Source organism: Myxococcus sp. RHSTA-1-4 (assembly GCF_020037125.1).
Lineage (GTDB): Bacteria > Myxococcota > Myxococcia > Myxococcales > Myxococcaceae > Myxococcus.
The window spans coordinates 1-113,331 of sequence record NZ_JAIQDG010000010.1; the positions used below are offsets into that span (position 1 = coordinate 1).

General features: G+C 70.5%; 99 protein-coding genes and 2 pseudogenes (1 of these 101 only partly in view). 56 read left to right on the forward strand and 45 right to left on the reverse strand.

Going from position 1 to position 113,331, the window contains the following annotated elements:
- Window positions 1–406, reverse strand: a 406-nt coding sequence (locus tag K8638_RS15400; protein WP_255662722.1) for a contractile injection system protein, VgrG/Pvc8 family, incomplete at its 3' end; no start/stop codon positions are given.
- A 530-nt stretch (window positions 407–936) separates the two neighbouring features.
- On the opposite strand from K8638_RS15400, the gene K8638_RS15405 reads away from it, so the two are divergent.
- Both K8638_RS15405 and K8638_RS45205 read left to right on the forward strand, forming a co-directional pair.
- A complete protein-coding gene (locus tag K8638_RS15405) occupies window positions 937–1,659 on the forward strand; it encodes a double-CXXCG motif protein (RefSeq protein ID WP_223755281.1) in 723 nt (240 codons plus the stop codon).
- Window positions 1,660–1,824: 165 nt separating this feature from the next.
- Window positions 1,825–2,241, forward strand: a pseudogene (locus K8638_RS45205) (AHH domain-containing protein); the annotation flags it as partial.
- Window positions 2,242–2,252: 11 nt separating this feature from the next.
- Here the strand turns inward: K8638_RS45205 and K8638_RS45210 are convergent.
- Window positions 2,253–2,393, reverse strand: coding sequence for a hypothetical protein (locus K8638_RS45210; RefSeq protein ID WP_223755517.1), 141 nt, complete (start codon window positions 2,391–2,393; stop codon window positions 2,253–2,255).
- A gap of 176 nt (window positions 2,394–2,569) precedes the next feature.
- Here K8638_RS45210 and K8638_RS15420 point away from each other — a divergent pair, with 176 nt between their 5' ends.
- A complete protein-coding gene (locus tag K8638_RS15420; protein WP_223755282.1) occupies window positions 2,570–3,148 on the forward strand; it encodes an imm11 family protein in 579 nt (192 codons plus the stop codon).
- Window positions 3,149–3,707: 559 nt separating this feature from the next.
- Window positions 3,708–4,157 carry a hypothetical protein gene (locus K8638_RS15425; RefSeq protein ID WP_223755283.1) on the forward strand — a complete coding sequence of 150 codons (450 nt, stop codon included), beginning with the start codon at window positions 3,708–3,710 and terminating at the stop codon, window positions 4,155–4,157.
- Window positions 4,158–4,253: 96 nt separating this feature from the next.
- Here K8638_RS15425 and K8638_RS15430 read toward each other — a convergent pair whose 3' ends face one another.
- The 6 genes from K8638_RS15430 to K8638_RS15455 form a co-directional block, all read right to left on the reverse strand.
- Window positions 4,254–6,524, reverse strand: a complete 2,271-nt coding sequence (locus K8638_RS15430) for a DUF262 domain-containing protein (protein ID WP_223755284.1) — start codon at window positions 6,522–6,524, stop codon at window positions 4,254–4,256.
- The gene (locus K8638_RS15435; RefSeq protein ID WP_223755285.1) at window positions 6,521–8,260 is read right to left on the reverse strand and encodes a DUF262 domain-containing protein; all 1,740 of its coding nucleotides are present in this window, start codon (window positions 8,258–8,260) and stop codon (window positions 6,521–6,523) included. The genes K8638_RS15430 and K8638_RS15435 overlap by 4 nt, the downstream gene beginning before the upstream one ends.
- A gap of 510 nt (window positions 8,261–8,770) precedes the next feature.
- Window positions 8,771–10,120: a hypothetical protein gene (locus K8638_RS15440; RefSeq protein WP_223755286.1), complete on the reverse strand. Its 1,350-nt coding sequence runs from the start codon at window positions 10,118–10,120 to the stop codon at window positions 8,771–8,773.
- A gap of 253 nt (window positions 10,121–10,373) precedes the next feature.
- A complete protein-coding gene (locus K8638_RS15445; protein ID WP_223755287.1) occupies window positions 10,374–10,730 on the reverse strand; it encodes a YggL family protein in 357 nt (118 codons plus the stop codon).
- A gap of 23 nt (window positions 10,731–10,753) precedes the next feature.
- On the reverse strand, window positions 10,754–11,206 hold the full coding sequence (locus K8638_RS15450) for a hypothetical protein (RefSeq protein ID WP_223755288.1): 453 nt from the start codon (window positions 11,204–11,206) through the stop codon (window positions 10,754–10,756).
- Between the two features lie 93 nt (window positions 11,207–11,299).
- Entirely contained in the window at window positions 11,300–11,515 is a 216-nt protein-coding gene (locus K8638_RS15455; RefSeq protein WP_223755289.1) for a hypothetical protein, read from the reverse strand.
- A gap of 495 nt (window positions 11,516–12,010) precedes the next feature.
- On the opposite strand from K8638_RS15455, the gene K8638_RS15460 reads away from it, so the two are divergent.
- Both K8638_RS15460 and K8638_RS15465 read left to right on the forward strand, forming a co-directional pair.
- Entirely contained in the window at window positions 12,011–13,384 is a 1,374-nt protein-coding gene (locus K8638_RS15460; RefSeq protein ID WP_223755290.1) for a hypothetical protein, read from the forward strand.
- A gap of 105 nt (window positions 13,385–13,489) precedes the next feature.
- Window positions 13,490–14,752 carry a glycoside hydrolase family 19 protein gene (locus K8638_RS15465; RefSeq protein ID WP_223755291.1) on the forward strand — a complete coding sequence of 421 codons (1,263 nt, stop codon included), beginning with the start codon at window positions 13,490–13,492 and terminating at the stop codon, window positions 14,750–14,752.
- 111 nt (window positions 14,753–14,863) lie between these two features.
- Here K8638_RS15465 and K8638_RS15470 read toward each other — a convergent pair whose 3' ends face one another.
- From K8638_RS15470 to K8638_RS15500, 7 genes are all read right to left on the reverse strand, one after another.
- A complete protein-coding gene (locus K8638_RS15470; RefSeq protein ID WP_223755292.1) occupies window positions 14,864–17,983 on the reverse strand; it encodes an efflux RND transporter permease subunit in 3,120 nt (1,039 codons plus the stop codon).
- A gap of 19 nt (window positions 17,984–18,002) precedes the next feature.
- Window positions 18,003–19,193, reverse strand: a complete 1,191-nt coding sequence (locus K8638_RS15475) for an efflux RND transporter periplasmic adaptor subunit (protein WP_223755293.1) — start codon at window positions 19,191–19,193, stop codon at window positions 18,003–18,005.
- A gap of 149 nt (window positions 19,194–19,342) precedes the next feature.
- Window positions 19,343–19,966, reverse strand: a complete 624-nt coding sequence (locus K8638_RS15480) for a hypothetical protein (protein WP_223755294.1) — start codon at window positions 19,964–19,966, stop codon at window positions 19,343–19,345.
- Between the two features lie 72 nt (window positions 19,967–20,038).
- On the reverse strand, window positions 20,039–20,602 hold the full coding sequence (locus K8638_RS15485) for a response regulator transcription factor (protein ID WP_223755295.1): 564 nt from the start codon (window positions 20,600–20,602) through the stop codon (window positions 20,039–20,041).
- Complete coding sequence (locus tag K8638_RS15490) at window positions 20,599–21,909, reverse strand: ATP-binding protein (protein WP_223755296.1); 1,311 nt, start codon at window positions 21,907–21,909, stop codon at window positions 20,599–20,601. The genes K8638_RS15485 and K8638_RS15490 overlap by 4 nt, the downstream gene beginning before the upstream one ends.
- Window positions 21,906–22,646: a hypothetical protein gene (locus K8638_RS15495; RefSeq protein ID WP_223755297.1), complete on the reverse strand. Its 741-nt coding sequence runs from the start codon at window positions 22,644–22,646 to the stop codon at window positions 21,906–21,908. Before K8638_RS15495 ends, K8638_RS15490 begins: the two co-directional genes overlap by 4 nt.
- Before the next feature lie 15 nt (window positions 22,647–22,661).
- A complete protein-coding gene (locus tag K8638_RS15500) occupies window positions 22,662–23,561 on the reverse strand; it encodes a transporter (protein WP_223755298.1) in 900 nt (299 codons plus the stop codon).
- 142 nt (window positions 23,562–23,703) lie between these two features.
- Here K8638_RS15500 and K8638_RS15505 point away from each other — a divergent pair, with 142 nt between their 5' ends.
- Window positions 23,704–24,144, forward strand: coding sequence for a DoxX family protein (locus K8638_RS15505; RefSeq protein ID WP_223755299.1), 441 nt, complete (start codon window positions 23,704–23,706; stop codon window positions 24,142–24,144).
- Between the two features lie 7 nt (window positions 24,145–24,151).
- On the opposite strand, the gene K8638_RS15510 is transcribed toward K8638_RS15505, so the two are convergent.
- Window positions 24,152–25,057: a metallophosphoesterase gene (locus K8638_RS15510; RefSeq protein WP_223755300.1), complete on the reverse strand. Its 906-nt coding sequence runs from the start codon at window positions 25,055–25,057 to the stop codon at window positions 24,152–24,154.
- Window positions 25,058–25,303: 246 nt separating this feature from the next.
- Here K8638_RS15510 and K8638_RS15515 point away from each other — a divergent pair, with 246 nt between their 5' ends.
- Entirely contained in the window at window positions 25,304–26,566 is a 1,263-nt protein-coding gene (locus K8638_RS15515) for a PAS domain-containing sensor histidine kinase (protein ID WP_305071167.1), read from the forward strand.
- Between the two features lie 13 nt (window positions 26,567–26,579).
- Here the strand turns inward: K8638_RS15515 and K8638_RS15520 are convergent, their stop codons facing one another.
- From K8638_RS15520 to K8638_RS15530, 3 genes are all read right to left on the reverse strand, one after another.
- A complete protein-coding gene (locus K8638_RS15520; protein ID WP_223755302.1) occupies window positions 26,580–28,112 on the reverse strand; it encodes a hypothetical protein in 1,533 nt (510 codons plus the stop codon).
- Between the two features lie 121 nt (window positions 28,113–28,233).
- Window positions 28,234–28,710 carry a hypothetical protein gene (locus tag K8638_RS15525; RefSeq protein WP_223755303.1) on the reverse strand — a complete coding sequence of 159 codons (477 nt, stop codon included), beginning with the start codon at window positions 28,708–28,710 and terminating at the stop codon, window positions 28,234–28,236.
- Between the two features lie 248 nt (window positions 28,711–28,958).
- Complete coding sequence (locus K8638_RS15530; RefSeq protein ID WP_223755304.1) at window positions 28,959–29,408, reverse strand: Fur family transcriptional regulator; 450 nt, start codon at window positions 29,406–29,408, stop codon at window positions 28,959–28,961.
- A gap of 520 nt (window positions 29,409–29,928) precedes the next feature.
- On the opposite strand from K8638_RS15530, the gene K8638_RS15535 reads away from it, so the two are divergent.
- Entirely contained in the window at window positions 29,929–30,876 is a 948-nt protein-coding gene (locus tag K8638_RS15535) for a sensor histidine kinase KdpD (protein WP_223755305.1), read from the forward strand.
- On the opposite strand, the gene K8638_RS15540 is transcribed toward K8638_RS15535, so the two are convergent.
- Entirely contained in the window at window positions 30,793–31,293 is a 501-nt protein-coding gene (locus K8638_RS15540) for an Hsp20/alpha crystallin family protein (RefSeq protein ID WP_223755306.1), read from the reverse strand. The two genes, K8638_RS15535 and K8638_RS15540, sit on opposite strands and share 84 nt — an antisense overlap.
- 360 nt (window positions 31,294–31,653) lie before the next feature.
- Here K8638_RS15540 and K8638_RS15545 point away from each other — a divergent pair, with 360 nt between their 5' ends.
- The 3 genes from K8638_RS15545 to K8638_RS15555 all read left to right on the forward strand — a co-directional run bounded on the left by K8638_RS15545 (window position 31,654) and on the right by K8638_RS15555 (window position 34,299).
- Entirely contained in the window at window positions 31,654–32,619 is a 966-nt protein-coding gene (locus K8638_RS15545) for a fatty acid desaturase (RefSeq protein ID WP_370643992.1), read from the forward strand.
- 162 nt (window positions 32,620–32,781) lie between these two features.
- Window positions 32,782–33,915: a PilZ domain-containing protein gene (locus K8638_RS15550; RefSeq protein ID WP_223755308.1), complete on the forward strand. Its 1,134-nt coding sequence runs from the start codon at window positions 32,782–32,784 to the stop codon at window positions 33,913–33,915.
- Between the two features lie 15 nt (window positions 33,916–33,930).
- The gene (locus K8638_RS15555; RefSeq protein WP_223755309.1) at window positions 33,931–34,299 is read left to right on the forward strand and encodes a response regulator; all 369 of its coding nucleotides are present in this window, start codon (window positions 33,931–33,933) and stop codon (window positions 34,297–34,299) included.
- On the opposite strand, the gene K8638_RS15560 is transcribed toward K8638_RS15555, so the two are convergent.
- The 3 genes from K8638_RS15560 to K8638_RS15570 form a co-directional block, all read right to left on the reverse strand.
- The gene (locus K8638_RS15560) at window positions 34,296–35,804 is read right to left on the reverse strand and encodes an ATP-binding protein (protein WP_223755310.1); all 1,509 of its coding nucleotides are present in this window, start codon (window positions 35,802–35,804) and stop codon (window positions 34,296–34,298) included. The two genes, K8638_RS15555 and K8638_RS15560, sit on opposite strands and share 4 nt — an antisense overlap.
- Window positions 35,805–36,262: 458 nt before the next feature.
- Window positions 36,263–38,047 carry a monovalent cation:proton antiporter-2 (CPA2) family protein gene (locus K8638_RS15565; protein WP_223755311.1) on the reverse strand — a complete coding sequence of 595 codons (1,785 nt, stop codon included), beginning with the start codon at window positions 38,045–38,047 and terminating at the stop codon, window positions 36,263–36,265.
- 386 nt (window positions 38,048–38,433) lie between these two features.
- Entirely contained in the window at window positions 38,434–39,915 is a 1,482-nt protein-coding gene (locus tag K8638_RS15570) for a potassium/proton antiporter (RefSeq protein WP_223755312.1), read from the reverse strand.
- Between the two features lie 244 nt (window positions 39,916–40,159).
- Here K8638_RS15570 and K8638_RS15575 point away from each other — a divergent pair, with 244 nt between their 5' ends.
- Window positions 40,160–41,731 (forward strand): NAD(P)/FAD-dependent oxidoreductase, encoded by a 1,572-nt coding sequence (locus K8638_RS15575; protein ID WP_223755313.1) that lies wholly within the window; start codon window positions 40,160–40,162, stop codon window positions 41,729–41,731.
- 54 nt (window positions 41,732–41,785) lie between these two features.
- Here the strand turns inward: K8638_RS15575 and K8638_RS15580 are convergent, their stop codons facing one another.
- A complete protein-coding gene (locus K8638_RS15580; protein WP_223755314.1) occupies window positions 41,786–43,561 on the reverse strand; it encodes a methyl-accepting chemotaxis protein in 1,776 nt (591 codons plus the stop codon).
- Window positions 43,562–43,906: 345 nt separating this feature from the next.
- Here K8638_RS15580 and K8638_RS15585 point away from each other — a divergent pair, with 345 nt between their 5' ends.
- On the forward strand, window positions 43,907–45,304 hold the full coding sequence (locus K8638_RS15585; RefSeq protein WP_223755315.1) for a M57 family metalloprotease: 1,398 nt from the start codon (window positions 43,907–43,909) through the stop codon (window positions 45,302–45,304).
- Between the two features lie 108 nt (window positions 45,305–45,412).
- Complete coding sequence (locus K8638_RS15590; RefSeq protein ID WP_223755316.1) at window positions 45,413–45,616, forward strand: CsbD family protein; 204 nt, start codon at window positions 45,413–45,415, stop codon at window positions 45,614–45,616.
- Window positions 45,617–45,713: 97 nt separating this feature from the next.
- Here the strand turns inward: K8638_RS15590 and K8638_RS15595 are convergent, their stop codons facing one another.
- Complete coding sequence (locus K8638_RS15595) at window positions 45,714–45,878, reverse strand: hypothetical protein (RefSeq protein WP_223755518.1); 165 nt, start codon at window positions 45,876–45,878, stop codon at window positions 45,714–45,716.
- Between the two features lie 391 nt (window positions 45,879–46,269).
- On the opposite strand from K8638_RS15595, the gene K8638_RS15600 reads away from it, so the two are divergent.
- The 3 genes from K8638_RS15600 to K8638_RS15610 are packed head-to-tail and all read left to right on the forward strand — an operon-like array spanning window position 46,270 to window position 50,433.
- Window positions 46,270–47,604, forward strand: coding sequence for a sodium:proton antiporter (locus K8638_RS15600; protein ID WP_223755317.1), 1,335 nt, complete (start codon window positions 46,270–46,272; stop codon window positions 47,602–47,604).
- 1 nt (window position 47,605) lies between these two features.
- On the forward strand, window positions 47,606–48,541 hold the full coding sequence (locus K8638_RS15605) for a universal stress protein (RefSeq protein ID WP_223755318.1): 936 nt from the start codon (window positions 47,606–47,608) through the stop codon (window positions 48,539–48,541).
- A 35-nt stretch (window positions 48,542–48,576) separates the two neighbouring features.
- Complete coding sequence (locus K8638_RS15610) at window positions 48,577–50,433, forward strand: ABC transporter ATP-binding protein (RefSeq protein ID WP_223755319.1); 1,857 nt, start codon at window positions 48,577–48,579, stop codon at window positions 50,431–50,433.
- 4 nt (window positions 50,434–50,437) lie between these two features.
- On the opposite strand, the gene K8638_RS15615 is transcribed toward K8638_RS15610, so the two are convergent.
- Complete coding sequence (locus K8638_RS15615) at window positions 50,438–51,271, reverse strand: Uma2 family endonuclease (RefSeq protein ID WP_223755320.1); 834 nt, start codon at window positions 51,269–51,271, stop codon at window positions 50,438–50,440.
- Window positions 51,272–51,450: 179 nt separating this feature from the next.
- On the opposite strand from K8638_RS15615, the gene K8638_RS15620 reads away from it, so the two are divergent.
- Complete coding sequence (locus K8638_RS15620) at window positions 51,451–53,025, forward strand: ATP-binding protein (protein ID WP_223755321.1); 1,575 nt, start codon at window positions 51,451–51,453, stop codon at window positions 53,023–53,025.
- A 571-nt stretch (window positions 53,026–53,596) separates the two neighbouring features.
- Entirely contained in the window at window positions 53,597–53,956 is a 360-nt protein-coding gene (locus tag K8638_RS15625; RefSeq protein ID WP_223755322.1) for a DUF2379 family protein, read from the forward strand.
- Between the two features lie 23 nt (window positions 53,957–53,979).
- Here the strand turns inward: K8638_RS15625 and K8638_RS15630 are convergent, their stop codons facing one another.
- The 3 genes from K8638_RS15630 to K8638_RS15640 form a co-directional block, all read right to left on the reverse strand.
- Complete coding sequence (locus K8638_RS15630) at window positions 53,980–54,324, reverse strand: co-chaperone YbbN (protein ID WP_223755323.1); 345 nt, start codon at window positions 54,322–54,324, stop codon at window positions 53,980–53,982.
- A gap of 153 nt (window positions 54,325–54,477) precedes the next feature.
- Window positions 54,478–55,335, reverse strand: a complete 858-nt coding sequence (locus K8638_RS15635; protein WP_223755324.1) for an acyl-CoA desaturase — start codon at window positions 55,333–55,335, stop codon at window positions 54,478–54,480.
- Between the two features lie 144 nt (window positions 55,336–55,479).
- On the reverse strand, window positions 55,480–57,306 hold the full coding sequence (locus K8638_RS15640; RefSeq protein ID WP_223755325.1) for a CotH kinase family protein: 1,827 nt from the start codon (window positions 57,304–57,306) through the stop codon (window positions 55,480–55,482).
- A gap of 537 nt (window positions 57,307–57,843) precedes the next feature.
- Between K8638_RS15640 and K8638_RS15645 the strand changes: the two genes are divergently transcribed.
- Window positions 57,844–59,352, forward strand: a complete 1,509-nt coding sequence (locus K8638_RS15645; RefSeq protein WP_223755326.1) for an SMI1/KNR4 family protein — start codon at window positions 57,844–57,846, stop codon at window positions 59,350–59,352.
- Window positions 59,353–59,480: 128 nt separating this feature from the next.
- On the opposite strand, the gene K8638_RS15650 is transcribed toward K8638_RS15645, so the two are convergent.
- The 3 genes from K8638_RS15650 to K8638_RS15660 all read right to left on the reverse strand — a co-directional run bounded on the left by K8638_RS15650 (window position 59,481) and on the right by K8638_RS15660 (window position 61,014).
- Complete coding sequence (locus tag K8638_RS15650) at window positions 59,481–59,753, reverse strand: hypothetical protein (RefSeq protein WP_223755327.1); 273 nt, start codon at window positions 59,751–59,753, stop codon at window positions 59,481–59,483.
- Window positions 59,754–59,865: 112 nt separating this feature from the next.
- On the reverse strand, window positions 59,866–60,513 hold the full coding sequence (locus K8638_RS15655; RefSeq protein ID WP_223755328.1) for a vancomycin high temperature exclusion protein: 648 nt from the start codon (window positions 60,511–60,513) through the stop codon (window positions 59,866–59,868).
- Between the two features lie 78 nt (window positions 60,514–60,591).
- Window positions 60,592–61,014, reverse strand: a complete 423-nt coding sequence (locus K8638_RS15660) for a response regulator (protein WP_370643993.1) — start codon at window positions 61,012–61,014, stop codon at window positions 60,592–60,594.
- Window positions 61,015–61,258: 244 nt separating this feature from the next.
- Here K8638_RS15660 and atpG point away from each other — a divergent pair, with 244 nt between their 5' ends.
- From atpG to K8638_RS15685, 5 genes are all read left to right on the forward strand, one after another.
- Window positions 61,259–62,143, forward strand: a complete 885-nt coding sequence (gene atpG / locus K8638_RS15665; RefSeq protein ID WP_223755330.1) for an ATP synthase F1 subunit gamma — start codon at window positions 61,259–61,261, stop codon at window positions 62,141–62,143.
- Window positions 62,144–62,249: 106 nt separating this feature from the next.
- A complete protein-coding gene (locus K8638_RS15670) occupies window positions 62,250–63,047 on the forward strand; it encodes a prohibitin family protein (protein WP_223755331.1) in 798 nt (265 codons plus the stop codon).
- Between the two features lie 169 nt (window positions 63,048–63,216).
- On the forward strand, window positions 63,217–64,662 hold the full coding sequence (gene atpD / locus K8638_RS15675; protein WP_223755332.1) for a F0F1 ATP synthase subunit beta: 1,446 nt from the start codon (window positions 63,217–63,219) through the stop codon (window positions 64,660–64,662).
- Between the two features lie 31 nt (window positions 64,663–64,693).
- The gene (locus K8638_RS15680; RefSeq protein WP_223755333.1) at window positions 64,694–65,263 is read left to right on the forward strand and encodes a hypothetical protein; all 570 of its coding nucleotides are present in this window, start codon (window positions 64,694–64,696) and stop codon (window positions 65,261–65,263) included.
- 21 nt (window positions 65,264–65,284) lie between these two features.
- Window positions 65,285–65,695: a F0F1 ATP synthase subunit epsilon gene (locus tag K8638_RS15685; protein ID WP_223755334.1), complete on the forward strand. Its 411-nt coding sequence runs from the start codon at window positions 65,285–65,287 to the stop codon at window positions 65,693–65,695.
- Window positions 65,696–65,698: 3 nt separating this feature from the next.
- On the opposite strand, the gene K8638_RS15690 is transcribed toward K8638_RS15685, so the two are convergent.
- Complete coding sequence (locus K8638_RS15690; protein WP_223755335.1) at window positions 65,699–66,376, reverse strand: helix-turn-helix transcriptional regulator; 678 nt, start codon at window positions 66,374–66,376, stop codon at window positions 65,699–65,701.
- Window positions 66,377–66,460: 84 nt separating this feature from the next.
- Between K8638_RS15690 and K8638_RS15695 the strand changes: the two genes are divergently transcribed.
- From K8638_RS15695 to K8638_RS15715, 5 genes are all read left to right on the forward strand, one after another.
- The gene (locus K8638_RS15695; protein WP_223755336.1) at window positions 66,461–67,090 is read left to right on the forward strand and encodes a flavin reductase family protein; all 630 of its coding nucleotides are present in this window, start codon (window positions 66,461–66,463) and stop codon (window positions 67,088–67,090) included.
- A 130-nt stretch (window positions 67,091–67,220) separates the two neighbouring features.
- Complete coding sequence (locus tag K8638_RS15700; RefSeq protein WP_223755337.1) at window positions 67,221–67,601, forward strand: group 1 truncated hemoglobin; 381 nt, start codon at window positions 67,221–67,223, stop codon at window positions 67,599–67,601.
- 15 nt (window positions 67,602–67,616) lie between these two features.
- The gene (locus K8638_RS15705) at window positions 67,617–68,621 is read left to right on the forward strand and encodes a 2Fe-2S iron-sulfur cluster-binding protein (RefSeq protein WP_223755338.1); all 1,005 of its coding nucleotides are present in this window, start codon (window positions 67,617–67,619) and stop codon (window positions 68,619–68,621) included.
- A gap of 2 nt (window positions 68,622–68,623) precedes the next feature.
- Window positions 68,624–69,070 (forward strand): Rrf2 family transcriptional regulator, encoded by a 447-nt coding sequence (locus tag K8638_RS15710; protein ID WP_223755339.1) that lies wholly within the window; start codon window positions 68,624–68,626, stop codon window positions 69,068–69,070.
- On the forward strand, window positions 69,067–69,327 hold the full coding sequence (locus K8638_RS15715; protein ID WP_223755340.1) for a hypothetical protein: 261 nt from the start codon (window positions 69,067–69,069) through the stop codon (window positions 69,325–69,327). Before K8638_RS15710 ends, K8638_RS15715 begins: the two co-directional genes overlap by 4 nt.
- Before the next feature lie 219 nt (window positions 69,328–69,546).
- Here K8638_RS15715 and K8638_RS15720 read toward each other — a convergent pair whose 3' ends face one another.
- Both K8638_RS15720 and K8638_RS15725 read right to left on the reverse strand, forming a co-directional pair.
- The gene (locus K8638_RS15720) at window positions 69,547–70,269 is read right to left on the reverse strand and encodes a hypothetical protein (protein ID WP_223755341.1); all 723 of its coding nucleotides are present in this window, start codon (window positions 70,267–70,269) and stop codon (window positions 69,547–69,549) included.
- 726 nt (window positions 70,270–70,995) lie between these two features.
- A complete protein-coding gene (locus K8638_RS15725; protein WP_223755342.1) occupies window positions 70,996–73,101 on the reverse strand; it encodes a DEAD/DEAH box helicase in 2,106 nt (701 codons plus the stop codon).
- A 493-nt stretch (window positions 73,102–73,594) separates the two neighbouring features.
- On the opposite strand from K8638_RS15725, the gene K8638_RS15730 reads away from it, so the two are divergent.
- The 12 genes from K8638_RS15730 to K8638_RS15785 all read left to right on the forward strand — a co-directional run bounded on the left by K8638_RS15730 (window position 73,595) and on the right by K8638_RS15785 (window position 84,408).
- Window positions 73,595–74,119, forward strand: a complete 525-nt coding sequence (locus K8638_RS15730) for a DUF6484 domain-containing protein (RefSeq protein WP_223755343.1) — start codon at window positions 73,595–73,597, stop codon at window positions 74,117–74,119.
- Window positions 74,119–75,447 carry a TIGR02270 family protein gene (locus K8638_RS15735; RefSeq protein ID WP_223755344.1) on the forward strand — a complete coding sequence of 443 codons (1,329 nt, stop codon included), beginning with the start codon at window positions 74,119–74,121 and terminating at the stop codon, window positions 75,445–75,447. The genes K8638_RS15730 and K8638_RS15735 overlap by 1 nt, the downstream gene beginning before the upstream one ends.
- A gap of 32 nt (window positions 75,448–75,479) precedes the next feature.
- Window positions 75,480–75,950 carry a DUF4150 domain-containing protein gene (locus tag K8638_RS15740; protein ID WP_223755345.1) on the forward strand — a complete coding sequence of 157 codons (471 nt, stop codon included), beginning with the start codon at window positions 75,480–75,482 and terminating at the stop codon, window positions 75,948–75,950.
- 25 nt (window positions 75,951–75,975) lie between these two features.
- Complete coding sequence (locus K8638_RS15745) at window positions 75,976–76,863, forward strand: AHH domain-containing protein (protein WP_223755346.1); 888 nt, start codon at window positions 75,976–75,978, stop codon at window positions 76,861–76,863.
- A 10-nt stretch (window positions 76,864–76,873) separates the two neighbouring features.
- The gene (locus K8638_RS15750; RefSeq protein WP_223755347.1) at window positions 76,874–77,449 is read left to right on the forward strand and encodes an imm11 family protein; all 576 of its coding nucleotides are present in this window, start codon (window positions 76,874–76,876) and stop codon (window positions 77,447–77,449) included.
- Window positions 77,450–77,488: 39 nt separating this feature from the next.
- On the forward strand, window positions 77,489–78,289 hold the full coding sequence (locus tag K8638_RS15755; RefSeq protein ID WP_223755348.1) for an Imm49 family immunity protein: 801 nt from the start codon (window positions 77,489–77,491) through the stop codon (window positions 78,287–78,289).
- Window positions 78,286–79,383, forward strand: coding sequence for a hypothetical protein (locus tag K8638_RS15760; RefSeq protein WP_223755349.1), 1,098 nt, complete (start codon window positions 78,286–78,288; stop codon window positions 79,381–79,383). Before K8638_RS15755 ends, K8638_RS15760 begins: the two co-directional genes overlap by 4 nt.
- A gap of 513 nt (window positions 79,384–79,896) precedes the next feature.
- Complete coding sequence (locus K8638_RS15765; protein ID WP_223755350.1) at window positions 79,897–80,925, forward strand: ADP-ribosylglycohydrolase family protein; 1,029 nt, start codon at window positions 79,897–79,899, stop codon at window positions 80,923–80,925.
- 192 nt (window positions 80,926–81,117) lie between these two features.
- Window positions 81,118–81,522 carry a phage holin family protein gene (locus K8638_RS15770; protein WP_223755351.1) on the forward strand — a complete coding sequence of 135 codons (405 nt, stop codon included), beginning with the start codon at window positions 81,118–81,120 and terminating at the stop codon, window positions 81,520–81,522.
- Window positions 81,519–82,028 carry a hypothetical protein gene (locus tag K8638_RS15775; RefSeq protein ID WP_223755352.1) on the forward strand — a complete coding sequence of 170 codons (510 nt, stop codon included), beginning with the start codon at window positions 81,519–81,521 and terminating at the stop codon, window positions 82,026–82,028. The genes K8638_RS15770 and K8638_RS15775 overlap by 4 nt, the downstream gene beginning before the upstream one ends.
- Before the next feature lie 39 nt (window positions 82,029–82,067).
- Complete coding sequence (locus K8638_RS15780) at window positions 82,068–83,399, forward strand: cytochrome ubiquinol oxidase subunit I (protein ID WP_223755353.1); 1,332 nt, start codon at window positions 82,068–82,070, stop codon at window positions 83,397–83,399.
- Complete coding sequence (locus K8638_RS15785; RefSeq protein ID WP_223755354.1) at window positions 83,389–84,408, forward strand: cytochrome d ubiquinol oxidase subunit II; 1,020 nt, start codon at window positions 83,389–83,391, stop codon at window positions 84,406–84,408. The genes K8638_RS15780 and K8638_RS15785 overlap by 11 nt, the downstream gene beginning before the upstream one ends.
- Window positions 84,409–84,423: 15 nt before the next feature.
- Here K8638_RS15785 and K8638_RS15790 read toward each other — a convergent pair whose 3' ends face one another.
- Window positions 84,424–85,440 carry a calcium/sodium antiporter gene (locus K8638_RS15790; RefSeq protein ID WP_223755355.1) on the reverse strand — a complete coding sequence of 339 codons (1,017 nt, stop codon included), beginning with the start codon at window positions 85,438–85,440 and terminating at the stop codon, window positions 84,424–84,426.
- A 316-nt stretch (window positions 85,441–85,756) separates the two neighbouring features.
- Here K8638_RS15790 and K8638_RS15795 point away from each other — a divergent pair, with 316 nt between their 5' ends.
- The 3 genes from K8638_RS15795 (at window position 85,757) to K8638_RS15805 (ending at window position 89,670) form a co-directional block, all read left to right on the forward strand.
- Window positions 85,757–88,531 carry a YncE family protein gene (locus K8638_RS15795; RefSeq protein ID WP_223755356.1) on the forward strand — a complete coding sequence of 925 codons (2,775 nt, stop codon included), beginning with the start codon at window positions 85,757–85,759 and terminating at the stop codon, window positions 88,529–88,531.
- Between the two features lie 160 nt (window positions 88,532–88,691).
- The gene (locus tag K8638_RS15800; RefSeq protein WP_223755357.1) at window positions 88,692–89,156 is read left to right on the forward strand and encodes an Rrf2 family transcriptional regulator; all 465 of its coding nucleotides are present in this window, start codon (window positions 88,692–88,694) and stop codon (window positions 89,154–89,156) included.
- A 109-nt stretch (window positions 89,157–89,265) separates the two neighbouring features.
- Complete coding sequence (locus tag K8638_RS15805; RefSeq protein ID WP_223755358.1) at window positions 89,266–89,670, forward strand: DoxX family protein; 405 nt, start codon at window positions 89,266–89,268, stop codon at window positions 89,668–89,670.
- A gap of 14 nt (window positions 89,671–89,684) precedes the next feature.
- Here the strand turns inward: K8638_RS15805 and K8638_RS15810 are convergent, their stop codons facing one another.
- Complete coding sequence (locus tag K8638_RS15810; protein WP_223755359.1) at window positions 89,685–90,206, reverse strand: hypothetical protein; 522 nt, start codon at window positions 90,204–90,206, stop codon at window positions 89,685–89,687.
- A gap of 57 nt (window positions 90,207–90,263) precedes the next feature.
- The gene (locus K8638_RS15815; protein WP_223755360.1) at window positions 90,264–91,037 is read right to left on the reverse strand and encodes an SDR family NAD(P)-dependent oxidoreductase; all 774 of its coding nucleotides are present in this window, start codon (window positions 91,035–91,037) and stop codon (window positions 90,264–90,266) included.
- Between the two features lie 126 nt (window positions 91,038–91,163).
- Here K8638_RS15815 and K8638_RS15820 point away from each other — a divergent pair, with 126 nt between their 5' ends.
- The 7 genes from K8638_RS15820 (at window position 91,164) to K8638_RS15850 (ending at window position 101,445) form a co-directional block, all read left to right on the forward strand.
- The gene (locus K8638_RS15820) at window positions 91,164–92,426 is read left to right on the forward strand and encodes an MxcI (protein WP_223755361.1); all 1,263 of its coding nucleotides are present in this window, start codon (window positions 91,164–91,166) and stop codon (window positions 92,424–92,426) included.
- A gap of 177 nt (window positions 92,427–92,603) precedes the next feature.
- Window positions 92,604–94,169 (forward strand): pyridoxal-dependent decarboxylase, encoded by a 1,566-nt coding sequence (locus K8638_RS15825; RefSeq protein ID WP_223755362.1) that lies wholly within the window; start codon window positions 92,604–92,606, stop codon window positions 94,167–94,169.
- Entirely contained in the window at window positions 94,166–95,950 is a 1,785-nt protein-coding gene (locus K8638_RS15830) for an IucA/IucC family siderophore biosynthesis protein (protein ID WP_223755363.1), read from the forward strand. Before K8638_RS15825 ends, K8638_RS15830 begins: the two co-directional genes overlap by 4 nt.
- Window positions 95,947–96,534 carry a GNAT family N-acetyltransferase gene (locus tag K8638_RS15835; protein ID WP_223755364.1) on the forward strand — a complete coding sequence of 196 codons (588 nt, stop codon included), beginning with the start codon at window positions 95,947–95,949 and terminating at the stop codon, window positions 96,532–96,534. The genes K8638_RS15830 and K8638_RS15835 overlap by 4 nt, the downstream gene beginning before the upstream one ends.
- Window positions 96,531–97,961 (forward strand): SidA/IucD/PvdA family monooxygenase, encoded by a 1,431-nt coding sequence (locus tag K8638_RS15840; protein WP_223755365.1) that lies wholly within the window; start codon window positions 96,531–96,533, stop codon window positions 97,959–97,961. Before K8638_RS15835 ends, K8638_RS15840 begins: the two co-directional genes overlap by 4 nt.
- A gap of 107 nt (window positions 97,962–98,068) precedes the next feature.
- Window positions 98,069–99,556: an MFS transporter gene (locus K8638_RS15845; RefSeq protein ID WP_223755366.1), complete on the forward strand. Its 1,488-nt coding sequence runs from the start codon at window positions 98,069–98,071 to the stop codon at window positions 99,554–99,556.
- Window positions 99,553–101,445 (forward strand): IucA/IucC family siderophore biosynthesis protein, encoded by a 1,893-nt coding sequence (locus tag K8638_RS15850; RefSeq protein WP_223755367.1) that lies wholly within the window; start codon window positions 99,553–99,555, stop codon window positions 101,443–101,445. The genes K8638_RS15845 and K8638_RS15850 overlap by 4 nt, the downstream gene beginning before the upstream one ends.
- A gap of 56 nt (window positions 101,446–101,501) precedes the next feature.
- On the opposite strand, the gene K8638_RS15855 is transcribed toward K8638_RS15850, so the two are convergent.
- A complete protein-coding gene (locus tag K8638_RS15855; protein ID WP_223755368.1) occupies window positions 101,502–102,683 on the reverse strand; it encodes a PepSY domain-containing protein in 1,182 nt (393 codons plus the stop codon).
- A 2-nt stretch (window positions 102,684–102,685) separates the two neighbouring features.
- On the reverse strand, window positions 102,686–105,136 hold the full coding sequence (mxcH, locus tag K8638_RS15860; RefSeq protein ID WP_223755369.1) for a TonB-dependent siderophore myxochelin receptor MxcH: 2,451 nt from the start codon (window positions 105,134–105,136) through the stop codon (window positions 102,686–102,688).
- Window positions 105,137–105,240: 104 nt separating this feature from the next.
- On the opposite strand from mxcH, the gene K8638_RS15865 reads away from it, so the two are divergent.
- A complete protein-coding gene (locus K8638_RS15865) occupies window positions 105,241–105,381 on the forward strand; it encodes a hypothetical protein (RefSeq protein WP_223755370.1) in 141 nt (46 codons plus the stop codon).
- A gap of 77 nt (window positions 105,382–105,458) precedes the next feature.
- On the opposite strand, the gene K8638_RS15870 is transcribed toward K8638_RS15865, so the two are convergent.
- The 3 genes from K8638_RS15870 to K8638_RS15880 form a co-directional block, all read right to left on the reverse strand.
- Window positions 105,459–107,048, reverse strand: coding sequence for a glucose-6-phosphate isomerase (locus tag K8638_RS15870; protein WP_223755371.1), 1,590 nt, complete (start codon window positions 107,046–107,048; stop codon window positions 105,459–105,461).
- Window positions 107,049–107,180: 132 nt separating this feature from the next.
- On the reverse strand, window positions 107,181–108,074 hold the full coding sequence (locus K8638_RS15875; protein WP_223755372.1) for a sterol desaturase family protein: 894 nt from the start codon (window positions 108,072–108,074) through the stop codon (window positions 107,181–107,183).
- A gap of 10 nt (window positions 108,075–108,084) precedes the next feature.
- Window positions 108,085–108,750: a TetR/AcrR family transcriptional regulator gene (locus K8638_RS15880; protein WP_223755373.1), complete on the reverse strand. Its 666-nt coding sequence runs from the start codon at window positions 108,748–108,750 to the stop codon at window positions 108,085–108,087.
- 155 nt (window positions 108,751–108,905) lie between these two features.
- On the opposite strand from K8638_RS15880, the gene K8638_RS15885 reads away from it, so the two are divergent.
- Together K8638_RS15885 and K8638_RS15890 are read left to right on the forward strand one after the other, a co-directional pair.
- A complete protein-coding gene (locus K8638_RS15885) occupies window positions 108,906–110,036 on the forward strand; it encodes an alpha/beta fold hydrolase (protein ID WP_223755374.1) in 1,131 nt (376 codons plus the stop codon).
- Window positions 110,037–110,389: 353 nt separating this feature from the next.
- Window positions 110,390–110,839: pseudogene (locus K8638_RS15890) on the forward strand (M23 family metallopeptidase); the annotation flags it as partial.
- Between the two features lie 183 nt (window positions 110,840–111,022).
- On the opposite strand, the gene K8638_RS15895 reads toward K8638_RS15890, so the two are convergent.
- Together K8638_RS15895 and K8638_RS15900 are read right to left on the reverse strand one after the other, a co-directional pair.
- Entirely contained in the window at window positions 111,023–112,720 is a 1,698-nt protein-coding gene (locus tag K8638_RS15895) for a GTPase (protein WP_223755375.1), read from the reverse strand.
- Window positions 112,721–112,806: 86 nt separating this feature from the next.
- A protein-coding gene (locus tag K8638_RS15900; RefSeq protein ID WP_223755376.1) for an Imm49 family immunity protein crosses the window boundary here: on the reverse strand, window positions 112,807–113,331 show its 3' portion. 237 nt of this gene lie beyond the right edge of the window; 525 of the gene's 762 nt are visible here — the last part of the coding sequence; its start codon lies off the right edge, out of view; its stop codon occupies window positions 112,807–112,809.

Consider the following 113,331-nt stretch of genomic DNA (forward strand, 5'->3'; position numbering starts at 1 on the left):
CCAGCCGCACCTCCACCCCACCCTCGCCCAGCACCGCCTTGAGGATGTCCGGCACGCTCTTGCCCTGGAAGATGCGGTTCTTGTGCACCTGCGTCAGCCGCCACAGCCTGGGCACCACGTGCGCCCGGTAGCGCCGCCGGCCCGTCTTCAGACCCAGCGACTCCACCTTGCGCACGTGGCCGTGCACGTAGCGCGGGCTGCCATCGCGCACCGACAGCGTCACCAGCGCGTCCTTGCCCAGCAGGTCCGCTACCGACAGCGGCTCCCTGTCCCGGGTGAAGAAGTCCACCCGGAAGTCATACAGTCGGCTGATGCCCTCCGTGCCGGACACTCCCGACACGCTCAGGGCCTCGGGGCCGTGCGCGCCAAGCTGGACGGAGAACGCGGGCGAATTCGCTCGTGACATGACTTCCCTTTGCCCGCGGTGAGCCGCTACCGGAGTTGGGAACAGGAGCGGAACTCTACCACACGGGGACACCTCCGGCGCAGCCTCGGCCTCGAGTGTCGCAGAGCCTGTGACGGGCCGGGGGAATGGGTCGCAGTCGGGCCACCCAAGCTGTTCGTAGCGGGGTCGGCCATGTGGATCGCGGACCTGAAAAGCCGGGGCTGCAGTCAGTTCACCCGAGGGCTCGTTGGAAGAAACGCGGTCAGTAGGTGGGTTGAGCGCCTGGCCGGCCGATCATTCCGTGCATCTTCGCGCGCAGTCAGCGCCTCCACCTTCGCCATCAGCCTGGCGATGACCTCATCGCGCGCGGCCACTTGCGCTTCCAGTTCCGCAATACGCGCATCCTTGGGGCCCATCGCCGCCGCGCACGATGATGTCTCACGCGCTTGCGGCCACCGTCGAGCGCCCGCCTTGCCCTCCGTCCGACGCTCAGCAGACCCACCAGCCGAGCACCGGCGTTACTTCCCGCTCTGGGTGAGTACCCTGGAGACATGACCCGGTACTTCTGGCTGCGCGAGGATGAGACGGCAACGGCCCGCTTCAGCGGGAGCTTCGACGCCGCGCACGCGTGGGGGCTTCCCGGCGTGCAGTGTCCCGGATGCGGCGCGACGTGGAGCTCTTGGGGGCACCACTACCCCAACGTGGACCTGTCGCAACTGCCGGAGCGGAGAGAGTTCGAGAACCCCAGGCCCGAGCCTTTCCCTGTGTTCGCACGCCTTCGCGAGTGTGTGCGCCCCCTGGCGCCCCCGAATGTAGAGCTGCCACCCGGTACGGCCTTGGGTCCGCTGGAGGGGCGGGCCTCCGGAGAGTTCGGTCCGTTCACGTGGCAGGGGACCTCGTTGCTGCTCGTGCGTCGTGATGCGCTGGAGCGTCTGCAAGCGGCGGGTGTTCAGGGGCTGCTTGGCTGCCGGACGGAGCTGCGGTTCCGTCAGAAGAACCCGCCCGCGCTGCTGGACCTCCAGATTGAGCCGCGTGGCCGGCTGCACCCGGACTGCATTCCTCCGGACGTGCCTCCACCGTGCGCCATCTGTGGCCGGCATGCATTCTCGCGACCCGACGAACCCATCCTGGATGCGGCTTCCCTGCCCGGAGGCCTGGACCTGTTTCGGGTGGGCAACTTCGCCACGATGATCATCGGCACGGCGCGGTTGAGGGATGCCGTGCACAGCCTGGAGTTGCCCGGCATCGCCTTTCGCGAACTGCTCGCGCGCTGACGGTCCTGGACCCGGACCAAGATGCACGGATGGGTTGACCGTCACCAGTTCGCTGGAGTCCGAAGGGCGCTGGCCTCGCTGCCGGCGCCCTTGTTTTCTGCGCGACTCCGCGCTGCACTTCCGTCCATGGGCCGGTTTGCTAGCTTTGGCGCAATGTCCGGCTCTATGCCGGTCATTATCCGCGCGGGCGGGAAGATTCGTTTCGAGAAGTCGGGCCCTGGCGACGGGCCCAAGCCTCCGAAGAGGCCACCGTGCGAGTACTGCGGGAAGCCCGGGCACGACTTCGCGCCGGAGTGGGGCGCCCACCTCGGCAACTCGGACTGGCTCAGCGACGCCATCCTCCAGGGCCGCGAGCCGGAAGAGCACCCCTGGTACACGGGGCCGCGCTCCCTCGCCGCGCACCACCTCATCTGCTCCGAGGTGATGGCCGACGACGAGGACTGGGCGAGGTTCTGTCGCGAATTCGGGTACGACATCAACCGCCGTCCGAATGGTTGCATGCTCCCGTCGCGGATGGATGTCGCCTGCGAGCTCGAGGTCCCCCTCCACCGCGGAAACCACTCGGCCGGGTGGGCTCACGACGTCCAGATGGCCTACCCCAAGGCAGTCACCGCCATGGTCGAGAAGGTCGCGGAGTCCGCAGCGTGCGGTGCGTTCTGCGCGAACCCAGCCGCATTCGTGCGGAAGCTGGACAAGGTCAGCGCCACCATCCTGGAGAAGGTGGCGAGCTTCACGTGGACGCTCACCAGCGATGGTCGCGACTACCAGGAGGGCGGGGCCGGGTGCTCAGGCGTGCTCAACATTCCGGACAAGCCTCGGCGCGCGTGTCCACGAGGACGTCGCCACGGAGTGGTGCACGGCGTCACGCGAAAGCCCCTCGTGCGGCGCAAGCTGACGGTGGGGAATAGTCATGCAGCGCGATTACTTCGTAATCGAGAGGGCCGGGTCCAACACGTATCCCCTGCTGGGATGGGACCAGAGCGCACTCATGTTCCGTAAGGGCAAGCCGGTGAACTTGGCCGAGCCGATTCGCCTTCGTCTCGCGGAGCCGGTGCCGCCCATGCCAGTCATGGTGGACCACCACAGCCTGCCGGCGCCGGTGGTCTCGCGTCGTCTCATGGAGGTGTTGGCGCGGTTCGAACTCCCCGGCGTGCAGTTGGTCCCCGCGGACGTCCGCGTTGGCGAAGCGGTGCTGCGCTACTGGCTGGTCCACATGTGGAGGCGCATCCCGTGCGTGGACCGGGCGCGCTCGCAGCTCAACGTCGACGCGGATGACGGCGACGTGCTGGGCATCGACAAGCTCGCCTTGGACGAGGACGTGCTCAACGGCATGCCCTTGGAGGAGCGCCGAGCCTTCCGGCTTGCAGAGTCCGTCGTCCATGTCTTCCACCGCAGCGTGGTGGAAAGCGTGATGAGCCTCACGCCGCCGCCGGAGGGTCTCCGCTTCATCCCGGTGCCTGACTGGAACGACTCGGCGGGGTTCCGCTGAGATGTCATGTTGCCGCTCAGGCCGGCGGCACCGTGAAGCCCTGCACCTCGTGCTTGGGGGGCGCGTCCCGGTGGGCCATGTTCTGCCGGGCGCCTGCGAACCATGTGCTGCAGGTGGTGCAGTGGTAGACGCGGCAGCCGCCAGCGAGGACCTGGGCAGCCACCTCAGGGTGCAGGAGGAGCAGGTCCAGCGCACCGGAGCGGTGAGCGCGCGGGATTCGGGCGCAATCATGAGCGGCGAGTGTTCCCCACGTGCGTGGGGATGAACCGTCGGGAAAGAAGGGCGGCCGGTGATGACCTCCGTGCGCGGCGCCGCCTGCGAACGCTCTCGGTAAACGCATTTGGGGCAGATTCGTGCATTCGCACTGACCCACGCAGGCGTTCGCATCGCGAGTCCGAGAGCTTGGGTCGAGAGCGCTGGGACAGATTTGCCGATTCGCTCTGTCCCATCATGCGTCCGTCGCCTCGGGATCGGGTGCCTTCGGGACGCGCTTAGCAAACGCGAGCTGTCCCGGATCTCGCTGGACTGTAGCCGCGAACCGAGCCTGTGTGGTGGACGCATGGACCAAGCCCCGCCACCCAAGACCGCCGCCGAGATCGTGCACGAGGAACGACGCGCCAACGTGCAGCGTCGCATCGACGAGGCGGCCGACGTGCTCGCCGGGACCCTGCTCGGCATGTGGCGCGCGAAGCACCGCGCTGAGCGTCGTGGGCAGCCCTGGCCACCGTCGGAGGAGCCGAAGTCGGCGGCGCTCCGCAACTCGGTGCTGAGCGACAGGCCGAAGGGGCCGCCGCGCCGAGTCTTCCGTGAGCTCGAGGCGCGGGACGAGCCGGTCGCGAACATGCTGCTGGAGGACCAGTGCGCCGGGAGGCCGCTGCCCCGCTACACGGGCTGGCGCGCGATGCTGCCTTACAAGACGGCCGACGAGTTGCTGGCCGTCGTACGCGAGATCCAGCGCGCGTCGGAGGCGGCGTTGCTCAGGCCGGGCGCAAGCAGGTCGGCGAAGTAGTCCGTGCCTGCTCGGAAGCCGAGCGCGTCGCCTCGTCGAATCGGGACTGGGTCCCAGAGGGCCGTGAAGTACCAGCCGGGCTGCTCGCTCATTTCGCTACAGCCCGGCGCCGACCATATCACGGAGGAGCGCGGCCCCGAGCTGCACCCGGTCCTTGGTGTCGAGCTGGCGCCCGCCGGCGGTGACCTGCGGGATTTTCAAGCGAAGATCGGCACCGATCGCGTGCGCCTCACAGACGCGCAAGAACGCTTCCGCGTGCTGCGCCGCAGCCGGAGCGCGGAGCAGAATCCCGTCCGGTACCACCTGCATGTCCGTCCCGCTCTTCACGAGCCGCATCCAGCGTGGCTCCGTCTCGTAGCCCGTGAACCCTGGCTCGCCGGACCAGTGCTGCACCAACCCGTGGACGGCGGTCTGGGCGACGCCGCTTTGCTGCCGAATGGCAGCGAGATAGGGGTCGCGGTAGTAGCTGCCCATCGCCTTCTTATCGAGCATGCACACGCTGTATCCGAGCGTGCCGGTCGCGGAGGCATAGATGCCGGACCGTCCCGCGCGCATCTCGGGGTAGCGGACGAAGTACCAGCGCCAGTCCAGCCCATTGGTGTGGTCCGTGTTCTCCAGCCACGCCTGCGTGAACGTCACGAGCGCCGACCGTACGTCTCCCTCGCGCGCGGCGACGGTATCGAGAAAACGCCCGAGCGCATCACGAACGCCCGCGAGGTGAGCGCGGCTGGAGCCCGTGAGGACTTCATCGCGCCATTGCGCGCGATCCACGCTGGACCCGAGCTGTAGGAAGCGGTGGTTGATGCGCTGTGAGTAGTCGCCAGCAGCAAGCAACGCCCCGGTGAGGGGAAGCAGGTTCGCCTCGGCGAACAGCTCGTGAAAGGCGCGCGCGCGACGCTCGAAGGTCGCGACGTCGAGATCGAACGCGGCGAGGCAGCCACGCAGCAGCGGGTGGTCTTCGAGGTGGAACAGGGAGCGCTCAAGTGCGGGCGCTTTGCCGAGCATCTCGGCCTTCAATTTCTCGTCTGCAACCTGGGCCTGGTTGAAGGTCTCGATGCCGTTGAGCGCCCCCTCGACGATGAGTTGGCGCACGTCAGCAAGCAGCGCCGGCATCTTGTCAGCGCGAATCTCGTTGCCGGACGCCTCGAGCAGGTTCCGCAGTACCCGAAGGCGTCGCGGGAACTCCGCAGTGTCGTGCAGTCGGTGAAGCAGGACAGCGTAGAGCAGCAGCGTGCGCGGCGCGCTGCGCCGAACTTGGCCCGAACAGCACTCGGCGAACAGGTTGACCGTGCTTCCCGGAGGTCCGAACAGGACCACCTTGCTCGTATCGTCCGAGTCGAGCTTGGCAGGCGCAAGAGAGAAGGTCGCGGAGAACACCGCGTCGATGTCCGTTTCAACCCACGCGTCAAACGACCGGATGAGGAAGTCCACGTGCCGTGCGGCGTTCTCGCTCTCCGTGCCGTAGACGCGCTCGGCCAGGTCCTCGAAGTCACCCGCAGGAAGTCGCCCGTCGTGCCACTCGCACACGTCGGTGATGAACTGGAGGTAGCGCAGGAACTCGTCGTCGACGATGTCGTCGCTCCCTCGGAAAGGCCACAGCAGGTCAGCCCAAGCGCCATCGATCTTCTGCGCGAACTCCTCGACGCGATCCGGGCAGGAGTGCTCAAGCACCTGCTCGAACCTCGCCTTGAAGTTCTCGAAGGGCGTGAGCGGCTTCCCGCGCGAGTTCATCTTGATGTAGAGGTTCTCACTCAAGCCCATCTGCTCGATCGGCAGCAGGTGGAACGAGATCCCCGGCGCGTCGGCGTCCACGAGTCGTGCCCACGCGGCGACGCAGTCGGCGTCAGCAAATCGCTCGTGGATCGCCTCGAGCATCACGAGCATCGACTGGATCGTCGGATCGTGCTGCCAGGTGTGAAGGAACCAGGACTGGTCCTCAAACCACGGGCGCAGCTTGGCGTCGGCCGGTGGCTTGGACTCCACGAGGCACTCGCAGAAGCGTCGTGCGCTGGGACGCGTGGCGTACTCGAAGCGCTTCCAGCCGGACTCCTGCTCAAGGCTTCCCGCGCGCCAGGCGAGGTACCAGTGCAGGAGGAACAGGGTGGTCAGACGCTGCTGGCCGTCGAGCGGGCGCAGCGTCCCACCAACGACGTCGCCATAGACGAAGTCGAGGCTGATGGGCGTCGTCGTGGTCAGCGCGTCGTGCAGCGCGTCGAGGAAGTTGGCGCGGATGCGCGCGACGGTGCCGCTGTCCCGGCCTTGCGCGTAGTCCCGCTGGATGATCGGGATCTCGATGCGCTGCATCGCCGGCGCGTCTCCCGCAGGCCGATCGAACAGGCCGTTGTAGGACGTGACGTAGCTCTTCATGGTGCTGGAGCCTCGGGCTTGAGGTACGCGCCCACGCCGCCGTTCGTCGACAGGATCGCGCTCAAATAGGCGTCGCGGTCCTGCGTGCTCCAGAAGTGGACCTGCAGGGCGTCAGCGTCCGTGTAGTACTTGAGGAACACCTGCCGCGTGCAGATGGGGATGTAGGCTCCCTGTCGATCCAGCTCGAGGATTCGCCGCCGCTTGACCTCGAAAACCGCGTTGCCCAGAGCGCTGTTGTGACCGCTCGCGAGGAGCGCGAGGTTCGACACCGAGTGAACGGAGTGGGTGGCCGCCGAGCTTGATGCGTCCGTGATCGTGAAGGCTGCCGCGATGTCGCGCGCGAGCATCTGGAACACCTGGCGATCGAGCTTGTCACCGACGTCGTCGATCCTGCGGAGGAGGTCATCTCGCTGCGCTTCATCCACCGACGGGAGGTCCGCGAGCGCGTCACGGTGAAGCCTGAGCCATTCCTTCCACTGCTCGGCCTTAGTGAGGCCTTCGGCATGTTGTGCGTGAATATGCTCGAGGGACCACGCCTGGCGGCGATGCGTGCGGAACGAGTAGCGCTCGGTGGAATCCTTCATTCGCCGCACCGTCTCGACGTTCATCAAGAGCAGAACCCGCTCGCACTTCTGCCGGTCGGACTCGTAGCTCAGTGCGCTCACGTCCGAAGGTGAGAGGTTCAGCGTCTCGCGAATGCGAGCGTCGAGGACCGCTTCGAACTCGCTCTTCGTCTTGCCGGCCGCGAGCGTGACGAGGTCACCGAAGCGCTCGCCCTGCGCCACGAGGTAGCCGATCTTGTGGTAGTGGTCGCGGTTCTCGTACCAGCCGAGAACGCGCGCGTGGAGCTGCACCACCTCGTTCCAGATCGTCTCGGGCTTGCTCTTCTCCACCTTCTCTCGAAGGACGTCGAAGGTGTGAAATCGGGGACGTGCTCGACCGCGAGGACCGCCGGCGAGCGTGTCGAGCAGCAGCGTGATCCGCGTGGGAGTGTCGGATGCCGATGCATCGGCGACGAACGCCCAGACGTCGGGATGCTGGAGGTCGCGCTCGATGCCGTCCCACTGCGCGGCGATCTCGTGCGTTCGATCCGTCTTGCCTGCACCGCCGCGATTACGCGAGAGCAAGAGCGCCTTGAACAGCTCCGCGTCGGTGAGCGGAATGCGCCCCACGTTTAGGCGCGTGAAGAGCGTCGTCGAGTCGAGGCCCTTCGGTGCCTCGTACCAGATCACGCGAACGCGCTTGCAGAGGTAGCGAAAGACGTCGTCGGCGACCTCTTGCCGTTTGATGGGCGTCGGTCCCTTCTGCTCGAACCACGCTTGGATGCAGGTGTACGCGGCGTGCAGGTGGAAGAAGTCGATGTTGTCGTCGGCGAGCGAAGGGTCTGGAGCCTGAAGGTAGTCTCTGCTCTTCGGCCTCGTGTCGTACGTGAGCGAGTACTGCGGGCCGACATTCTTGAGCCCCGCACGCTGCATGTAGATGAAGATCAGGTACATCGTCGTCAGGCGCTGCTGGCCGTCGACGAGCTCCCACATGTCCTCGGCGTCTCGCTTCACGACGACCGGCTGGAGGCTGTAGTCCTTGTCGCCGTTCTCCCAGATGTCGTTGAGCAGGCGCTCGACCTCGAGCTTCCCCCAGCGATAGCCGCGCTGGTACCGCGGGACGCGGAACGAGCCCGCGATCTCGCCGACTAGCTTGAGCTCGAGGAGCGCGCCGCCCATCATCTCGTCAGCCACGCCAGACAGCCCCCTCGATGATTCGACCTCCGCCGAGGTCGATGTTGTCGCCATGCTGCTTCATCGATCGCGAACGATACCAGGGGAAGGAGCAGCGCCGAAGGCTGCGTGCGTTCGTCGCGGGTGCATCGCGCGGCAACGCCGCGTAGCTGATCGCGGAGGCGCAGCCGAGCGCGCGCGGTGAGCGGTTAACGTCACCGGTAAACCGCTCTCGGTCTCTCTCTCCCGAACGGACAGAGAACGCGCGCCGGTCTTGTCCGCAGACCCCGAGACCGGCGCCACCGCGCGCTCTCCGTCGGCGCCTGCGCGATCGCCGCGCCGGACGGCCCAAGCAGGGCGTCCGGTACTCCTCGACGCGATGCCGGACCTCTGATGTACGGGATCGCCGTGCGAACGCGCGAGCCGACCTTCACCGGGCCCTTTCCGATCTTCGCAATGCAGGAGCCCGGGTGCCGGCCGCGCTCATGGTGCTGGGCCTGAATCCCGGGGCCGGTGACCGGCCGACCCACGTCATCCCTGATTCGACCGGGCCTTGGTCATAGCTTGTTCGAGGTTCCTCCAGACCAGGTCAGAGAGCTGCGCAACCTCTTCGGTCGTCTCGGTGACGCGGCTGCTGTCAGCGATCCCCAGCGAAACCATGTGTCCTACGATCTCGCGGCACATCTTCTCGTGGTGGGTCTTGGTCCAGCCGGGGCGCCGGGTTTCGACGGGCCCCCACATCAGCACCGGAATCGGTCCCCGGGGTGATTCCTCGACGGTGATCTCGATGGTCGTGGGAAGTCCGCTCTCTGGATCTGTAGCTGGTTGGTTCCGGAAAATCTCCCGTGCCGCGTCAGTGATCCCGCCGTCGGCAGATGGAGCATCAGGAGGCGGATTCAGAAGCTCGATGCGGTCGGACATCGCCTTCTTCGTTCCGGTCCGCTTCTGGGCGATTACAGCCCTCCAGGCTTCGTCCTTGGTGGATCCACAGCCTATCGACACCGGAATGCCATGAAGCAGGGCGATGGTTGCGCCCGAGTCATCAGGGATAGCTAGCTCAAGTTCGTCGGCTGCCCTCTGCATCGACTCCAGGACCGAGCGGACCTTCTCCGGATCCTGGTGCTGGATGATGAACTCGTCACCGGACGAGTACGGGAAGCAGAGGACGAACTCGTTCAATGCTGAGCCAGTGCGGGCCAACTCGTCCTGAAGTGCCATGAAGCCGGTCTCGTTCAGGATACTGCCGACCTTCGACTGCGTGGCCGCCAACCTCTTGTACGCCTTCATCACCTGATCGCCAGCGCCCCGGCCCAATTTCTCGTTGATAGCATCGAAGTCGTCGATGTCCATCATGCCGATGAACGCCGTCCGGGCTGGTGCAGTTCGGTCCCCCATCGGCGAGCTTTCGCTCGAAGAGCTGGGGGTCCCTCCTTGCTTCCCCCCGAAGATGCTGGCGATTTTCTTCTCCATATCCTCGGCGAATCGCTCAGTTTGGCCGTTTGCGAACCTCTCGACATCGTCGCGAATCCGGTCGTGTTCGGTGATGCTGATTGTAAATCCGGGTTTCGCCGGATCAGCCCTGCAGAAGACGACGAAGTACGGGGTGTGCTCGATGACCACCGTCACGGAGGCCGAGTCTTCTTCACCACCGGTGCCGCCCCCTTTGTCGATGGCGTATGCGCGAGCCCATTCGAAGTAGAGGCTCGGCACGTCGAGATAGTCTCGTCTCGTCCGGACCATGGCCTTCAAGATTTTCTCCATGGCCTCAGCCCTGCGGCTTTTGCGAGAGGCAAACCGGTAGATCCAGATGCCGGCGAAAACCAGCCATGCCGGCGGGAAGAAGAACCCGACCACAAGCAAGATGAGGTAGAGCAGGAACATCGACTTAGGTTCTCCAGGTCAGGGCCCGCGCCGATAAGAAGTTCACACGGCCCACAGGGTACTCGAACCCGGCGGTGAATGGGTGGAGTGGACGAAGCTGCGCGAGCCGGAGCAGCACGGAAGGTGTGCCGGGCGAACGTGCCGCGGGCGCGGGACCGATGCTCGCGCAGACGTCCAGCTCCCGTTGCTCAGGGCGGGAACGAGCGCCGCACGCAGGTTCTGAATGAGTCGCTGCCGAACAACGGCAGCGTCGTCATGATTCACCGCGACCTCCTTCCACATCCACAGATGGCTGGTACCAAGCGTCGCGCAGCGCGCCGACCTCGTGACGAACGATGGCGTCGTCGCCCGCGAGGAACGCGGCCAGCACAGTGCGGTCGTCCTCCGTCGCGCTGCCACGCCCCATGCGAGTGACGAAGCCCTCGAACTTCTCGTCACGCCCACCGCCACCGCCGAAGGCGAGCTTGCGCGCCTCGACAACGACGATCAGCCGGTCGACGAACGCCTCGATGTCGTCGTCGGAGACGTCGGGCCGCAGGTCGCCGAACAGCTCGAAGCCGAGCTCCTTGAACTCGCCGCCGCGCTTCTTCTTGCGGAGCCGCTTGTTCATCGTGAATGGACCGTAGCAGCCGCCTACGCCGCCGCGCTCGTCGTGATGGTCGGGACCCAGATTGCGCCCTCCCACTCCTTCACGAGCCGCTCCTGCCATATCGGGTCGGGCGCGAGGGCCGGGCGGCATGCGCCTTCGACATGCAGGATGGCCGTGCAGAGCGCGACGAAGGCGTCGGCCACGTCGAAGTCGGGCGTCTTCGCGGTGCCCGAGTTGTAGCGGCACGCGAGGGCGATGAGCCTGAGGTCCACGTCGAGCTTGATGCCTGCGGCCGCACACGTGGCGATACCGAGGCGCACAGCTTCGTCGGGCCGCGACTTGTAGCTCGCGGGCCCCATCGTTCGCAGCGTCGCACCAGGGTAGACCTCGATGATCTCGCCAGCGCCGCGTCCGCCAGGGAACGGGAGCACGCGGTACTTGTGAGACTCCCACAGCCTTGAGAGCAGCGCGTTTCCGAGAAGCGCCATCTGGAACATCGCCTGGAACTTGTCCTTGAGCGGCAGCTGCCCACCGGCGGCGACGTCGGTCGCACGCTTCGTCCAGAGCCGCGCGCGTTCGGCTCGGTCCCGTCACGGGGCGAACGGTGCGAAGTCGAGCGGGTCGGTGAGCGGTAGGCGCTGCGCGATACACCAGTTGAACGAGCGCCAGCCGAGGAACGCGCCGTCCTTGTAGGCGACGTCCGAGGCGAACTTCGGGTCGCGCAGGAGCACGTGCGGAACGCAGAACGGGAAGTCGAACCCGACGACGCGCGCAGCTCGGGCCACCAGCTCGTCGACGAGTTCCATCGCGCTCCATCCCGGAGGGTCGTTCGCGAGGAGCCGTTCGTTCATGCCGGTCGCGTCGATGCGGTAGGAGTGCCAACCCGTCGAGTGCGCGGCGACGGCGATGATCTTCCTCCGCTGGTCGCGCGCCCGCTACGGCGCACCGAAGTCGACGCCGACGAACATGTCGACCTCGGGCGTGCGGCGAAGCAGGGGACCAACGTGACCATGATGCTCCAGTTCTCGCTGCTGGCGCCGACGTGGTCCAGGGCGATTCGCTCCGCGCCGCCCGTTGTTCCGCTGCCGCGACCGGGGACACAACCGGAGGGCGGGCCGCGCGCCCGCTGCGACAGCGCCCCGGCGATCAACAGGCCCGCCGACGCCCGCGACCGCGCCGCCGCCAGCGATGCGCGCGATCGGTTCGCCAGGCCGCGCCGCCGCACAGTGGTCCCAGGAGCAGCGGCAGGGGGCCGAGGGCTGTAGGCTGCGGCAAGACGCGCACCCCGGAGTCCCGCCTCCATGTCGCTGCTACCCACCACGCTCCTGTTGCTCGCCGCCGCGCCCGCCAGTGACTCCGCCCTCCGCCTCCACGAGGGACTGCCCCCGGGCTTCCAGGCCGATGCGAAGCTCGACGAGTGGACACAGCCTCCTTCACTCACCCTGGGCGCCGCTCAGCAGGTGGCGGGGGAACGCAAGGTGGCCTCGCCGGACGACCTGTCCGCCACCCTCTGGCTGGCCGTCGGCCCCGAGGGCCTCGCCATCGCCGGAGAGGTTCGCGACGATCAGCTCCAGCTCACCCGCGACGGCAGCGGTGACCATGCCGAGGTGTGGCTCACGCTGCCGCCACCGAAGATGCCGCCGCTGGCCTTCGTCAACCAGTTCCAGGAGCAACCGGTCCCCACGCTGAACGACTGCCCTCGCAAGCCCCCGAAGAAGGTGGCGGCCTGCGAGACCTGGTGGAAGCAGCAGACCGAGCGGCGCCAGCAGCTCCTGGACGCGCTGGTGGCGCACTACGCAGTGCACCCCGGGAGTACCGCGCACTTCGAGCCCTTCCCGGGCGGCTATCGCTTCGAGGCGCTCATCCCCGCCACGGCCTTCCCCCGCACGGCCGAGGCGCCCCTGGCCCACCTGAGCCTCCGCGTGGACGTGGTGGACGGCGACGCGGGAGCCGCGAGCCGGGGCACACGCCTGTCCTCATCCCCCACCTTCCAGACGGCGGCCCTGTCGAAGCCCCTGCGCTTCGGCCAGTGGCCCGAGCTGCTGGAGCGCGCCCTGAAGGCACACCCGGGCGCCTCGTACCAGCCGGGCGCGGATGCGGACTCGCTCGAGGTGTGGCTCAACCCGGCGCAGGCCTACCAGTACGCGCCCCGAGCCCCGAGCCCCGACGTGGTGCGCGTGGACCTGTCCCAGGTGAAGTCCCTGGCCGCGGTGGGAGACCTGGAGCTCGTCACCGTGCCGGCGGAGGTGAACACCCAGGGGCAGGTGGAGCGCTGGCTGGTGTCGCGCCGGGAACAGGCGCTCGTGGACTCGCGCAACATCGGCAACGACGAGATCCGCGTGGCGCCCCGCGCTCCGGGAGCCCACCTGGTCCAGGTCTACAACGGCCCCTCGAGTCTCATGGGCACCGGCACGTGTGGCGAGTGCCCGCTGGTGTCCTTCCAGCACTTCACGATGGATGCGCGGGGGCACTTCTCCGCGCCCCAGAGACTGGAAGGCGCGGGCGGCCTGACGGAGGCGCCGGTGCAGTGGACCGTCAGCCCGGACCTGTCGCGCATCGAGGCCTCCGACGAGCGGGGAAGCGTGCGCCACACGCTCGACCCGAAGACGGGCAGGTACCGGACGCGGAAGCTCCAGCGCTCCCAGGCACCACCGGCCGCCCGCGACCGTCCCTGAGCCCTGGGAGGAATCCGGCAGGGTGGTTTTTCGCGCACAGTGACGCAACTCCTGCCACTGCGTTGCGACAATCCTGGAAAACCCCCCATCGCGCGAGGTCGGCTCATGTCCGGTGTCAGTGGCAGTGGAAGCAGCGGAGGCGCGGACAGCGCCGGCAGGGCGGAAGCAGCCCGAGCCGAAGCCGCCCGAGCCGAAGCAGCGCGACAGGCGGAGGCTTCGAGGAAGGCCGCCGAGGAGGCCGCGAAGGCCCAGGCCGCGCAGCAGGCCCAGGTGGCCCAGAATCCCTTCGCGGCGGACACCTTCACGGCCGCTGCCGCGAAGGCGCCGGTGGACATCAATCCCTCTCCCGTGAGTGCCACGGCCCAGCAGCAGACGGTGGACGCCGCGCAGGAGGCCGAGGCCACGAAGACGGCCGAAGCGGAGGCCACGCAGGAGGCCGAGGCCGCGAGCGAGGCCGAAGCCGCCGCCGAGGCCACGGCGGAGACGGACGCCGCCGCCCAGGCCCAGGCCGCCCAGCAGGTCCAGGGGCCCGTGGTGACCGAGTCGGCCGTGACGGACGCGCTGAACGAGCTTCCCGCCGCCGGCCTGAGCCGCAACCTCGCGGGCACGCAGCCGACGGCGCAGCAGCAGGCCCTGAACACTCAGCTCCAGACCGCGCTCCAGGAGCTGGGCTACGTGGCTCCGTCCCACGTCACCGGCTTCTACGGCTCCATCACCGAGGGCGCCCTCAAGTCCTTCCAGTACGAGACCGGCATGCAGGTCACTGGCAACTACGACGCAATGACTCGCGAGGCCCTCGCCGGGGCGCTGGCCGAGAAGCGCGCCGCCGAGGCCCAGGGCATCTCCCCTCGCGCCGCGGACCTCCCGGACACGTACACGCCCGTCACCGACGCGCAGCTCGCCGACATCATGCCCCACGCCTCGCCCGCGCTGCGTGAGCGGTACCTGGACCCGCTCAACCGGGCGATGGAGGAGTTCAACATCAGCACGCCCGCGCGTCAGGCCGCCTTCCTGTCGCAGGTCGCGGCGGAGACGGGGGAGCTGCAGTTCATGTCCGAGATTCAGCCCAACCCCGCGCACGGGGCCTACTACGGCCGCGGCGCGCTGCAGCTCACCCACGCCAGCAACTACCAGGAGGCGGGCAGGGCGCTGGGCGTGGACATCGCCCGGAACCCCAACCAGGTGGCCACCGACCCGGACCTGGCGGCACGCACCGCCGGCTGGTACTTCAACGACCGGGGCCTCAACACGCAGGCGGACCAGGGCCGCATCGGCGCCGTCACCCTGGGCATCAACGGTGGCTACAACGGCATCGACCATCGCCTGGAGGCCTACGACACGGCCCGGCGGGTGCTCGGCGGCGAGTAGCCGGGCAGGGCGCGGTGCGCGGCGAGCCCGCCCCGCATCCAGGTGCCGTTCCCAGGCGGGCTCGGCGGCCCCAGGCTTTGAAGCCCTGGGGCCGCGTGGGCACCCACCGAATCAGTGCCCCTTCCGCGGAACGAGCGCGGGGGCCGCCTCTTCCCGTGCCTCGCTGCCGGCTCGCGCCGTGCGCGTCCGGGCGATGAGCAGGTAGATGGCCGGCACGAAGAAGAGCGTGAAGAACGTGCCAACGGCCATGCCCGTCACCAGCACGAGCCCGATGCTGTTGCGCGCCGCCGCGCCCGGCCCCTCCACGAGGACCAGCGGGAAGTGGCCGGCGACGGTCGCCACGGTCGTCATCAGAATCGGACGGAGCCGCGCGGACGCGGCCTCCTTCACCGCTTCCAGCTTCGTGCGGCCCTCCACCTGGAGCCGGTTGGCGAAGTCGACGATGAGAATCCCGTTCTTCGCAATCAGCCCCACCAGCGTCACCAGCCCCACCTGCGAGTAGATGTTGAGGGTGGTGGTGAAGGCGTCGGTGAAGTACGGCATGTTCGGGTTCGGCATCTTCAGGAAGGTGGTCAGCAGCGCGCCGAAGAGCGCCAGCGGCACCGACCCGGCCAGGATGATGAGCGGGTCCCTGAAGCTGTTGAACTGGGCCGCGAGCACCAGGAAGATGAGCACCACCGCGAGCATGAACGCCGGGAGGAACTTGTTGCCCTCCACGCGCAGCTGCCGCGACTCGCCCGTGTAGTCGATGTTGTAGCCCTTGGGCAGAATCCGCGCGGCCTCCGTTTCGAGGTACGCGAGCGCCTCGTCCAGCGGCCGGATGGCCACGCCGCTCAGCTTCACCGCGTTGAGCTGCTGGAAGCGGTTGAGCGACCGGGGCGCCACCGTGTCCTTGATGGACGCGATGGACGACAGCGTCACGAGCTGGCCGTTGGGGCCGGTGACGTAGACGTCCTTCAGTTGCTCGGGGTTGAGCCGGGAGACCCGGAGCAACTGCGGGATGACCTTGTAGCTGCGCCCGGAGATGTTGAACCGGTTGACGAAGTTGCCGCCCACCGCCGCGCTCAGGTCCTGTCCCACCGTGCCGAGGTTCAGCCCGAGCTGCGCCACCTTCTCACGGTCGATTTCCACCTCCGACTGGGGCTGGTCGATTTTCACGTCGATGAGCGGCGGGAAGGCGAACATCCCGCTCTGCGCCGCCTTCTCCTGGAGCTGCTGCGCGAACCCCAGCAGCTCGCTCGCCTCCGCCGTGGAGGCGATGACGAACTCCACCGGGAAGTTGCCGCCGCCCGGCAGCGCGGGAGGCAGGATGGGGAACGTCTGCACGCCAGGGATGACGCCGACCCGCATCTGCGTGTCCACCAGCACCTCCGCCGCGGAGCGCTCGCGCTGCTCCCACGGCTTCAGCCCCAGGCCCCAGAACCCGCCGCCCGGGTTCGTTATCTGGAAGCTGTACGCCGCCTCCGGCAGCTCCATCAGCGTCCGGTTGATTTCGCGGATGGACGGGGTGAGCTGCTCCAGCGTGGAGTTGGACGGCGTGTTGACGATGCCGAAGACGATGCCCTGGTCCTCCGTGGGCGCGAGCTCCCGCGGTGACTGCGAGAACATGAGGAGCGCGAGCAGGCTCAGCACCGCCCACGCGGCGTAGACCACCCCGCGTGCGCCCAGCGCGCGCTCCAGCGTGCGCGCATACGCGGCCCGCAGGCGCTCGAAGCCGCGGTTGATGGCCCCCGACAGGCCCTGGTCCTCGTGGCCCGCCCGCAACAGGGAGGCGGACATCATCGGCGAGAGCGTCAGCGCCACCACGCCGGAGAGCGTCACCGCCCCGGCGAGCGTGAGCGCGAACTCGCGGAACAGCGAGCCGGTGAGCCCGCCCTGGAAGGCGATGGGCGCGTAGACCGCGGCGAGCGTAATCGTCATCGCGATGATGGGCCCGACCAGCTCCCGCGCGCCCTTGAGGGCGGCCTCCACCGGGCTCAGGCCCTCGCGCAGGTGGCGCTCCACGTTCTCCACCACGACGATGGCGTCGTCCACCACCAGGCCCACCGAGAGCACCACCGCGAGCAGGGTGAGCAGGTTCACCGTGAAGCCGAACACCTGCATCAGGAACACCGCGCCGATGAGCGACACCGGGATGGCCACCACCGGGACGAGGATGGAGCGCACGGAGCCCAGGAAGAGGAAGATGACCACCACGACGATGAGGAGTGTCTCGCCCAGCGTCTTCACCACCTCGTCGATGGCGTTCTGGATGTACTCCGTGCCGTCGAAGGCGATGGTGGCGTTGATCTGCTCCGGGATGTCCCTGCGCAGCGAGTCCATCTCCGCGCGGACGCGCTGGATGACGTCCAGCGAGTTGGCGTTGGGCAGCGCCCAGATACCGATGAACACCGCCGTCTGTCCGGTGAAGTTGACCTCGCTGTCATAGTCCTCGGCGCCGAGCACCACGTCCGCGATGTCCGACAGCCGCACCACCGCTCCGCCGTCCCGCCGCACGATGAGCTGCCGGAACTCCTCCACCGAGCGCAGGTCCGTGTTCGCCGTCAGGTTCACCTGCACGAGCGAGCCCTTCGTCTGTCCCACGGCCGCGAGGTAGTTGTTGGCGGCGAGCGCCTGCCGCACCTGCGCCGGGCTGATGTTGAGCGCGGCCATCCGGTCCGGCTTCAGCCACACCCGCATCGCGAACGTCCGCGCTCCCAGCAGGTCCGCGCGCTGCACGCCCTCCACCGCGGACAACCGGGGCTGCACCACGCGCACCAGGTAGTCCGTAATCTCGTTCTGCTTCAGGAACTCGGAGGAGAAGCTGAGGTAGGCCGCGGCGAACTGGCTGTCCGCGGACTCGATGCCGAGCACGGGCACCTGGGCCTCGGGCGGCAGGTCTCCGCGCACCTGGTCGACCTTGGCGCTGATTTCGCTGAGCGCGCGGTTGGAGTCGTAGTTGAGCTTGAGCCGGGCGCGGATGGTGGAGACGCCTTGCAGGCTCTGGGACTCCAGGTAGTCGATGCCGTCCGCCGAGGCGATGGCCCGCTCCAGGGGCGTGGTGATGAAGCCGCGGACCAGCTCCGCGTTGGCGCCGACGTAGGCCGTCGTCACGGTGATGTCGGCGTTCTCACTGCGCGGGTACTGCCGCACGTTGAGGGACTGGATGGCCTGCAGGCCGGCGATGACGATGAGGAGGTTGACCACCAGCGCCACCACGGGGCGCCGGATGAAGAGGGCGGTGAAATTCATACGCGCGTCTCCCGGTGCTCTACCGGTCCACGGGCTGGGGCGCGGACTCGACCCGCGGCGCCAGCGAGTTGTTGACGATGACGGCCGCGCCGTTGCGCAGCTTGAAGGCGCCGTTGCTGACCACCGTCTCCCCCGGCTTCAGGCCCGAGGCCACCGCGATGAAGTCCCCCCGCCGCTCGCCCAGCCGCACGAAGCGCTGCTGCGCCACGAGGCCCGGCTTGCCGGCGGCGTCCCTGGCCTCCTGGATGACGTACACCGAGTCGCCGTACGGGGCGAAGAGCACGGCGGTGGCGGGGATGGCCACCACCTGGCTCGTGCCCTCGGCGAGCACGTCGATGTTGGCGAACATGCCCGGCACCAGGCGCCCGTCCGGGTTCGGCACGGTGGCGCGCATGCGCACGTTGCGCGTGGACAGCTCCACCTCGGGGTTGATGGTCGTGAGCTGACCCTCCCACGTGTCCTGGGGGAAGACGTCGACGCGGACGCGCACCTTCTGCCCCGCCTTCACCTCCGACAGCGACTGCTGCGGCAGGAGGAACTCCACGTGGACGGGGTCCATGGACTGGAGCGAGGCGATGGGGCCGCCCGGGGAGACGACCTGCCCCAGCTCCACCTGCCGGATGCCGATGCGGCCATCGAAGGGCGCGCGGATGACCTTCTTCGCGATGACGGCGCGCAGGTTGGCCACCGCGGCCTCGGCCTGGATGGCCCGCGCCTGGGCGGACTCGAGCTCCGACTGGGTGTTGGCGCCCTGCGCGTGGAGCGTCTGGGCGCGGGCCCGGGTGAGCCTGGCGAGCTCCGCGTCCGCGAGGGCTCCCGTCAGCTGGGCCTCCTCGCTGGAGGTGTCGAGCCGGACGAGCACCTGGCCCTTCTTCACCCGCGCGCCGTCCTCGAAGCCGATTTCACGGACGATGCCGGACAGCTCGGCGCCCAGCGTCACGCCCCGGACCGCGAGCACCGTGCCCACCGCGCTCCGGGTGGCCTGCCACTCGGCGGCCTCCGCCCTGGCCGAGGTGACGGCCTCGGGGGGCGGGACGAAGGCGGCGCCAGCGTCAATCATCGCGCCAATCTGCGCCGCCTTGACGCCGGCGAGCAGCACGATGACGCCGAGCAACAGCAGGATGCCGATGACCCACCGCTTGCGTCTGCCAGCGGGGCGCGTGGTGTGAGGTTGCGCTTCGCCAGGAGGAGCTGTGACGGTTGCAGGCATCGCGGGCACTCGTTAGGGGGTGGGTAAACGCGGACCCCTCTATACGAATCGCCGTGTGTCTTCGCTCGGGAAAGTGACTCCTGGTTGCAATTGGAGACTTCCAGGGGCCCACGCACGTTCGCGTGAGCCCCCACGGGAGCCCCGCGGTACTACCCGCCGGACTGGCGGCCTTCAATCGCGCACAGGAGCACCGCGGCGGCGATGCCCAGGCGCCGGTCCAGCTTCCGGCCCGCGTCCATGGAGAAGTCCAGGTCAATCTTCTGGATGAACGGGTTGAAGCGCTGGGTGAAGGTGAGGACGGGCGTGCCGCCGACGGCGCCGCTGAAGGTCTGCGGGATGAGGTTGGTGAGCAGGCGCCGCACCAGGGCCATCACCATGCTGTCCTCTTCAATCGTCCCCACCTCCTGGTCGTTCGCGTCCAGGATGAGCCACTGGTCGCGGAGGATGGAGCGCAGGGCCTTGCGGCGCAGCGCGCCCACGCGCTCGCCCGTGCCCGGGTCGGTGACGTCGTACGTGGCGCCGAAGTCCAGGATGCTGCGCGCCTTGATGGTGAGCAGCTCCTCCCGCATGTCCTCGCCGCTGTAGATGCGCAGGTCCTCCTTCAGCTTGAAGGCCTTCATCTTCGAATAGAAGGCGACGTTGCCCGCCTCGTCGTAGATGTGGAACGCGCCGCCGAACAGCTTGAAGAACTTGCGGCGAATCATGTAGCGGGTCTGGCCGAAGCGGCCGTGGGCCAGGTCACTGCGGGGACGGGTTTGAAGTGCGGTCGACATGGGCTCCCCCCTAACGCGAAGTGACGCGCTGGGACAAGGCGGCAGCTTCGGGCCGGTTCGAAAGTGGCCCCTTCAGCGGGACGGCGGGTACTTCTGCAACTTCCGCTGCAAGGAGCGCCGGTGGATGCCGAGCTTGCGCGCGGCCTCGGAGATGTTGCCTCCGGAGTCGGCCAGCACGCGGTGGATGTGCTCCCACTCCGCGCGCGCGAGCGACGGCGGCTCGAAGCTCTCCTGCACTCCGACGGACGGCTCACCCGACGCGCGCGCGAAGGCCGCGAGCAGGTCGTCCACGTCCGCGGGCTTGGGCAGGTAGTTCACCGCGCCCAGGCGGATGGCATCCACCGTGGTCGCGATGCTGCCGTAGCCGGTGAGCACGACGACGCGCGTGGAGGCGTCCACCGCCAGCAAATCCCTCACCAGCTCCAGGCCGCTGCGGCCCGGCATGCGCAGGTCCACCACCGCGTACTCCGGTGACTCGCGGCGCGCGGCGGCCAGGGCCTCGTCGTAGTTGCCGGCGGTGGTGACGTCCCAGCCTCGCTCGCGGAAGGCCCGCGCCAGCCGCTCTCGCAGCGTGGCGTCGTCGTCCACCAGCAAGAGGCTCGGGTGTTGTGTGTTGCCGACGCTCATCGTGCTCATGACGCCACCTCCGCCCGGGGCTCGCCCACCGGGAGCGCGAGGCTCGCGGTGGTGCCCTGCCCGGGTGTCGAGTGCAGCTCCAGCGAGCCGCCGAGCTGCTCCGCCAGCGTGCGCGCCAGGAAGAGGCCCAGGCCCATGCCTTCTCCCGGGGCCTTGGTGGTGAAGAAGGGCTCTCCCGCGCGCGCCAGCACCTCCGCCGGCATTCCCGCGCCGCCGTCGCGCACCTCCAGCCTCGCGCCCGCCGCTTCCGCCCGTACGCGCAGCTCCACGGACTTCGGCTCCGGCGTGGCCTGGAGCGCGTTCTTCACCAGCCCTCGCAGCACCCGCGCCAGCGCGCGCGGCGGGCCGTGCACCTGCCACGCGCGCAGCTCGGCGGGCACCTCCACCCGCACCCGCTCCGCGCCGGGCAGCTCCGCCAGCGTGTCCTCCACCAGCCTGCCCAGGGGCAGCGCGTGGAAGGGCTCTCCCGTGGTCTGCCCCGCGTCCGCGGACATCTGCACCAGCACGTCGCGGCAGCGGTCCACCTGCTGGCGGATGAGGCGCAGGTCCTCGCGCACCGGCTCGGAGGTGCCGGAGGCCGCCAGCGCGCGCTCCACCTCCTTCGCCACCACGGCGATGGTGGACAGCGGCGTGGACAGCTCGTGCGCCGCGCCCGCCGCCAGCGTGGCCAAGGACGCCACCTTCTCCCGCCGTGAATGCAGTGCTCGCGCCTGGGCCAGCTCCTGCTCCCGCGCGCCGAGCGCCCGCGTGACGCGCTGGACGAAGTAGACGATGAAGCCGGCGGCCACCGCGAACGCCACCCACATGCCGTTCAGGTGCAGCCGCATCAGCTCCGCGTGGTCCGGCCGGGACAGCCCCGCCGGCAGCTCCACGTCCTGGAGCACGAACAGCGAGCCGAAGGCGGCCAGCGTGAAGCCCAGCAGCCCCCACGTCCACCGCGGCGGCAGCAGCACCGTGCCCAGCGCCACATTCACCAGGTACAGCGTGGTGAAGGGGTTGTGCGTGCCTCCGCTGAGGGCCAGCAGGCCGGTGAGCACCAGCGTGTCCCACAGCATCAGCTTACCAATGGTGCCCTCCGTCACCCGCCGCGCCCGCGTCATCCACGTGCGCACGGACAGGTTGGTGAGAGCCTCCAGCCCCAGCAGCGCCATCAGCACCGGCACCGGCAGCGCCAGCTCCAGCCCGTACGCCGCCACGAGGATGACCACCGCCTGGCCGAGCAGCAGTCCCCAGCGCAGGCGCAGCAGCCACTCCAGGTTGATGCGGGCGCGCGAGGCGGACTCGGACGGTGGCGGGGCGAGCGTCATGGTGTGGCGTGGAGCGTGGCGGAGCGGGCCACGTTGCCTGTCAGGTCTACCTCATCGGGCGACTCCTGGGGCGCCATGCCGTCCAGCCACGTGTCCCAGGCGAGCGCGAAGACGAGCGCCGCCCTGGGCGCCTCCTCCGACAGTGTCAGCCCGTCCAGCACCACGTCCACGGACGCGCGGCTCCGGGACTCCACGCGGAACTCCCGGGGCTCCAGGTCCGGGGACAGCGTGCCGCGCAGGTGCAGGCTGCGGCCCACCATGTCCACGCCCTCCGCGCCCTCGGCGGCGGCGGTGAGTCCCCGCGCGTCCGAGTCGGCCGGCTCGAAGGTGAGCCGCGCGCGGCAGTACCGGCCCGGGGGTGGGCTCATCACGCCCAGCTCCATCACGGTGCCATCCGCCTGGGGCAGCGCCACGACGTGCGGCGTGCCCAGCCGCAGCGGGCTGGACGTCGAGTGCGCCCACGCGGTGCTCACCGGGGACAGCCCCCGCAGCAGGCGGAGCCAGCCGCTCTGCTCGCACGGCAGCAGCTCCACGCTGCCCAGCGTGACGAACGCGCCGGAGAGGGAGGCCCGGGCGCCCTCGTTGGTGACGAGCGTGCGCGCCGCCTCCGCGCCCACGGCGGAGCGGGCGCGGGTGGTGGTGAGGCCGAGCTCGAGCGTCATCCCCTCGGCGCGCTCACCGCCTCCACAGGCGGTGAGGCAGAGGAGGGCGGCGGCACGGAGGAGGGAGTGTTTCATGGCGGGGCTCAGGGTTCAGAGGTCGTATGCGACGGACATCATCGCGATGGGAGTGGGGTCCACGCGGCCGCGGAGCCGGTTGAAGAAGGGCACGCGCACGCCCGCCGAGAGGACGAGGTCCATGGCCGGGCTGAAGAGCACGTCGGGCGAGGCGTAGGCGAGGAAGCCGCCTCCATTCCGCTCCTCCTCGCCGTGGATGTCGGCCGCCGCCTCCAGCCTGCCGTCGAGTCCCATCCGGATGGCCCAGCGGGACGCGGGCTGGTACTGCGCGGCGAGCGTGGTGCGGACGGAGGCACCGGCGCGGAAGCCCTGGAGGCCGCGCGTGGGCAGGAAGCCGGTGGCGCTGGCGAGGAAGGACCAGTCGCCACGGAAGTGCTGGTACGCCACACCCGCCAGCGGGTCCACCGAGCCGCTGCCGAGCTGTGTGTCCAAGTCCAGCAGCGTCCCGTCCCCGGCGCGCAGCTTCCTCGCGGTGGGCAGCTTCACACCGGCCAGCACGCTGACGAGGTGGTCCGGGGAGAAGTCCTTGTCCTGGTAGACGAAGGCCTTGGCGCTGACCTCCAAATCCCCCAAGCCCCAGCCGCGCTCGCGGGCGAGGCTGGCGTTGCGCACCTCGCGGGCCTGGAGGGGCAGGGTGGCGGCGAGGAAGAGCCACGGCAGCGGCGCGTACGCGGCGGCCACGTCCATGCGCGCCTCGCGCAGGCGCACCGCGTCCACGTTGTCCGTCCCCACCGTGTGGCCCCAGGCGCGCAGCGTGGAGGACAGGCGCAGGCGTCCGGAGAACGGCTGCTCGGTGCCCATGGAGGTGAGCGTCGGGTCCCCGCAGGCGCAGGTGGCGCAGGCCCGGGCGCTGGAGCCGGGCACCAGCAGCAGCGCGATGGCGAGGACGAGGGGGGCGGCGAAGGGGGCTCTCACGGCGCGCGGAAGATACGTGGGGCGCGCCGGGCGGACCTGCGGCGAGTTGTCGCAGCGTCGAAGGGCGGACGGGGGAGCGGGCGCCCGCTGTCCCGCGGGAATCCATGGCCACCTTTTGACGGAAGGAAACAGGGAGGTAGTCATGGGCGTGCTCGCGCCGATTGGCCGGCTGCTCTTCTCGGCCATCTTCATCACCAGCGGCCTGAACCACTTCTTCCAGCTCCAGGCGCTGACGGGCTACGCGCAGGCCTCGGGCGTGCCGGAGCCACGCCTGGCGGTGCTGCTGTCCGGCACCGCGCTGGTGCTGGGAGGCTTGTGCGTGTTGCTGGGCGTGCTTGCCCGCCTGGGGGCGGCGGCCATCGCCGTCTTCCTCATCGCCGCGGCCTTCATGGTGCACAAGTTCTGGCTCGTCGCCGACCCGGTGAAGGCGCAGAACGAGCTCATCCACTTCATGAAGAACCTCTCCATGGCGGGAGGGGCCCTGCTCATCGTCTACTTCGGCTCAGGGCCCTTCAGCCTGCGAAGACGCAAGCGCGAGGAGGGGCTCGGCGGCGGGCGGCTCGGAATGCCGCTGCGGCATTGAGCGCGCTTCAGCTCGCGGTGGCGACCACCGTCTCGCGGCGCAGCGTGAAGAAGGCCACCTCGGGCTCGCTGCCGCGGCGCAGGTACGGGCCGCCGAAGCCGAAGCCCAGGCCCCGGTTCACGTAGAGCTGGTTGCCATTCACGTGGTAGTGGCCGCTGATGTACGGCTGGCCCACGCGGCGGAAGATGGCCTCGGTGAGGCCGCGCACCACGAACTGGCCGCCGTGCGTGTGGCCGGAGAACTGCACCAGCCCCGCGTGCGCCGGCAGCTTCTCCACCGTCGGCGGCGCGTGTGTCAGCACCAGCCGCGTGCCGGACTCCGGCGCGCCGCGGAACGTCGTCTCCACGTCGTCCCGGCCGGTGCGGCCGTCGTCGATGCCCAGCACCGTCACGGGCGCGCCCTTCACGTGCACCACGCGGTGCTCGTTCTGCAGCACCGTGTAGCCCAGCTGCTCGAAGCTCTCGCGCAGGTAGGGCCCGTCCACCCAGTGGTCATGGTTGCCCAGCACCACGAAGACGGGGCCCTTCAGGCCCGACAGCAGCTCGCGCACGCGCGGCAGCGGCTTGGGGCTGTGCGTCACGTAGTCGCCGGTGAGGAAGACCAGGTCCGGTGACTCGGAGTTCACCGCCTCCACCGCTCGGCGGATGCGGATGGAGGAGGTCGCCTGCCCCACGTGCACGTCGGAGAGCTGGGCAACGCGCAGGCCGTCATGCTCGGCGTGCATGTGCGGCAGGAAGAGGACGTTCTCGGAGAGGGAGAAGTGATCCCTCCAGCGCAGCCGGCGCTCCTGACGGAACGGGTCCGCTCCACTCCGGGCCACCAGCTCGTTGCGTCCACCGTGACGGGACTCCCACCGTGCATGGGGAGCCGGCGAAGCGTGGGGCGAGTTGCGGCGGGCGAGACGTCTCAGCATTCGGTTCGGTTCCTCCGGGCCGGGAGCTGCATGAACGGGCTCATTCTAGAGAGCCGGTGGGGGTGGGATGAAGCAGGTGCTCCACGCACGCCTGCCCTCCATGCGGCCGGCGTCAGGGGTGACGGAGAAACGCCCATGATTCCGGGAAGATTCCGGGCCCGGCTCGTGCATCCTTCCAACATTGGACACAAGCTCGGGGGGCTTGCGGTGACGGCGGCGGGGCGGGTTGGTACACACGGCGGAACGATGACCCCGCGGCTCGGGTCGGCCCAGGACACGGGACCGGACGTGACAACGCCAGCAGGTGGTGGAGGAGAGGGACGGCAGAGGCCCCGCGAAGAGGCGCGCCCGGTCGCGCTGGCGGAACTCATGTCCACCGTGCCGCTGGGCATGGCCATCATCGACCCCGAGCTGCGCTTCGTCGAGGTGAGCGAGGCGATGGCCGCCATGAACGGCGTGCCGCGGGAGGCCCACCTCGGACGCCCCATGGAGGAGGTGCTGGGCGCCGCCCCCTCCGGCCGCGACGTCATCCGCCGCGTCCGCCGCGTGCTGGAGACGGGCGAGCCCCTGGAGGGCGTGGAAATCATCCACCGCGAGCAGGGCGGCGGGGTGGAGCGCAGCCGCGTCTACCGCGCCAGCTACCACCCGGTGCGCCGCGACGGGCAGGTGGTCGCCGCGTGCATCTACGTGGAGGACATGACGGAGCGCCGCCGCGTGGAGGCGCAGCGTGACGCGGGCGCCGCGCGCGAGCGGGCCGTGCGCGAGCAGGCGCTGCGCGAGACGCAGGAGGCGGTGCGCGCCCGCGACGAGTTCCTCAGCGTGGCGGCCCACGAGCTGCGCACGCCCCTCACCAGCCTGCGGCTGCACCTCCAGTTGCTCCAGCGGCAGGTGAACACCTCGCAGCCCGCGCTGGCGGAGGAGCTGGTGCCCCGCGCGCAGGTGCTGGAGCGGCAGCTCTCCCGGCTGGGCAACCTGGTGAACACGCTGCTGGACGTGTCGCGGCTGGCGGCGGGCAAGCTGAGCCTGGAGCCGCGCGAGATGGACCTGGCCCTGCTGGTGCGGCAGATGGCGGAGGCGTTCTCCGAGGAGTTCCACCGCGCCGGCAGCGAGCTGTCGCTCCACGTGGACGGGCCGCTCATGGGCACGTGGGACCCGCTGCGGGTGGAGCAGGTGCTCGTCAACCTCCTGTCCAACGCGGCCAAGTACGGCGCGGGCCGGCCGGTGGAGGTCTCGCTGGTGGGCGACGGCCGCACGGCGGTGCTGGCCGTGAAGGACCACGGCATCGGCATCTCCGAGGACGGCATGGCCCGCCTCTTTGGCAAGTTCGAGCGCGCCGTCTCCGAGCGCCACTACGGCGGGCTGGGCCTGGGGCTCTACATCACCCGTCAAATCGTCGAGGCCATGGGCGGCAGCATCACCGTGCGCTCCGCGCAGGGGCAGGGCTCCACCTTCATCCTCCGGCTGCCCACCCAGCCGCAAACGGCGCGGCTGGCGCAGGCCTCGCGTTAGCCAGAGCAGGTCCTCAGTACCCGCGCAGCACGAACAGGCGCCCGTCGACGAGGACGTACAGGGCGGAGGGGCTCACCGTCGCGTCATACACGAGCTGCGTGACTTCCGAGCCGCTCACGCCCTGGACCCTCTCCAGCGCCTTGCCCGGCGTCATGCGCCACAGGCCGTTGTCCCCGGTGCCGATGAAGAGCGAGCCGTCGTCGGTGGCCGCCAGCGAGAGGATTTCCTTCGTGCCCAGCCCGTCGATGTACGCGTAGGACTCGTCGCGGTACTTCAGCGGGGTGTCCTGGACCTTCCTCAGCTTCATCCGCCAGAGCCCCTCGGTGAGGCTGCCCAGGTAGTAGAGCCCGTCCTTCGTCTGCTGGAAGGCGCGCCAGAAGTTCTTCGGTGCCTCCGAGGAGCGCTTCTCGTCGTCCCCGGGGTTGACCGGGTCCACGAAGACGTTGAGCGCGTAGATGGCCGGCTCCACGTCGGCGGGCATGTCGGCCTTGCGGTCTTCAGAGTCCCAGTACTTCAGCGACGCGTTGGGCGGGATGATGCCAATCTTCCAGTCGTTCCCGATGAGCAGGTGGCCGTCCTGGGAGATGCCCAGGCCGTACGTGTAGCCCGCGCGCTGCGAGCCATCCATCCACCACGCCGGGTGCCGGTGGCTGTTGTACGTGTAGTCGCGGATGCGCGTCACGCCGTGGTTGGTGCCGATGTAGATTTCACCCGCGTACGGGCCCCGCATGACGCGGACGCAGGAGAAGACGGAGCGGTCCTCGTCGTAGTGGTAGTCGTTGGTGTTCTGGATGCCGAGCGGCGTGCCGCCGGTGATGCGGCTGCTGCCCGCGGACTGGGAGATGTGCACCCCCAGCTCCACGTCGTTGCCGGCCGCGTTGAGCCGCACCACGTCCACGTCGCCCTGCAGGTAGTACTCGAACCGGCGCGGGCTGAAGGAGTAGCAGGAGGGCGCGCCCTGGTAGGGGTAGTGGCACTCCCCGGGACTGACGATGTAGTTGGTGTGGAGGTCGGGGTACTCCGGGTCCGGTCCCAGGTCCTCCGCCAGGTAGCCCACGTAGGCCTCGCCGGCCTTGCCACCGCAGATGACGCTGGAGCCGGTGGCCAGCTTGTCCGTGCCGAAGCCCAGCCGCGCCTGTCCCACGGGCTTGCTCGTCCAGACGAGCTGCTTCGTGTCCGCGCGCAGCACGCCGATGCTCGCCCCGTCCAGCACCCAGATGTTGTGCGCGGCATCCACGCCCACCGACTTCACCCGGCGGATGCCGTACGTCGCGGAGTAGTTCACCACCGGGTCCGTGGGCCACGGGCCCGCGGTGGGCCCCTGCGTGCCCCCGTCCGTGCCCGCATCGGTCCCCGCGTCCGTGCCCGCGTCCGTTCCGGCATCCGTGCCCGCGTCCGCGCCCGCATCCACCTGGGGCCGGTTGTCCGGAGGGTCGACGATGCCGTCATCCGTCGTGGGGGGAGGGTTGCCCCCGTTCGAGCCCCCGCATGCCCACGCCGCCACCACCACCGCCCCGATACACGCGCCCACCCGTCGTCGAATCACCGAATCCTCCCTGGTGCCGCTCCACAGCAAGGGGCGTACCGGGGCCGGGCGGGCTTCTCGCCCTCGGGGGCAGCCCAGGGTGGGAAGAAAGCTTCCCACCGTGATGACCGCGTGGGCCCGGTTACTGCTTCTTCGTGCCCTTGGGGCTGGTGGCGCTCAGCTCCAGCGCGACGATTTCGTCGCCTTCGATCTGGAACCTGGCGCGGACGCTGGCGCCCTCGGGAATCTGGTCGGTCTTCTCCACCTTCTTGCCGTCCAGCTTCAGCACCGTCTTGTCACGCACGTCCAGTTCCGCGTCGGGCAGGCCCTTCCGGGCGATGCTCACGCCGTCCGCGGTGGCATCCTTCAGGGTGCCTTGCAGCTTCATGGCGTGCTCCATCTTGAAGGTGCCCTGGTCCTCCGTATCGGCGCCGACGACGTCCTTGGCGGCGCCGCCGATGCCGGGGCCCACCTCGGTGGCGTCGATGCCGGTGTCCATCTCCTCCTTCGTCTCGGGCCCGGGTATCTGCTGCTCGGAAGGCGGCTTCTGCTGCTGCGCCTCCTGCGCGAAGGCGGCCGTTCCAACGCACAGGGCCAGCGTGGCGATGAGCTTCTTCATGTTCCCTCTCCCTTCGGTCAGATGACTGACTTCTGGGAGCAAGGGTGGGGAGGCTCCCATCCCGCGCCAACCTGCCCGCCCCCGGCGCGGGCCTTCCCGATTGGGGGGCAGGCAGGCGCGGGCGCGAAGGGCTCAGGCGGCGTGGCGGAAGGCGCTTCACCGTGCTCAACCGGCCCGCCGCGTCCACCGCGCCGCAACGCGATGGCACCTGTCGCGGGGGGACGGGAGCGGGCGGGCCGGGCCTTGCGTCACACGCAGCGGTCGCACAGACCGCGGAGCTGCACCTCGACGGCGCGCTGGGTCACCGCGCGGGGCACGCCCTTGGACGAGGCGATGCGGACCGACTCCTCCGGCAGGCAGGCCACCGTGCCGCAGTCGGTGCAGGTGAAGTGCGGGTGGCTGCTGCCATGCTCCTCACCCGAGCGCTTCAGCTCGAAGCGCCACACGTGGTCACCCAGGTCCGCGCGCATCACCAGCCCGACCTCGGTGAGGTCCGTCAGGTTGCGGTAGATGGTCACCCGGTCGTACCCCTCGTCACCGAGCGCATCCACCAGGTCGGCGTGGCTCATCGGCGAGGAGGCGCTCTCCAGTTCTCTCAGCACGGCGACCCGGGGAGCGGTGCTCCGAAGGCCCGCCGCTCGGATGCGGTCCTGGAACTCGGTGAGCTTCGGCTGCGCGGAAAGTCTCTTGGCTCCCATGATGTCCTTTCGAATAACGCATGGCCACGAACGGGCGCTCGCGAAAGAATGTAACTGACTTACACCAGAATCTGTGTTGCCACCGTAGGCGGGTGGAGCCCGAGTCGGCGGGCACCCGGGTCGCTGGGGTCGCCCCTGGGGTGGTGGTGCCCGGGGGACTGCCATGTATCAGGGCCGCTTTTTCGGAGGCCACACGCCATCTCCCGACGAGTGACCCCGCGGGAGGGGCGGCGGCCACGCGTTTGCCGCCGCCCGGACGCCCGGCGGGGGAGAATCCACGCTGTCCGTGTTGACCGGGCTACTTCTGTGTCACTGGCTGCATCCGCCATGCAGATGCGTTGGGCAGCGCCGGGAGGGCCGGTTCCACCGGCCTGGAGGCCCGTCCGGACGAGGTTTGCACCGGAGAACACTTCCGGTGGGACGGCTTGACTCGGCCCCCCCGCTGCCCAGACTTCGGCTTTTCTTCATCCAGGGCGGACGTTCGCCCTCCTGCCCGTCCTTCCGCGTCGAACCCGCCGTGATGAAGCCCCACCTCCTGCTTGTCGAAGAGCCCAGCCCGGTGCGGGGACTCCAGGTCCTGGCGCTGGAGAGTCAGGGGTGGAGGGTGACGGCCCTGGCGGACGTCCCCGCCGCCATCACCCTCCTTCACGCGGAGCCCGTGCGCCTGCTGGTGGTGGCCGCGGGCCTGCTGGCCGCCGGGGCGGCGGGGTTGGAAGCGCTGCGGCGGGCCCTGGAGATGGGGGGCACGGCGCTCCAGGTCATGGCCTTCCCCGCCGAGCAGGACGGGCTGCGTCGGCTCGAGCTGCCAGTGGCCGGTGTCCTGGCCCGCCCGCTATCACTGGGAGCATTGGTGGAGCGCGTACGGCCGGCGTTGCCCCCGGGGGTGGACGCGGCGCTCGTGCAGTTGGTGCGCGACGTGGTGTCGCGCTCGGAAGAGGCGGCGGCGCGCGTGGGCTGCCAGCTCCATGCGCCCACGGAGCCCACTCCGGGGCGGTGGGACGCGGCGCGGCTGTCCCAGGTGATGGCGCACCTGCTGTCCAACGCGATGAAGTTCGGCTCCGCCATGCCGGTGGAGGTGGCGCTGGAGGCCGAGCCGGATACGGTGATGCTGATGATGGTGAGGGACTACGGCATCGGCATTGCCCCGGGCCGGGTGGACGGCCTCTTCCAGCGCTTCGAGCGCGCGGTGCCGGTGCGCCACTACGGGGGCCTGGGGCTGTACCGCCCGCGCCGCATCGTCGAGGCACAACGGGGCGAGGTGTCCGTGCACAGCACCCCCGGCGAGGGCTCCACCTTCCGCATCCGCCTACCTCGCGCGGGGCCGCCCCCGGCACGGCCGGCGCGGGCCTGGGACTCCTGCCCGCGCCTCATGGGTGTGCGCGGCCTACGCCTTCGGCTTCTCGCCGCCGGTGACGGCGCCGCCGCCCACCTTGATGCGCTTGGGCTGCACCTCCGGCTTCTTGGGTAGCACCAGGTTGAGCACGCCGTCCTTCAGGTCCGCGGAGATGTGGTCCGCGTCCACGCCTCCCGGCAGCGTGAAGGCCCGGCTGAAGCTGCCGAAGTTGCGCTCGTAGGCGAAGTAGCGCTCGTTCTCCTCCCGCTTCTCGGACTCACGCTTGCCGCTGACGACCAGGCGGTCGCCGGTCAGCGAGATGTCCAGGTCCTTGTCCTGTACTCCGGGCAGGTCCGCCTTGAAGACGAAGGCGTCCTGGGTCTCCTTCACCTCGAACGCGGGTACGAAGGTGGGGCCCGCGCCTCGAACTCCGCCCATCAACTGCGTCATCGCCTCGAACGGGTCCCAGTTCAGCAGCTCCTGCATCTGGGAGAACGGGTCCCGCTCACGGCGCGGAATGATTCCTCCCTCTCGACGGGTGATGTCGGCCATGGAAATTCCCTCCTCTGAATGGACCGTAAAGCAGCCGGGAGACGACGCAACCCGGGGGGCGGTGGAGCGCGCGGAATGCCTCCCCGCGACGGGAGCAGGCGGCCCGCTCCTCCGCCGGGAAGGTGCTTCCGGGGAAGCCCGGTGGACCGCACGCCGCGCTCGTCTCGCGCCAGTCCGCCGCCGAGCGCGAACAGCTCACCTGGAGGGCCTGGCGACGTTGCTGGGCCGCTACGTCCGCTGACGTGCTGATTGCTTGGAGAGCTGGAAAACGGGACCTACATGGTGGGAGTCCAGGCGGCCCCTCCTTGAAGTCTGAAGGATGTTTTGGTTGCGGACGGTGGCGTGGGGCACACTCCGTGAATGCTCCGATACTCCGCTGACCGCCGGACCCTGCTTTGGTGCCTGGCGATGCCCGTGGTGGCCCTCTCGATGTACGCGGCCCCAGAGCTCATCCCGTACCTCTGCCCGCTGTCCTGCTACCTCGCGCTGTCGGCGGGAGTCATCGCCCACAACCACAACCACAGCCCCACCTTCCGCAACCGGAAGCTGAACGAGGCGATGGGCATGTGGCTGTCGCTGTTCTACGGCTACCCCACCTTCGTGTGGATTCCCACGCACAACCTCAACCACCACAAGTTCGTGAACAAGGCGGGGGACGCGACGATTACGTGGCGCTACTCCAAGAAGCACAACTTCCTGGTGGCCTTCACCTTCCCCTTCATCTCCACGTACTGGCAGCAGGAGCCGACCAAGGCCTTCATCGACAAGGCCCGCGAGCGCAACCGCCCGCTGTTCCGCCAGATTGTCCTCCAGTACGTCGTCTGGGCCGGCACCCACGCGGCGCTGCTGGGCCTGGCCATGGTGCTGCACGGCATCAGCGCGGGCGCCCGCATCTGGGTCTTCGCCTTCCTGATTCCGGCCTTCTTCTCGCTGTGGACCATCATGTTCTTCAACTACATCCAGCACGTCCACACGGACCCCTGGAGCGAGCACGACCACAGCCGCAGCTTCACCGGCCGCCTCATCAACTTCTTCCTCTTCAACAACGGCCTGCACACCGTGCACCACGAGACGCCGGGCCTGCACTGGAGCCTGCTGCCCGAGGCGCACGCGAAGATTCAGGACACCATCCACCCGGACCTCAAGCCCGTCAGCTTCTTCGCGTGGTGCTTCCGCTCGTACGTGCTGGCGCCCTTCTTCCCCAGCCTCGGCACGAAGCAGGTGGGCCGCGCCCCGTATGAGCCGCCCACCGGCGGCGCGGTGGACGTGAGCTTCGGCGACGAGCTGCAGGCCGTGGACTCGGGCGTCAACGTCGCCCGCGTCTGAAGGGCGGGCCCCGCGGGCCCCCGAGTGTCCTGTATTCCCCATCTCTCCCTGGAAACTGTCCAGGGGGAGTATTCGACATGTGGCCGGTTCTCCTATCTCGGAATCAGAGAAGGGATGGGCGGGCGTGTCGGGGGGGGGGCTTCAGGACACGGAGGCACCGCGATGATGACGGCTCCAGGACCCGTCCGGCCCTCGCCCGGGCGGGTGGCCGCGCCGGCGAGGGTGCTCTGGGTGGGCGCCGCGAGCGAGCCCTGGCTGGCGCTGTCTCGCGTGGCGCGCTCGCTGCGGTGTGAGTCCGCGCAGGTCTCCTCGCTGGAGGCCGCCGTCCCCGAGCTGGCCCGGCTGAAGCCCTCGCTGGTGCTGGTGCACTGGCGCCTGGTGTACGACGCGAGGAGCGGCGGCCTGGGCGCGCTGAGGACGCGGCACGGTACCGCCGGGGTGCCGGTGGTGCTGGTGGCGGATTCGGACACGCCGGCGGAGGTGCTGGAGGCGGGCGAGTCCGAGGGCGTGGAGGACTGCCTGCTGGCGCCCCTGCGCACCGCCGAGTTGCGCGAGCGGCTGGCGGCGCTCACCGGGGAGCCGGCCTCCACCCGGGTGCCCCTGGCGGCGCGCTACAGCCCCCGGGTGGTCCTGCTGGCGGGCGCCAGCGGGCCGCGCGCGTGGGGCGGGCTGGGCGCGCTGCTGGAGTCCTGCGGCCACCACCTCCTTTATTGCGCCAGCGTGGACGGCGCGGCCGCGCGGCTCCTGGAATGGGGAGTGGCGCCGCACCTGGTGCTCGTCTCGGGCGAGGGGCCGCTGGCGGCGCTGCGGCTGCTGTCCTCGCTGCGCGCGAGGCCGGTGCTGGAGGGGGTGCCGGCGCTCACCGTCACCGTGGGCGTGGGGACGCGGGCGCCGGCGCTGGCGGCGCTGCTGCCTCGCATCCACGCGCTGCTGGGCCGGGACTTGTCGTCGCTGCGCGCGGAGGAGCGGGTGCCCTTCTGCTGTCCGGTGGAGTTCGGCGAGAGCGGCGCGCGCGGGGCGGAGTGGACGTCCGGATTCTCCAGCGCGCTGAGCCCCGGGGGGCTGGTCATCCGCACGCTGGTGCCCGCGCGGCCGGGGACGGCGGTGCGGCTGCGCATCGGCCTGCCCACCACCCGCGAGCGGCTGGAGACGCACGGCGTGGTGGCCTGGGCCAACCCCTACGCGCCGCGCGGCCACCTCGCGTACCCCTACGGCATGGGCGTGCAGTTCCTCGGCATGGGGCCGCCGCGCCTCATGCACCTGCGCCAGCTCTGCCAGGGCGTGGCCTCGCTCTGACGCTCGGGAGACGCCATGCGACGCAAGAAGGTACTGCTCGTGGATGACTCGCTCACCGTGTTGCTACTGCATCAGGTGATGCTGGCGGAGCGTGGCTACGACTCCGTCACCGCGCGGGACGGGCTGGAGGCGCTGGCCCTGGCCGAGACGGAGCGGCCGGACCTGGTCTTCCTGGACGTCGTCATGCCGAACCTGGATGGCTTCGAGACGTGCCGGGCGCTGCGCGGCCGAGAGCCCACCCGCCGCACGCCCATCATCCTCTGCAGCACCCACTCCGGGGCGCGCAGCGTGCAGGAGGGCTTCGACAGCGGCTGTGACGACTACCTCGCCAAGCCCTTCGACGGCGAGGAGCTGACGGCGCTGCTGCGCCGCTACCTGGACTAGGGGCGCGTGCCCGGCGGCGGCTGCGGCGGCCCGGGTTGCTTCGTCGGCATGGAGCGGCGCGGCAGCGTCACCGTGAAGGCGGTGCCCTCCGCTTCGCCGGAGGAGACTTCAATCGTGCCCCCGTGCGCCTGGACGATTTCCCGGACGATGTAGAGACCCAGCCCGTAGCTCATCTTCAGCGTGCGGGCCGTCGGCGGGCCTCGCCGGAAGGGCTCGAAGAGGTGGGGCAGCAACTGGTCGGGGATGGGCCGGCCGGCGTTGCGCACCTCCATCACCACCTTGCTGCGCAGCCCGCGCACGGCCAGCCGCACCGGTGTCTCCGCCGGGCTGTACTTGAGCGCGTTCTCCACCAGGTTGGACGTCACCTGCGCCAGCCGGTCCGGGTCCCACGTGCCCTGGGTGTTGCCCTTGTGCTCCACCTCGACGGTGCGCTGGGGGAAGGCCACGCGGAACTCATGGGCCACCTTCTCGGCCAGGTCCTTCAGGTCCATGCCGCGCGGCTCAATCGCCACGCCGCCCACCAGCCGCGTGCGGGTGAAGTCCAGCAGCAGCCGGGTGAGCCGCTCGATGCGCACCGCCGCGGTGGCGATGCGCTTGCTGGTCTGCTGCGCCTGCTCCGCGGTGCCGCTCTCGGCCAGCACGCGGGACCAGTTCATGATGGCGCCCAGCGGGCTGCGGATGTCATGGCTGACGATGCCCATGAGCTGTTCCTGGAACTCCGCGTGCCCGCGCGCCTCCTCCTCCGCCCACTTGCGCTGGGTGATGTCGCGGCTGATGCCGAACAGGCCGAACACCTTGCCTTCGGCGTCCCGCAGCACGCCCTTGGTGGACAGCCAGACGCGCGGGCCCTCGGCCCCCGGCTGCGCGTCCTCGTAGGTGACGGTGCGCCCGAAGGCGAGAATCTCCCGGTCATTGGCGGCGTTGGCGCGCGCTACCTCGGGCGGGAAGAGCTCGGCGTCCGTGTGGCCGACGACGTCCTCCACCTTGAACCCCAGGGCCCTGGCGCCCGCGGGGTTCATCATCCGGTACCGGCCCTCCAGGTCCTTGGTGTAGACGGCGTCCGTCGTCCCCTCGAGGATGGAGCGGAACACCTCGCTGGTGCGGCGCAGCTCCTCCCGGGCGCGGCGCTCACCGGTGATGTCGCGGCAGTGCACCAGCAAGCCGCCCTCCACGGTGCGCACGCGGACGTCGAAGCACAAATCCCGGTCCGGCCAGCCGTGCTCGAAGCGCACGGTGGGCTGCTCGGTGGCGGGCTTCTCGAAGCGCAGGTGGCGGCGCAGGTCCAGCAGGTCCGGGCAGGCGCGGCGCAGGTCCGCCCCGGGCCCGCCGCAGCCGGCCAGCAGCTCCATCATGCGTGGGCTGACGCAGGTGAAGCGCCAGTCCGCGTCGACCATGAAGAAGGCGTCCGGCAGGCCCTCCAGGAGTGCGTGCAGCGGCACGGCGGGCGCCTCGGAGGGAGGCCCGGCCTGTGGGCGCTGGCGCTTCTTGGCGGGGTTGGGGGCCATGCGTCTTCGATTTCGCGGGGGACCGGGTGGTGCCTTCAAGGGGTGAACATAGGGTGGGGCGTGGCGCGTGCCCTCAGGGCACGGGCGTGAGGCCGAGGTTGCGGGCGATGTCCTGGAAGCTCTGCACGAGGTCGTCCCGTGGTGAAGAGGCCGACGCCGGTGCCCGGCTCCGCCGCGAGCGCCCGCGCGGGCTCCGCTCCGATGGGAGCCGGGGCCGACTCCAACGCAGGGCCGGGCGCGCTGGAGAGGCTGGGGGCGACGAGTGCGGGAACCGGGGAGTACATCCGTGATGGAACATACCCCGCTCTCCGCCCCGCGCGATGCTGGCCTCCAGTCTCTGCACTGCGCGTCACAGCGGGAAACGCGAAGAGCAGGCTTGACGCGTTCCTGGATGCACCAGTGGCGGAGGAATGCGGCCGGGCTGAATGCGGGGTGATTGAAACAGGGATTTCCTGAAGTCACGCCGACTTCTTCTGCTCGGCCTCGTCCTGCTCGAAGAGGCTCTCCAGCTCCTTGCGTGCCTTGGCGGCCATCTCCACGAGCTTCTCTTCGTCACGGTGATACTTCGCCGTCGCGCGCAGCAGTTGCTCGTCGTGCTCGCGCAGCCGCTCCATGGTGCGGTGGCTCTCGGAGTACGTCAGCCCCATGGCCTGGAGCACGTCCACGCCCATCTCCAGGCTGCCGGCGAACGTCTCGCGCATCACGTTCTGGATGCCCAGGTCCAGCAGCCGGTACGCATGCGCGCGGTTGCGCGCGCGGGCGTGGATGGTGAGGTGCGGGAAGTGCTCCTTCACCGCCTGCGCCGTGCGAAGCGAGGCCTCGATGTCGTCGATGGCCAGCACGAACACCTTCGCCTTGTCCACCCGCGCGGCGCGCAGCAAGTCCAGCCGCGACGCGTCGCCGTAGAAAATCTTGCTGCCGAACCGCTTCATGAAGTCGATGTGCTCCGGGCTCGCGTCGATGGCCGTGAAGCCGATGCGCTTGGCGCGCAGCAGCCGGCCCACCATCTGACCCACGCGGCCGAAGCCGGCGATGATGACCGGGTTGTCCTCCTCCGGCGCGACGTCGTACTCGCGCGACTCGGTCTTCTTCTTGAACAGCGGGCGCACCCACCGCTCGTGCGCGGCGTACAGCAGCGGCGTGGTGGCCATGGACAGGCCCACCACCACCACCAGCAGGTCCGCCAGCGCGCGGTCCATGACACGGAAGGAGACGGCGAGCGCGAAGAGGACGAACGCGAACTCGCCGCCCTGGGAGATGACCACGCCCAGGCTGAGCGCGGGCTCGTCCTGCTTCAGGCTGAAGCGGCCCAGCCCGTACAGCACCGCGCCCTTGAGCACCACCAGCGTCAGCACCAGCCCGCCCACCAGCAGCGGCCGCTCGACGATGAGGCCCAGGCTCACCGACATGCCCACGGCGATGAAGAACAGGCCCAGCAAGAGGCCCTTGAAGGGCTCGATGTCCGCCTCCAGCTCGTGGCGGTACTCGGACTCGGCCAGCAGCACGCCGGCGAGGAACGCGCCCAGCGCCATGGACAGGCCCACCGCGCTGACGAGCGACGCGGTGCCCACCACCACGAGCAGCGCGGTGGCGGTGAACAACTCCTGGCTGTGGAAGGACGCCACCGCGCGGAACACCGGGCGCATGAGGTAGCGCCCCGCGAGCACCACGCCCACCAGCACGCCCACCACCTTGAGGCCGGTGAGCCAGCCCGGCTCGGGGGATGCCGCCCCGCCGTCTCCCAGGAGTGGCAGCAGCGCGAGCAGTGGAATCACCGCCAGGTCCTGGAACAGCAGGATGCCGAAGGCGAGCCGCCCGTAGCCGGTGGTGAGCTGGTTGCGCTCGGCCAGCAACTGGAGCGCGAAGGCGGTGGAGGACAGCGACAGGCCGAACCCCGCGATGATGGCCGCGCCCGGCACCATGCCGAGGGCCAGGCCCACGCCGGACAGCAGCGCGCCGGTGAGCAGCACCTGGGCGCCACCCATGCCGAACACGGAGCGGCGCAGCTCCCAGAGACGCGAGGGCCGCAGCTCCAGGCCGATGACGAAGAGCAGCAGCACCACGCCCAGCTCGGACACGTGGAGGATGTTCTCCACGTCGGTGACGAGCTTCGCGCCCCAGGGGCCGATGACGGCGCCCGCCGCGAGGTACCCCAGCACGGAACCCAGGCCGAGTCGCTTGAACAGGGGCACGGCCACCACCGCCGCCGCGAGGAAGACCAGTGCCTGATGCAGGAAGGACATGGTGGCCCTTCCTCTCACGGACCGCGCGCTGGCGGCAAACCCGTGGGGGAAGCCCGCGTGCACCGGGCGCTTCGTCCCGCCCGTTCAGGCAGGCCCGGAGGTTCGAGTCCCCTCCATTCCGGCGGGCGGGGCGCGGAATGGAGCCTCCATTCCGGCGGGATGAGCGGAGGGGCGTGCCGTGCCGCGTCAGCGGGCGGGGCGCGGAATGGAGCCTCCATTCCGGCGGGATGAGCGGAGGGGCGTGCCGTGCCGCGTCAGCGGGCAGGGCGCGGAATGGAGCCTCCATTCCGGCGGGATGAGCGGAGGGCCGGACCACACCAGCGGGCAGGGCGCGGAATGGAATCTCCGTTCCGGTAGGCGGGGCGGGGAGTCGGGAGGCCTCCGGGCTACTCGTCCTCCTGCTGGCCGAAGAGCAGGCGCAGCAGCGGCAGGTCCTCGGAGTGGCTGAAGACGTAGACGTGGTCTCCCGGCTGGAAGACGGTGTCGCCGCGGGGCGCGAGCAACTCCTGCCCCCGCACCAGGAGCATGACGGCGGAGCCCGGCGGGAAGGGCAGGTCGGAGATGCGCTCGCCCGCCACCGCGGAGGCCGAGCCGATGTAGAACGCGCTCAGCTCGCCGTTGAGGAGCTGGGTGGAGGCAATCTCCAGCACGGCGGGTGGCGGCTCCGGCGCGTTGGACGCCAGCCCCAGCCTGCGAGTCACCCAGGGCACGGTGGCCCCGGGAACGAGCCCGTTCACCACGACGATGAAGAAGACGACGTTGAAGATTTCGCGCGACCCGGGTGCGCCGGAGAGCACGGGGAAGGTGGCCAGGATGATGGGCACCGCGCCGCGCAGGCCCACCCAGCCGGTGTAGAGGATTTCGCGCGCGGGGAAGCGGAAGGGCAGGAGGCACAGCAGCACCGCCAGGGGCCGCGCGACGAAGGCGAGCACGAGCGCCATCCCCAGCCCCTCCCACGCCACGTCCAGGAGCGCCCCGGGGAACACGAGCAGCCCCAGCACCAGGAACATGCCCACCTGGGACAGCCAGGCCAGCGCGTCGTGCACGCGCAGCAGGCCCGTGCGGTAGCGGATGGTCTCGTTGCCCAGGACGATGCCCACCACGTATACCGCCAGGAAGCCGCTGCCTTGCAGGAGCGTGGGCAGGCCGAAGGCCAGCATCGCCAGGGCCAGCGTCATCACCGGGTACAGGCCCGCCGCGCGCAGGCGCAGGCGCTTGAGCAGCAGCCGCCCCGCCCATCCGATTCCCAGGCCCAGGCCGGCGCCCACCACCATCTGCACCACCGCGCCCCCCACCAGCTCCCAGCCCGGCTCGGCACCTCCCACCAGGCTGAGCGTCATCGCCGTGGTGAGGATGACGGCCATGGGGTCGTTGAGGCCCGACTCCAGCTCCAGCGTGGTGCCCACCCGCCGCTTCAGTTGCAGCCCGCTGCCGCGCAGCACGGCGAAGACGGCCGCCGCGTCCGTGGAGGAGACGATGGCGCCCAGCAGCAGGGCCTGCTGCCAGGCGAAGCCGAACAGCAGGTGCGCGCCCAGGCCCGCCACGGCCGCCGTCAGCACCACGCCCACCGTGGCCAGCACCGCCGCCGGGCGGATGGCGGCCTGGATGGAGGCCAGCGGCGTGTTGAGGCCGCCGTCGAAGAGGATGAGGACGAGCGCCACCGTGCCCAGCCGGAAGGCGAGGCCGTAGTCGGTGAACTCGATGCCGCCCGGCCCGTCCGAGCCGGCCGCCATGCCGATGCCGAGGAACAGCAGCGCCACGGGGATGCCGAAGCGCCCCGAGGCCCGGCTGAACAGCACGCTCAGCGCGAGCAGCACGCCGCAAAGCGTGAGGAGGAGGGCGGTGGGAATCGGCTCCGTGCTGGGCATGAGGGAACGGGCATCCTATCAGCCGGAGCGGGAAAGGCGGCGCGCTCGCGCCTGCCAGTAGCGGGGGACAATCATGTACGAGCGCGCCTGCAAGGCCCGCGGCCTCCGGTGCGCGCACCACCTCCAGCACGAAGCGGGACTCCAGGGCGTAGGTCTGCCCGGTGGTCCGGGAGCGCACGGCCTCGCGCGGCGGGTCCGACGCGGGGCGCCGCAACCTTCGGGGCTCCCGGGCATCAGAGCGGTCATGGTGCGTCATGTCATCGTCGTGGGAGCCGGGCCCGGGGGGCTGTCGGCCGCCATCAACCTGGCCGGGCAGGGGCTGCGAGTCACCGTGGTGGAGAAGGAGCCCATCCCCGGGGGACGGATGAAGGGGCTGACGCTCGGGAAGGAGGGCGAGTACGCGCTCGACACCGGGCCGTCCATCCTCCAGCTCCCGGGCGTGCTGGAGCAGATATTCCGGCGGGCGGGCAGGCGCATCGAGGACTACGTGAAGCTCGTCCCGCTGGACGTCAACACGCGGGTGCACTTCTGGGACGGCACGCACCTGGACACCTCCAGGGACATGGCGCGCATGGAGGCGGAGCTGTCGAAGTACGGCGCCGACAAGCCCATGGCGCTGCGCCGGTGGATGGAGGAGGGGCGGGAGAAGTACGGCATCGCCTACGAGAAGTTCATCTGCACGAACGCGGGCAGCCTCGGGTACTACGCGCCGTGGCGGCTGGCGCCCACGCTGCGCTTCAAGCCGTGGCAGACGCTGTACCGGCAGCTCGACTCCTTCTTCCACGACGACCGGATTTCCTACGCGCTGGCGTACCCGTCCAAGTACCTGGGGCTGCACCCGACGACGTGCTCGTCGGTGTTCAGCGTGATTCCGTTCCTGGAGCTGGCCTTCGGTGTGTGGCACGTGGACGGCGGCTTCCGCGAGCTGTCGCGGGGGATGATGCGCTGCGCGGAGGATTCGGGCGCCACGTTCCGCATGGGGACGCCGGTGGAGAAGGTGCGCGTGGAGGCGGGGCGGGCGGTGGGGGTGACGCTGGCCGGTGGCGAGGTGCTGGACGCGGACGCGGTGGTGGTGAACGCGGACCTGGCGTACGCGGCGACGAAGCTGATTCCGGCGGAGGCGCGCGAGGGCTCGCGGCTGACGGACGCGGCGCTGGAGAAGGCGAAGTACTCGTGCAGCACCTTCATGGCGTACTACGGGCTGGACACGGTGTACTCGGACCTGCCGCACCACCTCATCTACCTGTCGGAGTCGGCGCGGCGCACGGACCGGGACGCGCTGGAGGACCGGCACGTGGACGTGGACGACCCGCCCTTCTACGTGTGCAACCCGACGGTGACGGACCCGTCGGGGGCGCCGAAGGGGCACTCCACGCTGTACGTGCTGGTGCCCACGCCGAACACGTCGCGGGACGTGGACTGGGCGGACACGGAGGCGAAGCTGTGCGAGCGCATCCCCGCCATGCTGGAGAAGGTGGGGATGAAGGGCGTGCGGCAGCACATCCGCGAGGAGCGCTACTTCACGGCGGAGACGTGGCGTGACGACTTCAACGTGTTCCGCGGCGCGGTGTTCAACCTGTCGCACACGTGGCTGCAATTGGGCCCGCTGCGGCCGAAGGTGAAGAGCCGCGACATCGAAGGGCTCTACTGGGTGGGCGGCGGCACGCACCCGGGCAGCGGCCTGTTGACCATCATGGAGAGCGCGAACATCGCGGCGGACTACCTCACGCGCGAGGCCGGCAAGGGGCCGCTGCCGGGCTGGCCGTACGTGCCGCCGCTGGAGGGGGCCGAGCCTCCCCGGGCCCGCGCGGGCTGAGCACGCCTTCCTGGTTCGCGGCCGGGCACCCTCGGCCGGCCGCGAGGCCCCGCCTCAGACGTAGCGCTCCGCCAGCTGCGACACCTGCCCCGTGGCCTGGGTGACGGCGGTCGCCGCCTGCTGCGTCGTATCGAGGTGGCGCAGCGTGTCCGTGGTCAGCTCGTCCAGCTCCCGCACCGCGGCGAAGAGCTGGTCCACGCCGTGGTGCTGCTGAGACACGGCTTCGGTAATCTGGCGCACGGCCATCGCGGACTCCTGGGACAGCGCGGCCAGCTCGCGCAGGCGCTCGCCGCTGGTTCGCAGCGGTGCCAGCGCCGTCTCCACGCCCTCCACGCCCTGGTCCGACATGGTCGTCGCATGGTGGGTGGCGGTGGCCATGTTCTCCAGCAGGCCGCGCACCTGGTTGGTGGCCTGGATGGACTGGTCCGCCAGGTCGCGCATCTGCCGCGCCACCACGCCAAAGCCCTTGCCGTGCTCGCCCGCGCGCGTGGCTTCAATCGCCGCGTTGATTGCGAGCATGTGCGACTGGTCCGCCAGCGCCTTCACCACCTCGGACACGCGGCCCACCTCGCGGGCGCGCTGCTCCAAATCCAGCATCTGCTCGTGCAGGCCGGTGGCGATGTCGCGGATGGAGGCGAGCCCCTTCTCGGTGCCGGCCAGCGACTCCTCGCCCAGCTTGCCCACGGCGGCGGCCTTCTCGGCCACCTGGAGGATGCTGGTGGCGCGGGACGCCGCCACGTGGGAGGCCTGCTGGATTTCCTGCGCGGTGGCGCGCGCCTGGTGCAGCGCCGCGGCCTGCCGGGACAGCGTCTGGTTCTGCTGGGTGCTGGCCTGGGACAGCCGGTGGCCGGCCTGGGCCAGGTCTCCGGCGGACGTGCGCAGCGAGCGCGGCAGCTCCTGGAGCCGCTGGTAGAGCCGCCACGTGTTCGCCGCGAGGTCGCCCAGCTCGTCCGTGGACACCCACTGCGGCGGCGTGGCGCGGCCCTCCACCAGGGCCTCCAGTGAGCTGCCCACGGCCCGCGCGCCCTTCGCCAGCCGGCGGGCCGCCCAGGCCGCGGTGAGGATGGAGCCCAGGGCCGCGTAGCCGCCGAACATCGCCACCGGCAGCACCAGGTCCTTCCGGAGCGGCTCCAGGGTGGCGCGCACGCGCTCCGCCGCCCCCGCGTCGCCCGCGGCCTGGATGTCGGACGCCAGCGTGCCCAGGCCTCGCTCCAGCCTCAGGTGCAGGGTGACGATGCTCGTCAGGCAGGTGACGAGCAGCGCGGAGACGACGGTGGCCGGCAGCAGCCAGAGCTGCCGCGGGGCGAAGCCGTCACCGGCGGGCCGCGAGCCGGGCGCCCGGCGGTACGCGTCCATCACCGTGGGCATCATCACGTCCTCGTACAGCATGTACAGCAGCGGCGTGCTGAAGAGGCCCGCGCTCACCGCCACGGCCACGCCCACCAGCACCACCGACGGCGGCCGGCCCAGCAGCAGCACCACCCCGCCATTGAAGAGGATGCCGCCCAGCGTCCACGACACCATCGACTCGCCGAAGGACAGCACGAAGGGGACGCGGATCAACCGCTGCACCCGGAGCTCCCCCTCGGCGCTCATCGCGCGCCGCAGCATCCACGGCATCACCAGGAGCGGCTGCGCCACCGCGCACAGCCCCAGCACCAGGGGCGTGATGAGGCCCAGGAAGATTTTCAGCTCATGCTCCCCTTGCAGGTCGAGCAGCTGCATGTCGACGAAGAGCGCGGGCGTGAAGGCCACCGTGGTGGTGATGGAGCGCAGCAGGTACATCCGCCGAAGCAGCGCGCCAGGGGTCGGGAGCGAGGAGGTGGACATCGGGAAGCCGTGACTCCGGGGTGGCAGTGACCCCAGCGTGCGGCGCGAAACGCTCCGCGTCAATGTCCCGGTCAACTTCCAGTGATGGCGGTCTGTACCGGAAGTAGCGCCCGGCTGGCCTGCCTGGGGCCGACATGCCGCCTCCTCTCGTCATGCCCCCATGCGGCCGCCCTCGCGAGGCATGAAATCAATCAAAACATGAATTACCAGCCCGGTTCTGGAGTGTGCGCCCGGGGGATGGCTTCCTTCCGGCCGCGTTCCGGGAGGTGCCGTGAGCGGCATCCCGGCGCGCGCAGACCTCCATCCGGGGAGCGCCGCTCTCCGACAGAACGAAGGAGTACGTCCATGAAGCTGTCTTCGTGCACGCCCACGCGCCGCGCGCGTTTGCTGTGGGTGGCGGGGCTCGCCTCGTTGGGGCTGGTGGGGTGCGGTGAGGCGCTGGAGGCGCCGGCGGCCGAATCCGGGACGCATGAGCCGGTGCTGTCCTTCGAGGAGTTCCGCGCCCAGGCCTGGCGCGAGCCGGATACGGGCATCTACGTCGTCGACGGCGACACGCCGGTGCTGGGCGAGGAGGGCCTGCGCGAGCTGTACCAGGACTATGTGCGGGATGCGCGGGGCGAGGAGGCGCTGGAGCTCGGCACGCAGCGCGCGCCGCTCATCGTCAACGTGGTCAACGGCGCGGATGACCGGTGGGGCTACCCGCGCCAGCGCAACATCCCGTACTGCGTGAGCACGGCCTTCGGCTCCAACTACAACACGGTGGTGCAGGCCATGGCCCAGGCGGCGGCGGCCTGGCAGCAGGTCAACGTGCGCTTCCAGCACCGGAGCGACCAGGACGGCGCCTGCAACGCCAGCAACGCCAACGTCATCTTCGACGTGCGCCCGGTCAGCGGCCAGTCCTACCTGGCGCGCGCGTTCTTCCCCAGCTACCCCCGCGCCAGCCGCAACGTGCTCATCGACTCCTCGTCCTTCGGCAACAACGCGCCGTGGACGCTGACGGGAATCCTCCGTCACGAGCTGGGGCACACGCTCGGCTTCCGTCACGAGCACACCCGCCCCGAGTCGCGCACCTGCTTCGAGAACAACAGCTGGCGCGCGCTGACGGCGTATGACGCCGCCTCGGTGATGCACTACCCGCAGTGCAACGGCTCCAACCGCGGGGACCTGGTGCTCACCGGCTCGGACGTGAGCGGCGCGTACGCCCTCTACGGCCCTCTGGCGGAGCGGGACGTCGACACCGCGTTCTACCTCCTCAACCACGGCGACCTCGTCAACGCCTACGGCTCCACGAACTGGGACGCGGCGCGCAACCACTGGCTCAACTGGGGCATCAGCGAGGGCCGCCGCGGCTCGGCGCACTTCGACGTGCGGTACTACCTGGCCAACCACGGTGACCTCGTCGCCGCGTACGGCGCGAGCAACTGGGCGGCGGCGCGCAACCACTTCCTCAACTGGGGCATCAACGAGGGCCGCCGCACGTCGCTGGAGTTCGACGTGAAGTACTACCTGGCGAACAACGCGGACCTCGCGGCCGCGTTCGGCAACAACTACGCCGCCGCGCTCGACCACTGGCGCACCCAGGGCCTCTTCGAGGGCCGCCGCGCCTCCGCGGACTTCGACGTGCAGTACTACCTGGCCAGCAACCCGGACCTCCAGGCCGCCTTCGGCGCCACCAACTACCCGGCGGCGATGGACCACTGGATTTTCACCGGCCGCGCCCAGGGCCGCCGCGGCGTGCCCTGAGTTCATCACGGGCCCGGCGGGCAGGCGTGCGGGCCCCTGGTGCCTGCACGCCGCCCGTGGCGTGTCCACCTTCAGACCCTCAGCGGTTCGAACGAAAGGAGCTCCGTCATGGGTGAGTGGACCGACAAGGCCAAGGGCCGCATCAAGGAGACGGCCGGCGTCGCGGCCGGCGTCGCGGCCGGCGACCGTGAGCTGGAGGCCGAGGGCAAGCGCGACACGGCCAAGGGCGAGCTGAAGGGCAAGGTCGAAGACGCCAAGCGTGCCATCAAGGACGCGCTGGACACCGACAAGCCGCGCGGCGAGCGGCCGTAGGGCCCGGCGTGACGGCACCTGGATGAGTCCGGCGGGCCGCGGGGGCAATTCCTCGCGGCCCGTTCTTCTTCGACGTGCCGGAGGCGCCGCGTCCTGTCTACCGCTTCGTCACCGGCGGGCAGGCCACCTCGAGGAACGTGGTGCTCTTTCCGCTGAGCATGACCCACAGGCAGCGCAGGACGCAGCCCGCACCGAACTCCCGGTAGATGAGCCCCAGATTGGCGACCACCTCTCGTCCGGTGATGACCCCGCGCATTGGCACTTGCCCCCTTCTCCCGCGACCCGTCCGACCCGCCACCCACTGCACCGAGCGCTGCCGCCACGCCTCTTCTGCAAAGCGCTGGCCGAACGTGATGTGGCCGTCCGGAGTCGCTCTGTCGCGCTTCGGACGGGCCAAGCACGCCAACCGTCGTTCGCCGATGCACGCGTTGCTGCGCCCAGGTGTGATACGGGCGCCAGGCCGCTGGAGTTTTTTCAGGGTGCACGTCCACGGTGTGACGCAGGCGTCAGTCCCCTGACGGGGCGACGCCCGGACGCCCGCGTCCCCTCCGGACGCGCGGACTGAAGCCGGCAGCAGCTCTGGATTTCCGGATGCGGCCCCCGTGTTGCGGGGGTTTCGCCCGCAGGAGCCGCGAACGGACGGAGGTGCGCGCATGCGGAAGGTGCTGGTGTTCTCGTTGCTGCTGCTCGGCGGCCTGGTGTTGTCCCAGGTGCTGCCGCCCCTCTTGGGGGAGGCGGCCCGGGAACCGGTGGCGCACGCGGTGCGGCTGCTCACCATGGTGGGCCTGTCGTTCATCATGATTCACGTCGGACACGAGCTCGACCTGGACCGCACGCGGCCGCGCTCCTACGGCTGGGACTATGTCGTCGCGGCCACCGCGGCGGCCTTCCCCTGGGTGTTCGTCTCCCTCTACTTCGTCCTCGTGCTGTCGCCGCCGGAGCTGTGGGGGCATCCGTGGCAGTGGAAGGAGGCGCTGCTGCAAGGGCGCTTCGCCGCGCCGACGTCGGCGGGGGTGCTCTTCTCCATGCTGGCGGCGGCGGGGCTGGGGGCCACGTGGGTGTTCAAGAAGGCCCGCGTCCTGGCCATCTTCGACGACCTGGACACGATTCTCCTGATGATTCCGCTGAAGGTGCTGATGGTGGGCTTCCGCCCGCAGCTCCTCACCGCGGTGCTCATCATCGGCGCGCTGCTGTGGGTGGGGTGGCGGTGGCTGCACGCGCTGCGGCTGCCGTACTCGTGGCCCTGGGTGATGGCCTACGCGGTGGTCATCACCGCGGGATGCGAGGCCTTCTTCCTGGTCACCGGCTGGCTGGACCCGGAGGTGCCGGTACACCTGGAGGTGCTGCTGCCCGCCTTCGTGCTGGGCGGTGTCATGCGCAAGCCGGAGCACGGCCTGGACGAGCACGACGGGGACGTGGGCACGCAGCCGGGCCCGGACGCATTGAAGGAGCAGCGCGTGGCCACCTGGGTGTCGGGTGCCTTCATGCTGCTGGTGGGGCTGTCGATGCCGCTCCTCTTCGGCGAGGGAGCCGGGGCGGTGAGCGCGGAGGCGCGCGAGCGCTTCGTGGATGTGCCCGCGGCGGTGGTGGAGGCGCGCAATGCCTTTCCCGGCTGGGGAATGATTGCCGTGCACGTGGTGGCGGTGACGCTGCTGTCCAACCTGGGGAAGATGTTCCCGCTGCTGTGTTACCGGCGGGAGGCCACCTGGCGCGAGCGGCTCGCGCTGTGCCTGGGAATGTTCCCGCGAGGCGAGGTGGGGGCGGGCGTGCTGGTGGTCTCGCTCGGTTACGGTATCGGCGGCCCGGCGACCACGGTGGCGCTGCTGTCACTGGCACTGAATCTTCTGCTCACGGGGCTCTTCATCATCGGCGTGAAGCGGTTGCTCGTGGAGCGGCAACCCGCACGGGCCCCCGCCGCGCGAAATCGTGTGTCACCGGGCCGGTACGCGCACACTAAAGAACTGAGGGAGGCGGAAGGAGGGACGTGAGATGAGGGCGTACGAGCTTTCGAACATGACCCGGCCGCTGTTGATTGCCGGAGCCTTTCGCGGCCAGCGGGGGATATCGCGCATCGTCGTGGGGACGGATTTCTCCCTGCGCTCCGAATTCGCGCTGGCGCGGGCGCTGCGTCTGCCGCTGGGCCAGGGAAGTGTCTTCGCGGTCATGCATGCCAGCCCTCCGCTGGACGGGCGTGACGGCCCCGGCGGGACGGTGTCGGGAGAGCGCTGTCTGCGCAAGGCGGTGACCTCCGTGTGCCGGCGGATGCGCCACCGGGTGGACGTGGACGTGCGGGAGGAGCTGCGCCAGGGCGACCCGGTGGAGTCGGCGTCCGAGGTGTCGGACGCGCTGGAAGCGGAGCTGGTGGTGCTGGGCCGGCCGCACGTGACGTACCCGGTGCGGGAGCTGGCGGTGGACTCCATGGTACGGCGCATGGTGCGCCGGCTGGGCGCGTCGGTGCTGGTGGTGGTGCCGCACCCGGTGCGGGCCTACACGCGGCCGCTGGTGGCGGTGGACTTCTCGCGCGCGTCGCGGCGGGCGCTGGAGCTGACGCTGCGGCTGTGCCCGGCGCCGGCGCCGGTGGACGTGCTGCACGTGGTGGACACGCGCGGGGAGGAAGAGGCGCTGCGCTCGGTGGGGGCGCCCCCGGAGCGGTGGCTGCTCCTGAGGCAGGAGCGGGAGCACGCGGCGCACACGGCGCTCGTCCGCTTCCTCGCTCCCTACCGGGAGACCGGGCGCGAGCTGGAGGCGCGGGTGCGCAGCGGCGAGCCGGCGGAGGGCATCCTGTCGGAGGCGGCGGAGCGGAGCTCGGACCTGCTGGCGCTGGCCATGTCCGGACTGGAGGCGCGCACGCCGCTGACGGAGCGGGTGCTGGCGCGGGCCGGCTGCGACGTGCTGGTGGCGCGGCACGCGACTCCCGCTGCCTGAGCGCGGAGGCCCGGGGCGCGTTATGAACGCGTCCTGTGTCTCCTCCACCGATTGCTTCCGCTCCTCCGCAGTCGCTGCTGGCCCGCCTGAAGAACACGGGCAGCCTGTTCAAGCAGCTTCCGGGCACGTTCCGTCTCTTCTGGGAGGCCAGTCCCCGGCTGGCGGTGCTGCTGGGCGCGCTGACGCTGCTGGCGGCGGTGCTGCCGGCGGGCATCGCCTGGGTGGGCAAGCTCATTGTGGACTCGGTGGTGGCGGCGGCGCAGGGCTCGCTGGAGGCGCGCTCGCGGGTGTACGGCCTGGTGGGGCTGGAGTTCGCGTTGATGCTGGGCTCGGCGGTGGTGGAGCGCGGGCTGACGCTGACGCGGGAGCTGCTGCGGGCCAACCTGGGCAACCTGCTGAATGAGCGGATTCTGAAGAAGGCGCTGGAGCTGGAGCTGCGCCACTTCGAGGACTCGGACACCTACGACAAGATGCAGAACGCCCGGCGCGAGGCCAACAGCCGCCCTCTGTCGCTGGTGATGCAGGCGTTCTCGATTGTGCGCAACGGAATCACGCTGTCCACGTTCGCGGCGCTGCTGATTTCGCTGTCGCCGTGGAGCGTGGTGGTGCTGGTGGCGGCGTCGATTCCGGCCTTCATCGCCGAGGCGCGGCTGGCGGCGGAGGGCTTCCGGCTGTACTCGTGGCGGGCGCCGGAGGGGCGGAAGCTGAACTACCTGGAGTGGATTCTCACGCGGGACAACCACGTGAAGGAGGTGAAGCTCTTCGGGTTGGGGCCGCTGGTGTTGGGGCGCTACCGCTCGCTCTTCCAGAAGTTCTTCTCGGAGGACCGGGCGCTGGCCTTCAAGCGGATGGGCTGGGGGCTGGGGCTGGGGTTGTTGTCGCTGGCGGCGTTCTACGGCTGCTACCTGTACGTGGCGGGCCGGGCGGCGGGCGGGGCGATTTCGGTGGGCGACATGGTGTTGTACCTGAGCGTGTTCCGTCAGGGGCAGGCGGCGTTCCAGGGCATCCTGACGAGCATCGGGTCCATGTACGAGGACGCGCTCTTCATGAGCAACCTCTTCACGTACCTGGACATCCCCACGGGCGGAGAGGCGACGCGGGTGCTGCCGGCGAAGTCACCGCCGCGCGGGCACCAGAACGCGATTGAGCTGAGGAACGTGTCCTTCCGTTACTCGGGGAAGGAGGCGTGGGCGCTGCGGAACGTGAGCCTGACGCTGAGGCCGGGGCAGAAGCTGGCGCTGGTGGGGGAGAACGGGGCGGGGAAGAGCACGCTGGTGAAGCTGCTCTTGCGCCTGTACGAGCCGACGGAGGGGGAGATTCTCTACGGCGGGGTGAATCTGCGGGACATGGACGTGGAGGACCTGCGGAGCCGCTTCGGGGCGGTGTTCCAGGACTTCGTGCGCTACCAGTTCAACGTGGCGGAGAACATCGGCCTGGGGCACGTGCCGGCGCTGGAGGACCGGAACCGGATTGTGCGCGCGGCGGAGGAGGGCGGGGCGAGCGCGGTGATTGCCGCGCTGCCGAAGCAGTACGACACGATGCTGGGCGGCTGGTTCGAGAAGGGGCAGGAGCTGTCGGCGGGCCAGTGGCAGAAGCTGGCGGTGGCGCGGGCGTTCATGCGCGACGACGCGGAGGTGCTGATTCTGGACGAGCCGACGGCGAGCATCGACGCGGAGGCGGAGCACGCGCTGTTCGAGCGCTTCCAGGCGCTGGCGGCGGAGCGGATTGCGATTGTGATTTCGCACCGCTTCTCCACGGTGCGCATGGCGGACCAGATTGCCGTGCTCCACAACGGGCACGTGGAGGAGCTGGGCAGCCATGACGAGCTGATGGCCAGGGACGGGAGGTACGCGCACCTGTTCCGGTTGCAGGCGCGGGGGTACAGGGACTGACGGTTCAGCGCGGTCCGCCGCGGAGACGTTCCAGCTCGGCGAGGGCCTCGGCAAGACGCCGCTCGGCATCCTCGCGGCGCTGGGTCTCCTCGGCACGGAGGCGGGCTTCTTCTTCGCGCAGGCGTGCTTCTTCGGACAGTTGCTGCTCCAGCTCGGCGCGGCTCGCCTCCACTCGCGCGACCATGTGCTCGAGCCTGGCAATCATCTCCGGCGCTTCGGGCAGCGCCGCGCCACCCACGTAGAAGCGCAGCCGCTCGTCGTCCACCTGCAGGTCCAGCCCCAGGACTTCGGAAGGATAGAAGCCATGCCGCGGGAGGATGGGGCGGTAGGCGCGGCGGCCTTCCTCCAGCCGCCAGCCGCTCAGCCGCAGCCGGCCGCGGTCGAAGACGAAGTACTCGCGGATGCCCAGCCGCGCGTAGCGCTCGACGTTGCGCTCCAGGTCCTTGCGCCGCTCGCCCGCGACATGCACCTCCAGCGCGAGGTCCACGCCCTTGCCCTCGGCGCTCACCATCCAGCGCATGCGCGAGTGGGGCTCCACGTCCACCACCGCGATGACGTCCGGGGCGAACATGGGCTCACCGGGGTAGTACACGGGCAGCTCGCAGGCCAGGTACACCTTGCGGCCGATGCGTGTGAAGAAGCTGCCGAGCACCTCACGGGTGCGTGACCTGGCCTCGTAGTGAGGGTCGCCTTCGGGCGGAGTCGCCTCGGAGACGGGGAACTCGAAGGGCAGGCTGTCGACGACTCGGGCCCGTTCCTCGGGCGAGAGCCGCTCCCAGACATCCTGGGGCGGCGCGCGCGGGTCATCCGGATTGACGCGGTAGGGATGGGAGGACATGAGGCTGACCCTGAGAGTAGGCCGTCCGGTAGGGGAGGCCAAGTGGCACCGGGGGAGGTGTTTCGCCGAGCTTGCTGGCGACCGTCACTGAGGGCGTGGACTCGTCAACACGTGTACCGCTGAGCCTGCCGGTCCCGTGCTTCCTTGCACCGGCCCTCTCCTCGGGGCAGGTTGTATCCATGCCGCGCCGCTTCAACACCGCAGGCCCCTGTCGTCCGGACTGGCACTACATGATTCCCGCCGAGCGCCGGCTTCCCGAGGCGCCGGGGCTGGTCGAGCAACTTGCCTGTTTCGTGGTCCATGCGCCCCGGCAGACGGGCAAGACCACGGCCATCCGTGCGCTGGCGCAGGAACTCACGGCTTCTGGCCGATACGCCGCGCTCTACGTTTCGTGCGAAGTGGGGGAGGCGGCGGGCGACGACTTTGGCGAGGCCCAGCGGGCCATCCTGGCCAACCTGCGCCTCGGCGCCAGTCACTCCCTGCCCGCGGAACTGCAGCCGCCGCCCTTCCCGGACGCGCCTGACAGCCTGCTGCTGGGAACAGCCCTTTCTACGTGGGCAGGTGCCAGCCCTCGTCCCCTGGTGCTCTTTCTCGACGAGATTGATGCCCTGAGAGGCCAGAGCCTCATCAGCGTGCTGCGCCAGCTCCGCAGTGGCTTTCCCAGCCGGCCAGGGGCCTTTCCCGCGTCCATCGTCCTGTGCGGTCTGAGGGACGTACGCGACTACAAGGCCGCCAGTGGTGGGGACGTCGACCGGCTCGGCACCGCGAGCCCCTTCAACATCAAGCTCAAATCACTTCGACTCGGCGACTTCGACCGGGAGGAAGTCGAGGAACTCTACAGGCAGCACACCACGGAGACCGGTCAGACCTTCACCGAGCCGGCCCTCGCGCGCGCCTTCGAGCTGACGGCCGGCCAGCCCTGGCTGGTCAACGCGCTCGCCCGGGAAATCGTCGAGGAGATGGCGGTGCCTGTCAGCGAGTCCATCACTGTCGAGCATGTGGATGCCGCGAAGGAGCGGCTCATCTACGCTCGCGTCACCCACCTCGACTCCCTGGTAGCGCGTCTGCATGAGCCACGCATCCGCCGCGTGCTGGAGCCCGTGCTCGCGGGCACGCTGACCTCCGGTGACAGCTATCAGGACGACGTGCAGTACGCCCGCGACCTGGGGCTGCTTGCTCCAGACAATCCGGTGCGGGTGGCGAATCCCATCTACAACGAGGTGATTGCCCGGGTGCTCGCGGGAGACGCCGAGCTGCAGGTCCAGGCTGAACCGAGGAGCTTCGTCCTTTCGGACGGCCGGCTGGACTTCGACCGGCTGCTCCGCGAGTTCGCCGCCTTCTGGCGTGAGCACGGCGAGGTGCTGACCGCGGGGCTCTCGTACCACGAGGTCGCGCCGCAACTGGTGCTCATGGCGTTCCTGCACCGGGTCGTGAATGGTGGCGGTTTCGTGGATCGCGAGTACGGCGTGGGCCGGGGGCGCATCGACCTGCTGGTGCGCTGGCCCTACTCCGAGGCCGGCCAGCGCCGCTGGCAGCGCCAGGCAATGGAGTTGAAGGTGTGGCGGGAGGGGGAGAAGGACCCTCTGCCGAAGGGGCTCGCCCAGCTCGACGAATATTTGGAGCGGCTGAGCCTCGATGAGGGCGTGCTCGTCATCTTCGACCGCCGCCGGGAATCCGGTGATGCCGAGTCCCGGACGCGTTTCGAGCAGGCGCAGGCCCCCTCCGGCCGCGAGGTGGTCGTGCTGCGGGCCTGATTCAGGACGCGGATGAGTCCTGCCGCGGAGCCCCTCGGCCACGCAGTAGCAGGAGAGGTGCTTTGGGCATGTTCGGAATGCCCGGAGCCTGGGGGCATGCCAGCCCCCGGGCCGCCCATGCCCGGAATGGAACCTCCATTCCGGGTGGCCCGACGGGCCCTCACCGCTCAAGGAGCCGCCTCTCTGTCATGTCGCTCCCCGGGCCTCCCATGTCCGGAATGGAGGTTCCGTTCCGCCTGGCCTGCCAGGTCCTCGCCGGTCGCGGGCGGGAGTCGCGCCGCCCGGCCGCCGATAGGCACGTGTCCTGGTCCTTGATGGAGGTGCGCAAGGGGCGAGGGCATGGGCCCCGGGCGGCTGCGAAGGCGGATGAACGTCCATCCAGGCACGTGAAGCGCGCTGGCATTCATGGAGGGCCTCCTCCGTACGCGCCCGCTTCGAGGTACCGTTGTTCCTGCTCCGCGCCTGTTCATCGCTGGCGCTGCCTGTTCATTCTCGCGTCAGGTTGGCGGAGCCAGTTCAGCGCCACTCCAGCAACGAAGAGCTGGAGTCCTGGGGGAAAATGGGACCGCGAGTGCCTGCATGGGAGTACGTCATCGCGATGGAGCAGTGGATCTCTCCGGAAGGCACGTTGGAACTTCCCGGTGAGGACCGCGCGCAGGTTCAGCTCGTCGCCATGGAGTTGGTGATTCCCGAGGCCGAGGTCTACACGTCCTTGCGTACACCCGCGGGGACGGCGGCGCTGGTGCGCGAAGTTCGCCGCCGGGCGAGGGAGGGCGGGAAGCGGTACTCCAGCGCGCTCTCGGATGTGCACGACCTCCAGGAGGCGGGGGACGCGGAGGGCGCGCGCAAGGTGCTGGAGGAGTACATCGCTGGCGAGAGCATTCCCCGGTACCGGGAATGGGCTGAGGCGGAGCTGAATGATTTGGAGTGACTCGTAGTCCTGAGCCCCCGGCTCTACGCCTTCGGCAGATGGTCCCGCACCACGCCGAGCCAGTACTCCTTGCCGTAGTACTGGCTCATCTTCCCGATGAGCTTCCCATCGCGGAACAGCAGGAACGTCGGAATGCCAAAGAGTCCGAAGCGCCGTGCCAGCTCCTCGTGCTCGTACGCATTCACCTTCACCACCCGCATCGGCGCGCCGTCCAGCTCGGACAGGAGCATGGGCTCCGCCGCCGCGTAGATGTCGCAGTTCGGGCAGCCGGGGCCCCAGAAGTCCACCACCACCAGCTCCCCCTTGGGCTCCATGACCAGCTGGTCGAAGGTCTCCGCCGTTCCCTCATAGCTCACGGGATGTGCCATGGCCTCCTGCCTAACGGTCTCCCCCTCCGCCTTCAACCTGCTCACGGGGTGCGCCGCTCGAAGTCCTCGCCGTTCCCGGCACCCGGCCACCGCCCGGCTGCCGCGGAGCCTGGGCCTCGGCCCGCGGTCCTTCCGCGGAGGCCGGGACGGTCTTCACGGAGCGGTTGCCGCGGCGTCCACCGCCGCAGCGGAACGCGGGCTGACGGGAAGGGCGGCCGCGGAAGGGAGCGCGTGGGCCGGCGTCCGGAGTGGCTCCCGCGCTGCCTCCACGTCGTGGCCGCGGGGGACGTGGGCCAGGCGGATGAGCTTCAGCCGGGCCAGCAGCCGCATCACCTGCCAGGTCGGGTCGAGCTCGAAGCGCCGGGCGGCGAAGTCCGGGTTGGCTGGCCGGGCGTGGTGGTTGTTCTGGAACAGCTCGCCCATGCACAGCGCGTCCACGGGCAGCGAGTTGCGGGACATGTCCCGGGTGCGGAAGTTGCGGTACCCGTAGCGGTGGCCGCACCAGTTGACGATGGCCCCGTGCAGCGGCCCCATGATGAAGTGCAGGGGCAGCAGCAGGTACTGCCAGCGCCGGGTGGCGAAGCGCCGGTAGAACAGCGTGTAGAGCGCCCCGAAGGCGACGCGGGACGGCCAGCGCCCCAAGGTGCGGTCGACGGCGGGCCACTCAGGATAGCCACCGAGGAAGCGCGCCTCGGGCTGCTCGCGCCGGGTGACGAAGGCGGCATAGCGGCGCGCCGTCGCGAGCATCATCCGGGCCGGGTTGCCGTGGTGAGCCGGGGAGTGGGGGTCCCTCTCTGTGTCGGCGAAGGCATGGTGCTCGCGGTGGAGGAGCGCATACGCGCGAGGCTCGAGATAACTCGAGCCCTGCACCAGCCCGGTGAGCAGGTGCAGCGAGCGCTCGGTCTTCGGCCCCATCGTGTACATCCGGTGGGCCGCATAGCGGTGCTGGAAGAGGCTCTGCAGGAGGACCGACAGGGCCCAATGCCCGGTGAAGAAAAGTGAGATGTGCATGCCTGGGGAACACACGGGCATGTCACCCACATGTCAGAAGACGCAGGAGGGCCATCCGCGAGCCGCTGCCAGGGGGCGCGGGGACGGTTGCAGCCGCCCTCGTCGTCCCGGCCGCCCTTCTGGACGTCAGGGAGGAGTGCTGGCTCACGGCAGGGTGGGCGCCCGCGAGGACGGCCCGTACCAGATGGCGTCCTCCGGCCCGTAGAGCACCGGCTTCCCCGTCCCCGCCGAGCGCCGCTCCCGGCCGAACACCCCCACCTCGCCCCCGTTCCGCGACAGCGTGAAGGGCAGGTGCAGCGGCCCCCGTGACGTGTCCCCACTCGCCAGCAGCCGCACCGCCTGCCCCGGCCCGAGCGTCCCCGGCCGCAGCCGGTACCTCTCCGTGGCCCGCAGGTCGTTCGTCACCTCGTAGTCCTCCAGGCGCAGCGTGCCGCTCCCGCGGTTGTACAGCTCCACGTACCCCGAGCCCCCCGCCGCCACCTCGCGGATGACCAGCGGCCCGTCCCCGTGCGCCTCGAGCGTCTTCAACTCCTTCAACAGATACGCGCGCCGGCCGCGCACGTAGCCCCGGAGGAACTCACGCGCCCGCCGCACGTGCTCGGCGGACGCGTGCGGGTCGTCCTTCAGCTCCGGCTCCACCACCGTCCACAGCGCGTCGATGTGGGCCAGCGCCTTGTCCTCGGAGAAGGGCCCCGCCAGCGCCTCCTCCAGCTTCGCAATCACCCGCGCCCGCAGCGCCGGCCGGTCCCACACCCGCGTCGCCAGCACGCTCCACGTGGGCCGCTGCTCGGGCCGAGTCACCACGCGCATCTCGAACAGGTCCTGCACCGCCGGGTCATACAGCGTGAAGGACTGTGGCCACCGGTCCACCACGGGGCGCGACTCCGGATTCCAGGTGCGCCAGTAGAACATCCGCGCGTTGTTCAAATCCCACGGCACGTACGTCCACCGGTCCGCGTGCAGCTCGTGCACCCAGAAGCTCCGTGAGTCCTCGATGAGGTTGTTGGAGATGAGCGCGTCCGCCGCCAGGTTGCCCAGGTACGCCTCCACGTCCACCCGCCGCTCCAGCTCCTCCTCGAAGCGTGCGTCGTCGCTCCGGTTCACCCAGGCGAGGAAGGCGGTCAGGTCCTCTCGGCCGGTGGTCTCGTTGGTCTTCTTCTCGAAGTTGCTCTGGTACGAGCCGGGCCTCGGCGTCAGCTCGCAGTTGCGGTGGCCACAGCGGTAGATGGACGCGTCGCGCTCCCGCCCGTGGTGCTTGAGCCAGTCCTTCCCCACGTGCTCCATGTCCAGGTAGAGCCCCTGGGGCTCGCCATTCACGCTGACTCGTGCGTAGCGGGCCTTCGGTGCCGGCAGGCCCATGGCCCGGTACAGGTCCACCGCGAACTTCTCCGTCAGCTTCCCGCCGTCGAGCCAGCTCGCGAGCAGCTCGAAGTGGTTCCGGTCACCCAGCTCCTGACCCGGAGCCAGCTCAAGCTTGTAGCTCTTCTGCGGCAGGTCGCGCGTGCTCGCGCCCCGGTAGCGCATGCGCCCCTTCACCCGCACTCCTTCCAGCGTCACCGTGCAGGGCACGTAGACGTTCGCCGCGGGGGCCGCCTCCAGCTTCGCGAGGTCGCTCGGCGCCAGCTCCAGCGCGAAGGTGGGCACGTGCGACTGCACCGGTGGGAACTCGCCCATGCGAGGCGGGCCCGCATCCGGTGCCGGGCCTCCACTCCCCGCGTCCGGTCCGTCACCGGCACCGGGTGGAGGGCCTCCGTCCGGTGCCTCGGGCGGTGTCCCGGCATCCTCCTCCCCTGACACCGGGTCCGCATCGTCGGCCGAGCCGCCGCCTGGAGGACGAGGAGGAATCCCCTGGTGCACATCGTCCTCGTCCGAGATGGCCTCCTGGAGTTCATCGGTCGCACCGGGGCCGCATGCCAGCAGCCCCACCAGGCCCACCAGGCCCACCACCCGCCATCCCGCTCCACGACCCATGGCCCCTCCATGCGAGGCAGTGCCAACGCCCCGTGCAGCCTGCATGCCCCCAGCCTGGAGGCGGGCGATGGGAAGACTTCTTCCCTCCCAGGCCCCCTCGTGTTCCCCGTGCCGGGGCTCGCGAGGCGGGCCCGGAGGCCATGCATTGCCCACGGAGTTGCCCGATGGGGGCAGGGTTGCTCCCGGGCTTCACGCCGTCTCGGACGCGGGAGGACGGGCCGGGGGAGCCCTTGTTGCTTCATGGACGCCCGCTGTCCTGGGACGTGGATCAGGCGGGGCCCCTCGGGCTCCTCGAAGGCGGGAGGGCTGGAGGCGCGGCTGCGTTGGGGACGGAGGGCGTATCCGCCTTGGAGGGTAGGGATGGGGAGCGCGGGTGCCGGGGGTTTTCCGGATATGCCCGCGCGCGGGGCCCGTCCATGTCAGCCCCGGGGGTTTGGATCATCCCGGGCGGGGTGTCACCAAAAGCCAACACCCGCACTGCGCAGGAGGGCACACCCGCCGTAAGGTTGTGTCACAGGATGTCGTCGTGGAGGGGTCATGCACGAGTGGTTGGAGGCACTGCGGAAGTCGGCGAAGGCAGCGTCATCTGGCGTCCCCGCGGAGGAGGTCCGCCGGGCGGAGACGGAGTGCGGCGTTCCATTCCCCGAGGAGCTTGCCTCCCTGTATCAGGCGATGAACGGTGGCGAGCTGAACGGTGACGTGCAGCTCTTCCCCCTGCACGGGCCCGAGGGCGCTCCGAGCGTCCTGGAGAAGTCCCGGCTCAAGCTGGTGGGCCTGCCGGCGGCGGGCGTGTGGCGCATCGGCCTGAAGGGCCATCACCGTCAGCTGTTCGCCGCGCGCAAGGCGGCGATGCTGGAGCAGGGGGATGTCGGGGGACCGCTGCCCGGCTGGGTGGATGCGCTCGGTGACGAGGACTGGGTCTACGGTACGTGGGACGGGGAGAAGCAGGAGCTGCGGCTGTACCGCTCGCTGAAGGACATGCTCGACGTGCTCGTTCCCCCCGCGGAGGTGGAGAGCTTCGGTGAGCGCACCTTCGCCCGCGCGATGAATGCCGTGCTCCAGGGCGCGCTGTCCGGCCTCGAGGCCGAGACGGAGGAGGCCGGGAAGGGGGAGGGGGCCGCGGCCGAGGAGGAGCTGTTCCTCGAGGAGGAGGAAGAGATCGAGGTGCGCGAGCTCGCGTACGAGTACGACGAGGACTCGGCCGCCATGCGCGATGAGGGGAGGCCCTTCGGCGCGAGGAAGGCGAAGCCGGAGCCCAAGAAGCCGGTACGCCCCATCGGCGCTGGTGATGGGCGGGCCGCGAAGGCGAAGCCCGCGCCGCGTGCCGTGGCCGTCGGTGGCGCGGGAGTCCTGCTCCCTCAGTCCGCGAGCAGGGCCGGCACGGTGACGGAGGCTCCGGCGAGCGAGACGGGAGCGATGGAGGTGGTGACGGAGCCCGCTGGCGCGGAGGCCCCGGTGACGCCGCCCGCTCCCGCGAAGAAGGCTCCCTCGAAGAAGGCGAAGAAGGCCGCCGTGGCCGAGACGCCCTCCGAGGTCACCGCTCCTGTCACGGAGGGGAAGGCCACGGCGGAGCCCGCCGCCGCGCAGGAAGCTCCCGCGACGACGGCCGCGGAGCCTGCCGCGGCGCAGGAGGCTCCCGTGAAGAAGGCTCCCGCGAAGCCCGCCGCCGCGAAGAAGGCTCCCGCGAAGAAGGCCGCTGAGCCGGTTGTCACCGCGCCTGCCGCCGCGAAGAAGGCCGCCGAGAAGCCGGCTCTGGCGCGGAAGGCCGCCACGAAGGCTCCCGCGAAGCCCCCCGCCGCGAAGAAGGCTCCAGCTCAGAAGGCCGCCACGAAGGCACCCGCGAAGAAGGCGGCTGCGAAGAAGGGGGCGACTGCGAAGAAGGCCGCGGCGAAGAAAGCGCCGATGAAGAAGGCCGCGGCGAAGAAAGCGCCGATGAAGAAGGCCGCGGCGAAGAAGGCTCCAGAAGCGCGGGCAGGGGCCGCGAAGAAGGCCGCGGCCAAGAAGGCTCCAGCGAAGAAGGCCGCCGCGAAGAAGCGCGGTCGTTGAGCACGAGCGTGAGAGGCCGGGCACCGCATCTCCGCCCGGCCCCGTCTCACGCATCCGACGTGAGTCACTTCCACCGAGAGAGGCCGGGCCTCACGGTTCCGCCCGGTCTCATCGCGTCTGCCGGAAGCCTACCCCTCCGGAAGCTGGTCGCGGCGGATGGGGTGGATGCGCTCCTCCGGCTGGGCCGTCAGCTCCACCTCCTCCTCTTCCTCGTCGCCCCGGCGGAACTCACGAATCTGGTCCGGAAGGATGTCTCGGAAGTCCGGCTCATCCTCCAGCGGCGGAGTCGCCGCCAGGTCCTGGTCGGTGATGTTGATCTCCTCCTCACCGGTATCCGGATTCAGGTGTCGCAGTGAGGTGGACTCACCCACGTCCTCTGAACCGAGCTTCTTGAATCGCATGGCCTCTCCTCGAGAAAGCGCGGTGGGTCGGCTGCCTACAGGTCAACAATGAGAACCGGCGAAAATCGCCGCAATTCTCGCCGCCCGCCTGCCTGCCATGCCCGCCCGGGAGTCAGCGCTCCGGGAGCGCCGCGCGGCCGGCGGGGTAGACGGGCTCCACCTCCAGCAGCACCATGGCCAGGGCCAGCACGCGCGACAGCGTCTCGCGCACCGTGTAGCGCCAGGGGGTCGACCGGCCCTCGTCCGCCGCCACGCCCCACGCGTCGATGCCCACCGAGTTGGCGATGAACAGCGCCCTCGACAGGTGGAAGCGCTGAGTCACGAGCAGCGCCCGCTTCGCCCCGAACACCGTGTACGCCCGCAGGCAGCTGTCATAGGTGGACAGCCCCGCCTCGTCGCCCTGCACCGCTTCTTCCGGCACCCCGCGCTCCAGCAGGTAGCGCCGCATGGCTCGCGTCTCGTGATGGAAGGGCTGCGTCTGGTCCCCGCTCACCAGCACCGCCCGCACCTTGCCCTGCCGCCACAGGGCGATGGCCGCGTCCAGCCGCTGGGCGAGCACCGGGGAGGGCACCGCGCCCCGCGCCAGCCCCGCGCCGAAGACGAGCGCCACCGGGGCCTCGGGTGCCGTCGCCAGGGGGACGATGCGGTCCTCGTAGCTCACCCGCACGAGGTGCGAGAGGGCGAGCAGGCCCAGGCCCACCGCCATCAGTGCGAGGAAGGCCCTGCGCACCCACACCCTGCTCGCACCGCCTGGCTTCATGGACCCCGAGAACACCCGTGGAGGGGCCATTGTGTTCCGTCGGCCCGTCCCCGGAAAGTCCCGCGAGGCCCCGCCCGCTCAGGGAGACGTGCCCGCCTGGGCTCCAGTCGGCTTCAGCGCATGGCGCTCGATGAGCTCCACCAACTGCCGCGGCTCCACAGGCTTCTTCAGGAACGCCGCCACGTCGTAGTTGGACGCGTACACCGCCCTGTCTCGCGGGTTCATCGCCGCCATGCCCGCGGACAGGATGATGACGGGCACCTCCGCCAGGGCCTCGCTGCCCTTGCGCGACGTCAGCACCCGGTGGCCGTCCATCACCGGCAGGGCCATGTCCAGGATGATGAGCGACGGGCGGGGCGGGGTCTCGAGGTGCTCGAGCGCCTCCTTGCCGTTGGCCGCGGCGCGCACCTCGTAGCCCTGGAGCTCCAGGTAGCCCTGGAGCGCCTCACGGATGTCCGCATCGTCCTCGACGATGAGAAGGGGACCGCTCAACGCTGCCATAAGGAGCTCCGCGGGGGTAAAAGCACCCTCTCAAGGTAAGTCGGCCACCTACCGCCGGGAGCCCCTCCCGGACGGCCCGGCCGCCTGCCCCGTACCGGCTCGCCCCGGCTCCCGGTCCAGGGAACTCCGGCAGGCCGCCGTTGACCGGCTCCCGGCCCGCCTATATAGGGGGCCCCGCTGCCCGCCCGCCCTTGCACCCACATGAGTGACGCGGGCTGAACGTCTCACAGGAGCTCCCCGGTCCATGGCGTCCCTTCGTGACATTCGCAAGCGCATCCGCTCGGTGAAGAACACTCGGCAGATCACCAAGGCGATGAAGATGGTCTCCGCCGCGAAGCTCCGCAAGGCGCAGGACGCCATCCTGGCCGCGCGCCCCTACGCGACGATGCTGGACCAGATCATCTCGGACCTGGCGCAGCGCTCGGGTGGCGAGAACCTCAGCCACCCGCTGCTCACCGCCCGTCCGGTGCGCAAGGTGGAGCTGGTCCTGCTGACCTCGGACCGCGGCCTCGCCGGCGGCTTCAACTCCAACGTCATCCGCCGCGCCAACCGCTTCCTCTACGAGAACACCTCGATGGAGCGCATCCAGCTCTCCACGGTGGGCCGCAAGGGCAACGACTTCTTCCGCAACCGCGGCCAGGCCATCCGCAAGGACTTCGGCGGCCTGTACCAGCGCCTGAGCTACCGCGCCGCCGCGGACGTGGCCGAGGAGCTGGTGGCCAGCTACCTCAACGGCGAGGTGGACGCCGTCCACATCGTCTACAACGAGTTCGTCACCGCCATCACCCAGAAGGTCACGGTGGCCCAGCTCCTGCCCCTGCAGACGCTCGGCGCCCCCGGCCAGGCTCCCTCCGAGGGCGCCTCGGCCCTGGTGGACTTCAAGTACGAGCCGGACCGCCAGGCGGTGCTGGACCGGCTGGTGCCCCAGGCCGTCAACATCAAGCTCTACCGCGCCCTGCTGGAGAGCGTGGCCTCCGAGCACGGCGCCCGTATGAGCGCCATGGAGAACGCCACCTCCAACGCGTCGGACATGATCGCCAACCTGACGCTGACCTACAACCGCACGCGCCAGGCCGTCATCACCAAGGAGCTGATGGAGATCGTCTCCGGCGCCGAGGCCCTCAAGTAGCCTCCCGCGCGGTTTCGCCTCCAGGGCCCGCCCCGTCTATCGGGGTGGGCCTTTCGCGTTTATGGTGTCCGGCCAGCGGGCGGGGGTGCCCGGGAGGTCAGGGGTCATGAAGCAGCGACTGGTATGGGCAGTGCTGGGGCTGATGTGCATCACCGGCTGTGCCTGTGAGACGGTGTCCAGCGGACACGGGGGCATCGGGTTCGACTCGTTCGGCCAGGGCACCCTGCGCGAGCCCTACGGAGAGGGGCTGCACATCCTCCGGCCGGGCAAGTCGCTCATCGTCTATGACATGCGCGTCCAGGAGATGAAGGAGGAGCTGAGCGTCCTGTCCAACAACGGCCTGGACATCCGGGTGGACGCCAGCGTGCGCTACCGGCCGGACCCCTCGAAGCTCTTCGAGCTGCACACCCAGACGGGGCCCCGGTACGCGGACATCCTGGTGGGACCCATCGTCCGCTCCGAGGCGCGCAAGGTCTTCGGCCGCTACGCGCCCGAGGAAATCTACTCGACCAAGCGCGAGCAGATCGAAAAGGAGATCTACGACGAGGTGCTGCGCGCCCTGCAGGGCAAGCACGTCGTGGTGGAGGCCATCCTCGTCCGGGACGTCATCCTGCCCCAGGCCATCCGCGAGGCCATCGCCGACAAGCTGGCCGAGGAGCAGCGGAGCCAGAAGATGCGCTTCACCCTGGAGAAGGAGCGCCAGGAGGCCGAGCGCAAGCAGATCGAGGCGGAGGGCATCGCCAAGTACCAGGGCATCGTCCGCCAGGGGCTGACCGAGGAGTACCTGCGCTTCAAGGGCATAGAAGCCACGGAGCGGCTGGCCCAGAGCTCCAACGCCAAAATCATCGTGGTGGGCAGCCCCCAGAGCGGCCTGCCGTTGGTGTACCAGACGGACGGGAAGTAAGAGGGTGGCGCCCGGCGGCTGGGTCCGCTAAGGCCGACTTAATCCAGAAGTGCCCGGGAGGCTTGACCCTACGGGAGGCCCCCGGTAAAGGGGGCCCGCCCTCCCATCCGGGCCGAATTTTGAAAGGGCGCGGCGTCAGGCCGCTCCCCCCGCGAGGCAGACGAATTCCATGAGCGCTCAAGTTCCGACGGCAGGCAGAATCATCCAGGTCCTCGGCCCCGTGGTCGACGTGGAGTTCCCGCCCGGCGGCCTCCCCGAGGTCTACACGGCCCTGAAGGTCTCCAACCCCAACCTGGGCAACGAGCCGGACAACCTCGTGCTCGAGGTCGCGCAGCACCTGGGCGAGAACACGGTGCGCACCATCGCCATGGACTCCACCGAGGGCCTGGGCCGCGGCATGCCGGTGAAGAACACGGGCGCCCCCATCCAGGTGCCGGTGGGCAAGGCCACCCTGGGCCGCATCCTGAACGTCACCGGTGACCCGGTGGACGAGATGGGCCCCGTGAAGGCGCAGGAGTACTGGTCCATCCACCGCCCGCCCCCGCCCTTCACGGAGCAGGACGTGCGCGTGCAGATGTTCGAGACGGGCATCAAGGTCATCGACCTGCTCGCCCCCTACACCCGTGGCGGCAAGATTGGCCTGTTCGGCGGCGCCGGCGTGGGCAAGACGGTGCTCCTGCAGGAGCTCATCCGCAACGTGGCGGTGGAGCGCGGCGGCTTCTCCGTGTTCGCCGGCGTGGGCGAGCGCACCCGCGAGGGCAACGACCTGTACCACGAGATGCAGGACACCAAGGTCATCCAGACGGACAACCTGGAGGCCTCGCAGGCCGTGCTCGTGTACGGCCAGATGAACGAGCCGCCCGGCGCCCGCGCCCGCGTGGCCCTCTCCGCCCTGACGATGGCGGAGTACTTCCGCGACGTGGAGGGCCGTGACGTGCTCCTCTTCGTGGACAACATCTTCCGCTTCACCCAGGCCGGTTCCGAGGTGTCCGCCCTCCTGGGCCGCATCCCCAGCGCGGTGGGTTACCAGCCCACGCTGTCCACGGAGATGGGTGGCCTCCAGGAGCGCATCACCTCCACCACGAAGGGCTCCATCACCTCCGTGCAGGCCATCTACGTGCCCGCCGACGACCTGACGGACCCGGCGCCCGCCACCGCGTTCGCCCACCTGGACGCGACGACGGTGCTCAACCGCTCCATCGCGGAGTTGGCCATCTTCCCGGCCGTGGACCCGCTGGACTCCACCAGCCGCATCCTGGACCCGGGCGTCATCGGCCAGGAGCACTACGCGGTGGCCCGCAAGGTCCAGGGCGTGCTCCAGCGGTACAAGGAACTGCAGGACATCATCGCCATCCTCGGCATGGACGAGCTGTCCGAGGAGGACAAGCTGGTGGTGGCCCGCGCCCGCAAGATTCAGCGCTTCCTGTCGCAGCCCTTCTTCGTGGCCAAGGTCTTCACGGGCAAGGACGGCCGCTACGTGAAGCTCCAGGACACCATCCAGGGCTTCAAGGAAATCGTCGAGGGCAAGCACGACGACATCCCCGAGGGCGCCTTCTACATGGCGGGTGCCATCGACGAGGTGGTGGAGAACGCCAGGAAGATGGCGGCCGCCTGAGTCGTTCCGCTTCGTCCTCCCAGAGGTGACCATGCGTCGCCCCGCGCTTGCCCTGGCCCTGTTGCTCCTGGCGCTCCCCGCCCTGGCGGAGGAGCGCAAGGGGCGCTCCCGGGTGAGCGCGAACGGGCTCTACAGCGTGCGCCTCGTGGAGGAGGCCCCCGGGCGGTGCCGGCTGGAGGTGTCGAAGGAGAGCGGCCCCGTCTGGTCCGTCCCGCAGTGCCTGGGGACGGTGGACGACTTCTACTTCGTCTCCAACGACGGCGAGCGCGTCTGGGTGGTGTGGCCGCTGGTGGAGAAGGGCAAGGCGCCGCCGCCGCCCCCGAAGAAGAAGGGGCAGAAGCAGCGCAAGCCCAAGGGGCCGCCGGCCTGGGCCAACGTCGCGGTGGCGGCGGAGTACGACAGCAAGGGCAACCGGCTCCAGGAGAAGCGGCTGACGGAGCTGCTCTCCACGCGGCAGCTCACCGAGGTGCGCCAGCTCACCCACCACTTCAAGTGGATGGAGGGCACGCTCGGCATCCCCGGCAAGGGGCCCCGGCTGACGGATGCCGGGGTGGTGGAGTTCGAGCCGGTGGGCGGAACCACCCACCAGCTCACGTTCTGATGCGGTAGTTCGAGGAGTGTCATGGCCAAGCTGACCGTGGAGATTGTCACCCCTGAGAAGCGCATCCTGTCGGTGCAGGCCGACGAGGCCGTCGTCCCCGGTGGCCGGGGCCTGTTCGGCGTGCGCCCGGGGCACACCCCGTTCCTGTCGCTGATGGAGCCGGGCCCGCTGACGCTGATTGACGCTGGCCGGCGCGAGTCCTACTTCGTCGCGGGCGGCTTCGTGGAGGTGGGCAACGACAAGGTGCTGGTGCTCGCCGACGCGGCCGAGCCCGTGGCCGGCATCGACGTGGAGGGCGCCCGCCGCCGCATGAACGAGGCGCAGGAGCGCATGAAGGGCATGTCCGCCGAGGACGCGCGCTTCGAGATTGAGCAGGCCACGGTGCGCCGCGAGGCGGCTCGCATCGGCGCCGCCGGCATGGGCCGCGGCTAGGCCTCACGGCCAGGACAGCCCCAGCTCCCGGTCGAAGCCGCGCCGGCCTTCCACGGTGAGCCGCACCCCGCGGCCCTCCGTCCGGCGCGCAATCCAGCGCAGCGCGAACAGGCGCTCCGCCAGCGCGGCGCCCAGGGCCCCACCCACGTGGGGCCGGCGCTCGCTCCAGTCCAGGCAGCGGCGCGCGAAGGCCCGGCGCCCCCGTGACAGGGGGCCCGCCTCCACGCCCAGCCGCGCCAGGAAGTGCTCCCCCTCCGGGGTGAGCGCCCACGTCTCCTCGGAAGCCTCCAGGTAGCCGCGCCGCTCCAGCGCATCCGCCAGGTCCACGCCGAGCCGTCCCGCCAGGTGGTCGTAGCAGGTCCGCGCGAAGCGCAGCGGCGACGGCACCTTCACGGGCGCGGGCCGCGTGGGCGCCAGCAGGCTCAGGGCCTCCAGCGCCCGCGCCACGTCCGGCCCCGCCAGGCGGTAGTAGCGGTGGCGGCCCTGCACCTCCACCCGCACCAGCCCGCCCTCGAGGAGCTGCCCCAGGTGGCCACTCACCGTCTGCGGCGTGAGGCCCACGTCGCGCGCCAGCTCGCCCGCGGTGCGCGCCGGGCCTTCCAGCAGGCGCGACAGCATGCCCGCGCGGGCGGGCTCGCCGATGAGGCGCGCGATGAGCGCGAGGTCGAGAGGGTGGGCCATGGCGGGAGTCTTCAGCTCTCGGGCGCGGGGACGTTTCGGCGCGCGCCGAACCATTCCCCGGCGGGAGCCTCATAGGGAAGGGGCATGAACGACCTGCCGAAGCACCGCGTGATTGCTCCCCGCATCCTCTACTTCGGGACGCCGGTGGTCCTGCTGAGCACCGTGCAGCCCGACGGCTCGCCCAACCTCTCTCCGCTGTCATCCGCCTGGGCGCTGGATGACAGGCTGGTGCTGGGCATGGGACGGCTGGGGCAGGGGCTCGCCAACCTGGAGCGCACCCGGGAGGCCGTGGTGAACCTGCCCTCCGCCGCGCTCTGGCCCCAGGTGGAGCGGCTCGCCCCCACGACGGGCCGCTCGCCCGTGCCCGAGGTGAAGCGCGCCATGGGCTACGTCCACGAGCCGTGCAAGTTCGAGCGGGCGGGCCTCACCCCGCTGCCCTCGGACACCGTGGCCCCGCCGCGCGTGGCGGAGTGTCCGCTGCAGCTGGAGGCGGTGCTGCTCGACGTGCGCCCCGCCGCGGCCACGCCCCAGCAGCCCGAGCCTGGCTTCTCCATCGTCGAGCTGCGTGTCACCCGCGTCCACGCGCACGAGGACGTCACCGTGCCCGGCACCCAGCACGTGGACGTGGCGCGCTGGCAACCGCTCCTCTACGTGTTCCGCCACTACGCGGGCACGGGGCCCGGCCTGGGCCGCAACTTCCGCGCGGAGACCTGAGGGGCGCGCAATTCCTGCGCGTGTTTTGGGGGGCGGGCCCCCCATCCGGCTCCGATTGACGGCTCGGCATTTAAACTGCATTCAGGATGCAGCGTTAACCACGGCCCGAGCGGCCAAACGGAGTGACACGATGAGCGATGCGGTGACGAAGAGCGTCTACGAGCAGATTGGTGGGGAGCCGGCGATGGCGGCGGCGGTGGAGGTCTTCTACCGGAAGGTGCTTGCGGACGACCGTATCAGCCACTTCTTCGAGGACGTGGACATGGAGCGCCAGGCTGCGAAGCAGAAGGCGTTCCTCACCATGGTGACGGGCGGGCCGTCGAGCTACTCGGGCAAGGACATGCGTGCCGGGCATGCGCACCTGGTGAAGCAGGGGCTGAACGACATGCACTTCGACGCGGTGGCGGGCCACCTGAAGGAGACGCTGGAGGAGCTGGGCGTGCCGGCGCCGCTGGTGGCGAAGGTGCTGGCCATCGCCGAGAGCGCTCGCGCGGACGTGCTCAACCGCTGAGGGCCGGGGCGCGTCATGGCGAAGGTCAAACACGAGTCGAGCTGGTACCCGCTGGAGCCGGGAGAGAGCGTACTGGAGGGGCTGCTGCGGCAGGGCGTGTCCGTCCCGAACTCCTGCCGCGCGGGTGCCTGCCAGTCCTGTCTGATGAAGGCGGTGGGCGGCGCGGTGCCGGAGGCCGCGCGGGTGGGGTTGAAGGACACGCTCGTGGCCCAGGGCTACTTCCTCGCGTGCACGTGCCGGCTCCCGGAGGGCACGGAGCTGGAGGTGGCGGGCGCGGAGGGACTGCGCGTGCCGGCGCGCATCTCCGCGCTGTCGCCGCTGTCCCGGGACGTGCTGAAGGTGAGCCTCGTCACGGACGCGCCGCTGGACTACCGCGCCGGGCAGTATGTCTCGCTGGTGCGCGAGGACGGGCTTGCCCGCAGCTACTCCCTGGCGAGCCTGCCTCGCGAGGGAGTGCTGGAGCTGCACGTGCGGCTCATCACGGGCGGCGCGATGAGCGGCTGGCTGGCCAGCGAGGCCCGGCCGGGGGCGCGCGTCTTCCTCCAGGGCCCGGCGGGGAGCTGCTTCTACGTCCCTGGCCGTCCCGAGCAGCCGCTCCTGCTGGCGGGCACGGGCACGGGGCTGGCGCCGCTGTACGGCATCGTCCGTGACGCCCTGGAGGCGGGACATTCCGGACCCATCTGGCTCTTCCATGGGGCGCGGACACCGGCGGGCCTGTACCTCCGGGAGGAGCTGCGCGGGCTGGCCGAGCGCCACCCCCAGCTCCACTACCGGCCGTGTGTGTTGGAAGGGGGCACCCGGGACATCGCGGAGGGGCCGCTCGACGTGCTCATCCGCGCCGAGTGCCCGAAGCCGGTGGGCTGGCGCGCGTGGCTCTGCGGAGATCCACAGTTGGTGCTATCCCTGCGGAAGAAGCTCTTCCTGTCCGGGCTCTCGCTGAAGGACCTCCACGCGGACTCCTTCCTGCCGAGCGTCCCCCAGGCGGGAGCCTCACCGACTGACACCGCCGGAGCCCGCTGAACGTGCATCTCACCCTTCACGCCGACTACTCGCTGCGCGTCCTCCTGTACCTGGCCAGCCGTCCGGGCCGGGTCACCTCCACGCAGGAGATGGCGGACGCCTACGGCATCTCCAAGCACCACCTCGTACGGGTGGTGCAGACGCTGGCGGGGCAGGGGTACGTGGACGCGAAGGCGGGGCGCGCGGGGGGCGTGACGCTGGCGCGGCGGCCGGAGGACATCAACGTGGGGCGGGTGGTGCGCGCCGCCGAGCCGGACTTCCATGTGGTGGAGTGCTTCGACCGCGAGCGCAACTCGTGCCCCATCGCGCCCGCGTGCAGCCTGAAGGGCATGCTGGCCGAGGCGAGCAACGCCTTCCTCTCCGTGCTGGACCGCTACACGCTGGCGGACGTGCTGGACCGCTCCCGCACGGACCTGGCGGACCTCTTTCTTCCCGTCCGCGCGTCGTGACGTCCGGCACGCTGGAGTTGTTCCACCGCATCGCGGACCCGCCCTCCGCCGAGGCGCGGCGCTACATCGTCGACTACGCGCTGGAGGACCGCATCGCGTTCCGCAATGTGGAATTTCCAGAGGCGGCGGCGGACTGGAGGCGCCTGGGCGGCCACTCCACGCCCGCGCTATGGGACGGCACGCACCTGCACCAGGGCGCCCAGGCCGTGCTGGCGCGGTTGCAGGCCGTCGTCAACCTCGGACGCGACGGCGCGTGACGGCCCGGCGCGTGTGCCGGCATCCGCGCGCCGCTGCCTCCTGTGTGTCCCTCGTGCGCCATGCACGGAGTGTTGATGGGGACCCATGCCCGAGTCGGGCAATGACTCCAACTGACGCAAGGGCCCGTGGGCGCACCAGCGCTGCCTTCATAGTAGATGGACAGCGCGAACCGCAGGACAGGCGCGACCCATTCACGCTCTACAGCCGCCCGTTTGGCATCAAGACGTTCGCGGCTCCGAGAACCAAGCCGCGCGATCGATTGTTCCGCAATAGATGTAGTCGAGGCCGTTCCCATCGCCTTTGTCGACGGGGGTGAACATCGCGCCGTGCTCGTTCACATAGAAGCGGCCACCCTCATATCCGCGGATCGCTGCGACGGGTTCAACAGCCCGGCGTACAAGCGCGGAATTGCGCAGCACCTTGGAGAGCTGAACCTTCAAGGTCGTCATCGGGCGAACGGCCGGGGGATCTGAGTCGGTGAGGGCGGGCGTCTGGTAGTAGATGTCGCTTCCGCCGGCGGCGAGCACATATGGGACGCCAGGGCGCGGTCCGACCCATCGCTCTCCGGGCTTGAGTGACTGCCCGTCAGGTTGAACGGGGCGCGTCGACAGTGGAACTCCCTCGAAGTGGAAGGTCAGTTCACCATGCAGGTAGCCCGCGAAGTAGTAGTGCGATGTTCCGTCTGCGCTGTCCACGGGGACAATCACATGACGGTACTCGTTGACGTAGAATGCGCCACCTGGACCGTTGCCCAGTGCCTGCTTTATCCCGTTCACAAGCCCGGCGAGGTCGTCACGCGCGTCGTCGAGCGCGAGATAGCGCAGGCCGCTTCCAACCTCGTGCAGGACTGCAACCGTCCAGGCGCCTTCATGAAAGCGAACGCCGTATTTCGCCAACCGGCTGACGTTCTGTGGCCACACTCCACCATAGAGCTTCGGCATTGTCGATTCTCCTGACATGGATACAAGCCTATGTGATCACCCATCGAGCGTCGAATGGCCAGCGTGACACATCGATTCGCCCGATGTAGCGAGGGGCCCACACCGCGTCATCGTTATCCTCATGCATCGTGATGACGGCGCCGCCGACTTGAACCCGCACCCGCGCACTGCTCATACCCGGCCGGGCCGTTCGAAATCCTGCTGCCAGGTCAGGGTCGGAGTCCCATACGGGCTGCGTCTGCACGAACCTTCCATTGGGGGCGGCAAGCTCCCATTCGCACTCCAGACGGCCGTCCGCGCCAATCTTACATTCAATGCCGGTCGTGCTCGGTCCGGGCCATGGGTCGCCGGGACGCAGGTTCTTCGTCTTCGATAGGTCGACGCGCACCCCATCAGGCCGCTCGACCACGATGGGGCCGTGAACATGCCCAATCAGGTAGCGGATGCATTCCTGGTATGGAGCTGGGTCGGGTTTGACAACGCGGCCGTCGGGAAGGAGGAGCACGCGCCCGCTGCCCCAATGCCGCTGCACGAGTTGCTCGACAGCGGTTACTCCGGGCGTGGACGCGACTGTCCAGAACTCCCGCGTGCTGGAGGTCTCGACCCACGCTCCAAGCCTCCCTCGACGGAAACGGAATCCTGACTTCTGCGTTCCGCGCGCGACACTGTAGGGGCCGCGCCAGAGTGGGAATGGACTGGTGGCGGGGCTGAACGTGAGCACCATTCTCAGAACTCCAGTGGCTCGGCGGCCTCGTCAAAGTCGATTCGCCGTCCTCCAATTTCGACCCAGTATGCTACGTTGCCATCCCAGTAGATACTACTGACAGCCCTCGCCCCGTGCCCGCGAGCGGTTCGATCCGTCCAAGCGAGGAGTCTTTTCACTGTGTCCTCCGGCCCCTTCGCGAAATTCTCTCCATTGGCGCGAACCTGTGCGATGACGCGTCGGCCCGAGCGCGACCGGAGCAGGAGTTCGATGCGCTCCAACTGGCTCTCCTGCTGTTCGGGTATTCGAAGAGGTCCCACGTACCGCCATTTGGCCCCGTCCTCCATGTCGTCATCGACACGAACGATGAGGTGCCCCCCGGGCGTGCAGCGCGCACGTCTGTGCTGGTTCTGTAGTATGTACTCGACCATCTCCCGTGGGGCTGGCACGAGCTGGTTCGTTTCGAGCACTCGCAGGTTTCCGTCCTGATCGACCTTGAGGTCGATGCCGTGCGGACGGCCGGGGTAACGGGCTCCCATGGAGAGCCCGGAAGCGTTCACCTGGGTCGACGGCGGTAGGTACCTTCGCGGCGAACTGCCCGTTTCACGAAGTCCCTCGGGCCATGCGCCCCCGGCGGGCGGCGTCCAGAGAAAGTAGCGGTTGACCGTCGCACCGACGACAGCGTTCCAGTCCACCTTCTCGTAGATCGACTCGTCCTCCGTCTGCTGAATATAGAGGATGTAGATTCGCGCCGTGCGGCCCGCTTGCTTTTTCCGGAGCAGGCGCCCGAGGCTCTGAATCCGCTGTCGGACCGAAGCGGTCGAAGCGACGATGATCCCGACATCAGCGGAGGGGACGTTGAAGCCTTCGACGAGCGATTTGGCGCTGACCACGACGCGTGCGTTTCCCGCGCGGAAGGCCTCAATGCTCTCTCTCCGGAGCGTGGCTGGCAGCTTGCTGTGCTCGAGCACTGCGGGAAGGCCATCTTGTAGGACGTCAAGGAAGATGCGCTCCACTTCGCCAATGGCCTCGTGGAAGGTGATCGCACGAGTCTCGCGATCGGCCAACTCCGCGCCAAGAATCGCGCGCGTCGCCGAGAGGCGAGCCCGAGCACGATAGAGCAGCTGCTTGCGGCGGCCAGTCAACTGGACGAACTTCGCTGCGTTGCCGCCTTCACGTGCCGCCTGTGCCTGACACCATGCGAGGAAGCCAAGCTTCGACCGGCTCGTGCGGTATCCTCGCTCCAGGTCGGTGCGCAGGTCGGAGATTTCGCGGCTGAGTGATGCGTGCTCTTGTGCCTCCTTTGGCGCGAGTGGCAGGCCGATGTGCCACAGTTCGAACGGAGTCAGGAGCCCCGCATCGAGGCACTGCCTGAGTGCGAACTCGTAAATGATGGGGCCAAGTCCCTGGCCGACGGGGCTCTGTGCGTAGGCTTCGTCAGCCGGTACGGAAAGCTCGTCGTCCACGTCCTCGGGCGTCGCGGAGAGTCCCAGCGTAAAGGCCGGGTTCGACTCGAAAATGCGCCTGGCCTGCTCGGCGTTTGCTCGATGACACTCGTCCACGATGAGGAGGAGACGATTGCTCCATCCGGCTTGCCGCATGAGGGAGGGCAAGCGCTCACGTGCTGAACTGAGCACGCACACGAGGATGCGGCGGTGTTCGAGCGGTGTCGGGTCATGGCCGCCACCCATCAGGCCGATGGCTGACTCTGGGAGGTTGCTCTTTCGAAGCTCCTCGGCCCATTGCAGCATCAGGGGAATCGTCGGTACGACGATTGCCACCCTGAGATCTGGCTGTTGGCGGTTGTGCAGTTCTTGGGCGGCAGCCATCGCGAACAGGGTCTTACCGCCGCCCGTGGCAACCTTGATGGTCCCTCTGCCGCGTTCGAGCCACTTCGGGAGGCACTCGGCCTGCCAGTCATGGAGCGACACATCAGTGGGTACGAGCCGCCAGACGGCGGGAACCACGGGCGCGGTTTGCTCTTCCTCCGTGGATTCGGCGTCATCAGCGGGTTCTGAGGACTGCTCGCTCGCGATGCGCTCGGCGATGGCCCGCCGCGCATGGAGTTGGAGCAGGTGAAGCTGGTCCTCTGCTGTGAAAACGGGCGGATGTTCGTCGGTCGCTTTCACGTGGGCGACTCCTCGGTGAGGAATGAGGTTCTCGCGGGGAGGGCTGCCTATCGAAGGCTGGATGCCCTGGCTTACCGCTAGGAGCAGACCCCGTCCAGCGCGGTTTCCCAGAAGCAGGAGGTCAGGACCACGCTGAGCGGCTCTGGATGGCGGTGCTGACGGTAGGCGCGGTTGACAGGCGAGGTTCGTTCGCGTCCCGCGAAATCGGCATCATGGACGGATTCCACTGTCCTTGATGCCGCTCGGGGCCAGTCATGGGCCGAAGCAATCGTCGGGGACTGGACCGTGCGACCCGTACCTCGCTCCTTTGCTGGCGTGGCCGAGGGGATGATGGCGTCCGGTGCGGTCGCCGGTAGGGGATGGATGACACGGCAGCGGGGTCGAAGCCCATCGCGCCTTCCTCTCCTCGTGTGGCCTGTGTTCGGTGCGAGCGGGATGGGTGAGGCGGACAAGGCGGGATGGGTGACGACCGTTTCTGGAGAGGACGCCCCGTATGGACTCTCAGCGCTTCTGCTCCCCGCCGGGAGTCGTCTCCCTGGTGGGAGATGACGGACGCATCCACGGCTCCCGTACAGGCTGGGTGGTGGACTTGGACGCGGGCGGCACGCCTCGGGTGGATTTCGACGGCAACCCCGCGGATCATCCCGTGCCCGCCCTATGCGGAGCATTCGTGGACGACGCGGCCCTGGCGGAGGCGGTGCGCTCCCGACAGGGCGCGCTGCTCCTCTTCGAGGAGGGGGACCCCGGTCGGCCGGTGCTCGTCACCCTATTGCGGTCTCGCGAGCGCCAGCCCTACTTGGTGTCTCGGCGCGTGAACACCAGGGGTTCCGGCCCCCTGGAGGCGCGGGTGGACGGCCGGCGCGTGGTCATCGAGGCGGAGGACGAGTTGGAGTTGCGCTGTGGCGAGGCGCGCATCCTGCTGCGCCGCAACGGGCGGCTGCTGCTGGAGGGCTACCAGGTGGACTCCCGCTCGCGGGGCTTGCAGCGCCTCAAGGGCGGGAAGGTGGAGATCAACTGATGCTGCGCGGGCGGTACGACGCCACCGTGCACCGGGGCGTGCTGGAGGACTGCCTGGACGAGGCGCGCTACGGGTGGCAGCAGCGCGGGGACTTCCTGTGCTCGGCGGAGCTGCGGCTTTCGGAAGTGGAGGACGTGCACGAGGAGCGGTTGCGCGCGTGCGTGGACGTGCTGGCGTGCGTGCCGCCACGCGAGGCCAGGTGCCTCCTGCGAAAGAACCTGACGGAGGACGACCGGGAGCGGGTGGCGGTGGCGAGCCTGGCGCTGCTGGCGCGGGGGGAGGAGGCGGAGACAGAGGCGGTGCTGGAGGAGCTGCGAGGGGGCGAGGAGCGGCGCGTGTGGGTGGGCGAGGCGCTGGAGGTAGCCGAGGGGACGGGCCTGGGCGCGAGGCTGGCCGCGTGGGTGGATGCGGAGGGCGAGGAGCCGGAGGTGCGGGCGGTGGTACTGGAGGCGCTGGCGGTGAGAGGCGAGTCGCCTGGCGCGGCGCGGCTGACGCGGGCCCTGGTGCACCCGGCGCCGGAGCTGCGGCGGGCGGCCCTGCGCGCGGCGCGGCGCTTTCCCAAGGAGGCGGAAGGGGCGCGGGTGCGGCAGGGGCTGGAGTCGGCGGCCCCCGAACTGCGCGCGGCGGCACTGGAGGCGGGACTGGTGCAGGGGCAGCATGCGGTGTGGCGCGCCTGCCAGGAAGCCGCCGAGGCACCGGACGTGGCGGGCCGCACGGCCCGGCTGCTGCTGGCGCTGGGCGGGGCCGCGCCGGACGTGGAGCGGCTGGCGCGGCTGGCGGAAGTGCCCATGCTGCGGCGAGACGCGCTCTGGGCGCTGGGCTTCTCCGGCTCGGCGTTGGCGGCCGAGGCGTGCCTGCCGTGGCTGTCCGACGCGTTGCTGGGCCCTCTGGCCGGTGAGGCCTTCAGCGCGGTGACGGGCCTGAGGCTGGAGGGGGACTACGGGCACCCGCGCCCCGCGGGCGTCGAGCTGCCTCCGCTGGAGGAGGACTTGGAGTTGTCGCTGCTGCCGGGGCCGGACGATGCGCTGCAGGTGCCCCACGCCCGGGAGGTGGAGCGCTGGTGGGCTGGGGCGCGCAAGGGCTTCGACTCGCGGGAGCGCTACCTGGGCGGAAGGCCATGCACGGAGGCGCGGCTGGTGCAGGCGCTGGACGAGGTGCCGATGCGCCGCCGGGGGCCGCTGCTGCTGGAGCTGGCCATTCGCACCCAGGGGGAGCACGCGGCGGACCCACGCGCCTGGGCACACGTGCAGCGGCGGCAGCTCGGGGGCGTACGCGAGTGGGCGGGAGACTCTCCCCTGCGCCCCTTCGGCGCATGGATGAACCGCTGAGGACGTCCCGGAGTGGAGCGGAGGAGGCCGCCATGGCGAAGAACACGGTGGGAGTGAACAAGCTGTCGGTGGTGACGAAGGACTCCGGCGGCACCACGGGGGCCTTTCCGGACGTGTGCAAGACGCCGAGCCCCGGCGGGCCGGTGCCCATTCCCTACCCCAACGTGGCGAAGTCCGCGGACACCGCGCAGGGGAGCAGGACGGTGCTGGTGGATGGCAACCCGGTGTGCCTGAAGGACTCGCACTTCAGCACCAGCACCGGGGATGAGGCCGGCACGGCGGGCGGTGGGGTGGTGTCGGGGAAGACGAAGGGCAGGGCGGAGTTCGTCAACTACTCCTTCGACGTGAAGATTGAAGGGAAGAACGTGGCGCGGGCCTTCGACTTGATGCTGCACAACGACAAGAACACGCCGCCCTTTCCCCTGATGCAGCCACCGGTGGTGTCGCTGGGTGGGGCGGACGAGGACGTGTGCTGTCTGATGTGCAAGCAGAAGGTGGAGTAGCGCCCGGGCGGACAGGAGGAACAGCATGGGCAAGCCGGCGGACGAGCACGTCACCCACCCGGACGGGACGATGCCGCACGAGGTGGTGCGGAAGAGCACCGAGGGAGGGGCGTGCCTCACGGGCCACGAGTCGACGTATACGGCCAACTCCTGCTCATACCGATGGCAGGCGCTGACGGAGTCGAAGAAGAGCCGCACGGCGCTGTACGACAAGACACCCGGTGCGGGGACGCGGACGAAGCCCGCACCGGAGGGCTTCCTGGCCACCTCGGCGTACCTGAGCCGGAGGGGCAACCGGGTGCCGGCGGAGTACGCGGCGCTGGTGCCGCTGCCGAAAGAGGGAGACTGGCACCTGGACGGCCCCTCGCGCGGAGACATGAAGGACGGGGGAGGCCGGCCCATTCCGCGCGGAGAGAACTTCACGCGGCAGACGTGGCCCTACTGGAACAACTCCCACCACCTGATTCCCAAGGGCCTCTTCAATGAGAGGATTGAGAGGATTCGGGACGCGGACTGCCGGACGCTGGTGCGGCTGGCGCTGCTGCGGGCGAAGTACAACATCAACCACCACGTCAACGTCATCATCCTGCCGCAGGACCTGGAGGTGGCGCGCGTGCTGGGGCTGCCGCGCCACCTCATCCTGGAGGACGGCTCGTGGGTGATTGAGGACTGCCCCAAGTTCAACCATGCCGCGTACAACATGAACGTCCGCAACCGGCTGGAACCCATCCTCGTCGAATGCAAGGAGGCGTGCGACGCCGAGCTGCGCAAGAACTGCGACACGTCCCAGTTCAAGCTCTCGAAGGAGGCGCTCGAAGAGTTGTCGGAAGAATGCTACCGGGCGGTGACGGAGTTCGGCACGGCCCATCCGGGCGCGCCCATCTCGGACATGCCGCCGCTCCGGCGTGAATAGAGGAGCCATCATGGACTACTTCAGCATCAACAAGAGCCCCACGGTGGACATGGGCTATTGCATCCTTGATGACGAACCCGAGGGCACCAATATGTACACGCACCGGATGGGGAAGGGCTACCCCATGGGTGACAAGTACCCGGCGAATGCCGAGTGGCAGATGAGCGACGAGTTTCCCGGCCTCAAGCTGCCATCGCTCATCGCCAACACGGGCGCCTTTCTCGTGGTGGAGCGCAAGCTGAAGGAGGTGTTCGAGGGCACGGGGGTGCCCATGGAGTGCCTCCACTTCACGCTCCTGGACCACAAGGGGCGCGAGGCCAGCCGGGACTACTTCATCATCAATCCCCTGGGCACCGTCGACTGCCTCCACCTGGAGAAGAGCGAGATTCGCTACTCGAAGGAGGTTCCAGGCGAAATCGTCCGGGTCCGCAAGCCCGTCCTCGACAGCAACAAGCTGCGCTCTGCGCCGGACTTCTTCCGCATCCAGGAGGACCCGTACGTCTACGTACTGAGCCACAAGCTGGTGGACGAGCTGCGCCAGCTCAACCCCACCAACGTCTACCTCACGAAGTTCGAGCAGGCATGAGCCGGCCGGGTTCGCGCACATCGCAGGAGGTTTGCCCCCGTGGTGCAGACACCGCTGCCGCTCGTCGAGAAGTCCTGCCTCCTGCAACTGGAGGAGGTGCTGCCCCGTGTCCTCGCCGGCCGCGTCACCCAGGTCCAGATGGTGGCCGTCTGTGCCCTCTACCGGCGCATGGGTATCGGCCACCTGTTCCTTACCGGCCTGCCCGACGGCTTCTTCGGCGAGCTGTCCCGCTCCGCGCGCGCCTTTCTCGCCTTTCTCCAGCGAAAGGACGACACGGCCAGGGTGACGAGCCAGTCCGAGCCCTTCTTCGACGCCGTGGTCTGCGGAGACGCCGAGGCTGAACAGGGCATCGCCCGCCACTCCCGCGCTTCCTGGCATGAAGGCGAGGAGTACGAGGACGACTTCCTCTACTTCCGCTTCCTCATGGAGCGCTTCACCCTCCAGTCGGCCGGGGCCGCCTGCGAGGCGCTGCTGGAGCGCCATGCCGCCGTGCTCGGAGACCGAGGGGACCCACGACTCGACGTGTGCCGTGCCCTGCTGGCGGGCGACGCCGGCCTCTTCGAGGAGGGCTTCGACCGCTTTCTCGATGCGCGCACCCTCATGATGCGCAAGAAGCTGGAGGCCGAGCGCGTTCACCCGGACGATGCCTCCACCACCGCCCACCTCTCCGTGGAGGTGCTCGCCCTGCTGTGCTTCGCCGAGCGCGCGGGGCTCACTCCGGACGCGCACCTGTCGCTGGCCCCTTCCGTGGTCCGGCGCCGCCAGCGCGCGCGCCTGCCGCATCCGGACGCCTGGTGCCGCCCGCTGCTCGCCATGGATGGCGCGCGGAGGGCCCCGTGAGGCTGGCGGTGACGGGGCTGGGGCTGGTGACGGCCGTGGGCCATGGCGTGGTGGGCTCCTGCGCGGCGCTCCGTGCCGGCGCCTCGCGACCCCACCCGCTTCCTGGCTTCGTGACGGATGACGAGCCGGGAGAGTCCGTTCCAGTCACGGGCCACCCTGTCGTCCCCTTCGCCGAGGGCTTCTTCCAGACGGGGGCCTGGGTGCGGCTGGCTTCTGGCGCCTTCGAGGACCTGCTGCACGCGACGGAACTGCCCACCCACGTGGACTTCTGGCGCCGCACCTGCCTCATGGCCCTGGCGCCCCTGGTGGACGAGGAGCGCTTCGGCTGGAGCCTCGCGAGCTGCCCGGAGGCGCTGCGGGACGCGTACGTACGGCCGCTGCTGTCCCTGATGGACGTGCCGCTGCCCGAGGAGAACGCTCGGGCACTCGCCCTGGGCAGCTGTGGCCTCGCCGAGGCGGCGACACAGGCCTGGGCGCTGCTGTCCGGGCGCCGCGTGGACCGGGTGCTGGTGCTCGCCGCCGACTCCTTCGTGGACCCGGTCTGCCTTGCCTGGCTCGCCCTCCATCGCCGCCTCAAGTCGCCCCAGCGGCAGGTGGGCCTCATGCCGGGTGAGGCCGGCGCCGCCCTGCTGGTGGAGACTCCCGGGGCGGCCCGCGCTCGCGCCGCCCCGGTGGCCGCGCACCTGGAGGCCGTGGCCGTCAGTCCCCACGACATCTCCGCCGCTTCAGCCCTCGCGCACAGGGGGCGGGCGTTGGCGAATGCGGTGAAGCGCGTGCTGCCCGAGGGCGCCGCCCCGTTTCGAGGAGACGTGCTGGTGGACCTCAACGGCGAGGAGTGGAAGGCCCAGGTCTGGGGCCACGCCAACGTGCTGCTCCAGCAGGACGTGGACTTTCCGCGCTGCCGCCTCGTGTTGCCGGCCGACTCGCTGGGCGAAACGGGCGCGGCCAGCGCGCCGTTGGCCGTTGCCGCCGCCGCGTGGGGCTTCCGGCGGGGGCACGCCGCCGGCGAGCGCGCGTTGGTATGCTCCATCTCCGACGCGGGCCGGGTGTCCGCCCTCCTCCTTGGACGCGCCGACGCCCCGTCCGGGCCGTAGCGCCGTCATGCCCCACCCGTGCCGCGGGACGGCGCGTGCCCGCGCCAGGGCGCCCGGGCTGTACAGGCGCGCCCGCGGATCATCGTCAACTGGGGACGCGACGGCGCGTGACGAGCCGGAGTGTGTGCCGACATCCGCGCGCCGCTGCCACCTGCGCGTCCCTCGACCGTCATGTGCGCGGGGGGGGGGGGCCGGATCATCAGGAGTTGGACACGCGTGCAGGTGCGCGAATGCGCGCACGGCCCGAGGCTTGCCGCATGCGTGCTGGATGCGGTAGTCAGCCACCCCCCGCACGCGCGTGAGTGGTCGGGAGAGGGAGGGTGGACGGTGAAGACATCGTGCGTGTGGGTGTATGAGGCCGGAGCGCCGCTTCCGCGCTGCGCCACCAGTCCCGCCGCGCGCGCGTCAAGCCCCGGCATGCTTCTTCCCCTCCTCGTTCGCGCGTGTTTCTCGCGTTTCGCGCGCTTCTCCCTGGCCGTCCGGGCCTGAGCCTCGGTTAATCTCCCCCACCCCATGCCGCTGACTCCCGCCGAGCGCCAGGACAGGTTCCATGCGGCGTTCGTGGGGCTCGCCATCGGTGATGCGCTCGGCTTCCCGCTGCGCGGCATCCCGCCGGCGAGTCTCGCGCGGCTGCCCGGCCTGGCGGAGGACTTCGCGCCCCGTCCGCGCGGCAAGTTCGCCAAGGGCCAGTTCAGCGACGACACGCAGTTGTTGCTCGCCGCGGCGGAGAGTGTCATCCGCGAGGGCAAGGTGGACGGGCGCAGCGCGGCGGCGCACCTGGCGTGGCTGTGGCAGGAGGGCATCATCCTCCAGCCGCCCAGGAGCCTCGCGGACGCGCTGCAGCGGCTCGCGGGGGGCACGCCGTGGATGAGCGCGGGCGCGCCGCTGGGCACGCGGTGCCCGTCCGTGCTCAGCCGCGCGCTGGTGGTGGGGCTCTTCGAGAGTGGCCACCGCGCGCGCCTGCCGCACGACGCGGGCGTGCTCACCGTCATCACCCACAAGGACCCGGTCTGCGCCGCGTCGGCGGCCGCCTTCGCGCAGGCCGTCGCGCTGGGCATGGAGAAGGAGGCGCTGACGCCGGCCGCCTTCTGCGAGGAGCTGGCGCTGGCGGCGGCGGTGCACGACAAGGGGCTGGCGGAAGAGGTGCGGCACCTGCCACGCCTGTTGACGTGGGAGACCGCGCGAGCGCTGTCGCAGCTTCGAAAGGTGGGCGTGCCCCCCAGCGAGCTGCGGGGCGTGGACGGGCTGCCGCCGCACGTGGTGCCGGTGCTGCTCACCTCGCTGTACGCCGCCCTCAAGGTGCCGCACGACTTCCGCGAGGCGGTGGCCCTCACGCTGCGCTGCGGGGGCGAGGCGGACGTGGCCGCGGCGATTACGGGCGCCCTCATCGGCGCGCACCTGGGCACGCGCGCCATCCCCGCCCGCCTGCGCAAGCAGGTGCTGTACGCGGAGAACCTGGTGGACACCGCGGACCGCCTCTTCCGCGCCCGCCAGGTGCGCGAGACGCTGGCCACCGCGCTGGCCCACCAGCGCCGCCGCTGAAGCCGCCCCGCGTGCCTCGTGACGCCGGGGCCGTCCGGAGGGCGGGCGGGCGGGCGTGACGTGCCCCTTCCGCGGACTTCTCCGGGCGATGCCTCCTGCCCACCTTGTGCGAAGGAGCGGGGCCGCATGCATGCCTGACGGGCGTGCGGGCGCTCGGCTGTCCCCGCGAAGCCATCGCAGGAGGCGCACGTCGTGGACCTCGAATCGGAACGCCTGGAGCGAAGTCAGCTGGAGACGCTCTCCACGGCGGAGCTCATCCGGCACGCCCTGGACGAGTCCCGCATGCTGGTGCGAGCCGAGCTGCTGCACGCCAAGAAGGAGCTCCGCGAGGAGCTGAAGGCCGCGCGCACCGCCGGCATCCTCATTGGCGTGGGCGCGGTGCTGTCGCTCATCGCGCTGGCCTGCCTCTTCGTGGGCGCGGGGCTGGCGCTGCCGCTGGGCGAGCCCTGGGACGTGCTGGTGATGGGCGTGGCGGTGCTGGCCGTCGCCGGCCTCCTGCTGTTCCTGGGCGTCAAGCGGCTGCCGAAGAAGCCGCTGCCGCACACGCAGGAGCGGCTGAAGATGGACTATCAGCTCACGCGGGAGACGCTGCAATGAACGGCAACGGCCGCGACGGGAACGGAGCCGTGGGAATCGAACGGCACGCCGACCACCACATCACCCGGGGCATGGATGACCGGAAGCAGGTGGAACAGACGGCGGACCGCATCCGCGACGAGCTGATGCTCACGCTGGAGGAGTTGGACCGCCGGCGGGAGCGCGCGCTCAGCGTGCGCTACCAGGCGGGGCAGCACAAGGACGCGCTGATTGCCGCGGGCGCCATCGCCGCGGTGGTCGTCGGGGCGGGCGTGGGCTACGCCATCTACCGTGCGCGCCACCAGGGGGAGCGGCTGCGCCGCCAGCGGCGCAGCGCCCTCAAGCGCGCCTGGGCGCATCCCGAGAGCGTGGCTTATGCCGCGAAGCAGCGCCCGCTGGGCGTGGAGCTGGGACGCAAGCTCGTGCTCATCTTCGCCACCACGCTCGCCTCCCGCATCGCGCGGAACTCCGTGCGCGCGCTGGTGCCGGCGCGCCAGGGTGAGAAGCCCGCTGAGGGTGTTCAGTAGAAAACATAATTGCGATAAATCCGAGCATAAAGCAGCCTGATGCTCATGACGGACCTGCTCTATGCGCGGGCGCAGATGGGCTTGTCGCTCGCCTTCCACATCGTCTTCGCGGCGGCGGGCGTGGCGCTGCCGCTGCTCATGGTGCTGAGCGACCTGAAGGCCCGGCGCACGGGGGACGCGGACTACCGGCTGCTGAGCGAGAAGCTGGCGAAGGGGACGGCCATCCTCTTCGCGGTGGGCGCGGTGTCCGGCACGGCGCTGTCCTTCGAGCTGGGCCTGCTGTGGCCCGAGTTCATGGGCCGGTACGGCGAGGTGATTGGCCTGCCCTTCAGCCTGGAGGGCGTGGCCTTCTTCACCGAGGCCATCTTCCTGGGCATCTATCTCTACGGGCGCGAGCGGGTGTCGCCGGGCCTGCACCTGTTCTCCGGCGTCATGGTGGCGGTGAGCGGCGCGATGAGCGCCTTCTTCGTCACGCTGGTGAACACCTTCATGAACCACCCGTCGGGCTTCACACCCACGCCCGGTGGTCCGACGGACGTGCAGCCCCTGGTCGCCATGTTCAGCCCGGGCTGGCAGTACCAGACGGTGCACGTGCTGCTCTCCTGCTACCAGGCGAGCGCCTTCGCCATGGCGGGCATCCACGCCTTCGTGCTGCTGCGCCACCCGGGGGCGGCCTTCCACCGCAAGGCGCTGTCGGTGGCGCTGCCGCTGGCGTGTTTCACCGCGCTGCTGCAGCCGCTGGTGGGAGACCTCTCCGCGAAGCACGTGGCCCAGGCGCAGCCGGTGAAGCTGGCCGCCATGGAGGCCCAGTTCGAGACGGAGCGCGGCGCGCCGCTGCGGCTGGGCGGGCTGCCGGACGTGGAGACGGAGAGCGTGTCCTGGGGCCTGGAGATTCCGAAGGGGCTGTCCATCCTCGCCTTCGCGGACCCGGACGCGGAGGTGAAGGGGCTGAAGGAGTTCCCCCGCGACGAGTGGCCGCCGGTGAGCAAGGTGCACCTGTCCTTCCAGCTCATGGTGGGCACGGGCAGCCTCATGGCGCTGCTGGCGCTGGTGACGCTGGCGTACCGGGTCCGGAAGAAGGTGTGGCCGGACGGGCGGCGGATGATGTGGGCATGGCTCCTGACGGGGCCGCTCGGGGTGGTGGCGATGGAGGCCGGGTGGCTCGTCACCGAGTGGGGCCGGCAGCCGTGGATTGTCCGTGGCGTCATGCGCACGTCCGCCGCGGTGACACCGGTGCCGCACCTGTATGCGCCCTTCTGGACGTTCACCGCCGTGTATCTCTTCCTTGGAGCGACGGTGGTGTTCCTGATGGTGCGGCAGGTGGCGGGCACGCTTCCGGGCCGGAACGGAGGTAACTCCGATGTCCACTGAGGCGTTGATTGGCTTCGCGGTGGCGGGGACGTTCGTCCTCTATGCGCTCTTCGGCGGCGCGGACTTCGGCGGCGGCGTCTGGGATTTGCTGGCCTCCGGTCCTCGCAAGAAGGAGCAGCGCGCGCTCATCGCCCATGCGCTGGGCCCGGTGTGGGAGGTGAATCACATCTGGCTCATCGTCGGCCTGGTGCTGACGTTCTCCGGCTTCCCGCGCGCCTTCGCGGTGCTGACGGTGGCGCTGCACGTGCCGCTGACGCTGCTGCTGCTGGGCATCGTCTTCCGGGGCGCGGCCTTCACCTTCCGCACGTATGACACGCGCGGGGACGCGGTGCAGCGCAAGTGGGGGCTCGTCTTCAGCGTGGCGAGCGTCATCGCACCGCTGTTGCTGGGCATGTGCGTGGGCGCGGTGGTGAGCGGCGGCATCCGCGTGGAGGGCCACGCGGTGGTGAGCGGCTTCTTCGCGCCGTGGCTCACGCCCTTCGCCTGGGCGGTGGGCGTGCTGGCGCTGTGCCTCTTCGCCTTCCTGGCGGCGGTGTACCTCTCCCACGAGTCTCCCACGCCGGAGCTGCGCGAGGACTTCCGGCGGCGCGCGCTGGGCTCCGGGGTGGCCGTCTTCGCCACGGCCTTCGTCGTGCTGCTGCTGGCGCGCGAGGGCGCGCCCCGGGTGTGGCAGGGCCTGTTGCTCTCGCCCTTCGCGCTGCTCCTGCACGCGGGCACCGCGGTGGCGGCGGTGGCGGCCTTCGCCCTCTTGTGGACGCGGCGCTTCAAGTGGGCGCGGGTGGCGGCGGCCACGCAGGTGGGCTTCATCATCCTCGGGTGGGCGGCCTCGCAGCACCCGTACCTGGTGGTTCCGGACGTCACCCTGAGCAGCGCGGCGGCGAGCCCCACCGCGCAGCGCATGCTGCTGGTGGCGCTGGTGGTGGGCGCGCTCGCCGTGCTGCCCACGCTGGTGTTCTTCTACCGCGTCTTCCGGCCCGGCCCCTTCGCGTCCCCTGGCGAGGGCAAGTGAAGGGCGGGTGGGGCGCTACATGGCGGGCAGGGTGAGCCCCCGCCAGAGCTGGTAGCCGATGATGGACAGGTAGACGAGCACCAGCAGCGCACCCTCGGACCGGGTAATCGTCCAGTCGAAGGTGACGCTCACCGGAAAGAGCAGCAGGGTGAGCGCACCCAGCGCCAGGAGCGCGGACAGGCCTCCCACGGGCAGGGGCACCGTGGCCATCATCGCCACCACCCCGAGGATGAAGAGCAGGTTGAAGAGGTTGGAGCCCAGCACGTTGCCCAGGGCGATGTCGGACTGGCCGCGACGGAGGGCGGCCAGGCTCGTCACCAGCTCCGGCAGGGTGGTGGCCAGCGACACCACCGTCAGCCCGATGACCTGGGCGGACAGGCCCGCGAGGGTGGCCACCCGCACCGCGCCCGTCTCCGTCAGCTTTCCGCCCGCCGCCAGCAGCACCAGCCCGCCGAGCAGCAGCCCGACGGACCTGCGCGTGGACAGCAGGGGCTCCGCGCGCACGGCCTCCTTCAGCTCTCCCGTCAGCTCCCAGCCCACCTCCGCGGGCCGGCGGGCTGCCCGCAGCAGCACGCCCAGGTAGGCGGCGAAGCCGGCCAGCAGCAGCGCCCCGTCCAGGCGGGACAGGCCCGGCGGGCTCCCCGGCGGGCCGAAGGTGCCCGGTAGCAGCATGAGGGTGACGAGCAGCAGCACCGCGCCCAGCAGCATGGGCAGCTCGCGCCGCAGCAGCGAGGACTGCACCTTCACCGGCCTGAGCACCGCGGACAGTCCCAGGATGAGCCCCGCGTTGGCCAGGCTCGAGCCCACCATGTTGCCGAAGCTCAGCGCCGTGTCCCCGGTGAGCGCCACCACCACGTTGAGCGCCAGCTCCGGCGCGGACGTGCCGAACGCGACGATGGTCAGCCCGATGGTGAGGGCCGGAACGCCCCGCCGCTCCGCCAGGGCGACCGCGCCGCTGACCAGCCAATCCCCTCCCGCCACCAGCAGTGTGATGCCTCCCACCAGCATCGACAGTGACAGGAAAAGTTCCATGGCCGTGGAGCCTACATGGTCGCAGCCATGCCGCGTGCGTCTTCTCACAGGGTGTGAATCATGTGTCGCGCTTCACTCCGGGATGGTGACAGTTTTTTCCGGGTTGCAGAAGGGCGGTGCGTTTTTTGTGTGAGTCTTTGAATGGGGTGTGACGGCGCGTGACGGCGTCCAGGCCGCGTGAAATCTCGGGTCTCCGAGCGGAAGAGGTGGCTGGTGATGCGTGTGTGAGGTCGTTGTCACACGCAAGGAATTGAGCCCTTCGCGTTGGAAAGGCAGACAGAGAGCGTACCGCTACTGCTTTCTCGGAGGTCGCCGCATGGGTGTCTTCACGCGTGCCGTCGTGCTGTTGAGTCTCCTCGCGGTCCTGGCTCCAGTTCCGTCCGTCGCCTCGCCTTCCTTCGTGAACTGGGAGGACCCGCACGTCCACCCGATGGACATGACGCCGGACGGCACGCGCCTGCTGGCGGTCAACACGGCGGACAACCGGCTGCTGGTGTTCGACCTCACGTCGCGGCGCGCGCCGGAGCTGGTGGCCTCCATCCCCGTGGGGCTGGACCCGGTGTCCGTGCGCGCGCGGAGCAACACCGAGGCCTGGGTGGTGAACCACATCTCGGACAGCGTCAGCATCGTCGACCTGCGGCACGGCCACGTGCGCGCCACCCTCCAGACGGACGACGAGCCCGCGGACGTCGTCTTCGCGGGCCACCCGCGGCGGGCCTTCATCACCTGCTCGCAGGTCAACCGGGTGATGGTGGTGGACCCCGCGCGCCTGGGCGCCGAGCCCCGCCGCATCTCCCTGAAGGGCGAGGACCCGCGCGCCCTCGCCGTCAGCGCCGACGGCCGCTTCGTCTACGCCGCCATCTTCGAGTCCGGCAACGGCAGCACCCTCATCGGCGGTGGCTCGACCATTCCGGACGCGTTCCCTCCCAATGGCGCGGGGGATGCGCGCGGTCCGTATGGCGGCGTCAACCCGCCGCCCAACCGGGGCAACTCCTTCGTGCCGGCGCTCAACCCGGCCAACCCGGCGGCGCCGCCCGTGGGCCTCATCGTGAAGAAGGACGCCCGGGGCCGGTGGATGGACGACAACCAGGGGGACTGGACGGAGTTGGTGAGCGGCGCGCACGCCTCCGCGTCGGGCCGGCTCACGGGGTGGGACTTGCCGGACCGCGACCTGGCCATCATCGACACCGCCAGCCTGGAGGTCTCCTACGCCACGCGGCTGATGAACCTGAACATGGCGCTGGCCGTCCACCCCTCGGGCGCCGTCACCGTGGTGGGCACGGACGCCACCAACGAGGTGCGCTTCGAGCCCAACCTCAACGGCCGCTTCCTGCGCGTGCTGATGGCGGTGGTGGACCCGCGGCGGCCCGGCACTCGCGCGGTGCACGACCTCAACCCGCACCTGGACTACCGCACGCCCACGGTGTCACGGGCCCTGCGCGAGCTGTCCGTGGGCGACCCGCGCGGCATCACCTGGGACGCCACGGGCACCCGGGCGTACGTGACGGGCATGGGCTCCAACAACGTGGTGGTGGTGGGCCCGGGCGGCGCGCGCATCGCGCAGGTGCCGGTGGGCGAGGGGCCCACGGGCATCGTCTTCGACGGAGCGAGGCGTCGCGTCTACGTGCTCAACCGCTTCGGCGCCAGCCTCTCCGTGCTCGGCACGGACCGCCTCCGCGAGCTGGCGCGGGTGCCGTTCTTCGACCCGTCTCCCGCCGCCATCAAGGCCGGCCGCAAGCACCTGTATGACACGCACAAGACGTCCGGCCTGGGCCACCTCTCCTGCGCGTCGTGCCACGTGGATGCGCGCATGGACAAGCTGGCGTGGGATTTGGGCGACCCGTCCGGGACGGTGAAGGCGCTGGACGGGCAGAACCTGGGCATGGGCCTGCCGATGCCGCCCTTCGAGTCGTGGCACCCGATGAAGGGCCCCATGACGACGCAGACGCTCCAGGACATCATCGGCAAGGAGCCGCTGCACTGGCGCGGCGACCGCACGAGCCTGGAGGAGTTCAACCCGGCCTACGAGCACCTGCAAGGCGACGACGCCCAGCTCACCCCGGAGGAGATGGGCGAGCTGCGCGCCTTCCTCTCGACGCTGACCTTCCCGCCCAACCCGTTCCGCGGCCTGGACAACTCGCTGCCGCGGAACCTGCCGCTGCCGGGCCACTACACCACCGGCCGCTTCGCGCCCGCCGGCCAGCCGCTGCCCAACGGCGACGCCGTCAGCGGCATGGCGCTGTTCCGCCCGCCGCGGCTGCTTGCCCAGGGGCTGTTCGCCTGCAACACCTGCCACACCTTCCCCTCGGGCATGGCCACCAACATGCAGTGGAACGGCGCCATGTGGATGGACCTGCCGCGCGGCGACAAGGGCGAGTACCACCACGCGCTCGTCTCCACCGACGGCAGCAGCAACGTCACCCTCAAGGTGCCGCAGCTGCGCAACCTCTACGAGAAGGTGGGCCTGGAGCTGACGCAGAAGGAGAGCCTCACGGGCTTCGGCTTCATCCACGACGGCAGCGTGGACTCGATTGCACGCTTCATCACCGAGCCCGTCTTCAATCCCGCCAGTGACCAGGAGGTCGCCGACCTGGTGGCGCTGCTGTTGTCCTTCTCCGGCGGGGACCTGCCGCGCGGCTCGCCCACGGAGCTCTTCCTTCCTCCCGGGCCCGGCAGCCAGGACTCGCACGCGGCGGTGGGGCAGCAGGTGACGCTGGGAGGGGCGGGGCCCACGCCCGCGCAGCTCGGCCGCGCCCTGCTCTTCATGTCCCTGGCGGAGCAGGGCCGGGTGGGCCTCGTGGTGAAGGGGCGGCAGCGCGGCGAGGCTCGTGGCTACACCTACGTGAAGGGCGGCGTCTTCCAGTCGGACCGGGCCTCGGAGAAGGTGAGCGCGTACGTGCTGCTGGCCCGCGCCCGGGCCGGCAGCGAGCTGACGTACACCGTGGTCCCCGCCGGCACCGAGTGGCGCATCGGCGTGGACCAGGACGAGGACGGCGCGTACGACCGCGATGAGCTGGACCGGGGCCGGCGCCCGGATGCCCTGCGCGACGAGGTGGAGTTGACGGCGAGTGTTGATGAGGTGACGCGGTAGCGCGTGGCTGCCCGCTCCGCGCGGGCCCCGGTCTCCGGGGCCCCGCCGCCCGGTGTGGGAGGCTCACGGACACGTCGTGGCACCGCTCCCCGGGAGGGGTTGCGCGCGGGGAGCCAGGGCGATACGTCAACCGTGGGTTTCTTCAGGGCGCGGAGGACGCGTGAACTGCCGCTTCACCATGGCCGCACACATGCTGGGAATGCTGGCCTGCTCCGAGCGTGAGGACCGCGGCTCGGTGACGTCCGAGAGCATGGCCCGCAGCATCCAGACGAACCCGGTGGTGGTGCGACGGCTGCTGAGGGACCTGGCACGCGCGGGGCTGGTGGAGACGAAGCGCGGCGTGGGCGGCGGGGTGACGCTGGCACGTGAGCCGGAGCACATCACCCTACGCGACGTGTACGAGGCGGTGGAGGAGGACGCGGAGCTGCTCGGCCGCTACCCCTCCGGGCCCAGCCCTTCCTGCGAAATCGCCCCGCTGGTGGCCGAATACCTGGAGGGCGTGGTGGGACGCGCGGAGCGGGCCTTCAAGGAGAGCCTGGAGGCCACCACGGTAGCGCAGATGTCTCGCGAGGTGGCCAACTACGCCCGGCGCAAGCGCCCCCGCCGCCGCGCGTCAGGTGCCTGAGCCCGGGTCCGGCACACCCCGTTTGCCTGGGTGGATTCGACATTCCTAAGGTTCCGGCGGGGGGGCTGCCCCCGCAGCCCGTGAAGTCCACGGAGGCAGAGGAGCCAACATGTCGAAGCAGAAGATTGCCTATTGGGTGGTGACGGGCCTGGTGTCCCTGTCGATGTCGGCCTCGGCCATCATGTACCTCATGGGCGCACCGCCGGTGGTGGCGGCCTTCCAGCACCTGGGCTACCCGGACTACTTCCGGATGATGCTGGGCATCGCGAAGCTGCTGGGCGTGGTGGCGCTGTGGGCGCCGGTGCCGCGCTTCCTTCGCGAGTGGGCCTATGCGGGCTTCGTCATCGACTGCATCGCGGCGGCGGTGTCCCACACGGCGATGGGCGACCCGCTGATGGCCTCCCTCAACCCCGTCATCGTGCTGGGCCTGATGCTCACCTCGCACCAGCTCTGGCACCGCCTCTCCGCGGCCAGCGCCGAGCCCCAGGCGGCAACGCGTCCCGCCGGCGCCTGAGGACGGACGCCTCTTTACGAATGGGCGGGGGCCGGGGGCCAGACGGCTCGCGGCTCCTCGTCCCCCCGCGCCAGCAGGACGGTGGCGCCCTCGAGCAGGTCCTCCGAGTCCAGCGCCTCCACCACGGTGTGCACGCCGGCGTCCGCGTCCATCACCCGGCAGTGCACGCGCAGGCGCTGCTCCCGGAGCTCGCCGCCCTCCACCTCGCCATTGCCCGTCCAGCCGAGCGCGTCCGTGAGCAGCTCCTCCACGGCCACGCGCTTCTCCAGGTCATGGCCGGAGCCCTTGCCCTGCACGGCGTACTGGACGATGAGGGCCACCATGGCGTCCGGGTCGGGCTCGTCATAGCCCTGGTCCACCAGGGGACCGGCGGCCTCGGCGATGGCCATGTCCGGGTCCTCGTCCGGGGGCACGGGCTGCTCCTTCTGCTCGCCCGTCTGTCCCACGGTGCCCCAGTGCACGGTGAGCGTGCCCTCGTGGACCCAGGCCTCCCAGTAGCGGAGGCTGTCGCCTTCCTTCTTGTAGAGCTTCAGCACGCGTGACGCCTCGTTCGGAGGCGCCCTGCATAACACGGCGCGCGCGGGGCATTCCGGTCAGAAGGCACGGCCCTGTCCTCCATCCACCGGCAGGGTGGCGCCCGTCACCCAGCGGGCGCGCTCCGAGCACAGGAAGGTGACGACGTCCGCCACCTCCTCCGGGGTGCCGAAGCGGCCCCAGGGCAGCTCGTCGCGCACGAGCTTCGCCACCTTCTCCGGGTCCGCCTTCTGGCGTTTGTCCCAGCTTCCGCCGGGGAAGAGGATGGAGCCGGGCGCCACGCCATTCACGCGGATGCGGTGTCGCGCCAGGTCCACCGCCATCTCCTTGGTGAGCGCGGTAAGGCCGGCCTTGGCGGTGGTGTAGGGCGCGCTGGTGGCGTACTCGCGGCCGTAGATGGAGTTGATGTGGATGATGCAGCCGCCTCCTCCGCGCGCGCGCATCACCTCCACCGCGCGCTGGCTGCACCACACCGCGGACATGAGGTTGCGGTCCATGACGGAGGCCCACTGCTCCACGGTGGCCGCGTCGAACGCGCCCGCGCCGCCGCTGCCGCCCACGTTGTTGACGAGGATGTCCAGCGTGCCGAAGGCCCGCACCGCCGCGTCCACCGCCTCCACCGCGCCGGCCCGCGTGGCCACGTCGGTGACGGCGGTGGCCACCTCGGCCCCCGCCGCGCGCAGCTCCGCCGCGGTGGCCTCCAGCACCTCCGCGCCGCGAGCGGTGAGCAGGACTCGCGCGCCCTCGCGAGCGAGCGCCGTGGCGATGGCCCGGCCAATGCCCCGGCTGCTGCCGGTGACGAGGGCCGCTTTTCCTCTGAGCTCCAGGTCCATGGGCGCGCGTTCTACCTCTTCGGACCACCGCCGCGTTCGCCGAGACGCGCACGGCCCTGGAGTCCACAACAGCCGCGTCAAGAAGCGGCAACTCCCTTGACATCCGGGCGTTTGAGGACTTTGAATATGACACTCATTATCAACTTCGGAGACGACTGGATGGCGAGGCACGTGAAGCTGTCGGGCAGGGGCTGCATCACCGGAGGTCTCGTGGCCTGCGCCGCGCTCCTCGGCGTGGCGTGTGGCGAGGATGGCCCCCCCGGTCCGACAGAGCCGGCCACCCAGCCGCAATACCTCATCCACTCGGCGGTCCAGACGGATGGCACCCGGATGAACTACTTCACCCTGGTCGACTCGCTCGACCAGGCCACGCAGCTCGACTACTCGAAGTCACTCGAGCTGCCGGGCCGGCCGCGCCTCTATGCGGCGCAGGGCATCGGCTTCTTCGCCATTGGAGGAGGGGAGGCGCCCACCATCACCCGCTATGAGCTGAAGGACGGGCGGCTGGTGGCGGGCAGCAGCATCTCGCTGCAGGCGCAGGGCGTGCGCGCGATGGGCGCCCAGGCCGTGCTCTTCGTCAGTGCGACGAAGGCCTACTACAAGGACGACGCCCAGGCTCAAATCATCGTCTGGAACCCGACGGAGATGGCCATCGAGAAGACGCTCCCACTGCCCAGGGAGCTGGTCAAGCAGGGCTATGTCACCAGCCTGAGCCAGTGGGCCAGCCGCGCGGGCGAGGCCTACTTCACGGTGGGGTGGACCACTCCCACGTATGACCGCGTCCTTCCGGGCACCGTGCTGGTGCGGCTCGACACGGCGACGGACGAGCTGACGCAGGTCCCCGACGAGCGCTGCCGCGACATCAACAAGACGGCGCGGCTGGGCGACACGCTCTACTTCTTCAGCGGCGTCATCAACGGCCTGGGCCACACGGCCTACGGCGCCGAGAATGGCGGCCAGCAGGACTGCATCCTGCGCATCTCCCCGGGCCAGCGGACGTTCGACGCGGACTACGTCGGCACCGTCGCCCCGGCGCTCGGGGACAACAAGGTCGGCACCGTCATCGCGGTGACGGAGGACGGCAAGGCCTGGGTCCAGGCCGCCGACACCACCATCACCCCCAGCGCGCCCGGTACGACCTACAGCGAGTGGTACAGCAAGGGCTGGAGCTGGTGGAGCCTGCCCCTGGAGAGCCTCTCCAATCCCGTGCGCGTGGAGGGCTCGCCCGGCGCGTACAGCGGCTTCGCCGCGAGCACCGGCGCCAGCTTCTTCGTCAGCCAGAGCGCGGCGGACTACTCCGTGTCCACCCTGATGGAGCTGAGCTCCGGTACGCCGAAGGCCGGTGTGTCCTTCCCCGGCTTCGTGCTCGACGTGGCGCGAATCAACTAGCACTTCCCGAGGGACGCCGCGGGCCCCCGGGCCCGCGGCCCCTTCCCATCCTCACCGCAGGAGCAGGGCAGCGCAGCCGCGGCTCCTTTTCCGCGAACGCGCCGTGTCCAGGGCCGTCGTGTGTCCTGGAGTTGAGATTGAGTATCAGTATCGAATTCAAAATTGGAGGCAACGTACATGCAGGCAGAAACTGAGGAAGCGAAGCGGGGGCCGGATGTGACGCCCCGCTGGCCCCGCCGCCCGTCATCGGTGCTGGCGGGCTCTCGCGAGGGACTGGCCGCGGTGTCCGCCGCGCTGACGGGGGCGGTGGGCGGCGCGCTGGCCGCGGCCCGGTGGCCCCATGGCCCCCTGCGGGCCGGCACTCCGGCGGAGGTCCTGGCCGCCGCCACGGCGGCGCTGGGGGTGAGTGGCATCCCCGAGGCGGGCATGGGCGCCGAGGCCGCGCTGGCCCGGCTGGGCCGGGTGCTGGTGGAGCACGGACTCCACCTGTCGCACCCGCATGCGGTGGCGCACCTCCAGCCGCCGCCGCTGGCGGTCGCGGTGGCCGCGGATGCACTGGCCAGCGCGAGCAATGCCTCACTGGACACGTACGACTCGGGGCCTTCGGCCATCGCCGTGGAGCGCTGGCTCATCGGCGGGCTCGTGGCGCTGGCCGGGCTCGGGCGTAGGGCCGACGGGGTGCTCACCCCCGGGGGCTCCATGTCCAACCTGCTGGGCCTGCTGCTGGCGCGGGACGCGGCCGCGCTGCGCCGTGGCATCGACGCCCGCCGGGAGGGCGTGGGCGCGCTGTCGAAACCCGTCGTCTTCTGCTCGGAGCTGGCGCACTTCTCGGTGCACCGTGCCTGCGCGGCGCTCGGCCTGGGGGAGGGGGCGGTGCGGGCCGTGCCCACCGACTCGCGCCGCCGGATGGTGCCCGAGGCGCTGGACGCCATGCTGCGCGAGCTGGGGCCGGAGCACACCCCGCTGGCCATCGTCGCCACGGCGGGGACGACGGACTTCGGCTCCATCGACCCGCTGCCGCGCATCGCGGCGATTGCCGCCGAGCACGGCGTCTGGCTGCACGTCGACGCGGCATACGGCTTCGGAGCGCTGTTCTCCGAGCGGCTCGCGGGCCGGCTGGCCGGCCTGGAGCGGGCGGACTCCATCACGCTGGATTTGCACAAGCTGGGCTGGCAGCCGGCGGCGACCAGCGTGCTGCTGGTCTCCGACGCGAGCGCCTTCACCGCGCTGGAGCGCGAGGTCGCCTACCTCAACCCGGGTGACGACGCGGACGCGGGTTATGACGGGCTGCTCGGCCGCAGCCTGCAGACCACCCGCAGGCCGGACGCGGTGAAGGTCGCCGCCACGCTGCTGGCGCACGGGCGCCGGGGCCTGGGCGACATGGTGGACACCTGCCACGACCTGGCCCGGCACGCCGAGCAGCGCATCGCGGCCGAGTCCGAGCTGGAGCTGGTGTCCCCCGCCGAGCTGACGACCGTCGTGTTCCGCTACCGCCACGGCGGCGACGCCGCGAGCGAGGACGAGACGAACGGCGCGCTCCGCCGCCGGCTGATGGAGACCGGGGCCGCGCTGATTGGCCGCACCTCGGTCCGCCTGGACGGGCCCGATTCGCCGGAGCGGGTGTGCCTCAAGTTCACCCTGCTCAACCCCACCACCACGCCCGGGGACATCGACGCCCTCGTGGATGCCGTGCTCGAGGCGGGCCGCGCCTGCACGTCCCGTCTCCAGAAGGGGGCCGCATGAGCGCCGCCGCCCTTCCCCTGTACGAGGCCTTCGGCACGGACCCGCTGAACGACGCGGACGCGCGCCGCGTGGCGGAGCACGCCCACCTGGAGGCGTTGCTGCGCTGCTGGCTCGTGGAGACCCGGGCGCCGGTTCGCCCCGGGCCGCTGCGCGTCGTGTTGCCGAGCACGGGGCTCGCCCTGCTCACGGAAGTGACTCACTGCTCGCCGAGCGGGTGGCACCGCTTCGGCCCGGTGCTCCTGGAGGGGCCGGGCGGAGCGTCTGCCGCTGACTCCGTGCTCGCCGTGGCGCTGGTGGCCCACGAGGCCGCGCAGCGTGGAGGCGCGCGCCGTGGTGGCGTTCCCGCGGGCGCGGTGGCCGACCTGGTCGAGCGCACGGCGGAGTCGGTGCGCCGGGTGGCGGACTTCGTGGCCCACCGCCGCGCGCACCCGATGCCCCCGCCGCCGGTGGACGGCTTCCTCGCGGCGGAGCAGGCGCTGGTCCTCGGACACCTGAACCACCCGGCGCCCAAGAGCCGGGATGGGCTCTCCACCTCCGACACCGCGGAGTTCTCCCCGGAGCTCCGGGGCTCGTTCCGGCTGCACTGGTTCGCCGCGGACCCCTCGGTGGTGTCGCATGACGCGGTCCGTGGCGCTCCCTCGCTCTCCGGACGTGACACGGTGGCGCTGCTGGCGGACCTGGCGGAGCGGCCCCGGGAAGGAGGCCGGGTGCTGGTGCCCGCGCACCCGTGGCAGGCGAGAGACCTGCTGCGGCGGCCGAGAATCGCCGCGCTGGTCGAGGCGGGCCTGCTGACGCCGCTGGGGGAGAGTGGTCCGCGCTGGTGGGCCACCTCCAGCGTGCGCACCGTCTACCGGCCGGATGTGCCGGTGATGCTGAAGCTGTCGCTGGGGCTGCGGCTGACCAACTCCCGCCGCGAGTCCACGCGCACGGAGCTGCGGCGCGGGCTGGAAATCAACCGGCTGTTGGACGCCGGCTACGCGCGGGAGACCTACGCCGCCCACCCGGGTTTCTCCATCGTGAGGGACCCCGCGTGGCTGGCGGTGGACGAGCCCTCGCGGCCCGAGGGCCCGGACGTGACGGGCCTGGACGTGGCGGTGCGGGAGGTGCCTCCCGGCATCGCCGACCTGCGCTGCCTGGTGGGGCTGGTGGCGCCTCGTCCGGGGCTGGGCCGCAGCCTGCTGGGAGCGATGGTGGCCGGGCTTGGCGCGGGCGCCGCCGAGCAGTGGGTGGCCGACTACACGGACAGGGTGCTGGTGCCCATGCTGCACCTGTACGCGGCCACCGGCATCGGTCTCGAGGCGCACCAGCAGAACACCCTGGTCCGGCTCGATGCCCGGGGCCGCGTCACCGGCGCGGCCTTCCGGGACAACCAGGGCTACTACCTCGCGGCGTCCCATCTGCCACGGCTGCTCGGGCGGCTGGGCGCGGACACCTCGACGCTGGCCGTGGTGGACGACGCCATCGTCGACGAGCGGCTCTCCTACTACCTGCTGCGCAACCAGGCGCTCTCGGTCATCGGGTGCCTCGGGGTGGACGGGCTGGGGGAGGAGCGCCGGCTGCTGGCCGTCATGGCCGGGCGGCTGCGCGAGGCGCTTCCGTCGCTGGCCGCCGCGGGACCGGACGGAGACCGGCTGGCCCGCAGGTGGCTGGAGGCCGACATCCTGCCCACGAAGAGCAACCTGCTCACCCGGCTGCACGGCATCGACGAGGTGCTCGCGCCGCTGGATGCGCAGTCGGTGTACCTCGACGCGCCCAATCCCCTGCGCGAGGTGGCGCGATGATGGCCGAGCCGCGAGGAGACGTCGCGGGCGGCGGCGTGCCGGCGCCCCCGGTGCCACGGGTCCGTGCGCCGTGGTCCATCCGGCCCGCGCGCGCCGCCGAGGACCTGGAGCGGGTGCGGCTGTGGATGCAGGCCCCGCATGTGGCCGCGTTCTGGAATCAGGCCTGGACCGCGGAGCGCTGGCGGGCCGAGCTGGAGCGGCAGCTGGGCGGAGTCCACTCGCTGCCGTGCATGCTCGACTTCGAGGGCGTGCCGCTGGCGTACCTGGAGGTGTACCGGGTGGTGCGCGACCGGCTGGCCGGGCACTACCCGGAGCGGCCACGCGACCTGGGTGTGCACGTGGCCATCGGCGACCTTGGCCGCACCGGCCGCGGCCTGGGCCGGGCGCTGCTGCGCGAGGTGGCCGAGGGGCTGCTCGCCGCGGACCCGCTCTGCACCCGCGTTGTCGCGGAGCCTGACTCGCGCAACGCCCCGTCGCTGCGCGCCTTCACCGCCGCCGGCTTCCGGACCGTCGGCCCCATCACCCTGCCGGACAAGAACGCGACGCTTCTCATCTACCCCCGCTCCGAGGAGGACCTCCCGTGAACACCCTTTCCCCTGATGCTTCCCCCCTGTACTCCGAGCACGACGTGGTGGCGATCGGCTGCGGGCCGTTCAACCTCGGCCTGGCTGCGCTCGCGTCCACGGTGGAGGGGCTCGACCTGGTCGTGCTCGATGCCCGGCCGGAGCTGCGCTGGCACCCGGGCCTGATGTTCGACGACGCCAAGTTCCAGCTCAGCTTCCTCGCCGACCTGGTCACCATGGTCGCGCCCACGCACCCGCTGTCGTTCCTGGAGTACCTGCGCGCCGCGGACCGGCTCTACCCGTTCTACATCCGCGAGCGCTTCCACCCGACCCGCCGCGAGTACGAGGACTACCTGCGCTGGGCCGTCTCGAAGCTCTCCTCGTTGCGCTTCTCGCACCAGGTCGAGGAGATGGACTGGGACGCGGGGCGCCAGCGCTTCATCCTGAAGGTGCTGCGTGGCGACGGGCGCCGGCTGGTCATGGCGGCCCGCGACGTCGTCATCGGCATCGGCACCGAGCCGGCGCTGCCCGCGGCGCTGGCCGCGCTTCCCTCGGGGAAGCGGCTCCACACCGGCGAGTACCTGCACCGGCTGCCCGACGTGGAGGCCGCGCGGCACGTGACGGTGGTCGGCTCCGGGCAGTCGGGCGCCGAGGTGGTCCTGGACCTCTTGCAGCGCAACCTCGACGGTGGGGGCGCGGTGAGCTGGCTGACGCGGACGGTGTCGTTCGCGCCGCTGGACTACACCAAGCTGACGCTGGAGATGACCACGCCGGCCTACGTCCGGTACTTCCACACGCTGCCGCAGCCGACCAAGGACCGGCTCGTCGCCGAGCAGTGGCGGCACTACAAGGGCATCTCCACGGAGACGCTGGAGCAACTGCATGACTTGCTCTACCAGCGGGAGCTGGAGCAGGGCCTGTCCGACGTGGAGCTGCGCTGCGGCGTCGCGGTGGAGGCCTCTTCCGTGGACGGCGAGGGCGAGGTGGTGCTGCGCTGCCGGCACCTCGACACCGGAGCGACGTTCGAGCACGTGACGGACCTCGTCGTCGCGGCCACGGGCTACCAGCAGCGGTCGCCGCGCTTCCTGCGGCCCATGGATGGCCTGATGCGCTGGGACGCGCAGGGCCGCTACAAGGTCCGGCTGGACTACTCGGTGGAGCTGGCGCCCGAGGTGAGCGGGCGCATCTTCGTCACCCACGCCGACCTGCACAGCCATGGCGTCGCCGCGCCCGACCTGGGTGTGTCCCCATACCGCAACGCCACCATCCTCAACACCATCACCGGGCGCGAGGTGTACGCGCTGCCCCAGCGCACCGCGTTCGCCAGCTTCGGGGTCCCGGAGGCCGAGGCACGCCCTCGTGTCCGGGAGGCGCAGCGGGTCGCCACGCCGGTGGTGCATGACGATGCGGGGCGGGCCCTCGTCGCGCGCGCTCCGGAGGCCAGGTGAGCGCTCACTCCCAAGCTGGCGCCATCGCCGGGAACGAGCGAGGCGTGCCGGTTCTCCCTCCACCACGCACTGACGCCCGCCGGGCGGCCCGGTGGACGTTCGCGCTGGTGAGTGCGGGCGGGGTGGTGATGACGCTGGACGTGACGGTGGTGAACGTCGCGCTGGCGGCCATCGCGAAGGACCTGGGGGCCGGGCTGCACCAGGTGCAGTGGACGGTCTCCGCGTACTCGCTCGCGTTCGGCGCCCTGCTGCTCACCGCGGGCGCGCTGTCGGACCGGATTGGCCGCCGGAGCGTCTTCGTCGCGGGCATCGCGCTCTTCACCCTGGCCTCGGCGCTGTGCGGTCTGGCTCCGAACGCCAGCACACTGGTCGCGGCCCGGGTGGCGCAGGGGCTCGGCGGCTCCATGGTGTTCGCTCCCGCGCTCGCCCTCATCGCCGCCGTGTACGACGAGGGCGCCGCGCGCCAGCGTGCCATCGCCACCTATGCGGCCATTGCCTCCGCCGCGGGCGCGCTCGGGCCGGTGGTGGGGGGACTGCTCGTCGAGTGGGTCGGCTGGCGATGGATCTTCCTCGTCAACGTGCCCATCGGCGTGGCGGTCGTCCTCGGCGCGCTGACCCGGATGCCCGCCCTCACGCCTCTGAACACGGCCCGCGGTCTCGACCCGCTGGGCGCGCTCCTCGCCATCGGTGTGCTGCTGTCGCTGCACTACCCCCTGGTGATGGGGCCGGATGCCGGCTGGGGCTCACCCCAGGTGCTCGTCCCCGCGTGCGCGGGCGCCGTGCTCCTCGTGGCGCTCGTCGCGAGCCAGCGGCGGCCCGGCGCCATGCTGGACCTGGAGTTGTTGCGCATCCCCGCGCTCTCCGGAGCCGCGGTGCTCGGGTTCCTCGCCCGCATGTCGAGCCTGGGCGTGCTCGTCTTCACCACCCTGTGGTTGCAAGGGGCCTCCGGAGGCTCACCGCTCGAGGTGGGGCTGCGGTTGCTGCCTCTGACGGGGAGCCTGCTCGTCGTGGGCCTGTTCACGGCGCGGCTGCAGGCGCGCTTCTCCGCCGCGGGGCTCGTGGCCAGCGGCTTCGCCTTCCAGGGGCTGGGGCTGCTGGCCCTCGGCGCGGCCGCGCATCAGGGGCAGTGGGCCTTGAGCTTCGCGGGGCTGGTGCTGCTGGGCACGGGTGGCGCCATCCTCTTCCCTCCGCTGATGGGCGTGGCGGTGGGCGTGGTGCCCGCCGGACGCGCGGGCATGGCCTCGGGGCTGACCAACGCCTGTTATCCCCTGGGCACCGCCACGGGGGTGGCGGCCTTCGGCGCCGTGTTCTCCTCGCGGCTCGGCGCCAGTCTCGCGGCGGGTCCGTTGCCCGCCGAAGCAGTCCGTCACACTCGCGCGGCGGTGGAGACCGGGCAGTTCGGTCTCGTCGAGCCCGCGCTCAGGCCGCTCGCACACGCGGCCTTCGCCAACGCCTACCTGGCGGTGTGCCTCGCCGCCTCGGTGGTGTGCCTGCTGGGGGCCGTGCTCGCCCTCCGCGTCCTGCCGAACCCGGCGGCCCGGGCCTCGCGCCCGTCCGTCCGTGAGCATTCCCTTTCCTTGAAGGAGTCACCGTGAAGTCCCGAAACGAAGCACTCGACATGAGTCCCTCCGTCACCGTCCTCCCCACCCTCGTCGAATCCGGCGGCGCGGCCCCCGACGCGGGCCGCGACCACCCGGTGCCCACCCTTCCGGAGGTGGGCCCCACCGCGTGGCGCGAGGCCAACCGGCGGCTGCTGGCCAAGGCGCTCGGGGAGTGGTGCTTCGAGCAGATGCTCACGCCCATCGCCGACGGCGAGGGCCGTTACCGGGTCGACCTCGGGAGCGGCACCTCCTACCGGTTCGCCGCGCGGCCGGGGGCCTTCGGCTGGATGCGGGTGGACCCCGACTCCATCACCCGGAGCGCCACCAGCATGCTCGGCAACAGCATCGCCGAGCCGGCGTGGGATGCGTTGCAGTTCCTGACGGACGCCGCCTCCACGCTGGGCACGGACCCGTCGACGCTGGCCACGTACTTCAATGAGCTGTCGTCCACGCTGGCGGTGGATGCCGCGCGCATCGCGCACGGGGGGCACTCCGTCGCGGAGCTGCGCGCCCTGGGCCACACGGAGCTGGAGTGCCACATGACGGGGCACAACTGGCTGGTGGCGAACAAGGGCCGGGTCAACTTCTCCGCGTCCGACGTGCGCCGCTACGCGCCGGAGGCCCGCCAGCCGGTGCGGCTGAAGTGGGTGGCCGTGCACCGCGGGCTGGCGGAGTTCCGGGGCACGTCGCACCTGTCCGAGCGCGACATTCTCGCGCGTGAGCTGGACGAGGCGGCGCGCGGCCGGTTCACCCACGTGCTTACCTCCGCGGGACTCGCCCCGGACGCCTTCGTGTGGATGCCCGTGCACCCGTGGCAGTGGGACCATGCGGTGCAGGTGCTGCACGCCGCGGACGTGGCCCAGCGGCGCATCGTGCCCCTGGGGGAGAGCCCCGACCTGTACCTGCCGGGCCAGTCCATCCGGACCATGGCCAACGTGACGAGCCCCGGCCGCTACGACGTGAAGCTGCCGCTGAAGATTCTCAACACGCTGGTCTGGCGTGGGATTCCGCCGCACTGCACCCTCGGCGCGCCCGTCGTCACCCAGTGGCTCCAGTGCCTCCTGGACAGCGACCCGTTCCTCGCGGAGGAGTGCCGCACGGTGTTCCTCGGCGAGGTCGCCTCGGTGACGGTGCGGCACCCGTATCTCTCGAAGGTGGCGGACGTGCCGTACCAGCACCTGGAGACGCTGGGCTGCATCTGGCGCGAGCCTGTCGCCGCGCGCCAGGGCTCCGAGGAGCGGGTGCGCACCTTCGCCTCGCTGCTGCACGTGGACGGCAAGGGCGCGGCGTTCGTCGCGGAGCTGGTCCGCGCTTCGGGCCTGAGCGCGGAGGCGTGGCTGCAGCACCTCTTCGACACGCTGCTCATCCCGCTGATGCACGTGCTGTATCGCTACGGCATCACCTTCAACCCGCATGGGCAGAACACGCTGCTGGGGTTCGATGAGAACGACGTCCCCCGCCGGCTGTACCTGAAGGACTTCGTCGACGACGTGTGCGTGTCCTTCACCGACGTGCCGGAGCGGGGCCCGGAGCCGGACGGGCATGACCATGTGCTGCCGCGCAAGCACCCCTCGGTCATCCGCCAGCACGTGGTGGACCAGGTCTTCGTGGGGCACTTCCGCTACCTGGCGCCGCTGTGCGCCGAGCAGCTCGGCCTTCCGGAGCAGGCGTTCTGGAAGCAGGTCCGGCGGACCATCCTCGCCTTCCACCAGCGGTTCCCCGAGCTGCGTGAGCGCTTCTCCGAGTACGACCTGCTCACTCCCGAGATTCCGCGGTACGCGCTCAACCGGGACCGGCTCGTGGTCACCCGCTACACCGACCGGGCCCTGCGCCACGCGCTGTATCCGAACGGGACGCTTCCCAACCCGCTCGCGAACGACTGACGCGTGGCCTCTTCCCCCGCGTAACCCACGCGCGGGGGAGGGGCAGTGGGCGGCGACTACCCCTTGGATGCGCCCGTTGCCGGCACTGGCCGGGGCACGGGCTCGGGCCGGGTGGCGGGCTGGGCGCGCCGCCGGGTGCGCCGCAGCCACAGCAGCGTCCCGGTGAGGCTGAGCATCGGAACACCGATCCCCGCGAGCACATACAGAAGCTTCACCGGAAGCCCGCCCCAGTGCCCCTGGTGGAGCGGAAAGGCGAGCGCGTTGAGCTTCTCTCCCACGGGCAGCGTCTCCGGGCGCCGGACCTCGAGCACGCCGAGGTTGCTCGCATCCAGGACGACGGCGCTCGCGTACCGGCCGTAGAGCTTCGTCTCCTGGGTGTGGCGTCCGAGGATGACGAAGCGGTCCGACGGCAGGGCACGCAGCTCCATCCAGCTCGGCTCGAAGCCGGGGAGGGCGCGCCGCGCGGCCGCGAGCGCCTCGTCGTAGGAGTGGGCGCTGCGAGGCGCGGGCCCCGTGGGCGCGGGCCGTCCATCAGGCCGCTTCCAGAAGTCCGCGGTGAAGGTGGCGCGCAGCATCCACAGCCCGCTCACCGCGAGCACCAGGTTGAGCACGAGCGTCCACGCGCCCACCAGCCGGTGCAGCGAGGCGAATCGCGCCGCCCAGCTCTTGCGGCGCAGCGGCTCGCGCAGCGTGAACGCGCGCGCGAGCTGCTTGCGGTACACGAACGTCCCCGTCAGCACGGAGAGCGCGAGGAGGATGGAGGCCAGCACGACGACGAGCTGGCCGACCTGCCCCGCAGTGAGCTGGTAGTGGAGCAGGTAGGTCCAGCTCACCGGGTCTTCGAGGAAGCGCGTGTGTCCCGAGCCCCAGATGCGGGTGCCTCGCAGCGCTCCGGTGTACGGGTCGACCAGCGCGATGAGCGCGGGCCCACCCCGGGGCCCCACGGCCTGGATGGCGAGCGAGCGGGGCTCACCCGGAGGAGGTACGCGGAGGCCGCGCACGCGCGCCTCCGGGAAGGCACGCTGCGCGGTCTCGATGGCCCGCTGATACGACAGCTCCCCGTCGCCCGGATGGACCTCGAAGAGGCGGGGGAAGAGCGCGGCGTCGAGCTCCTGGTGGAAGACGAGCACGGCCCCGCTCAGCCCGACCACGACGAAGACCAGCGCGCCCAGCAGGCCCGACCACGAATGGATGCGCATCGCCAGGCGCGTGAGGTTGACGCGAGGGGCTGGAGGCATGGTCAGAGCTCCATGTTGAGCTTGAAGAAGAAGGCGCGGCCCGGGCGCTGGGCGCCGAAGAAGTCGTAGGTCTTCGCGTTGGTGAGGTTCTGCGCCTCGAGTGTGCCGCTGAGCGCGGGGCGCACCGGCAGCGCGTAGGTGAGGGCGAGCGAGTGGGTGAGCTGCGCGGGCACCTTCTGCTTGTCCTCGCGCAGCCCCTGGCTCTCCCAGCCGCGGAAGAAGCCGTGCACGTAGCGCGAGGTGGCGCTCAGCGAGGCCTCGTCCCCGTCGCGAAGGAGCGACGTGCGCCGCAGCCGGGCGGTGAGGTTCGCGAAGAGCCAGGGCCGGTTGGGGATGCGGTCCCCCTCATAGCTGCCGTAGGCGCCCTCGCCGGAGGCGTTGCGGAAGTCCTGCCAGGTGGTGTTGGCGTCCACCAACAGCCACCCACCCGGCACCGTCCACCCCGCCGCGGCCTCCACGCCGAGCGAGCGCGCCGCGTAGACGTTGGCGAAGGTGTACACGCTGTCATTGCCCAGCAGCACGATGAGCTGGTCCGCGAGCCGGGCGAAGCCGCCCACGCTGCCGCGGAAGCTCCCCAGCGCGGTGTCCAGGTCGCGCAGCTCCAGCTCCACGTTCGCGTTGTGGCTCGTCTCGGGCTGGAGCCCCAGGTTGGCGAGGACGAGCACCCCGTCCCCGAAGAACTCGTCCGGCCCGGGAATCCGGGTGGCGTACTCATACGACGCCTTGGCCAGCAGCCCGTGCGGCAGCAGCAGCCGCGCGCTGGTGCCCACCCCCACGTGCTCGCTCGACTGGTCCCTCCGCCGGGACACGTCCCCGGAGAGCACCTCCTCGGACCGGGCGCGCAGCAGGTAGCTCTTCACGAAGGTGACGTTCTCCAGCCGTCCGTCCCACAGCCGCAGCTCGTGCTCGAGGCCGCTCACCAGGGTGAACAGGTCGCGCTGGGCTTGCAGCGGGTCCCTCAGTCCCGTGTCCCGGAGCAGGCGGTCCTCACCCTGGCGCGTCACGAAGGTGGGCGCGAGCGACAGCCGCAGGCTCTGGGTGCCGGTGAAAGACCACGCCGCATGCAGGCGCGCGAGCGTGCTGTGCTGCTGGATGAGGCGGTCGGTGGGCGTGGTGCCCAGCTCGCCGGGCTGGAGCCGCTCGAGCACCTGATTGCCGTACCAGTCATAGACGAACGCCGCCGTGTCGCGGAACCCGGTGTCCCGGCGGCTGTACCCCGCCGTCCCGTCCAGCCGCAGCTTCCCGGACAGGAGCTCCGGGGACGTCCAGCCCAGCAGCGCTCCATACGTCGCCTCCGTGGAGAGGGCCTCGCCGTAGGGCACCGTCATCACCACGTTGTGCTGGAGCTCCTTCCGCGCGCGGGTGCCGGACACGCGCAGCGAGAGGCGCTCCGCGAAGGGCCGGTCCGCGACACCCACCTCCAGGCCCGCGCCGAGCGCGCGGTAGCCGTCATGGAAGCGCGGGACGCGCGCGGGGCCGAGCCGCCCCTGGGCGTCGGGCACCTCCACGTCCACCCGGTAGTCGTTGCGGGCGAGGTCCCCGAAGGCATGGCCCTTGATGAAGACGCCTCCCTCGCTGAACCGGTGGCGGCCCGCGAGCGCGCCGCGCCAGGTGCCGAACGAGCCGGCCTGGAGCGAGGCGGAGGCGCCGCTCGGCTCATCGCCGTCGGAGGAGACGAGGTTGACGGCGCCCCCGAGCGCATCCGCTCCGAAGCGCACCGGCACCACGCCCCGGTACACCTCCACGCGCTCGAGCAGGTTCACCGGCACGTTGGCCAGCTCCAGCCCGAAGCCGGCCAGCTCCAGCGGCACGCCGTCCAGGAAGAAGCGCACCTGCTCACCGGTGAAGCCATTGAGGGACAAGCGGCTCGCGGAGCCGAGCCCTCCGGTCCGCTGGACGCTCACGCCCGCGTTGCGGCTGAGCACCTCGCCGAGGTCCGCGGTCTGCTGACGCGCCTGCTCCAGCTCCACCACGTGCACCGCCTCGGCGGAGGCCTTGCGCTCCTCGGCCTGCGTCAGCTTCCGGCCCTCCACCTCGATGGTGGTCTCCAGCGCTTCGCCCGGCACGAGCTCCGCGTGCAGCGGCGTGCGCTGCCCGGGCGACACCTGGACGCGGTAGCCAGCGGGCTCGCAGCCGGGGACGTAGGTGTGCACCTCGTACGTGCCGGGCGCGAGCCCCTCGACGAGGAAGCGCCCCGTGGAGTCCAGCTTCACCGGCCGCATCTGCCCACCCGCGTCGAGCAGCAGCTCGGCCTGGGCCAGCACGGCACCGGGACACGGAGTCACCCGTCCCTCGATGCCACCGGCCGCGCTGGCCGGCGCCGGCGCGGGTTGGAAAGCGGCGGGCTGGGCGGCGGCGGCCCCGGCCAGGAGCAGCAGCAGCAGGCCCCAGGCGGGTGTCAGCCGGCCGGGTGTCTGTTGCTTTCTGACTTCGATTTGCAAAATCACCGGCACGAGTCGGCATGTACTCGACCGGGAAAGCAGCGTCAAACCTGGCGCACGGGGGCGCCGCCCGGTGGACAACGCCACCGGGGCAGATGTGCGCACATCGCCGCAGGGTGGCCCACGCCGGACCGGGGCTGGTGGTCCACAAGGACCTGCAGAAGAGCCCGCGCGTGCGCGCCGCCTCGGACTGGCTGGCGGAGCTGTGCCGGAAGGAACGCGCGGGGCTCGCGGGCACCGAGGATGGGACGGGCTGACCGTGGCGGGCACCCCGCCCGCGTGGGTCGCCGCGCGCCTCGTGCAGGGCGTGCGGCGGCAACCCGGCCGACGACCCTCACTTCACGCGGTAGCGCGCCTCCGCCGGGCCAGGCCCTCCGGAGCGCAGCACGCCGCGGTCCGGGTTGGCGGCCAGGTGCTCCAGCACCTTGAACACCGTCTCCACCTCGTCCGGCAGGCCGATGTCCGCGGCGAGCTGCTCGGCGGAGCGGGCCTCCGCGCCGGCCTCGCCCAGGCGCTTCGTCACCTTGCGCTGCAGGTCCAGCACCGCGCCCGCCGCCTTCTTGCCGGCCTCCACGCCCGGCTGGTGGTACGCGTTGATGTTCACCAGGCTGGCGTAGAAGCCCACCGCGCGCTCATACAGGGCAATCAGCGCGCCCACCGTGCGCGCGCTCACGTCCGGCACGGTGAGGGTGATGGACTCGCGGCCCTTCTCGTACAGCGCGCGGCGCGTGCCGAGCAGGAAGCCCAGCAGGTAGTCGCCGCTGGTGACGCCGGGCTCCACCTCGAAGGAAGCGGCCGGGCGGTCCTTCAGCACCTCGATGAAGGTGACGAAGAAGTTGAGCACGCCCTCGCGGAGCTGCTGCACGTATGCGTGCTGGTCCGTGGAGCCCTTGTTCCCGTAGACGGCGATGCCCTGGTTCACCACCTTGCCGCCCAGGTCCAGCTCCTTGCCCAGCGACTCCATGACGAGCTGCTGCAGGTAGCGCGACATCAAGAGCAGCCGGTCCTTGTACGGCAGGATGACCATGTCCTTCGTGCCGCGCCCGCCGCCCGCGTGGTGCCACATCAGCGCCAGCAGCGCGGCCGGGTTCTTCAGCGCGTCCCGTTGCCGCGTCGCCGCGTCCATCTCCCGCGCGCCCCGCAGCATGCCGTCGATGTCCAGGCCCTGGAGCCGCGCGGGCAGCAGGCCCACCGCCGACATCACCGACGTGCGCCCGCCGACCCAGTCCCACATGGGGAAGGTGCGCAGCCAGCCCTGCTTGCGCGCGTGGGTGTCCAGCTCGCTGCCGGCCCCGGTGATGGCCACCGCGTGCTTGCTGAAGTCGAGCCCCTTCGCCTGGTACGCGCGCTCGGCCTCCAGCATGCCGTTGCGCGTCTCCTTGGTGCCACCCGACTTGCTGATGACCAGCGTCAGCGTCTCCGCCAACCTGTCACCGAGCTGCGCCACCACCCGGTCCATGCCGTCCGGGTCGGTGTTGTCGAAGAAGGACACCTGCATCGCGTCGGCGTGGGTGCCCAGCGCGTCCGCCACGAGCTGCGGCCCCAGCGCCGAGCCGCCGATGCCCACCAGCAGCAGGTGCGTGAAGCGCTGCGCCTTCTGCGGCTTCACCCGGCCGGCATGCACGTCCGCCGCGAAGGCGTGGACGGCCGCCACCGTGTCGGTGATGTCCTTCTGGAGTCCGGGCTCCGGCGCCAGCTCGGGGGCGCGCAGCCAGTAGTGGCCCACCTTGCGCTTCTCGTCCGGGTTGGCGATGGCGCCCTTCTCCAGCGCCTCCATGTCCGTGAAGGCCCTCTCCATGAGCGGGCGCATCCGCTCCAGGAAGTCCGCCGGGAAGTGCATGCGCGAGACGTCGAGCGTGAACCCCACGGAAGGGACGACGCACAGGTAACGCTGGTACCGCTCCCACAACTCACGCTCGGTCATGGCTCCTCCTGGCCCTCGGGTGCACGTGTGAAAAGTGCCGTGTGGCTTAGCGCCTCCGCCGACGGGTGGGAAGCCGCACGCGAGGGCCTGGAGGCGACGGGCCCCAGCGAGGCCCGATGCTCAACACCCGGGCTATGCCGAGGGCCGGGCCGGCTCCGGCTCTGGAGCCGCGGGCGGCGGCAGCGGCTCCGGCTTCCAGGCCGGGTTGCGGAAGACGTAGCCCAGCCGCTGCCGCAGCGGGCCCGGCTTCATCGCGTCACGGGCGATGGCCGCGAACTCGTGGAAGGCGATGCGCACCGGGTTGTACGTCTGGATGTTCTTCGTCAGGCCGTACACGGGCTTCTCGCCCTCGGGCTCGAAGGTGCCGAAGAGCCGGTCCCAGATGATGAGGATGCCCGCGTAGTTCTTGTCGAGGTAGCGCGGGTTGGAGGCATGGTGCACGCGGTGGTGCGAGGGCGTGTTCAGCACCCACTCCAGCGGGCGCGGCAGCCGGCCGATGGCCTCGGTGTGAATCCAGTACTGGTAGAGCAGGCTGATGGACTGCTGCACGACAATCATCACCGGGTGGAAGCCCAGGAGCGCCAGCGGTGCCCAGAATGCCCAGCCCGTCGGCGTGGTCCACGTCTGCCGCAGCGCCGTGGAGAGGTTGTAGTGCTGGCTGGAGTGGTGCACCACGTGGGACGCCCAGAAGAAGCGGCTCTCGTGGTGGACGCGGTGGAACCCGTAGTAGCAGAGGTCCTCCGTGAAGAAGAGCAGCACCCAGGCCCACGGGGCCGAGCCCATCCGCAGCGGCGTCAATTCGTAGAGCGCGAGGTAGCCGGCGAAGGCCACGCCCTTCCACACGAGGTTGACGGCCACGTTGCCCAGTCCCATGGAGAGGCTGGCGAGCGTGTCCTTCCAGGTGTGGCCCTTCAGGGGACGGCCCTCGTCCCGCAACTTCTTCACCCAGAGCGCCTCGGCGATGACCGTGATGACGAAGACGGGAATGGCGGGGGTGATGAGGTCGGGGATGCGGGCTGCGTCCATGACGAGCCTCCTATGGACGGGAGCGGCGGCGAGGCCGCTCCAGGGTGGGTGAGAACGCGGAGCGCATGAAGCGTGTCAGGGTGTCCAGCATCCGGCGGTGGGCCGGGTCATTGGGGCGGGCGCTGCCGCCGACGACGGCGCCCTGCACCGCGTCCAGCGCCAGCTCCACCACGTCGTCGAAGTCCGGGTACGCGGCGGCCGCCTCCGGGAACAGCTCTCGCGCCACCCGGTGCAGGTTCGCCCGGTGGGGGCCGTCCACCGCTTCCAGCGCCGCCCGCAGCTCCGGGTTGGTGCGCGCCGCGACGTACAGCTCGATGGCCGCCTGCAGCTCCGGGCGCTGGTAGGCGGCCCACAGCATGTCCACCGCCGTGGCGACGCGGTCCTTGTTCGACGGCCTCGCTCCGACTCCCGCCAGGTAGTCCTGGATGATGCGAGGGAAGAGGTGCTCCACCGCCGCGGCCAGCAGTTCCTCCTTGGTATCGAAGTGCGTGAAGAGCGCGCCCTGGGACAGGCCGGCCCGCTTCGCCACGTCCACCGTGGTCAGCCGTGCATGGCCCAACTCCACCAGTGCCTCGATGGTGGCGTCCAGCAGCTTGCGTCGCGTCGTCTCGCGCCGCTCCTGCTGCGTGCGGCGGGGCGGGCGTGTCCCTTCGGAAGGGGCGGTCTTCGGGGTCATCTCGTGGAAATCATAACGCCGAAGTTAACAAGTGACCAGTCACTAAGTTTGGGGCGGGCAGGAGGCCTGGGGCAGGGCAGGCCGGGTGGCGGCCGCCCAAGGGCGTTTCCGGACCGTTCGGCCGTGGGGCTCCACGCCGTGCCGCCCGAGCCGCCATGCTCGGCGCCATGGCCCACTCCTCCTCCGTGTCCGTGACGCAGCACGCGCCCGGCGCCACCGTGCCCGCGGCGGCGGCCTCGCGGCGCGGGGGCTGGTCCGCGTTCGCCCTGGGGCTCGTCGTCGCCCCCGTGGCCCTGCTCCTGCTGGTCGCCGCGGCCCGCATCGGCGCCTCGCCGTCGGGGTGGGGGTACGCCGTGGGCCTTTCGCTCGTGGGCGCCGGGCTCCTCTCCCGGCCCTGGCGGCGGAGACGAGGACTGACGCGGGCCGGACTCGGGCTCGTGCTGTGTGTCGCCGCCGCCCGGCTGGTGCTCGCGGATGGCACCCTCCTGGAGACGCCGCGCCTGCCGGACGGTGGGCACCGGTGGGTGAACCGAATCGTCGCGGAGCGGGACGGAACGCTGCTCGCGGCGCACGCGCTGGTGCTCTCCGGTGGCGTGCCGCGCTCGGACGCGCGTGACTTCATCCCGGCGCTGGAAGCGGCCTTCGACCGGATGGACGCCGCCGAGGGTGCGCTCGCCACACCCGCGGTCGCCACGTACCTGGGCCTTCAGTCTCCGAAGTCCTTCGACACGCTGGTCATCCCTCCGCCAGGAAGCGCCACGCCGGAGACGGCCATCGTCTTCCTCCACGGCCATGCGGGCAACTTCGCCGTGTATTGCTGGCAGATGGCGCGGGCGGCCCAGGCCATCTCCGCGCTCACCGTCTGCCCCTCGGTGGGTCCCGCCGGAGACTGGTGGTCATCCCGGGGAGAGCGCACGCTGGAGGCCACGCTGGACTGGCTCGCCAGCCGGGGTGTCCGCCGCGTCTATCTCGGCGGTCTCTCCAACGGAGGCGCGGGTGCCAGCGTCCTCGTGAGCCGGGTGTCCCATCCCCGCCTCGAGCTGCGGGGACTGGTGCTCGTCTCCGGGGCCATATCCCAGGCCCCCGCACCGTCCGTCCCCACGCTGCTGGTGCAGGGGCGCCATGACTCCATGATGCCCACTCGCTCCATGCGCGCCTTCGCGGAGCGCCTGGGCCGGAGCGCGACCTATGTGGAGCTGGACAGCGGGCACTTCGCCTTCCTCGACCGCCATGCCGAGTGCGAGCGCGCCATCGCCACGTGGCTTCGCGAGCGTGAGCGGGAGTGAGCGGGGAGGGGAGCCGCGCCACGGCGCCACCGCTTCCCTCGCCGTCGGCTGAGCGGCCAGCGCGCCGTCTCCCTCCATGGGAGCATCACGGCCAGGCTGGCCGCACGTGTGAGTGCCGGTGCTCCCCGTGCGGAAGTGGGGGCCGAGGCAGGCGCGTTACGGCAGGCCGTCGAGCAGTCGGGCAACCGGGGGCTCCATCCCCACCGGCGCGTTCTCTCCTCTGACTTCATGCGCTCATCCCTTCAGGGAGGAGAGCGGCGCACAGCACCCCCGGTCGCGGGGCGCTCGGGCCTGGAACAAAATGGCCTGGGAAATACCGCAGCCACTTGCCCCCGTTTCCACGCCGCCCCGATATGAACCTTTCCGCTCTCTTCCTTGGTTCTCTCCTGGCTTCGGCCCCCGCGGTTCCCTCCTCGACTGCCTCCCATCCGGGCAACGTGCCGGAGGTGGGTGTTCCCTTCGCCTGTGGCCGCATCCACACGGTGAGCCAGGGACACGACACGGGCAGCCATCAGCACAACGACACCTACGCGTGGGACTTCCGCATGCCGGACGGCACTCCCATCGTCGCCGCTCGCGACGGTGTGGTGCGTCTGGCGCGCGGTGACAGCACCAAGGGCGGCTGCGACGAGAAGTTCGCGCCGTACGCGAACTACGTCGTCATCTCCCACGGAGACGGGCTGGAGACGCAGTACCTGCACTTCAGCGCGGTGGTGGTGAAGCCGGGCGATACCGTGAAGGAGGGCCAGCTCATCGGCTTCTCCGGTTCCACGGGCTGGGCCTGCGGCGCGCACCTGCATTTCAAGGTGGCGCGGGAGGTGGGCAAGGGCTGGAACAACCCCTCCGTGCCGGCGCGCATCGCCGGCTACGGCGACCCGGTGCGAGACACCCGCGTGTCCGCGCCCATCTGCAAGGACTCGGGCTCGCAGACCCTCATGGCCAACAACGAGGGCACACACGCGCCGGGCCAGCCGGTGGTGTCCATGTCACCTGAGCGCCAGGAGGCGCCGCGCGGCCTCCCGCCCGGGGCGGAGTCCATCATCAACGGCCTCCACCAGCCTCCCGCCCAGGGCGGCCAGGGCCTCGACGAAACGCGCGCGCCCCGCGGCGCCCGCACGGCGAGCGGCCCCAGCGAGACTCGCTGACGCCAGCAGCGCGCCCGCCCCGGCGAGCAGCACGAAGAGGGCCCCCGCGTTGACGAAGTACTCCAGCGGCAACAGGGGGCCTTCCACGTAGGCACGCACCACGCGATAGCCCACGTGTCCCAGCAGCCCCAGCAGGGGCAGGTTGATGAGCGGCAGCACCAGCCAGCGCGCCACGCGCCACCAGCCCGACACCGCCTCCGCCACGCCGGTGGTGGCGGTGTAGCGCCAGGCCGCCGCGCGCGCCGCCCGCACCGCGTCCAGCAGCGCGTCCACGTCCGGCACTCCCAGCAGCGCCGGGTCCAGGCCTCCGGCCCGCACCACGCTGCGCGCCTCCGCCAGCGCCGTGCGCGCGGCGGACTCCACGCCGAAGTCGTCCTCGAAGGGCTCCACCACCGCGGCCTCCGCGGCCCGCGCGCGCGTGCGGCCGCGCACCACGTCCACCACCGTGGAGGTCGCCGCGACGGCCAGGCCCGCCGGCAGGCTGGCCCGCCCCACCAGGGCCGCCGCGCCCAGCCCGCTCGCGCCCCACAGCGACAGCCGCAGGCCCCACGCCGCGGGTCCCCAGAAGCGCCCTCCGGCCTGACGCCGCACCTCGGCCGCGAGGTGGCCGTGCGCCAGGTGCAGCCGCCCGTCGAAGTCCGTGCGCAGTCCCTCCGCCGCCTTCTCCAGCCCGGAGCCCAGCGCGTCGCGGGTGCGCGACAGCAGTGCCTCCGTCTCCTTCAGCGCTGCGTCCACGCGCGAGGACACCTCCTCCAGCGCTCCCAGCGCGTTGGTGCGCCGCACGCGCGCGGCCACCGCCTGGGTGGCCAGCCCGCGCAGGTGGAAGAGGAGGGCGCCGAACTCGCCGGACACGTCCCGGCCGTCCTTCGCCGCCAGCGCGCTGATGGCGAAGACGGGCACGTCCTCCTGGGCCAGCCCGTACTGCTCGGAGGCCACGCGGCGCACCTGTGTCTTCAGCGTCTCGCGCGACTCCGGGGACAGCTCGTCCGCGAAGTTGAGGATGAAGACGAGCGCGCGGCGGCGGGCGAACTCCGTGAGGAACTCCACCTGCGAGGCCTCCGCCACGCTGCCCCGGTGCATCACCACCAGCGCCACGTCCGCGCGCTCCAGCGCGGCGCGCGCCACGTCCCGGTGGGTGGTGGCCACGCTGTTGAGGTCCGGCGTGTCGATGAACACCTGGCCGCTCCACAGGCCCTGCGGGCCGGGCGCGTACCTCATGACTCGCGCGCCCGTCTGGGCCAGCGCGTCCGCGGCGGCGCCGTCCGGGGCGAACACGGTGGCGGCGGTGCTGGTGGGACGGTCCACGCCCTCACGCGACAGGGGCTGGCCGGCCAGGGCGTTGAGGAGGGTGGACTTGCCCGCGCCGGTGGCGCCCACCAGCGCCACGGCCAGCGGCGCGTCCTTGCGCGCCACGCCGCGCGCGTAGTCGTCCACGAGCCGCTCCAGGCGCGCCGCGTGCGGTTGCAGCGCCGGCAGCTCGAGGGCGGTCTTCAAGAGGGAGCGAAGGGCTTCAGGGTCGGGAAGGCTCGTCTCGTCCACGCGGGGACAGAGCCTCTCCCGGCTGTGTCCGGGTGGCCACCGAGAAGATGCACGGAGGGTGCGCCAGCGTGCACTTTCCCGGGCCTTCAGCGGGGCCGGGCGAGGCCGGGCAGGAAGAGGTAGTCGGATTGCACCGAGAGCCCCCGGTGCTCGGCGAGACGCAGGAGCGACAGGCCCTCCACGAAGATGAAGGGCTCCGTGTCCGCCTCCTCGTCCCTGGGGGTGAAGGAACTTGCCTGCGCGCGGAAGTGGCGGTCTCGCTCCTCCAGGAGCGCCTGGAGGGCGGCGTCGAAGGACTCCTGCTCGCGTGCCAGGAGGGCCCGGCACATGGCGAGCCGGGGGAAGTCCTGGCCGTCCATGATTCGCTCCAGGGACTCCAGCAGGGGCTCCACGCGGCCGGGCGCCGTGTCGTCTCCGGTGGCCATGAGGCCCAGCAGGCGCGCGTAGAGGAAGTCCTCCTCGAACTCGTGGCCCTTCACGAGCGTGTCCGTGGACAGGTGGACGATGTCGCGGGCCAGTTCGTCCGCTCCGGAAGCCAGTGCGTCGCAGAGCGGCCCGTAGTGGCCCGTGGCGGTGAAGCGGTTGAAGGGGCGCCGTGCACCCGTCGCCCA

Excerpts from the sequence above, each read along its gene's own strand:
- K8638_RS15405 (WP_223755281.1), top strand. The coding sequence starts at position 937 with ATGACCCGGTACTTCTGGCTGCGCGAGGATGAGACGGCAACGGCCCGC.
- K8638_RS15420 (WP_223755282.1), top strand. The coding sequence starts at position 2,570 with ATGCAGCGCGATTACTTCGTAATCGAGAGGGCCGGGTCCAACACGTAT.
- K8638_RS15425 (WP_223755283.1), top strand. The coding sequence starts at position 3,708 with ATGGACCAAGCCCCGCCACCCAAGACCGCCGCCGAGATCGTGCACGAG.
- K8638_RS15430 (WP_223755284.1), bottom strand. The coding sequence starts at position 6,524 with ATGAAGAGCTACGTCACGTCCTACAACGGCCTGTTCGATCGGCCTGCG.
- K8638_RS15440 (WP_223755286.1), bottom strand. The coding sequence starts at position 10,120 with ATGTTCCTGCTCTACCTCATCTTGCTTGTGGTCGGGTTCTTCTTCCCG.
- K8638_RS15445 (WP_223755287.1), bottom strand. The coding sequence starts at position 10,730 with ATGAACAAGCGGCTCCGCAAGAAGAAGCGCGGCGGCGAGTTCAAGGAG.
- K8638_RS15450 (WP_223755288.1), bottom strand. The coding sequence starts at position 11,206 with ATGTTCCAGATGGCGCTTCTCGGAAACGCGCTGCTCTCAAGGCTGTGG.
- K8638_RS15455 (WP_223755289.1), bottom strand. The coding sequence starts at position 11,515 with ATGGAACTCGTCGACGAGCTGGTGGCCCGAGCTGCGCGCGTCGTCGGG.
- K8638_RS15460 (WP_223755290.1), top strand. The coding sequence starts at position 12,011 with ATGTCGCTGCTACCCACCACGCTCCTGTTGCTCGCCGCCGCGCCCGCC.
- K8638_RS15465 (WP_223755291.1), top strand. The coding sequence starts at position 13,490 with ATGTCCGGTGTCAGTGGCAGTGGAAGCAGCGGAGGCGCGGACAGCGCC.
- K8638_RS15470 (WP_223755292.1), bottom strand. The coding sequence starts at position 17,983 with ATGAATTTCACCGCCCTCTTCATCCGGCGCCCCGTGGTGGCGCTGGTG.
- K8638_RS15475 (WP_223755293.1), bottom strand. The coding sequence starts at position 19,193 with ATGCCTGCAACCGTCACAGCTCCTCCTGGCGAAGCGCAACCTCACACC.
- K8638_RS15480 (WP_223755294.1), bottom strand. The coding sequence starts at position 19,966 with ATGTCGACCGCACTTCAAACCCGTCCCCGCAGTGACCTGGCCCACGGC.
- K8638_RS15485 (WP_223755295.1), bottom strand. The coding sequence starts at position 20,602 with ATGAGCACGATGAGCGTCGGCAACACACAACACCCGAGCCTCTTGCTG.
- K8638_RS15490 (WP_223755296.1), bottom strand. The coding sequence starts at position 21,909 with ATGACGCTCGCCCCGCCACCGTCCGAGTCCGCCTCGCGCGCCCGCATC.
- K8638_RS15495 (WP_223755297.1), bottom strand. The coding sequence starts at position 22,646 with ATGAAACACTCCCTCCTCCGTGCCGCCGCCCTCCTCTGCCTCACCGCC.
- K8638_RS15505 (WP_223755299.1), top strand. The coding sequence starts at position 23,704 with ATGGGCGTGCTCGCGCCGATTGGCCGGCTGCTCTTCTCGGCCATCTTC.
- K8638_RS15510 (WP_223755300.1), bottom strand. The coding sequence starts at position 25,057 with ATGCTGAGACGTCTCGCCCGCCGCAACTCGCCCCACGCTTCGCCGGCT.
- K8638_RS15515 (WP_305071167.1), top strand. The coding sequence starts at position 25,304 with ATGACCCCGCGGCTCGGGTCGGCCCAGGACACGGGACCGGACGTGACA.
- K8638_RS15525 (WP_223755303.1), bottom strand. The coding sequence starts at position 28,710 with ATGAAGAAGCTCATCGCCACGCTGGCCCTGTGCGTTGGAACGGCCGCC.
- K8638_RS15530 (WP_223755304.1), bottom strand. The coding sequence starts at position 29,408 with ATGGGAGCCAAGAGACTTTCCGCGCAGCCGAAGCTCACCGAGTTCCAG.
- K8638_RS15535 (WP_223755305.1), top strand. The coding sequence starts at position 29,929 with ATGAAGCCCCACCTCCTGCTTGTCGAAGAGCCCAGCCCGGTGCGGGGA.
- K8638_RS15540 (WP_223755306.1), bottom strand. The coding sequence starts at position 31,293 with ATGGCCGACATCACCCGTCGAGAGGGAGGAATCATTCCGCGCCGTGAG.
- K8638_RS15545 (WP_370643992.1), top strand. The coding sequence starts at position 31,654 with ATGCTCCGATACTCCGCTGACCGCCGGACCCTGCTTTGGTGCCTGGCG.
- K8638_RS15550 (WP_223755308.1), top strand. The coding sequence starts at position 32,782 with ATGATGACGGCTCCAGGACCCGTCCGGCCCTCGCCCGGGCGGGTGGCC.
- K8638_RS15555 (WP_223755309.1), top strand. The coding sequence starts at position 33,931 with ATGCGACGCAAGAAGGTACTGCTCGTGGATGACTCGCTCACCGTGTTG.
- K8638_RS15560 (WP_223755310.1), bottom strand. The coding sequence starts at position 35,804 with ATGGCCCCCAACCCCGCCAAGAAGCGCCAGCGCCCACAGGCCGGGCCT.
- K8638_RS15565 (WP_223755311.1), bottom strand. The coding sequence starts at position 38,047 with ATGTCCTTCCTGCATCAGGCACTGGTCTTCCTCGCGGCGGCGGTGGTG.
- K8638_RS15570 (WP_223755312.1), bottom strand. The coding sequence starts at position 39,915 with ATGCCCAGCACGGAGCCGATTCCCACCGCCCTCCTCCTCACGCTTTGC.
- K8638_RS15575 (WP_223755313.1), top strand. The coding sequence starts at position 40,160 with ATGGTGCGTCATGTCATCGTCGTGGGAGCCGGGCCCGGGGGGCTGTCG.
- K8638_RS15580 (WP_223755314.1), bottom strand. The coding sequence starts at position 43,561 with ATGTCCACCTCCTCGCTCCCGACCCCTGGCGCGCTGCTTCGGCGGATG.
- K8638_RS15585 (WP_223755315.1), top strand. The coding sequence starts at position 43,907 with ATGAAGCTGTCTTCGTGCACGCCCACGCGCCGCGCGCGTTTGCTGTGG.
- K8638_RS15590 (WP_223755316.1), top strand. The coding sequence starts at position 45,413 with ATGGGTGAGTGGACCGACAAGGCCAAGGGCCGCATCAAGGAGACGGCC.
- K8638_RS15600 (WP_223755317.1), top strand. The coding sequence starts at position 46,270 with ATGCGGAAGGTGCTGGTGTTCTCGTTGCTGCTGCTCGGCGGCCTGGTG.
- K8638_RS15605 (WP_223755318.1), top strand. The coding sequence starts at position 47,606 with ATGAGGGCGTACGAGCTTTCGAACATGACCCGGCCGCTGTTGATTGCC.
- K8638_RS15615 (WP_223755320.1), bottom strand. The coding sequence starts at position 51,271 with ATGTCCTCCCATCCCTACCGCGTCAATCCGGATGACCCGCGCGCGCCG.
- K8638_RS15620 (WP_223755321.1), top strand. The coding sequence starts at position 51,451 with ATGCCGCGCCGCTTCAACACCGCAGGCCCCTGTCGTCCGGACTGGCAC.
- K8638_RS15630 (WP_223755323.1), bottom strand. The coding sequence starts at position 54,324 with ATGGCACATCCCGTGAGCTATGAGGGAACGGCGGAGACCTTCGACCAG.
- K8638_RS15635 (WP_223755324.1), bottom strand. The coding sequence starts at position 55,335 with ATGCACATCTCACTTTTCTTCACCGGGCATTGGGCCCTGTCGGTCCTC.
- K8638_RS15640 (WP_223755325.1), bottom strand. The coding sequence starts at position 57,306 with ATGGGTCGTGGAGCGGGATGGCGGGTGGTGGGCCTGGTGGGCCTGGTG.
- K8638_RS15645 (WP_223755326.1), top strand. The coding sequence starts at position 57,844 with ATGCACGAGTGGTTGGAGGCACTGCGGAAGTCGGCGAAGGCAGCGTCA.
- K8638_RS15650 (WP_223755327.1), bottom strand. The coding sequence starts at position 59,753 with ATGCGATTCAAGAAGCTCGGTTCAGAGGACGTGGGTGAGTCCACCTCA.
- K8638_RS15655 (WP_223755328.1), bottom strand. The coding sequence starts at position 60,513 with ATGAAGCCAGGCGGTGCGAGCAGGGTGTGGGTGCGCAGGGCCTTCCTC.
- K8638_RS15660 (WP_370643993.1), bottom strand. The coding sequence starts at position 61,014 with ATGGCAGCGTTGAGCGGTCCCCTTCTCATCGTCGAGGACGATGCGGAC.
- atpG (WP_223755330.1), top strand. The coding sequence starts at position 61,259 with ATGGCGTCCCTTCGTGACATTCGCAAGCGCATCCGCTCGGTGAAGAAC.
- K8638_RS15670 (WP_223755331.1), top strand. The coding sequence starts at position 62,250 with ATGAAGCAGCGACTGGTATGGGCAGTGCTGGGGCTGATGTGCATCACC.
- atpD (WP_223755332.1), top strand. The coding sequence starts at position 63,217 with ATGAGCGCTCAAGTTCCGACGGCAGGCAGAATCATCCAGGTCCTCGGC.
- K8638_RS15680 (WP_223755333.1), top strand. The coding sequence starts at position 64,694 with ATGCGTCGCCCCGCGCTTGCCCTGGCCCTGTTGCTCCTGGCGCTCCCC.
- K8638_RS15685 (WP_223755334.1), top strand. The coding sequence starts at position 65,285 with ATGGCCAAGCTGACCGTGGAGATTGTCACCCCTGAGAAGCGCATCCTG.
- K8638_RS15690 (WP_223755335.1), bottom strand. The coding sequence starts at position 66,376 with ATGGCCCACCCTCTCGACCTCGCGCTCATCGCGCGCCTCATCGGCGAG.
- K8638_RS15695 (WP_223755336.1), top strand. The coding sequence starts at position 66,461 with ATGAACGACCTGCCGAAGCACCGCGTGATTGCTCCCCGCATCCTCTAC.
- K8638_RS15700 (WP_223755337.1), top strand. The coding sequence starts at position 67,221 with ATGAGCGATGCGGTGACGAAGAGCGTCTACGAGCAGATTGGTGGGGAG.
- K8638_RS15705 (WP_223755338.1), top strand. The coding sequence starts at position 67,617 with ATGGCGAAGGTCAAACACGAGTCGAGCTGGTACCCGCTGGAGCCGGGA.
- K8638_RS15720 (WP_223755341.1), bottom strand. The coding sequence starts at position 70,269 with ATGCCGAAGCTCTATGGTGGAGTGTGGCCACAGAACGTCAGCCGGTTG.
- K8638_RS15730 (WP_223755343.1), top strand. The coding sequence starts at position 73,595 with ATGGACTCTCAGCGCTTCTGCTCCCCGCCGGGAGTCGTCTCCCTGGTG.
- K8638_RS15735 (WP_223755344.1), top strand. The coding sequence starts at position 74,119 with ATGCTGCGCGGGCGGTACGACGCCACCGTGCACCGGGGCGTGCTGGAG.
- K8638_RS15740 (WP_223755345.1), top strand. The coding sequence starts at position 75,480 with ATGGCGAAGAACACGGTGGGAGTGAACAAGCTGTCGGTGGTGACGAAG.
- K8638_RS15745 (WP_223755346.1), top strand. The coding sequence starts at position 75,976 with ATGGGCAAGCCGGCGGACGAGCACGTCACCCACCCGGACGGGACGATG.
- K8638_RS15750 (WP_223755347.1), top strand. The coding sequence starts at position 76,874 with ATGGACTACTTCAGCATCAACAAGAGCCCCACGGTGGACATGGGCTAT.
- K8638_RS15765 (WP_223755350.1), top strand. The coding sequence starts at position 79,897 with ATGCCGCTGACTCCCGCCGAGCGCCAGGACAGGTTCCATGCGGCGTTC.
- K8638_RS15775 (WP_223755352.1), top strand. The coding sequence starts at position 81,519 with ATGAACGGCAACGGCCGCGACGGGAACGGAGCCGTGGGAATCGAACGG.
- K8638_RS15780 (WP_223755353.1), top strand. The coding sequence starts at position 82,068 with ATGCTCATGACGGACCTGCTCTATGCGCGGGCGCAGATGGGCTTGTCG.
- K8638_RS15785 (WP_223755354.1), top strand. The coding sequence starts at position 83,389 with ATGTCCACTGAGGCGTTGATTGGCTTCGCGGTGGCGGGGACGTTCGTC.
- K8638_RS15790 (WP_223755355.1), bottom strand. The coding sequence starts at position 85,440 with ATGGAACTTTTCCTGTCACTGTCGATGCTGGTGGGAGGCATCACACTG.
- K8638_RS15795 (WP_223755356.1), top strand. The coding sequence starts at position 85,757 with ATGGGTGTCTTCACGCGTGCCGTCGTGCTGTTGAGTCTCCTCGCGGTC.
- K8638_RS15805 (WP_223755358.1), top strand. The coding sequence starts at position 89,266 with ATGTCGAAGCAGAAGATTGCCTATTGGGTGGTGACGGGCCTGGTGTCC.
- K8638_RS15815 (WP_223755360.1), bottom strand. The coding sequence starts at position 91,037 with ATGGACCTGGAGCTCAGAGGAAAAGCGGCCCTCGTCACCGGCAGCAGC.
- K8638_RS15820 (WP_223755361.1), top strand. The coding sequence starts at position 91,164 with ATGACACTCATTATCAACTTCGGAGACGACTGGATGGCGAGGCACGTG.
- K8638_RS15825 (WP_223755362.1), top strand. The coding sequence starts at position 92,604 with ATGCAGGCAGAAACTGAGGAAGCGAAGCGGGGGCCGGATGTGACGCCC.
- K8638_RS15830 (WP_223755363.1), top strand. The coding sequence starts at position 94,166 with ATGAGCGCCGCCGCCCTTCCCCTGTACGAGGCCTTCGGCACGGACCCG.
- K8638_RS15835 (WP_223755364.1), top strand. The coding sequence starts at position 95,947 with ATGATGGCCGAGCCGCGAGGAGACGTCGCGGGCGGCGGCGTGCCGGCG.
- K8638_RS15855 (WP_223755368.1), bottom strand. The coding sequence starts at position 102,683 with ATGCCTCCAGCCCCTCGCGTCAACCTCACGCGCCTGGCGATGCGCATC.
- K8638_RS15870 (WP_223755371.1), bottom strand. The coding sequence starts at position 107,048 with ATGACCGAGCGTGAGTTGTGGGAGCGGTACCAGCGTTACCTGTGCGTC.
- K8638_RS15875 (WP_223755372.1), bottom strand. The coding sequence starts at position 108,074 with ATGGACGCAGCCCGCATCCCCGACCTCATCACCCCCGCCATTCCCGTC.
- K8638_RS15880 (WP_223755373.1), bottom strand. The coding sequence starts at position 108,750 with ATGACCCCGAAGACCGCCCCTTCCGAAGGGACACGCCCGCCCCGCCGC.
- K8638_RS15885 (WP_223755374.1), top strand. The coding sequence starts at position 108,906 with ATGCTCGGCGCCATGGCCCACTCCTCCTCCGTGTCCGTGACGCAGCAC.